Below are 115343 nucleotides of genomic sequence, written 5' to 3' on the forward strand. Positions count from 1 at the left end.
TTTACTGTCAATGCACAATCTTTAAAGTTAGCTAATGTTTTTGGAGATCATATGGTATTGCAAAGAGAAAAAAAGGTACCTGTTTGGGGAACTAGTAATCCAAAGGAAAACATTACGGTAAAGTTCAGTGGACAAACAAAAACAACCAAATCAGACCGTCATGGAAAATGGATGATCTATTTAGATCCTTTAAAAACTTCATTTGAAGGAAAAGATATGATAGTTGAAGGAGATAAAAACCTTGTGATTAAAGATATTCTGGTAGGAGAAGTTTGGATTTGTGCAGGGCAGTCTAACATGGTAATGAGTTATAATTCTTCAGCAGAAGTTAGAGGATTGGTTCCTTTGGCTAAAAACATTCGTAGTTTTTTTGTTGAAAATAATGTAGCGCTTAAAGAACAACATGAAGCTTCAGGTAAATGGAAAGTAACACATCCTAAAAGCGCTGTTGCTTTTTCTTTTGCTTACTTTTTAAACAATTTAGGAAATGTTCCTGTAGGAATTATTCAAGCCTCTTGGGGAAGTTCTTCTATAGAAGCTTGGATGCCGAGATCTATGACAAAAGAGGTGCCTCATTTTAAGACTATTATGCAAGAGTTTGATGCTGATAAAGAAAGAGTGGCTAGAATTCAAAAACTCATCCATAAAGAAAACTGGACAAGAGATGAGAATATATTTTTAAGACGTAATTCTAATATTATTTACAATGCCATGATGCATCCATTAATTCCTTTTGCTAACAGAGGATTGGTATGGTACCAAGGAGAAAGAAATACGCGTTATATTGAAGGTTTGCCAGAGGCTGAAGGAGCCAATTGGTTCCATAGAGTTTGTGGTATGAAAGATTATGATGAAGTTTTAAAAAAATGGATTCAAACATATCGTAAAAATTGGAACGATGATGAAATGCATTTTATGGTAGTGATGCTTCCAGGTTATGGAAAAGGAACACAAGCAAAACAACAAATTGATGTTGAAAGTCCTACAGAAGAATCTTGGGCTTGGATGCGAGAATCTCAATTATCTGCTACAGAAATTTCAAATGTATCTGTTGTAAATACCATTGATTTAGGTGATGTTAAAAATATTCATCCTACAGACAAATTGCCAATTGGACAAAGAACAGCATTGCTAGCTGCTAAAAAAACGTTAAACGTAAAGGGAGAATCTCAAGGACCTATATTTAAAAAAGTTGAGGTTTTACAAGGAAAATTAATGGTCCATTTTAACCATGCAGTGGGCTTAAAAACTACGAATGGAAAAGCACCATCTGGATTTTGGATTACGGATGATTCTCAAAAATGGGTAAAAGCTACTGCCAAATTAGAAGGAGAAACAGTTCTTTTAAGTTCTCCAGAAGTTAAAAATCCAAAATATATTCGTTATGCTTTTTCCGGGAAACCAACGGTTAATTTAGTTAACAAAAGTGAGCTTCCAGCATATCCTTTTAGAACGGATATTTGGGAGGAGTAATAAAAAATAAAACATGAAAAAAATTGAATTGTCAAATCGAAATGTGTCGAAAATGTTAAGAATAAGTTTATTTACAATACTGCTTTGTTTGGTGAATAATACAAAAATGCTTGCTCAAGATAAACCCAACATCATTATTTTATTTGCAGATGATTTAGGTTATGGTGATTTAAGTTGTTATGGAGCACAAGATGTGCAAACACCTAATATTGATGCTTTGGCTAATGAAGGATTAAGATTTACAGACTTTCAGGTAGCTTCTTCTGTTTGTAGCCCATCAAGAGCAGCTTTGTTAACAGGACGTTATCCTATACGAAATGGATTTCCTGTAGCTCAACAGACAGGTGAAAAACACAAAAACTATGGTTTAGATAAAGAAGAAATTACCATTGCAGATTTACTTGTAAAAAAAGATTATGCAACACTTGCCATAGGAAAATGGCATTTAGGATTTCATAAAGGAGCTCAACCAATTGATCATGGTTTTCAACATTTTTATGGATTACAATCTAATTGGCATAAAAGTCACCCATACTTAGATGATATCTATTTCGATAATAAAGTAGTAAAAGAAAATATAGCTTTTGAAACATTAATTGGAGACTATACCAACAAGGCCATTGAATATGTAGAAGAAAATAAAGAGAATCCATTTTTTCTGTATTTAGCTTACCACTCAGTACATTCCCCAATAAAACCCAGTAAAGAATTTATAGGAACTTCAAAAGGGAGTTTGTATGGCGATTATGTTCAGGAGTTAGATCATCATGTAGGGAGATTAACCAAAGCACTTTCTGAAAAAGGTTTAGATGAAAATACTATTGTGGTTTTCTTATCGGATAATGGACCCGCTATCTGTCATTTTGGAGGATCAGCAGGAGCGTTAAATGGAGGGAAATATACAACTATGGAGGGTGGTTTTAGAATTCCTGCCGTCATTAAATGGAAAGATCATTTTGCTACAGGAGTGAATGATACATTTTTATCTTCTATGGATTTATTACCAACTTTAGCTTCTTTAGCAGGTGCAGAAATGCCACAAGACAGAGTGATTGATGGAAAAAACATCACCAAGATTTTAAAAACAGGTAAGGGAAATACGCCTCATGACTATGTGTATTATTACAATGGTATCAATTTACAAGCCATCAGAAAAGGAAAGTGGAAATTACATTTACCAAGAACTTCCGAAGATCAGCCTTTTTGGTCTAAAAACAAGAATGAAAAAGCATTTGGAGGAAAGAATTTAAAAAATATTGGATGTAGAGGTTTAATTGCTTTAAAACGTCCGCTATTATTTAATTTAGATAATGATATGGGAGAGTTGACAGATATTGCTCACAAACATCCAGAAGTTGTACAAGAATTGTTAAAAGAAGCTGAAAGAGCAAGAAAAGAACTAGGAGATATTGATGTAGTTGGAACAGACCAAAGACTGCCTCCTTTTAAGAATATTCAAGAAAAATTTTAAATATATATTTATGAAACTATTATTAAATAGAATTTTATGTTGTTTTTTACTTTTAGTAGGATGTAAAACATTAACAGCTCAAACAAAATTACCTTCAATTTTGTCTGATAATATGTTATTGCAACAATCATCAGAAGTAAAAATATGGGGATGGGATAATCCTGGACAAAATATAATTGTTAATCCATCTTGGTCTAAATCAATAAAAACAATAACAGATGAATCAGGTAAATGGGAATTATTTGTTAGTACACCTAAAGCAGGAAAAATAGGGAAGATGAAAATAAGTGGCTCTACAAAGCTCTCTATTTCTAATATTTTATTTGGAGAGGTTTGGTTGTGTTCTGGGCAGTCCAATATGGAAAGAGAGTTAGGTTTTAGAAATGGTCAAAAACCAATTGTAAATTTCTGGGAAGAATCGCAAAAAGCTACTTCTTCGTCAATTCGAATGTTTGTAGTACAAAGAAAAAAATCAGAAACCCCTTTAGAAGATTGTGTTGGAAAATGGGTAGAATGCACACCAGAAACAGTATTAAAATTTTCAGCAGTAGGTTATTTCTTCGGAAAACAATTATCAGATAAATTAAATACACCCATAGGTTTAATTCAATCAGCTTGGGGAGGAACTAAGGTAGAACCTTGGACACCTATAGAAGGTATTGAAAAAACAATGTTAAAAAAAGGGAAGCAGAATAAGTTTTCTAATTTATATAATGGTATGATTGCTCCTTTAACAAATTATAAGATAAAAGGCGCAATTTGGTATCAAGGAGAATCAAATGTTTTAAACTGGAAACAATACAAAACACTTTTTCCTAATATGATAACTAGTTGGAGAAATCAATGGAATATTGGCAGCTTTCCTTTTTATTTTGTACAAATAGCACCTTATAATTATCCAGATAAATTTGGTGTTCCAAGGATTGTAGAAGCACAGTTAGAAGCGTTAAAATTGCCAAATACAGGAGTTGCAGCTACACAAGATATTGGGGCTTTTTATGATATTCATCCTCCGCAAAAAAAAGAAGTAGGACGTAGGTTAAGTTTAATCGCATTAAATAACATTTACGGAAAAAAAGAGGTTGTGTACACTGGTCCTTTCTTAAAATCTTATAAAATAGAATCTGGAAAATTAATTATTCAATTCGAAACACCTGGTTCTCAATTACACTCTGTTGGTGCTGCAATGGGTAAAATTCCTGCATTTTATATTGCAGGAGAAAATAAAACTTTCCATAAGGCACAGGTAAAACAAGATGGAAATAAAATTATAGTAAGTTCTTCTAAAGTTAAAAACCCGGTAGCAATAAGATACAATTGGAAAAACAATGCAAACGGAACTATATACAATAAACATGGTTTGCCTGCACTTCCTTTTAGAACAGATAATTGGGATCAAGTACTTTATGCAGAGTAAAGTATTTTGATTTTATAATTATATAAAATAGTAGTTAAGGGTGTTGTCTTATAAGTTTAAAATAGAATAATATGAAAAAAAGAGTTTTAGTATTAATAATAAATAGTGTGTTTTTGTTTTTTTTGGGTTTGGTAAAAATACAAGCTCAAGAAACTCCAAATGTGGTTTTTATTTTTGTGGATGACTTAGGTTATGGTGATGTAGGATGTTATGGAGCTACCAAAGTACATACACCCAATATAGATAAATTAGCTACGGAAGGGAGAATGTTTACAGATGCACATACAGCATCAGCAGTTTGTACACCTTCTAGATATGCGTTAATGACTGGAGAATATCCTATCAAAGTAGATAGTTGGGGGCCTTTACCTACACTTTCTAAGTTGATTATTGACCCTTCTACATTAACATTGGGTAAAGTATTTCAACATAAGGGATATAAAACAGCCTGTCTTGGAAAATGGCATTTAGGGTTTGGAGATGATAATAACGATTGGCAAGTTCCTTTAGGAACAGGACCTAACGAAGTAGGTTTTGATTATTACTGGGGAGTTCCTTTTGTGAATAGTGGAAGTCCTTACGTGTATGTAGAAAATAAAACCATTGTGGGGTATAATGAAGACGATCCTTTGGTGTATTTGGGTAGAAATTATAAAGGCGATTTAAAACCTTCACCAACTCCAACATTTCCTAAAAAAGCTTCTAAAAAAAGTGATAACCTTTTTGCAGGAGCATTAAAAGCACATCAAATTTATGATGATGAAAAAACAGGAACGTATTTAACAGAAAAAGCTACGGAATGGATTTCTAAAAATAAAGAGAATCCGTTCTTCCTTTATTTTGCTACAACCAATATCCATCACCCATTTACACCAGCACCAAGATTTAAAGGAACAAGTCAAGCTGGTCTTTATGGAGATTATATTCACGAGTTAGATTGGATGGTAGGAGAAATTGTAAAAAGCCTGGAAGAAAATGGATTAACAGAAAATACCATGATTGTATTTACCAGTGATAATGGAGCAATGTTAAATTTGGGAGGTCGTATTGCAGTAGAAAAAGGACATAAAATCAATGGAGATTTACTAGGTTTTAAATTTGGTGTTTGGGAAGGTGGACATCGTGTACCTTTTATTGTAAAATGGCCAGGAAAGGTTCCAGAAAACTCCACATCAGATCAATTAATTTCTACCATAGATATGTTGGCTACGTTTACAGCACTTACAAAGCAAGAAAAAACAATCGACTTAGCAGATAAAAATAGTATAAATGTACTACCTGCTTTTATGGGACAAGAAGGAGAGTTTCGTAAAGAATTGTTATTGGCTCCAAGAAAAGAAAAGAACTTGTCTTTAAGAAAAGGAAAATGGATGTACATTCCTGCTAAAGGTAGTGGAGGCTTTGGAGGCTCTAAACCACATCATCATGCTTGGGGTGGACCAGCAGGTGTAAATTTGTTAGGTGGAAAAAATAGTGACATGGAAAATGGAAAGTTAAAGCCAGAAGCACAACCAGCACAGTTATACAATTTAGAAATAGATAAAAATCAAACCACTAATGTATACAATCAGTATCCAGAGATTGTAAAGGAAATGGAAGCTATTTTAGATACTTATAGACCAAAAGCTGAATAGGAATCAAAACTAAATAACTAAAGAATGAAAAACACACTTTTTAAATACGTTCAAAACATTGCAATTTTATTATTGTTAAGCCTAACAATCACATCTTGTAATATTGAGAAGAAGAAGACTGAATCAGAAAAGCAGACAACAGAAGAAGAACAAGAAATTAATGTAGATGGAAATAGTTATGGTGATGATGTCTCTTTTATGAAAAATTATATCGAATTAATTGAACTTTCAGACGAATCTAACAATTCTAAAGTAGCAGTTTCAGTAGCATTACAAGGTAGAGTGATGACCAGTAGTGCATATGGAGAAAAGGGAAGAAGTTATGGATGGATTAACAAAGAGTTATTCAAATCTAAAGATACTTTAGAGCATATCAACGTATTTGGAGGAGAAGAACGTTTTTGGTTAGGACCAGAAGGAGGACAATATTCTATCTTTTTTAAAAAAGGAGACGAGTTTACTCTAGATGATTGGTATACACCTAAATTAATAGATTTAGAACATTTTGATGTGAAAAGTGTTTCATCAAACAAAGCAGTTTTCACCAAAAAGGCAACTTTAAAAAATTATTCAGGATTTGAATTTGATTTAGGTATTGAACGTGAAGTTGCTGTTTTATCAAAAGACGAAATTCAACAAGAATTAGGTTTAAAGACTCTTTCAGAAGAGTTAAAAACGGTTGCATATAAAACGACCAATACACTTACAAATTTAGGAAAAGCTAATTGGGAAAAAGAAACCGGTTTGCTTTCTATTTGGTTATTAGGGATGTTTAATCATTCGCCAAATACTACCATAATAATTCCTTATGTTCAGGGAGATGATAGCGATCTTGGAACTATTGTAAATGATACTTATTTTGGAAAAGTACCTGCTGACAGATTAGTGCTTAAGGAAAATGCTATTTTCTTTAAAGGAGACGGAGAATACAGAAGTAAAATAGGTTTAACGCCTATGAGAGCAAAAAATATAGCAGGTTCTTACGATTCTAAAAATGGTATTTTAACCATTGTAAAATACAATAAACCTAAAAATGTTACAGATTATGTAAATTCTATGTGGGAAATTCAAGAAGAGCCATTTAAAGGAGATGTAATTAATGCTTATAATGATGGTGCACCAGAGCCTGGAGCAAAGCCACTTGGACCATTTTATGAGTTAGAAACTTCATCAAAAGCATTGGCATTAAAAGCTGGTGAAAGCGGAACACATGTATCGTTAACTTGCCATATTGAAGCAGATGAAGATACCTTAAACCCTATCGTGAAAGAACTTTTTGGAGTTAGTATTAACGATATTAAAACAGTATTTAACTAAAAAATGTTTAAAATGATACGTTTTTTTAATGTATTTGTTTTTTGTCTTTTGGGAATAACAGCTTGTAAAGCTCAACAGATTAAAGAAAAAAAAACAAATATCATTTTTATTATGGCAGATGATTTGGGTTGGCAAGATGTTGGTTTTATGGGTAGTAAATGGTTTGAAACGCCAAATTTAGATGCTCTAGCTAAAGAAAGTTTAGTGTTTACAGATGCTTACATGTATCCAACATGTTCGCCATCTAGAGCAGCTTTGTTAACTGGAAAACAATCTTTTAGAACAGGGGTGTACAATGTTCCTGTATTAGAAAGGGGGGATAGTGAACACAATATTTTTTCACGTTGGACAGTAGATTTAAAACACACCATGTATGCACAACCGCTTAAAGGAGCAGGTTATAAATCAATTCATATAGGAAAATGGCATGTGGTAGGTCCCAATCCAAAAGAAGAAAAAAACTATCCTTTTGATAAGCATTTAACTCAGCCTAAAAATGGAACTTTAGATTGGTTACAAGAACATCAATCAGCAGAAATTCAACTATATTATCCAATAGGAAAAGGATTTGATGAAAATATTGGAGGTACTTGGTGGGGAGACCCTGCAAGAGGTTATGAAAAAGGATACAAATCTGAAAGTGGAGGTTATCAAGCTCCGTTTAAAAATCCATTTATAGAAGATAAAAAAGAGGACGAATGGTTAACAGATCGATTGACAAATGAAGCGATTTCTTTTATCAAAAAAAATAAAGAAGCACCTTTTTTTATCAATCTTCATTATTATGCACCACATAGGCCTATTGTGCCAAGGAATGAAGCGTGGCTTGAGAAGTTTGTGGAAAAACAAGCAGATACAATTACTGGGCAAGGAATTAGAAATAAAGTGCAAGCAGCAGGTTACGCAAGTATGATTGCCTCTGTTGATGAGAATGTAAAACGTATTTTTGATTATTTAGATAAAGAAGGTTTGCGAGAAAATACCATTGTAATTTTCACGTCAGATAATGGGTTTAATGGAATAACAAGTAACACAAACACATTGCGTGGTGCAAAAGGTCAGGTTTACGAAGGTGGAATAAGAGTACCTGCTTTTGTCAATTGGAAAGGAAAAGTGGATGTAGGAATTTCTAAAACACCTATAAGTGGAATGGATTATTTTCCAACATTTTTAGAGTTGGGGCAAGTAAAAAATTATAAAGGTATTTTGGATGGAACTTCTATAGTGCCTTTGTTGAAAAATGAAAAATTGAAAGAACGTCCTCTCTTTTGGCATCTTGCTAGTACCTATAAAAATCCCCCATGTTCTGTTATCAGAAAGGGAGATTGGAAACTCATTCAGTTTTTAAATAGTGGAAAAGTAGAGTTGTACAACTTGAAAGAAGATTTAAAAGAAGCAGAAAATATTGCAGATAAAAATAGTAATAAAGCTACTGAATTATTAAAAGAACTTACAGAATGGAGAAAGGTAAATAATGTGCCATTACCATCAGCTTCTGTATTGAGTTATTAAGAAAGTAAAGAATAAAGAATCAAAACCAATTATATATAAAACTGTTTTTGCTTTTAAATAACAAAAAAATAACTAGACAATCTATTTATTATAATGTTACAGGTATACAAAAATAGTTTTTATAAAAGAGAAATTTAATATTGATTAAACATAAAATATAATGAAAAAAAAGATTAAATCTATACAAAAAATGTCTTTTACATTTTTACTGGTTTTTAGTTTATTAGGATGTAAAACTAATTCAGAAAAGGTAAAAGAGTTAGCTATTAAAACACCAACAAAACCAAATGTTCTATTTATTTTGGTTGATGATTTAGGCTACTCAGATTTAAGCGTAATGGGTAGTAAATATTACGAAACCCCAAACATAGATAAAATTGCAAATTCAGGAGCCGTTTTTACTAATGGATATGCAGCTTGCACAGTTTGTAGTCCTTCAAGAGCAAGTTTATTAACAGGTCAATCGCCTGCGAGACATGGAATTACTCAGTTTGAAGGGAAGAATTTAAGTGGGCAAGCCTGGAAAACCAAAAAAAGATATACTAAATTATTACCACCAAATTTTAATGAACATTTAGATCCTAATGCTTTAACGTTAGCAGAAGCTTTTAAAGAAGAAGGATATGCTACTTTTTTTGCAGGTAAATGGCATTTAGGGAGCAAACAGCAAAAATCGTTGCCTACAGATCATGGGTTTGATATAAATATTGGCGGGTTTCAATCAGGAAGCCCAAGTGGAGGTTATTTTTCGCCATATAAAAACCCAAATTTGCCAAATTTACCAGAAGAAAAAGGACAAAACTTATCAATTAAATTGGCTAAAGAAACCAGTAATTTTATTACTAAAAACAAAGATCAACATTTTTTAGCTTACCTTTCTTTTTATGCGGTTCACGGACCTATACAGACTACAAAAGAAAAATGGAAAAAGTATAGAAACAAAGCAGAAAAAATGGGAATTCATGAAAATGGATTTGAAATGGAGCGCGTTTTACCCGCCAGAAAATACCAAGACAACCCTGTTTATGCTGGTTTAATAGAACAAGTAGATGATGCTATTGGTATAGTAATGAAAACCTTAAAAGACTTAGGTTTAGATAAAAATACAATTGTAGTTTTTACTTCAGATAATGGAGGTGTTACTTCTGGAGATAATTTTTCTACAAACCAATTGAGTTTAAGAGGAGGAAAAGGATATCAATGGGAAGGTGGTATAAGAATACCATATTTTATTGATGTGCCTTGGTTACAACAAAATGGTAGTAATATTAATGTTCCTGTTTCTGGTACAGATTTATTTCCAACATTGTTAGATTTATCTGGCTTGCCTCTTAAACCAGAAAATCATAAAGACGGAGTAAGTTTAAAACCTCTTTTAGTTGGAGAAAAAATTGATGAGAGACCACTTTATTGGCATTATCCTCATTATGGAAACCAAGGAGGAGAACCAAGCTCTATCATTAGAAAAGGAAAATGGAAATTGATTTATTATTGGGAAGATTTACATATTGAATTGTACAACTTAGAAACCGATTTAAAGGAGGCTCATAATATTGCAGAAAGTCAGCCAGAAATTGCAAATCAAATGAAAACACAGCTGTTAACTTGGTTAAAATCTATGGGTACACATTATGCTACAGAAGATCCTTTATGGAATAAAGAAGCACGTAAAAAATGGTTAGAAAATCAGAAAACAAAAAGATTACCAAGTTTAGAAAAACAACGTAAAGAAATGCTTTCTCCAGATTGGCAACCAAATAAAGATTGGTGGGGAAGTGAAGTAGAAACTAAATAAATTATAAAATGAAATCAAAAAAGGAGGTAATTGTTTTCTTGCTATTTATATGCTCAATTTTTACAATGAGAGCACAAAATATACAACCAGATAAAGAATTATTGTACAAAGTAATTGATGGGGATAGTTTGTATTTACATATCTTTCAACCTAAAGTGTCTAAAAAACCAACTGCTGCAATTGTGTTCTTTTTTGGTGGAGGTTGGGTTAGTGGAAATCCGAAACAATTTTATCAACAAAGTAAATATTTTGCATCAAGAGGAATGTTAGCAATTTCTGCAGAATATAGAATAAAAAATACACATGGAACAACTCCTTTTGAATGTGTAAAGGATGGTAAATCTGCCATACGTTGGGTTAGAGAACACGCAAAAGAATTAAATATTGATCCTAATAAAATAGTTGCAGGAGGTGGTTCTGCAGGTGGGCATGTGGCTTTGTCTACATCAGTAATTGAAGGTTTTGAAAATAAGAACGAAAATTTATCAATAAGTGCTATACCTAATGCAATTGTTGCTTACAACCCTGTTTTCAGATACTACAAAAAAAGGGTATGGAGCTAATAAACTTGTAGGTAGAGAAAAAGAAATATCACCAGTTCATCAACTTAAAAAAGGCTTACCACCTATGTTATTATTTCATGGAACAAAAGACAAAACAGTTCCTTTTGAAAACGCATCTCGATTTACTAAAATAGCAAATGAGTTAGGAAATGATTGTAAATTAGTTTCAGTAGAAAATGTTGGTCATGGATTCTTTAATGGCGATTTTTTTAGAAAAGGAGGAGGAAATAAATATTATAATTTAACTATTTATGATACAGACTTTTTCTTAAGAAATTTAGGATATGTAAAAGGTAAGCCAACACTTTTTAGAGAGCTAATACAAGTAGCATGTGTAGGTAATAGTAATACAAAAGCGCAATATTCACAGTTTTTTAGGCAAAGAATACCAAATGAAAAACTTTGGTAAAGGAGGTGAAACTTTAATTGATGGCTCAAATTTTCCTTATTCTAAAACAGAAGAATATAAAAAATCATTAAAATTTACATCAGATATTGTTTTAATTATGTTTGGTACAAATGATGCAAATCCAAAATGTTTTTTAGACCCTAAACGTCCAACAAAATTTAATGGTTCTGCAAAAGAAGAGTTTAAAAGTGAATATATAAAATTGATAAAAGACTATAAAGAAAAGAATAAAAATACTCAAATTTATGTATTAACACCTATGCTTATTTGGGTAGAGAAAAATCCAAAAAAGGAATTTATAAAAGAACGTAAAGAAGCACTTAATAGTTGGGTAATTCCTATTGTTAAAGAAATTGCCTTAGAACAAGATGTAACGTTAATAGATGTTTATCAGTTAATTAAAAAGAGCCTTAAATTTTCTAAAGATGGTGTACACCTTACCAAAGATGGATATAAAGTTTTGGCTAAAAAAATAGGTAAAGAAATAAAGTAAAATCTATCTTTTATGTTTAACAATGTAAATTTAAAGAATATTTCATTAGATTAATTTCAATTACATAATATAATTCCTTTTTTTATAAAGGCTAATGGCAATTAACAATATTTGAATTGTTATCTGTTTTTTTATATTTGCTAACCTAATTGAGACAAAATCAATTTAGCACTTCTAAATAATAGTTTTATAGAAGTTGTTGTTCACACCTAAAAAATGTTAAATGCAACATTCCCCAACCTATATTGAAACAATATAGCCCATTGATTACTAATGTAATTAACTAGTTTTGGTTAATAATTTAACTAAAACTATTTTAAAATGAAAAAAAAATACTTATTCTTAGGGTTGATGCTTGTAGGAACTCTTGGGTTCTCACAAACTGCTTATTTAGATTTTGAAGGTACAGATCCATTAAATAATTTACCTACTGGTATTACTAATGTTGAACCTACAGGTACCATAACCATATATAGGGCTCCAAATCTATACTATTATGATGGAACAACCACATTAGCATTAGAAACCAATACTGAAGAACAAACTGGACTTAGCCAATCTCCTAATATAATTATTACAGATTCTGAATTAGGAAGTAAGGTAATACAGTTAGATTACACAGGTCATTTAATGATTGATGAAAATGTTATAGGCGAAGGAGATTTTTCTATTTCTATGAAATATTCAGCTTTTGGTCATCGTATGGGGTCAGCAGCATCAATATTAACCATAGTTGGACAAGATTCATCTGACGGAAATACATGGAAAGAAGATAGACTTTTACAAAAATCAGGGGGTTGGGTATATGGTCTTGACATTCACATTGGTGATGGATCTGGAGGTGATGGTACTCCTGGAGGGTCTATAAAATTTGCAAATACGAACGCTCTTCCTCTTTATGACTATGTTACATTAACATACACATCTTCTGATCAAAAATATAAATTGTATAAAGATGGTGTGTTATTATCAACTTCACAAACTGCACAAGAAAGTGGGGAGTGGGATAATAGAAAAATATTTTTAGGATATATGGGATCTAGCTTAAACCAAACAACTGGTTTATTTGATGAAAATTCAGTTAGTAATAATGGAAGAACTCAAGATATTCAGAAAAGATATGACAATATTGCAATTTTTAACACAGCATTGTCTGATGCTGAAGTTTTAACTCTAAGTAACAATGGAGGGGTATTATCTACAAAATCAATAACTACAGAAAAATATTTTGAAGCATATCCAAATCCAGTTAAAAATCAATTAAATTTTACTTCAGAAAAAGTAAGTTCTGTTGAGATTTATAATGTATTAGGATCTAAAATACAAGTTTCTAAAGTTGTTAACGGTCAAGTGAATACTAGTCAATTATCTATTGGTGGTATTTATTTTGTAAAATGTATTAATGATATAGAAAATGTTGTCAAGACAATTAGAATTATAAAAAAATAGCAAGTTATTTTAATTTAGTATGTAAAATGAGAGATAATATCTCTCATTTTTTTATAAAACAAATCAGTTAAAATATTCTAATTATACCAAATAACAATAAGTCATTCTATGGTTAAATTGGTATTATAACTGATTTTATTAAATATAGCGAAAAATACCCTTAATGTGAAACATTAATAGGCCATGTATATTTATCAAGTTCTATAGATTGTCATCTCTTAACTAAATACACTAATTATGAAAAAAAAATACTCTAAAAAAATCATACATAACAACGTTGTTTTTGTAAATATCATTATGGTATTTACTTTATTCTTGTTTACCTTAAAAGGGTACGCTCAATCAATATTTATAAATGCAAATGATAAAGAACAATTCATTTCATTAATGGGGGGAGATATGGAAAGAAGTGGACCAAATTTTTTAAAATCTAGAAATCAAAAAGAAATTATTGATTGGGTAACAAAAGACATTCCTTTTAATGCTTTTCGTGTAAGGTATGATAAATTACAAGAGATGACTGAAGGGCAAAAGGATTTTTCAACTTATGATGGAGATGTCACTGCAATGAAAATGATGAAGGAAGTGAATCCTAATATTCAATTTTTTGCAACGATGAAATCAGATTATCATGGTTACAGTCAGGGTGATAGAAATAATTTACCAACATTTATTTACGATTATGCATATGTTAATGGTAGTGCTACAGGTACCAAAACTTTTAATGCAGAAAAATATGCTCTTTTTTTAGCAGATTATCTAGAGTTTATGAAAAATTCAGGAGTACCAATTACTTATTTATCTACTTCTAAAGAATGGGTACAAGTTTTAACAGTAAGTAGAGCTAAGGCAACTATAGAAGCCTTAATAATTATTTTACAACAAAGAAATATAGACATGCCTCTTATTGTAGATTCTGGTACTTGGTCTATTTCTCAAGGTATAAATGTGGTAAATAATTATGTAAACAATGATGTTGCCCAATATGTGTATGGTTTTAGTTCTCATAATTTATGGTCTGGAGAAAACAAAACTTGGCAACAATTTATTACTGCTGCTCAAAATGCAGGTAAGTATGCTTTTGCTGATGAAACAGGGCATGCTGGTGGTGGTTTTATAACTTCTGATGTAAGTATAGATTATCCATTAAGCATCTACACAGAAAAAAGTGAAATGTATAAAGGTGGGTTACAAGGAGAATTAATTTTTGAAATCTGGCCAAGAGGTTATCAAGAAGTTCAAAAGAATGGATTTTATGGGAAACCTATATTTTTTAACAATGGATCTAAGGCTGTTAGAATGAGATCCTATTATATAATGCAAAAGTTTGCAGCAGAGGCTGTCAATAAAAACTACATCAATTCGTCAATTACTAACATGGCAGATGTTAGTACTATGTCTTTTGGAGATGATAATCAAATAGCTTTATGGGTTATTAATAAAAGTGACTCTGAATATAATAATTTGTTAATGGATATCAACAACTTAGGGCTTAAAGAAGGTATGATTGTTGAAACAACTTATTGGGATGAATCTTCAGAAATTGAAGGTGTAAAAAATACTTTTGAAGCAACAAATAATAATCAATTTTTAGCAAATGTAAAAGCTAAAAGTCTTACTTGTTTTGTTATTAAAATAGATTATAAATTAAATCCTTTTCATCGTATCAATGCAAACTCTTGGGTTGGAGATAATATTACTTCAATTACTGTAAACGAAGGAGACAATATAGATTTTGGGCCTCAATCTAGAATTAATGGTAGTTGGACTTGGGATGGTCCAAATGGATTTACTGCTACCTCAAGAGATATATCTATTTCAAGTGTAAATTCAAGTATGGCAGGAGATTATGTGGCAACGTACACAGGTTCAAGTGGAGAAACAAGCACTTTAACAATGTCTGTTAATGTAATTTGTAATTCAACTCCTGCAACAACGCCTTATTATCAAATAGGAAGTAATTCATTAACAACAGGTAATAATATTTCAATTGATGTAGCAGAGTATTTAAAATTATCACCAGAACCTGCTACAGAAGGCACATGGACATGGAAAGGACCAAATAATTATAGTGCTTCTACAAGAGAAATTGAATTTGAAAACTTTTATGCAGATATGGAGGGTAGTTATGTAGCTACATATACTAGTTCAGGAGGATGTAGTACAGATATAGTGTATAATGTTACTGCGGTTTGTAGTTCTTTACCTAGTATTAACCCTTATTCAAGAATAAATACTGAAGCTTGGACCAATAAAAAAAGTGAATTATATGTTGCATCTGGAGACAAAGTTACATTTGGACCTAACTCAAGTGGAGATGGTATTTGGTATTGGTCTGGTCCTAATGGTTATGAAGCACTATTTACAAGAGAAATTATTATTGATAACATAACATCAGCACAAGCAGGAATTTATACTGTTACTAGAATAAATAACAACGGTTGTGAATCTAGTTATAGTTTTACTGTGTATGTTGATGGTGCTCTTAGTATCCAAAAGAATGAGTTCTCCAAAATAATTGCGTACCCTAATCCTGTTATTAATAAACTTACCATAAGTTCAGAGGATTATAGTTTATATCAAATAGTTACTGTTTTTAGTTATACAGGAAAAAAGATCTTAGAAAACAAAATCAGCCAAAGTAACTCTAAATTAGAAATAGATTTTAGTAATTTAAACAGTGGCTTATATTTTGTTGAACTTAAAGGTAAAACTAATAATAAAATATTTAAAATAATTAAAAATTAAGTTCATTAAAAAGTTGAGGCTATCTAAAAATAGCCTCTTTTTTTTAATGAAAAGTTTATTTTTTACTAAAGATTTCTCATTATAATAGAATTATAAATTTTTAATATGAAAAATTTTTTTATCACTATATTTTGTGCTTTTTTTCTATCAGGAAATAGACAGTACATTACCAAAAAAGAAAATAAACCCAATGTAATTGTCATCTTAATTGATGATGCTGGTTATGCAGATTTTGGTTTTATGGGGTCTAAAGATTTAGAAACCCCTAACATAGATAAATTAGCAAAAAGTGGAGTTATTTTTACAGATGCACATGTAAGTGCAACCGTTTGCGCACCAAGTAGAGCAGGCTTAATTACAGGTAAATATCAGCAGCGTTTTGGTTTTGAAGCTAATGGAACAGGTTATGGCGATTCTGGAGAAATAGGACTTTCTGACGATGTAACTACAATGGCAGATGTGTTTAAAAACAATGGTTATAAAACAATGGCATTGGGTAAATGGCATTTAGGAAAAGACGAATCTGATCACCCAAATCAAAGGGGTTTTGATGAGTTTTATGGTTTTGAAACTGGAAGTAGATCATATTTTCCAATACAAAATCCTAGAAAAGGAAAAATGCTACAAAATAACGGAAAAAGAGTGGTGTTTGATGGTTATCTAACAGATGTTTTAGGAGATCAATCTGTAAAATATATTGAAGATAACAAAGAAAATCCATTTTTTATGTACTTAGCATATAATGCAGTACACACACCTATGGAGGCTAAAAAAGAGGATTTAGAAAAATTTAAAGACCATCCAAGACAATATTTAGCAGCCATGACTTGGTCTTTAGACCAAAATATTGGTAAACTACAACAGAAGTTAGAAGAATTAGGAATTGCCGATAATACTTTAATTTATTTTTTAAGTGATAATGGTGGAGCCGCAAATAATGATTCTAGTGGAGGTCCTTTAAAAGGATGGAAAGGTAATAAGTTTGAAGGGGGCCATAGAGTACCATTTGTAGTAAGTTGGCCAGCACAAATTAAAGGAGGGCAAACTTTTAAAGGATTGTCTTCTTCTCTAGATATTTTTACTACTTCTATAGCCGCTGCAAATATTAAAAATGATGATAGTCTAATTTTAGATGGTGTAAATCTATTACCTTTTTTAAAGGGCGATAAAACAGGAAACCCTCATGATAAATTATTTTGGAGAAAATTAGAGGAAGCAGGTGCAAGAATAGGAGATTATAAAATGATTCGTTTAAAAAATTATGGATCTGTTTTATACAATTTAAAAGAAGATTTAGGAGAAACTATAAATTTAGAAAAACAAGACCCTGATCAATATCAATTATTACAAAAAGAGCTTACAAATTGGGAAGCTAAAATGAAAGCTCCACTTTGGCAAGAAGAACAAGATTGGATGCAGGTTACGCATCATATTCATCAAAGATTAATGGAGAATAAAGAAATATTGTATACTAACCCCAATAAAATGAAAAGAGTTTTAAGAGGCGATACAAATAAAAAACAAAGATTAAAACGATTTAACAGAAATAATTAGAAATTAAAATGATGTGTAAAATAAAGTGTTTTTATATCTTTTTTTTAATTGGATACTTGTCTGTTAACGCTCAGAGTTTTGTAGATTCAAAAAAAAAACCCAATATTATTTATATAAATGTAGATGATTTAGGTTGGATGGATACTGAAACTTATGGAAGTACATTTTTCGAAACTCCTAACATTAATAAACTGGCAGAAAGTGGTTTAAAGTTTACAAATGGATATGCATCTGCTGCAAATTGTGCACCAAGTAGAGCATGTTTAATTAGTGGGCAAAATACGCCTAGACATGGTATTTATACAGTTAGTAATTCTGATAGAGGAAACACAAAAACTAGAAAAATAATTCCGATTAAAAATACAGTAGTTTTAGCTGATAAAAATGTAACACTTGCAGAAATGTTAAAAAGAGCAGGTTATACAACAGGTACTTTTGGTAAATGGCATTTAGGGGAAGATGCTAAAACACAGGGTTTTGATGTAAATGTTGGCGGAAGTCATAATGGAAATCCAGGAAAGAATGGATATTTTAGCCCATATAATATCAAGAATATTATTGATCATAAAAAAGGTGAAAATTTAACAGATAGATTAACGCAAGAAGCCATTTCGTTTATAAAAGATAATAAAGAGAAGCCGTTTTTTGTGTATTTGCCTTTTTATGCGGTTCATACACCTTTGTCAACTACTTCTGCATTAGAAAAAAAATATTCAGAAAAGGAAGGTAATTCATCTAAAAAGAAGGCAATTTATGCAGGTATGATAGAAACTGTTGATAGAAATATCGGTTTAATTTTAGATGAAATTAAAGCTTTAAATTTAAAGAACACATTAATTGTTTTTACTTCTGATAATGGTGGAATAAGAGCTATTTCTAATCAAGATCCTTTAAGAGCAGGTAAAGGTTCTTACTACGAAGGTGGTATTAGAGTGCCATATATTATTTCTTGGGATGGAGTTGTAAAACCAAATACAGTTTCTAAGACTTCTATTACCAATTTAGATTTTTATCCAACTTTTATGGATGTTTTAAATGTAAAAATGCCCAAAAAAGTATTAGATGGAATATCTATTTTGCCAATTTTAAAAGGCGGAAAAATTAAAAAGAGAAGTTTATTTTATCATTTTCCTATTTATTTACAAGCTTATAATGCTAAAACAGATCAAGCAAGAGATCCTTTTTTTAGAACAAGACCAGGTTCTGTTATTATTGATGGAGATTGGAAATTACATCAATATTTTGAAAATAACGAAATTGAATTGTATAATTTAAAAGAAGATTTAGGTGAGAAAAACAATATAGTTGAGGTTTATCCTAAAAAAGCATCAGAATTATTAGAGAAATTAAATGCTTGGAGAACAGAATTGAATGCGCCAATCCCAACTGAATTAAATCCTAAATATGATGCTGATTTTGTGCCAAATAAGTTTAATAAAAATCACTAAAAATGAAGAATATATTAATTCTTATATTTCTGTTCTTAAGCTCAATTTCACTTTCACAAAACAAGGTTGAAGAGATAAATATCAATGTTTTTCCAGATGTGGAGTTTCAAACGATTCATAATTTTGGAGCATCTGATGCTTGGTCTGCGCAGTTTGTAGGGAAATGGCCTTTACAGAAAAAAGAAGCAATAGCCGATTTATTATTTAGTACAGAAAAAAATAATGACGGAACTTTTAAAGGAATTGGTCTTACTACTTGGAGATTTAACATTGGTGCAGGAAGTGCAGAACAAAAAGAGAATAGTAAAATTAAAGATGAATGGAGAAGGGCAGAAGGCTTTCTAAATAATGATGGTTCTTATAATTGGAATCGACAATCGGGTCAACAATGGTTTTTAAAAGCAGCAAAAGAAAGAGGTGTTTCCTCTTTTATTGGATTTGTAAATAGTCCACCAGTACAATTTACAAAGAACCATAAAGCATTTTCTGATGATGGATTATCAACAAATTTAAAAAGAGATAATTATGCAAATTATGCGCTATTTTTAAAAGATGTAGTAACACATTTTAAGGATAGCCTAGATTTAAAGTTTAGTTATATCAGTCCATTTAATGAACCACAATGGGATTGGAAAAACGGAAAACAAGAAGGTTCTCCCTGGAATAATGATGAGTTATCAAAAGCAACAAAAATAATTGATTCTGTTTTTACAATGCATCAATTAGATGCTAAATTAGAAGTTTCTGAAGCTGGACAAATTGATTATTTAACGTCAATAAAAAAGGACAAAGAAAATAGAAGTAATCAAATAGAAGTATTTTTTAATCCAAAAAACGAACTTTATATAGGAAATTTACAATCTGTGGCACCAAAGTTTGCAGGTCATAGTTATTTTACTACTTGGAATATCTCAAAATTAAAAAGAAATAGAGAAGAAATAAGTAACAAGTTAACCAAATATCCGAATTTAGAATATTGGATGACAGAGTATTGTATTCTAGAAAATAATGCAGAAATAAGAGGGAAGGGCAAGGGCTTAACAATGAAAACGGCTTTATATGTAGCACGATTAATTCATGCAGATTTAACGATTGCAAATGCAAGTGCATGGCATTGGTGGTTGGCAATGTCTCCATACAATTATAAAGATGGGTTGATTTATCATGATAAAAATAAACAAGATGGTGTTTTTAAAACTTCCAAATTATTATGGGGATTAGGTAATTATTCAAGATTTATAAGACCAGAAGCAAAACGAATTAAACTAGATTATAAAGATCAAAATTCTCTTGAAAATTTAGAAAAAGGAGTTTTAATTTCAGGATATAAAAATTTAGATAACTCTATAGTTATTGTATTGGTTAATCAAAAATCAGCAGCAATTAATCTAAGTTTTAATAGTAACATAAAAGAAATATATGTAACTAATAAAGATTCCGATTTAAAACCTTTAAAAGAAAATATTACTCAAAAAAGTGTCAAAATATCGGGTAAATCAATTAATACTTTAATTTTAGAGTAGACCGATTAAAAATTTTTAAAGAAGTTAATATTTGAAAACTATGTGTTTAAAAATTTGTAAAATAGAAATAAGAGACATTTGTTTACCTTTTTTGTATGATTATTACCCCAATGTATTAAAGCCGTATTCTTACTTTTGATTTTAAAATCAATCAATACTTAATTTATTCTGATGTATTTAAATAAAATCATTTTTAAAATTTCTCTTTTGTCTTTTTTTGCAATGTTAAGTTGCAAATCAGAAAAAAAAGAAACAAAAACAATTACGGAAAATAGAAAACCAAATATAGTTGTTATTTATTTAGATGATTTAGGTTATGGTGATTTAAGTGCCTATGGTGCAACAGAATTACAAACGCCAAATATTGATGCTTTAGCCAATGGAGGAATTAAATTTACAAACGGTTATGCATCTTCTGCAACTTGTACACCAAGTAGATATGCGTTGTTAACAGGTGTGTATCCTTGGCGAAATAAAAAGGCAAAAATTTTATCGGGTTCTGCTCCTTTAATTATTAATAAAGAGCAAAAAACTTTACCAAAAATGCTTAAAACGCAAGGCTATCAAACAGCAATTGTTGGTAAATGGCATTTAGGTTTAGGAAGTGGTAATGTAAATTGGAATGAGAAAATTACTCCAGGTCCAAACGAAGTAGGTTTTGATGAATCGTATATTTTAGCTGCTACACAAGATAGGGTTCCAACAGTTTATATAGATAATGGTTATGTAGTTGGTTTAGATAAAAACGATCCTATTGAAGTAAATTATAAAAAGAATTTTGAAGGAGAACCAACAGCTAAATCTAATCCAGAAATGACAACAATGAAGTGGCATCATGGTCATAATAATAGTATTGTAAACGGAATTCCGAGAATTGGTTATATGAAAGGTGGAGATGCTGCAAAATGGTCTGATATTGATATGGCAGATCATTTTTTAGATAAAGCACAAAACTATGTAAAAACTCATAAAGAAAAACCTTTCTTTTTATATTATGCTATGCAACAACCACATGTGCCAAGAACTCCTCATCCAAGATTTGTGGGTAAATCTGGAATGGGACCAAGAGGCGATGTTATTTTAGAAGCAGATTGGATGATTGGAGAGTTTATAAAAACTTTAGACAAAGAAGGTGTTTTAGAAAATACTTTAATTGTTTTTTCTAGTGATAATGGACCCGTTTTAAATGATGGATATTATGATGATGCTGTAGAAAAATTGGGAAAACACGACCCTAAAAGAGGTTTAAGAGGTGGTAAATACAGTTTATTAGAAGGGGGTACAAGAGTACCTTTTATAACATATTGGAAAGGAACAATTAAACCATCAATTTCAAATGCTATTGTTTGCCAGATGGATTTACTAGCTTCTTTAGCAAACTTAACAGGAACTACAGAAAATTCTACAGATAGTAAAGAATTAATAAATACATTTTTAGGAAAAACAGATAAGGGAAGAAATCATTTAATAATTGAAGCAAATTCTAGAACAGCTTTAAGAAGTGGAGATTGGCTAATGATTCCACCATACAAAGGTTGGAGGTTTAATAAAAAAGTAAATATTGATGTAGGTGTTCGTCCAGAATTTCAATTGTATAATTTAAAGGATGATGTTGGTCAAAAACAAAATTTAGCAGAAAAAAAATCTGAGAAGTTATTAGAAATGATTGAAGTTTTTGAAACGATGAGAGGTCAAAAAATAAATGAAGTAGAACACGATTAAAGTTAAAATAATTTTTAAACTATCAGATTTTTTTAAAATATAGATGCATGCAATATTAAAGAAAAAGTAAAATTAATTACCAAAAAAGAAGAAGTTGTATTAAACGTTTTTTTATAATTAAATGTAAAATAGTTTCATCATCTGATTTTATAAAAATTTCTATGACAGTTTCTATATCAGAATAGACAAATAATTTTAATGTTTGTCAGAGCATTTTTAATTGTCAAAGAAACTTTAATAGATAGCTAAGACTAGTTTTATTTTACTAAGTATTTAAATAAAGTAAAAACTTAAAGCAAACAATTGTTGATAAAACTATTTTACATTTTGTTTGAACATCCTTATTCCTTTATATTATTTGTTTTACGTAAACCTATTTTAGAAAAATCAATAGGTTTAATTCCCATTTTTAATGCTGGTGAATCTGGTTTAAATCTAAAATCGCCATTTTCGGCATCTACAAATAGTGGATCTACTGCTTTACTGTTTTTGTCAATTCCGTTTTTTTGATTCTTTGCAATCAATTCTTTCCCTTTTTCAGGATTTGTTTTACAGAAATAAATGTTGTTATCTGTATCTGCATCCATGGCTCTAGCCAATGCTCTACCTCTTCTGTCTTCCGAACTTCCTGCTTTTCCTGGAGGTAATTCATCAATAAATCTAGATTCGTTTGTAAATGCATAAAAGATATTATTTTTAATAGTTGCCCCAGTTAAAGGACCTTCTCTTACAGACAAATAGTATCCTCTTGGTGGAGCAATAATATTTACAACAATATTGTTTTCTACTTTATTATCTAACTTGGTAAGGATACCTTGAGATGTAGCATTGAAAATAATATTCTCGGTAATTAACGTTCCTGTTTGCCCACCATCTGTTCTAATTGCAGCTTGCATAATCATATCTGCTACCATATCATGAATATAATTTCTACGAATGATATTTCCTTTACCAGAACCACGAATGTAAATTGCATTACCATCTCCAAGTCTTTGCATTCCATGGTGAATTTCATTGTTTTCTACAATATTATCATGTGTATGTAAATAAGGCAATACTTCATCTAAAGTTACATCTTTTGTAAACGCTGGCATTTCGTCCTTTCTAAATGTTCTTAAAAGCTCTCTTCCATTTCCTTTTTTAGCAAGAAATTGAGTCATACAACCAGATAAAATAATTGCTGTATAATCTAAATGATTAATTAAGTTGTTTGCCACGTAATTTTCTCCACTTTGCCACACAAAAATTCCTGGTGAGTGCCAATAAATTTCTCCTACATGATGAATATTGTTATTGTAAACTGTATTCTTCTTATTTACATCTTTAGTTCCTGGTCCATATCCTGCAAGGAGAATTCCACCTCCACCCATATGTTCTATATGGTTGTTAGAAATTTTATTACCAATACCATGTAAGTCTACTCTAATTGCACCACTTCCACTATGTAAAAAATGAGAATTTTCGATACTACAATTTTCTGTTCCTCTAAAACGAACCAAAGCATTGTCTTTATCCATCATATCCCAATCGTGTTGTAAACCTTTATCATCTGAAGTTAAAGTATATCTTTCTCCATGTTTAAATGTTAAACCATTAAAATGTAAATTACGAACAGGTATGTCTTCTTGTTTAGATTCTCTAATATTTCCTTCTACACGAATTAGTTCTAATAATGTTGGTGCAAATACTGGAGAATCGTTTCTTGGCCAAAGATATACTTTGCCTTCTTTTGTATTTAAAGCCCATTCTCCTTCTTTATCTAAAACATCTATTACATTTTCTATCCAACAGTTCTCTGTTTTTTTTAGAAAATGAAGTACATTCATAGCATAAGTTGCATCAATAGAAGTATTAGCTGTATTTGTTTTTTCATTTACAGAAACTACTGGTAGCATATTTGTTATCCAAGCATGATGAGGTCTTACTTTTATTTCAACATCCTTTATATTGTCCCAATTTTTTAAAAATCCGTCAGGAAATTTAAGACGATTTCTTCCATTTTGTTTTTCGCCAGTGATAATTCCTTTAGATTGTGCTCTAGGTAACATTCCTTCATCATCATACAACGTTAAAAATTTATCAGACACATTTGCCACCCAAACTTTTCCTTCTGCTTCTTTTGGAAGTCCTGGAAGTTTTGTTGTTACTTTTTTCCAACCTTTTATCTCTTGTCCTGAACTGAATACAGGTTTTTCTCCTGGATATGCAGCATAAGTAATTGTGTAATTATCTTCAGCAGAATCTTTTAAATCGAAAACGATGGTTTTATTTAATTGATATACACCACCTTTTATGTACACTAAAATATCTTTTGATTTACCTTTTTTAAAATCTCTAACGGCATTTTTAGCTTTTTCTAAAGTAGCAAAAGGACCATCTGTTTTAGTTGCATTTGGTTCTGCCAATGTTCCTGACCAATTATCTGAACCTTGTGTAGATACAAAAAAGTCTGCTTTAGGAGATGTATTTACTTGTGCAGAACTACATCCAAAACCAATAATTAAGGTTAGTATTAGAATCCATTTATTTTTAATCTTATGTATAATTTTCATCTTTATCAATTTATATTTTAATAGAATCTAATGGTATTATTTATTAATTTGTAAACCAATTTTTGTAACATCAATAGGTAAAATACCCATTTTTAAAGCAGGTGAATCTGGTTTAAATCTAAAGTCCCCATTTTCAGGATCCATAAACATTGGATCTATTGCTTTGCTATTTTTATCAACTCCATCTTTTTGTGATTTAGCTAACCTCTTTTCTGCAATAGTATTATCTGCTTTACTATAAAAAATATTATAATCAGAGTCAACATCTCTTATTCTTGCTGGCACTCTACCTCTGCTATCTTCACCTACCAAACCTTTTCCTGCTTTTGGTTCAGAAAGAAAAATACACATATCTGTAGTTGAGTAAAAAATATTTCGTTTCAAAGTTGCTCCTGTTGATGGACCTTCTACCAATTTTAAATAAAGACCACCTCTAGGTGGACCAACATCTGCAATAATGTTATTTTCAAAACGATTATTGAGTTTTAAGGTCATGCCTTGTGAATTACATTTGTAAATCAGGTTTTCAGAAATTAGCACGTCCATTTGTCCACCATCTGTTCTAATAGCACTTTGCTTTCCTGTTTTTGCCACTAAATCATGTATGTAATTCCTACGAATTATATTTCCAGCTCCAGCTGCACGTATGTAAATACCATTTCCATCACCTAACTTTTTCATTACATGGTGAATTTCATTATTTTCTATGATATTATTTTTACTATGCCAATATGGACGAACATCATTTGGTGTTAATTTTTTAGGTAATTTCCCTATTTCATGCCAACGAATGGCTCTATGTTGTTCTCTTCTGTTAGAGGGTTTAAAAAATCGAATCACACAACCTGAAACTATTAAACCACAATAATTTGTATTATGAATTAAATTGTTAGCGACTCTATTATCTCCACTATTCCAAAGAAAAATACCTGGAGATTGCCAATAAATTTCACCTATATGATGAATATTATTATTGTAAACTGTATTGTTTTTATTTACATCTTTAGTACCTGGACCATAACCACAAAGTAGAATTCCACCTCCACCCATTTGTTCTATATGGTTGTTAGAAATGTTATTATTCTTACCATATAAATCAACTCTGATTGCGCCACTTCCACTATGTAAAAAATGAGAATTTTCTATAGAACAATTTTCAGCACCTCTAAAACGTACCATTGCATTATCCTTGTCTAACATATCCCAATCGTGTTGTAAACCAGCATCATCTTTGGTTAACGTATAACGCTCTCCATGTTTAAAAGTAAGTCCACGAAAATGAAGGTTTTTCACAGGAACATCTGTTGCACCTTTAAAATCTATTTTACCTTCTACTTTAATCAATTCTAATAAAGTAGGAGCAACAATAGAAAAATTATTATTTCTAGGCCAGAGATATACTTTTTTCTCCTTTGTATTCAATACCCATTCTCCTTGTTTGTCTAATTCTTCTAACACATTTTCTACCCAAAAACCTTTTTTTGTAATTGCATAAGTAGCATCAACAGAGGTAAGTGCAACTCCCTTTTTTTCATCAACAGATTTTAGTGGTAACATATTTACAATCCAATCTCTTGTTGGGCGCACCAAAATTTCTACATCTTCTACATTCGACCAATTTTTTAAAGTTCCTTTCGGAAAAAGGAGTTTGTTCTTTTTACTTCCTTTCAATGGCATAAAACGTTCTGATTGTGCACGTGGCAACATACCCTCATCATCATATAGTGTTAAAAATTTATCAGAAACATTGGCTACCCAAATATTACCAACTGCTTCTTTTGGTAAGTTTGGCAGTGTATTAGTTACTTTTTTCCAACCCGTAATTTCTTTTCCAGAACTAAACACTGGTTTTTCATTTGGATATGCTTGATAAATGATATTCTGATTATCATTTCCAGAATCTTTTAAATCGAAAACTACTGTTTTTTTAAGTTGATAATTTCCTTCTCTGATTAGAACAGTAATGTCTGTTGATTTCTTGTTTTTGAGTTTTCGAACCGTATTTTTAGCCTGTTCTAAAGTTGCAAAAGGACCATCTGTTTTAGTTGCATTAGGTGTAGCTAAGGTACCAGACCATTTGTCTGAGCCTTGAGTGGATACAAAAAAATCTGCTGTTGTTTTTTCTGTATTTGTTTGTGATATGGCACTAAAACATCCTATGATTAGTGTTAACGCTAAAAATATTATTTTTCTCATAATTTTCTACTGCTTCTTAAACTCAAACAAATTAATATTACTTGAGTTGATACAATTGGTTATTACAAATATCTATCCAAATTAAAAAAAGGGGTTGCTCTTTTCGTGCTTTTTATTACCCAATTCACCCATACTGGTTTTAATAACGCGTAAAAAACAGCAAGATCATTACAAAGGTTTAGTTTATAATGGCTTCAATTTGAGGCCAATTATCCATTCCTTCATTCGTTTGTGTAGTTCCTAGTGTACTTCTGCCGTCTAAAATTATCTTTTTTAGTGCTGCTTTTAACTCCTCTGCTTTTTTAGGATATACTGCAATTAAGTTTTTTGTTTCTCCAATATCATCTTTCAAATTGTACAATTGCATCTTAGGTAAATCCAATTTTTGCTTTCTTATATCTTTAGGACTAGGGTAGCTCCAACCACCAGAACCTGGACAAGTAATTAATTTCCAGTCTCCTTTTCTGATTGCAAAATCTCCACTAATTGAATGACTAACAATATACTCTCTAATATCAATATCTTTTGCTTTTGTAATTAGTGGTAACATACTATTGCTATCTACACCTTCATCATCTTTTATTCTATGACCCGTCAATTCAGCACAAGTTGCAAAAAAATCAGTTGTGCAAATTGTTTTATCTGTACTCTTGTTTTTTTGTGCTTTAGCTGGCCATTCTATAATAAAAGGCACTCTATGTCCACCCTCAAAAATGTCAGCTTTATGACCTCTGTATACCCCACTTGGGTTATGGTTAAATTTCGCCAATGTTTCAAAATCTGCTTTGGGAGAACACCCATTATCACTTGTAAAGACCAAAAGTGTATTCTCTGAAATTCCTTGACGTTTCAACTCTTTTCTTATTTGACCAACAACATCATCTACTTGCATTACAAAATCTCCATACATATTTGTATTGCTTTTTCCTAAAAACGCTTCCGAAGGTAAAATGGGAGTATGAGGGGCAGGTAAAGGGAAATACAAAAAGAAAGGCTTGTTATCTTTAGCTTTTGAGTCTATATATTGAACTGCTTTATCTGTTAAATCTTGTAATACTGTTTGATGTACAAAGTCTTCAGAAGTAAGTCCTTTTCTCCAAAATTTTTGCCCTTTTGAAGCTGTATATGTTGTGGGTACCATAGTAGGCATATCATTTTCTATGTATACATAAGGTGCCATATCTAAGGAACCGCAAAAACCAAAAGTATATTCAAAACCGTGAGTAGTAGGTCCATTTGTAACTGGTTTCTTAAAATCTATCTTAGGTTCTACCTTTATTTTTTTTAGATTAATAGATGTTTGACCATCTTGAAGTGCCCAATCCCATCCTAAATGCCATTTTCCAATGTATGCTGTATTATAACCTTGTGTTTTTAGCATTTCTGCAACCGTAACACGTTCTTGTTTTATTAATGATTTAGAATAGCCCCCTATTACACTACTTTTTAACTTTGATCTCCAATTATATCTGCCTGTTAAAATTCCATAACGAGTTGGTGTACAAACTGCTGATGAAGTATGCGCATCTGTAAATTTCACTCCATTTATAGCCATTTGATCTAAATTGGGCGTTGCAATTTTTCCATTTGGATTGTAATTTTGGACATCACCATAACCTAAATCATCTGCCAAAATATAAATAATATTTGGTTGTTGTTTTATGGACGATGTTTGATTTGAGGTAGTTTTGCAAGCAACTGCAATGACTACTAATACTAGTAAGCTAATTTTTAATTTCATTTTATTTTTTAAAATTTAAATTATTTTTTAAAATGGTAATACAGATGCCAGTGGAAGTGGTACTTTATTATTTTTCCTCCAACTAACAAGTTCTGCCAATAATTCTGAACCTTTTTCAGGATTTTTATCAATTAAATTTTGACTTTCCTTTAAATCCTCTTCTAAATTGTATAATTCAACTTTTCCATCATTTAAAAACTGAATCAATTTCCATTTCCCTTTTCTGATGACAGAACAAGGCGGATTTTTATATCTACTAGCCAAATGCCAAAAAAGTGGTCGTTCTTTAAAAAGTTTGTTTTTTAATAGAGGAACTATACTTTTGCCATCTAAAACACCATTGTAGTTTTTAACTTTAGCCAAGTCTAAAAAAGTTGGAAAATAATCCATACCAGAAATAGGTGTTTTGGAAATTCCAGCATTAATTTGCCCTTTCCAATTTACAAAAGCAGGTACTCTAATTCCGCCTTCATATACCATTCCTTTTGCACCCCTTAAAGCATTTGACTTACTTGTTAATCCATTAAAACCATTGTCTGATGTAAATATTACAATGGTATTTTCGCGCAAACCTTCTTTATCTAGATAATCAAAAATTCGTTTTACATTCTCATCAATAGAAGCTATCATACTTGCGTAACCTGCAGCTTCGCTTTTATTTTTAATACCTTGACCTGTAATGGTATCAGCTTGTTTGTTCATAAATTTTTGATACGCTTCATCTGTCCTTGCTACAATTGGACGATGAGGCGCATAATAATGAAGATTTACAAAAAATGGTTGTTTTTTATTTTGTTTGATAAAATCAATTGCATCAGAAGTTAATCTATCCGTTAGCCATTCATCATCTTTTTTATCTTCAATAAACGGATTTTTAAAAGGTGCTTTATAACCTCCACTTTCAGATTTATAACCTTTTTCATAACCTCTGGCAGGATCTCCCCACCAAGTGCCACCAACATTTTTATCAAATCCTTTTCCTATTGGATAATATTGTTGAATTTCTGCTGATTGATGATTTGCTAACCAATCTAAAGTTCCGTTTGCAGGTTGTTTTAAATGCTTTTGAAAAGGATATTTTTTTTCTTCCTGAGGATTTGGTCCAACAACATGCCATTTTCCTAAATGAATGGATGTGTAACCTGCCTTTTTTAACGGTTCTGCATACATTTTATGTTCTAAACCGACTGTCCAACGTGAAAATATATTGTCTTGATTATTTCCTCTTTCTAACACAGGTACATTATAAATGCCTGTTCTAAAAGACTGTTTACCTGTTAACAAAGCTGCTCTTGATGGTAAACACGTTGGATACATATAGGCATCGCTAAAAACCAAACTTTCCTTAGCTAGTGCATCTAAATTTGGTGTTTCAAACCATTGACTTCCCATAAAACCAACATCTTGCCAACCTAAATCGTCTGCCAGAATAAAAATAATATTGGGTTTGGTTTGTTCTTTTTCTTGACTACTACAAGCCAAAACTATCAAAAGAACCATTGCAATACATACTGTTTTAGAAAGTTTTATCATATTATTTTAAAGCAGATTTAATTTCAATAATTCTTTGTTAATCCAACCGTAACTTCTTCCATTATCACCATAAGCACTACTTATCATAATTCTTCCTTGTAACGCTGCTGAAATTGCTACTTTAGAGTTGTTTGATGCGTCTGTAAGTTGAATTATTTTGATATAATCCTTCATAAAACTTACATCATCTGCATAGGTATTTATGCTATCATTTTTATGAGTGTCAGTTGTTACGTTCTTTACTTTATTTTGATTCTCCATTTTTGAGTTTTTTTTTGAATTACACGAAAGCAATAACAAAAAAAGTGTATGCAATGATAATAAAGGTAGATGATTTGTTTTGTCTCATATATTCAAATTATTTGCTGTAATAGACCATTCTTTTAATTATTCTGAATCTGTTCTAAATGGATATGCAGGTAAATTAGCCTCATTTACCAAATTTACATCTGGTTTTCCTGAAAAAGCATATCTGACATATTGTGGATTTTTAATTGCTTTAGAGGTTAAAATGACTGTATTTCCTTCAATTTTTGCATTTGCCATTTGCCAATTCATAGTTTTGTCGGCGATCCAAAATGCAGTTGGTGGTTTTCCATTTAATGTTTTTAAACCTTCAGCATTATCGAAAGACACCATCAATTGTCTTTTTTTAATCGCTACAGATTTCATTTTTGGTCCTTCCGAAATTATATTTTTCTTAAAATTTTCTTTAGTTGCTGCTAACGCTAAACGTTTCCCAATTGGGAGTTTATCTTTTGGATGAATATTTTTTAAAGCTCCCAAATCAATAGTATTGATAACATTTGTATGTGGAATTTTTAAAACTTTAAGTTGTGATTCTCGAATCCAAGCCCAAGATTCTTCAGTTGGATCTTGAGGATCTATGATTTGTTTTTTTTCTGTTCCTTTGCCATAACCTGGCAACATAACCACCATAAAATGCATATTTTCTTTATCCCATTCTTTTCTATAACGTTTTATCCAAGCACTCAAGATATCTCCATATTCTTTCATACCAGAAACCTTATGGAACCAATTGGCTTCAGTAACTTCTGGAACACCAGAAAGATATCTTGCATTTCGCTCACCTTGATACCAAACTAGACCTCTTACAGCAAAAGGTGCTAAAGGTTTCATCATTGCATTGTATAAAACATTTGGTTGCCTGCGTAGAAAAACATCTTCTTTTTTAGTTCGATTTTCTTTTTTTACAATGATGCTTTTAATGTTATTTTGAGTTTCTGTATCCGCATCAAAATCTTGCATTATTGTTTTAAAATAATCAAAATCTTGTGCCATATCTCTAGGCATCCAAGCTTCTAATGAAGAACTTCCCCAAGAAGTATGAATTATGCCAATAGGTACATCTGCAGCTTTCTCTAAATAATAAGCAAAAGCAAGTGAAACCGCACTTGTTGGCGTTTGTGTTGACCATATACCTACAACCTCATCTTCTTCCTGTAATGAAACTGTTCTATTAACTTCAAAGCTTCGAATATTTTTTGCTTTGGATACCAATGCTTGAACTTCGGGGACTGCCCTTACTTTCATTTGCATATTCGATTGACCAGAACAAATCCAAACTTCACCTACCAAAACATCGGAAATAACAATTTCGTTTTTTCCTTTTACTATTAAATTTTTTCCTTTTTTAGAAGTTTTTAAGGTATCTAATTCAATTTTCCATTTTCCAGATTCATCTGCAGTTGTACTTTTTTGTTGCCCTGCAAACTCAACTAAAACTTTTTGACCTGGTGTTGCAGTTCCCCAAACAGGAACTTTCATACCACGTTGTAATATCATATGGTTGCTAAAAATATTAGATAGTTTTAATTCAGAATTATTAAATCGAGCTTTTACAAAGGCATAGCTTTTTTCCATTAATTCATCATAAATTACTTTATCAGCCTTTTTTTTGCGAAAAAAAGGACTGTTAAAAAAACCATGGTCTTTTCCTACATAAGATTCTAATTGACAAACATTTCCAGCTTCATTCATTAACACATTGAAACGTTCTGCATTTTCAAAAGGTACTGTTTTGTCTGCTTTTCCATGAAACACTAAAGTGGGTACAATTCCTTTTTTTATTTGATGATTTGGTGAAATATCTGTTTTTCGTTCTTCACCTACTTTCGCCATTCCATACCCTTTTTCGGTAGTATCTAATACAGGATTGTACAGTATCATAAGATTAGGTTTAGAACTGACAGACAAATCCTCGTTGTCATCTTCATAACCTTCAATAACACCTGTACATGCTGCTACATGACCACCAGCAGAACCTCCTGAAGCCACTATTTTATCAGGATTAATTCCCAGCTTTTTTGCGTTTTTACGAACCCATCTAATTGCCGATTTTGCATCACTTACAGCATCGAATGGTGTTGTATTATGCTTATTCTTAACTCTATACTCTGCTGAAATGGCAACAAACCCTTTTTTTGCAAAATAGCTTGATTGTTCATAAAACTGTTTAGGGTTACCACTAGTCCAACCACCACCAAAGAAAAACACAATGACAGGAACTTTATCCGTTATTTTATGTCCTTTAGGATTAAAAATATGGAGAGACAACTTGGTGTTATTTATGGTTTTGTAAACAACTGTTGAATCTGGTTCAATTGAACCTATAGTAGCAACTGATTCTGCATTAGCAACTAAACTTGTTACTAATAATAATGTCAATAGAAATCTCTTCATGTTATATGTTATGTATTATTGTTAATAAGTCTTAAGTTAAAATTTTAAGACTTGTCTATTCTTTTCAATTTTATGCAAACACCACCACCTGGTGCTATATTTAGTTTTAATATGTCATTAGCCTTAACAACTCTTTTTTCTTTTTTATATACTTCTCGATTTTTTTCCCAAGTAGTATCATTTCCATCTAAAAAAAGAGTTGCATTATAATTTCCTTCTCCTAAAAATTTAAGCGGAATTTCAATCGCTCCTCCATCTTCATTGGCAACACCACCAAGCCACCAAGTAGTTCCTTTTCTTCTGGCAATTAAAAAGGTTTTTTCTATTTCGCCGATAATCACTTTAGATTCATCATAACTTAAAGGCAAACCTTTTATAAAATTAAATAAATCAGATTTTCTTTGGTAAGCTTCTGCAATATCTGGCAAACATAAAATTGGTGAAAAGTAAGTAACACACATTGCTGCTTGAGCAACAATAGTTGATTTTAATTCGCTTTTGACATAAGTTCGTTCCATCATTTTATCGATATCAAAAAAACCTGGAGTAACATCAATAGGGCCAGCAACATTATTTAGAAATGGTGTAATCGTATGGTCTATAGAAGATGCAACGTAACCTCCGTCCATCAAAGAATGATTATATTCTCTCGTTAAAAAATGTGGCCAAGTGCGTTCTATACCAGATGGAATTACAGCTTCGTGACAATTAAATATTAACTCATAAGTTGCACATTTTTCTAAAATTCGTTGTAAAAATTCGACGCTAGTTTTGTGTTGTTTTCTTAAAAAACCTAGTTTTATACCTACTACTCCTATTTCTTTATATTTCGATAATAATTCATCAATATCATATTCCTCAAAAGCAACACGATTTACATAAAGCCAAATACCAACATTTTTTTCTTTTGCGTTTTGCATTATTTTTGATAAATCGATTTCAGGAATAGTTGTAAATGGATTTGTAGTTTTTTTATGTTCTGGCCCATACCAACCTGCATCTATCATAAAATATGGTAAACCTAAATCCTCAGTTTTATCAATAAAACGAATCATACTTTCGGTATTCAATTTGTATTCAAAACCGTTTTCTATGGCACCTCTTGCTCTCCAATCCCAAGTAGTGATCCCTGGTTTAATCCACTTAGTATTTTTAATTTTTGATGGCGGATTTAAATTTTGAACTATATAATTATGTTCTACAAAATAAGCTGGTGAATCTGCTACCATTATTACTCGCCAAGGAGTTTCAAATCTTGGTTTTAGGTTTACATCTCCAACAATAGCAGCAGTTAGTATATCATTTTTTTTTGTAGAAAGATGCAAACTTCCATAATTATATAAACCAGCTTCTGTTATAAAAATATAGTTTTCTGTCTCTGATTTTGAAAGTAAAGGTAAACTAGCATTTTTTATTTTAGATATTGGCATATCCTTTTTATACTTTTTTCCCCAAGGATGAGCTAAAACCCAAGATTTTGAGTGATTCGAAATATTAAATTCGGTTTGTTCTTTTTTTAAAGTAAGTCTTGTAATTCCTTCAGCCTCAATTTTATATTTAAAAGCCAAACCTTCATCATACATTCTTAATACAATTGTATAATTATTAGAGTTTTCATCTTTCAGTATGATTGTTAATCCATTATAATTCTCTGGATACATTTCTTGTGTTCCCCATAAAGGTTTCCAATTAGAACGTAATGAATCTTTTTTTACCTCGTTTATCGATAAACCTTTCCAGCTGATTTCATTTAACTCAACACCCAATAATGATTTTTGAATTACTGGAATTCCATCTTTGAAAAAAGAATACCTAACAGCATCATTTTCTAATTCTACACGAACATATTTCGTTTTATCTGGTGAAAATAATTGGTGTTTTTGGGCAAAAGAATTTCCTAAACCAAGGTAAAAAAACAAAAACATTATAGTTATTAAATTTACTCTTTTAAGTGATTTCTTATACATATTAGAATCTATTTCTTATCAATTTGTTGGTCTAATCCACATACAATGTCCTCCACCAGCCACCATTTTTGCTTTTACAATAGTACCTTTTTTAACAGTTTCGGTTCTTACTTGGTACGCTTCAGGATTTGTTTGACTATTTGTTTTTAAAGTATCTTCGTAATAGGTAATTGTATAATTAATATCTTCTTCTAAAAAGTCTAAAGGAATTTCTAAAACGCCACCATTTACATGTACTGAACCTATAAACCATTCTTTTCCAGATCTTCTTGCAGTTGATAAATAGCCATCTATTTTTGCGTGTAATACTTTGCTCTCATCCCATTTATCAACTGGCATTTTTTTGATAAATTCAAACAAGTCTTGTTTTGTTTCATAGGCTTCAGGAGCATCTGGAAGCACAACTAATCCACTAAAAATTATTAAAGTTCTTGCAGCTTCAGCAGTAACTGTGGTATGTAATGAGTTTGGTTTTCTTGGTCCTTTTTCTCGTTCGCCTGCATTGACACCAGAAATATCAAAAATTCCATTATTCATATCTAAAGGACCTTGTATAGCATTAATTAATGCCATTCTTACAAATGCTTTAGGCGTAAAAGCTTTTTTAGAATCTTGTTGTGCATGGCAATATTCTCTTGTAATAGCATTTGGAAACGTTCTTGTTATTCCTGCTAAAGGAACTGGACCATCATGGAAATCTATTAATAAGTTACTTTCTGCACTTAATTGAATTGCATCTCTAGTAAAATCAGTTTTATTGCCCATAAAACCATATTTAATTCCTTTAACGCCTAATGATTTATAATATTCAAATAATTTTTCATCACCATAATCTCCTTTTCTTCTATCGTAATACAAAAATATAGCAACCTCTTTCTTTTTTGCATATGCTATCACTTTTGACAAATCTAATTTTTCTGACATTTCAATATTTCCTGGTTCTACATCTGTATACCAAGCATCATCAATCAAAAAATATTCAATATTATTTTCTGCTGCAAAATCTATAAATCGATAGTAACTTTCGTTATTTATACCATAAGTAAATCCGTCTTTTGCTGTGTACCCGTGCACTCTCCAATCCCAAAGTGATTTTCCCGGTTTTACCCAATCTGAATTTTCTAACTTATTGGGTGTTGCAAGATTTATGGCAACATTATTTACAATTAAATCTCCCATTGTTTTGCCTAATATAATAACACGCCAAGGAGATGTAAGTCCAGCTAATGTTCCTACAGCACTATTTTTTGATATAATAGCATTTGTTTTTATATCAGCTTCTATCTTCATTGTTTGAAAACCTTTTGCTTCATACAAATCAGATTCAAAAATTGCCATAAACATATTATCGGGAGTCTCTACAACTAAAGGAATACGTAAGTGTGTTTTTTTGCCTCTTTTTCCCGGTTTTAACTGTACTGCATATAACTCTTCTATCGTTAAAGGCCCTAAAGGCTCTTTTTCACCATTTGGCAAATAGAATTTACTTTTCTTTTGAGGAGAATAAGTACACTGCCATAAAATATCTTTAGGATTTGTTGCCTTGTTCAAAATAAAACGAAATGCAACTCCATCATTATAAACTCTTGCTAAAAACTTAGATTTTGTATTATTTGAAGAAATAGAAAGTTCTAATTCTTGGTAATGATCTCTCATTTTTTTTTGCTGACCCCAAACTGCTTCCCAATGTTTATCTTCATTAGAAATTTTGTGGTTCTCTATAGTTACTTCTTCTCCATTAAAGTATTCTAAAGTAGATGTTTCGATCATTTTTTTACCAGACCAAACTATTTCATAATTGAGCTTATTATTTTTCAAAAAAACTTTTAAAGCTACATTTCCATCTGGTGATTTAACTTGGTAATCGGTTAAAGCTCCTTGCATTACAAATGACGAAATAAAAAGGGCTAAAAAGGATATAAGTGATTTGATTTTCATTGATTTATGCTATAATGTTATTATTAATCTTTGGTTATCATACTTCCCCACCAATTCTTATTTGGTTGAAAATTATTAGACAACATTTTTATTCTTTGCTTCTCTAAAGAAGGCATTTTTTTGTGTTCCACATTGTATAGATAATCCTTTGCTTTAGTTTCTGAATAATTTGGATCATTCATAGGGTATTTTGCTTTTACCTCTTTTAAATAATCAAACAACTCTTTGTTTAATTGTGTAACTTTATCTGGGTAAGTGGTTGCTACATCATTGGTTTCACTAATGTCTTTTGCAATATTGTATAGTTCTTTTCTACCATCTTCGTAATAGTGAATCAATTTCCAATCTCCTTTACGTATGATTGAAGAAGGCTCTCCTCCTTGATTTCCATAATGAGGAAAATGCCAAATAAGTGCACGTTCTTTTAAACTTTTTCCATTCATTAATGGAAGCAAACTAACACCATCATTATGTTCATTAGGCAATTGTTTTGCTCCTGCCAAATCCAAAAAAGTTGGATAAAAATCTGCTCCAGATACTGGGTAATCAATTTTATCACCTTTTTTAGAAATCCCAGGAATTTTAATAATATAAGGTTCTCTAATTCCGCCTTCAAACTGGTATCCTTTTCCTGCTTTTAAAGGTTTGTTACTTGTAGAAAAATTATCACCTGCTGCTACACCTCCATTATCAGATGTAAAAACTACAATAGTATTTTCGTCTAATCCTAAAGCTTCTAAACCAGCAAGCACTTCTCCAACAGCATCGTCCATTTGCTCTACTAAACCAGCATAAATAGGGTTATCTTGCACTTGACGAATAGGTAAATATTTCCCCATTTTATAACCTTTTTTTGCAATTCCTTGGGATACAGCTTTATCTTGATACTTTTTCCATCTATCCTTAGAGGTTTGAATAGGAGAATGAACAGCATAAAAAGAGAGATACGCAAAAAATGGTTTTCCTGTTTTTTTAGGATCATTATCTTTCATAAATTTCACAGTTTCTTTTGCTAAACGATGAGATAAATTTTCCCCATCTTCTAAGTTTTTTAATTTTGGATTTTTATATGGTGAAAAGTAACCACCACTAGGTCCACCTTTTGTCCAACCACCAACATTAATATCGAAACCATGATCTTCTGGCCACGAACCTTTTGGTCCTAAATGCCATTTTCCTGTAAAAAATGTTTTATAGCCTGCTGCTTTTAAAGCCTCTGGCATCGTAACAAAATTGGCAGGTAATTTATGCGTGTATTCTGCGGGAAGCATTTTGGTGAATTTATTTCTTGTTCTCCAAGCTTCTCCTGAAGGAGATCCTATATGCACTGTAATATCGTGTCTTGCAGTAAATTTTCCAGTCATAATACTTGCTCTTGATGGACTACAAACACGACTATTTGCATACCCATTTGTAAATACGATTCCTTCGTTTGCAATTTTATCAATATTAGGAGTTTCATAAAATGTACTACCACTAGAACTCAAATCTGCATACCCTAAATCATCCGCTAAAATGAAAAGAATATTAGGCTTTGTTTCTTTTTTTTGAGCGATGATTGTGATTGTAAAAATCAAAAATATCCCTGTTAATAATGTATGTGATTTTTTCATATCTAATTTTGATTGCTTTCAGTTATTTTAAAAATGGCACTTTGTAATGGTTTTCTTAAATTAATCCAAATTCCTCTGTTCATTAATACTTCTCCAGATATCAATTGATTCCTAAAACTAATATGAGGTTTCTTACTATCTATATTTATTTCCTCTACCTTATACACTAAAGTGGGATCTAAACCTTGTATTTTAACAAAGTTTCGTTCGTATCTTCTATGGTGTGTATGACTATATACCATTAATAATGCCGATTTTTTATTTTTAGCTACATAGTTAATGGCAGCAAAACCATCATCATCATAAGGAGATAATATTCGATATAAATCTCCAAATTGAATAATTGGACGAATATCTTTGTACAAGGCAATTGCTTTTTTTGCAAATTCCAACTCTTTTTTATCCAAAGCATCTGGACTCAATTCTATTCCTAAACGACCTGCCATTGCAACATCGAATCGAAACTTTAACGATGTTTCTCTTTTTGTTTGATGGTTAGGAGATTTGGTAACGTGAGCAGCTGTTGCTATTGGTGGATAAATATGATTGGTTCCCCATTGAATAAATAAACGCTCATAAGGATCTGTATCATCACTTGCCCAAAATTCGTGCGTGTGTTTCATAGAACCAAAATCTACACGTCCACCACCAGAAGCACAAGCTTGGAAAATAGTAGAAGGATATTTTATCGTTAAACGTTCTAAAACTTTTTCCAATCCACGAGTATAATCAATAAAAAGATGAGATTGTTTTTTTGCTGATAAATATGTAGAACCAAAATTCTGTAAATGTCTGTTTGCATCCCATTTTACATAGGCTATTTTTGGGTGTTTTTTTAGAAGATTATCGACCACATTAAATACAAAATCTTGAACTTTTGGGTTTGATAAATCTAACAACAATTGATTGCGCTCTAACAATTTCTGTCTATCATTTTGTCTTTGGATAATCCAATCTGGATGTTTTTCTGCCAACTCACTTCTCGGGTTTACCATTTCTGGTTCAACCCAAATTCCGAAACGCATTCCTTTGGACTCTGTGTATTCAATTAAATCATCTAAACCTTTTGGTAATTTTTTTTGATTCACTTGCCAATCACCCAAACCTGCATTTGCTCTGTTTCTTGGATATTTGTTGCCAAACCACCCATCATCCAACACAAAAACCTCCACACCCATTTCTGCAGCTCCATCCATCATACTTTTTAACTTGTCTGCATCAAACTTAAAATACGCGCCTTCCCAACTATTTAAAACAATAGGCCTTAATTCATTTCCTGCTCTTAAATTGTACTTTTTAGCCCAATTGTGCAAGTTTATAGAAGCCCTATTTTTACCTTCATCACTATAGGTTAAAACCATTCTTGGTGTTTCAAATTGTTCTCCTGAAGCAAGATAGTAAGTAGATGCAAAAGGATTGATTCCAGCAGTCATTTGGCATCTTGCTTTGTCATCAACCTGAAATGCTAACCTAAAATTACCAGACCAAGCCAAAGCTCCTGCAATTACTTCACCTGAATTTTCTTGAGCAGAACCATCAAGTGATAACATAAATGACGGGTTTTCATATTCTGTAGTTCTTACACCACGTTTTGTTTCTATGCTCTTAATTCCGTTTGTTAAACGCTCTTCTGAAAGCATCATTTCTTTAGAATGACTTCCGTAAAAATGTGATAAATAATAATTGGTTGCTTTAAATCCGATAGTAGAAGAAGCATATTGAGATAAACTTATTTCCTTCTTTTCTTTGTTGTGAATAGTCGTAAACTGTTCTATTACATTTTCATTTGCATAGGCTTTAAAATGCAAATCGACATACAATTCTTTTTTTTCATCCTTTAAATAAATAACTGTTGTCTGTATATTTTCTTCTTCTTTTTGTTTATGAGAATGATAAAATAAATCGGTAGCCATCGTTCCATCATCATACGTAACCATTAAGGCAACTTCATCATTTGTTCCGTTTCCAAAACTAGGATATATCTCGTTAAAAATAACAGACATATTTTCTAATCCCTGAGTATTTTTTATAGATTTCCCATAATGAGATTGCACTACTTTATTTTTTTTAGTTACTTGAAATATGAGCGAGTTTTTTTGTGTTTTTATATGTATAAGTTGCGCAAACAGATTACTCTGAATAAAAATAAAACCAAGAAAAAGAATGGCTATTTTTTTCATAAATCTAGTTTTTATTATCAATTAAGGTTACTTCAAGCACATATCCATTGTTTCCAATATTAATTCCTGCTAAATCAACTTTCAAATAGTCTTCTGTTTGTTTCCAAACTACCTTTTCTTTATACCCTAAAACTTTTACACTCTCAACCTGTGCATTACCCTTTTTTAATGATTTTATTGTGGCAGAATTTTCTGGAGTTGCCAGAGAAATTGCATACACTTTGTTTTCTTTAGCTGTAAACCAAAAATCGTTGGCAGAAAAAGAACTTGTAAAGCCTTTTTTTGCACGATGTTCTGTGCCTCTTAATAAAGTTTCATCTTCTCCTTCTTTTATTATCTTCCAGCTAGAAGTACCATAAATAGCATCACCATTTATTTTTAACCATTTCCCTATTTCTCGAAGACCGTTTGCACTTTGTTCTGGCACATGACCTTTACCATCTGGCCCAATATTTAACAAATAATTTCCTCCTTTTGATGCAATATCAACTAAGTAATACAACATTTCTTGAACGCTTTTAAAATCTTTATCATACGATTTATAAGCCCAAGAATTATTGGTTGTTCCACAAGTTTCCCAATGCTTTGTTAACTTGGTATCAGCAGATGGAATTACATTATCTCCAGCATCTAAATAATCACCAAAATCGTAACCTACTCTTCTATTCACAATCACATTTGGATTGATATCAAAAACTGTTTTATAAAACTGAAAAGATTGATCTTCGGTAATATATCCATCACCATCAAACCAAATTAAACGTAATTCTGGCATTGCATGTAAAAGTTCTTTTACTTGAGATATCGCTTTGTTTTCTAAATATTCTGCATGTGTGTTTGGGCTTGGATCCCATTGATTTTTCCCTATTGAATGAGAAAGAACCCCAAGAGAATCATTCACTTTTTTTACGTTAGAGAAATTACCATCTGTACCATTAAACCAATCATTTCCATGAGAATAATATACACCAAAACCTATGCCTTCTTCTAAACAGGCATTATATAATTCTTTAATAGCATCTGCTTTATATGGTGTTGCATCTACCATATCAAATTCTGAAGATTTGGAGTCGAATAACGCAAAACCATCATGATGTTTTGACGTGATGACCATATATTTCATACCAGCATCTTTGGCAAGTTTTGCAATATTTTTTGCAAAAGATTTATCAGGATTGAATGTTTTAGCAAGTGCTGCATATTCATTTCTTGGAATTTTAAATTTAAACATTAACCATTCTGAAACCTTTGGCCCGATATTTTTAGACTCTTCCATACGTTCGTCTTCCCAAATACCTCCAGCTTGTGAATATAATCCCCAATGAATAAACATCCCATATTTTGCATCTTTAAACCAAGAAAGTGCTGCTTGCTTTTCTGAAGAATTGTGCATTTCTTCCCATTCTGTTTTATATGTATCCGTGCCAAAACCTAATTTGCCTCGATAATTAGGTAGTATGCGAATTTGATCTATAGACTTTGGATTATTAATTTTTAAGGATTTTAATCCTGGTTTTTTAAAGAGTAAGGTCTTATTAAATTGATAAACCGTTTGCTTTAGACCTTTAGCATCATTTATGACAAAAATTTTATTTGGTATTTCGTTGATTTTTATGCCATCTGATTCAAGTTCTATTTTAGGCAAAGCATCAGTTTGTTCTCCTTTTTTAATGATTTGCACATCGTATTTACCAGCTCTATGTAACTCAAAATCCCAAGTTAAATTATTTTCATTTGCTTGGGCTTTACTATTTTCAAATAACACCCAAAAATTAGCATCTTGAATATTTTTTTGTAGAACTTGTTCTGAACAACCTATACAAAAAAGTAAAACAACAGCTGCTAGTACAATTTTTATATTATTAAGCTTGATTACTTTCATTTATCCATAGTGCTTTTTAAATCGTTAATAACATATCTATTCCAGAATGAATCTAAATCATCAGCTTTATTACCTAGTAGAAATATTTCCCAATTCTCTACACAGTCAGAAAAATCTATACCGCCTGCAGCTATCCATCTATTGGTCCAAGTAGATTCCCATCCATCACAAACTTCGTCCGCTAGCATCCATATTTTTTGGGCTTCTTTATTTGGATTTTTGTCTGATTTTGCAAGTTCTAACCATTTTGCATCCTTAGTTCGATATCCTGGTGTTGTGTTATCACTAGTATTTCCATCTTCAATTTTTTTATAAATTGTATTTTCCTTTAACCAAGTTAATTTTGATGGTGTTGTCTGTTTTTCATTGTACTTGCTGTGTTGTACAATAATTACATTTGATTGTATTGTAGCTAATGCTATTCCTTCTTTAAGAACAGCTTGTAATACATCAAAAGTAAAATTTGACTGACCAGCTTCTTGTACAAAAACTTTTCCACCTGATTTTAAAATGAGTAATACTTTATTTTTGGTTCTAACAACAGATTCATTCCAATAGTTATGCGCATTTGTCCAAAACTTATTCTCAGTACCAAACAATTCAGTATAATAATCTGGGATTCCATCTGTAATAAAAATGTGTTTTTGGTCTCCATAAGCACCAATTACTACATAATAATTTACGCCTGCTAAATCTGGATGTTTTAACATGCAAGCCAAAGCTGCAGAGGCCATTACATCATCTTCATCAGGTTTCAAATCAAAATTAGCCAACAACAAATCTGCACTTTTATTAAACGTTTGTGAAAAAGTTTCTGAGTAACTTATTAATGCAATAAGAATAGCTACAACAACAAATTTTGATTTCATAATTATTTAATATTAGTTTGTGAAAATGATTTATTCTATAGTTTTTAGAGATACATTATCCCAATACCCAACACCATTAAAACCGTCAGAAGTGATACATCTCAATTGTAAATTAGTTATATCACCACTATTAAAAGTACCTTTATAGGTAATCCATTCATCTGTTTTGTTTGTTGCTTCTAATTCAAACTTACACGTTTTATCAAAATTTACATTGGTATCAAAAATGACTTTTCCTTTTGTACCTGATTTTATTTTCAATTGAACACTTAATTCATAATTCGTATTTGGCTTTAACGTTACTTTTTGAATTAAAGGTTTCATTTTTCCACTTCCTTGGTATTGCAGCGCAAAATATCCTTTTGCTGTGTGGTCTTTAAAAGGAGAAAAACCTTTAACATTTCTGTTGTACCAGTTTTTTACTTGACCTTGTGTAATCAATTCGAAAGAAGGATTTTCTACCAAATTTTCAATAACGGATTTTGATACTTTTATCGATGCAATTTTGTTGTTGGCTTCAATAACATTTAAATCGATTCTATTTTCTTCTAAAATCCAAGAATTTCCATTGAAATTGTCTTTTTCAAAACCTTCAACAATATATCCTTTTGGAATTTCAATTGATGAAATTTCATTGGATTGAATGCCTTGTTTTGCTAATTCTTTCTGATTGTAATTCCCTTCTGATAATGTCCCCATCATTTCATTAAAATTGATGTCTTTATGAAAAGTTGGCAATTTTACTCCCAAGGTTTGTTTTACCATATTTATGGTGCCATCTTCATTAAAATAAATAGGATCAAAACACATAGAACGATTGGTTGCTATTCCTCCAGACAAATTTCCATTATGATAAAACACATACCATTGGTCTTTAAATTCTACCACAGAACCATGCATTGTAATAATATCTGTACTATCTACAAATACACCTTTGCATTCATAAGGACCATAAATATTATCACTGATGGCATATCGCATTTTATTTCGTTTTGGAAAATCATCAGGATAAATAATGTAATATTTGCCCTTACGTTTAAACATCCACAAACCTTCTCTAAAACCATCTAAACCTTTAATGGAATGAGGTTTGCCTTCAATCTCCATCATGTTTTCTTTTAGCTTATATCCTGTAGGATCTCCTTCACCACCAATAAACAAATAAGACTGACCATCATCATCTGTAAAAACACATGGGTCTATTAGTGATTTTAGCCCCTTTATATAACCTTGTTCTTTAAAACCTGAAGTAGGAATTTTACTGGTGGCGACACCAATTTTCCAAGTATCTCTACCTTGCCCTGATCTATGAGGAAAATAATAGTAATACGTTCCGTCTTTGTACGCAGCATCTGGAGCCCACATAAAACCACCTTCTTTTCTTCCCCATGGAACTTGACTAGAATGCAGTATTTGTCCATGGTCTTTCCATGTAATCATATCATCCGTAGAAAAAACGTGGTAACCATCCATTGTTTTATATCCTTTTGGAGGAGCTACATCTGTTGAAGGATATACATACAAGCGTCCATCTTGCCAAACGTGTGCAGATGGGTCTGCAGTAAACATATGACTCACGATAGGATTTGAACGCCGATCTTGAGCTTCAATCTTTACGAAAGAAACCAACAATAAAGCGACTAAAAATATCTTTGTTTTCATATTAGAAATTATTCTTTAATTTTTATGAGTGATACATTATCCCAATAACCAACACCATCAAAATCTTTAGAAATGATAGAACGTAATTGTAATTTGGTTGTTTTTCCGCTATTGAATTCTGCTTTGAAAGTTACCCATTCTTCGGATTTGTTTTTAGCATCTAACTCAAACTTGCAAGTTTTATCAAAAGCTCCATTAGTATCAAAAATGACCTTCCCTTTTGTACCCGATTTTACTTTTAACTGAACACTTAATTCATATTTAGTATTAGGTTCAATCTCTAATTTTTGAACTAAAGGTTTTGGAGTTCCTTTACCTTCGTATTTTAATGAATAATATCCTTTTGCTGTTTCATCTCTATATCTTTCATAAGGTTTTGGTCTTTTATTGAACCAATGCTTTACCAAACCTTGTGTAGCTATCTCAAAAGAAGGATTTTTTACGAAGTTCTCTATTTTTGGTTTTGTTATTTTTATGGAAGAAATCTGATTATTAGCATCAATTGCGTTTAAATCTATTCTATCTTCTTGAAACGTCCATGATTTTCCTTCAAAATGGTCTTTTTCAAAACAGGTAACTTCAAATCCTTTAGGAATTTGAATAGATGAAATTGCGTTGATTTGAATTCCTTTTTTCTCCAAATCTAATTTTGTGTATTCACCAAAATCTAATGTTCCAAACATTTCATTAAAGTTGATGTCTTGATGAAAAGTTGGTAATGTAACACCTAAACTTTGCTTTACCATTTGAATAGTACCATCCTCATTAAAATAAACAGGATCAAAACATATAGACCTATTAGTACCTATACTTCCTGATAAATTTCCATTATGATAAAACACATACCATTGACCTTTAAACTCAACCAAAGAACCGTGCATTGTAATTACATCTGTGTTGTCTAAAAACACTCCTTTAAATTCCCAAGGGCCTAATGGACTTTTGCTCATTGCATAGCCCATTTTATTCGTTTTTGGGAAATGATCTGGATAAATTAAGTAGTATATCCCTTTTCTTTTAATGACGAAAGGACCTTCTCTATGACCTGTAGCACCAATTTGCTCTGTCATTTCTCCTTCAATCTCCATCATATTTTCTTTTAGTTTCGCTGCAAAAGGTTTTGCATCTACTACTGCATAAATATAGGCTTGCCCATCATCATCTATAAAAACACCTGGATCACAGAACCTATTCATCCCTTTTACATATCCTTGCAATTTAAAATCTGAGGCTGGTTTTTTACTAGTTGCTACACCAATTTCCCAAACTCCTTTTTTGTTTTTATGTGGAAAATAATAATAGTAAATACCGTTTTTAAAAACACAATCTGGTGCCCACATAAATCCTCCGCTTTCAATACCCCAATCTACATCTCTAGAATGAAGAATTTCTCCATGATCTTTCCAAGTAATCATATCATCTGTAGAAAATACGTGATAACCATCCATAGTTTTATATCCTTTGGAAGGCGCAACATCTGTTGATGGATACACATACAAACGACCATCATTCCAAACATGAGCAGATGCATCTGCAGTAAACATATGGCTTACAATTGGGTTTGAACGACGTTTTTGAGCATTCATTTGTAACCCAAGTAATAAAAAGAAGATTACTATTTTTATTTTCATCATTATATGTTTTTTAAGTTGAAGCGTTTTTTATAAAGAAATATTGATTTCAATTTCTTTCTGTTCTCTAACAACTTTTAAAGCAATTTCTGAAGTTCTAACTTTTTTTATCAATCGAAAAAATTGTTTCAAATTAGCCACTTTTTTTCCTTTTATAGTTAAAATTAAATCACCTTCTAATAATCCAGATTTTGCTGCTTTAGATTTTTTGGGCACTTTAATTAAGGCAATACCTCCATCTTCTTTAGCAACTCCATAAGCAGAAAACTCCATACCTGATAACCCACTAACAGCAGCTCCTAACCAAGTAGGTTTTCTTCCTTTTTTTGCTGCTCTTTTATTCTTAAGTTCTTCTGAGACTCCTAAGACAGGTATTATTGGAGTTCTTGCAATTGCTTTTAAACTTGGCTTTTTAACACCAAATTGATCCATAGGGAAATTTTTAAACCCAATTTTAAAGGCTGGAGAACCTTCTTTTACTCTAAAATCTCCATTTGCTGGGTCTATAAATTGAGGATCAGCTACGATTGAGTTTTGATCCCATCCAAACTTTTGTGTAAGTTCTGAGTTAAAAATAAGGTTACTATCAACTCGCTTGCCTGGATTCTTTGCTGTTGGTACTTTTACACCTTGATATACAAACATAAAAATATTAGAAAACACCTCATCTCCGCTATTTTCAAACCACACATGTGGATGAAAAGTATTATTTACAGTAATATTATTCCAAGCACGTCTTCTGTATCCTTCTCTAAGTTTTAAACCACCAGACAACATCAAATTATTATAAATATCGTAATTGGTAGAACCATCATCTAAATCAATATCCCAACCATGATCACATCTCCAGCGACTATTACGAATTACAGTAGTTTTTATGGCATCTGCAAATGGTAATTCTGGATATTTACTCATATCTGCATTTTTAAGACGCCAAAAACGGTCTCTTCCCCAAGAATTAAACGAACCATGATCGTGGGTTTCTAATACAGTGTTGAAGACATCACAACGTTCAATTAAATGACCACCAAAAGCGCCATCTCCAACATTAATTCCTGAACGAGCACAATCGTAAATGGAACAATCTCTGACGGTTATTTCCATCGCCATTTCAATCTGCACTCCTGCAGGTTGACGTTCTACAGTGCCAATATTATGAATTAGACAATCTTCAACAGTACCTAATGATGGATAATTTTCTGTTTTAGGACCAGGAGTTTTATCAACAGTATTCATATCATTTTTCTGTCCATATTCAAACAACGGATCACGTAAAGCTTTTGGATCACCAACAAAACAAACTCCACTTGCTCCTGTATGATGAATGTAATTTCCTTTTATTAAAGTCTTTCTATTGTAGTTATTTACAAAAATGGCATTTCCGCCAACTTGATCAAATTCACAATCTAAAATCTGAATATTTTCTGTACCTGTTAACATAAATGCACCTCCTCTAAAAATGGTCCAATCTGAACGCACCATAGGTTCTTTGGTTTGCATAAAAGTTCTGGCAGCGTGTTTTATGACAAAACCTTGTAAGCTAATATGTTTTATAGGATTTTTTATAGACCCTTGAAAATTGATCAATTGCTCTAATTGCACCACCTCAACTTTAGCCTTTTTTAAATCTGCAGTGGCTTCTGGTTTGTAATACAAAGTTTGTGTTGTTTCATTATGAAACCATTCTCCAGCAGCATCTAGTTCTTCGAAAATATTTTCAACCATTCTATATTCTGGATGCATCCCCATTTGTCGGTTATTTTGCCAACCTCCTTCATAGGTAACTTCTCCTTCTTTATTTTTACCAGTGATGATATAATGATAGCCTCCCCATTCTTTAACATGCATTGCGTGAATATAACCTCCTTTAGGATTTTTCCATCCTGCAGCTCTTTCCTTTGAAAAAGCATCAGCAGCAAAACCTTGATAAGGAGCTGTTTTCTTACTAGCATCATAATTAGGATAACGTGCCATACGTTGATTTAATCCATCAATAAAAACCTGATCAATTTTTATTCCTTTTGGTGTTTTTGCTTGATAAATTCCGTTTTGAAAGGGTTTCCAATTCAGTTCTAATTTTATCCCTCCACTTAATACTGTTTTTCCTTCATTTTTAGCACGATATAGAATTGGGAATTGTTTTGAACCTGAATCTTTTGGATTAAAAACGATAGTTTCTGGCAAATAATAAACACCATCAGCAAAATAAATAGTAACACTTTCTTTACCTGCAAACGCTCTTGCTTTTTGTTGTGCTGCTCCGAATGTTGCTAAAGGATTATTTGCGTCACCATTGTTTTTATCTGAACCATTTGGACTCACATAAATATCTAAAGCATAGGTTGATGTTATAAAAAAAACTATTAAAATGTAAACAAAGTTCAATATATATTTTCTCATAATTAATTTTGTTGAATTCTTTGATGTGTGTTTTTTGTTTCTTTTCTGAGCTTGATTATTACTTTAGCGAACTTTTTATCATTTGCTAAATTATTCATCTCATAAGGATCATTTTCTAAATCATATAGTTCTTCAATTACAGGAGTATGCTCGTAATAAATGATGTATTTATATTTATCATTCCTAACACCTCTTGATCTATATGATTTATTGGCTTTAATGATCTCTTGATTTGCTATTTCAAAATCTGGGTATTTTCTTTTAGAATGTAAGCTCGAAATAAAAAGACTTTCTGAATAGACCGATTTCTGCCAATTCTCCATATTTTGAGTTTTATCTAAGATGCCCGTAAAACTTTTTCCTTGCATTTTATCTGGTGTTTCTATACCTGCAAAAGACAATATAGTAGGTGCTATGTCTACAGAAGACACAAATGCAGCTTCTCTATAACCTCTTTTTTCTTTGGTTTTACGACCATCAAAAACTATTAATGGTGCTTTTATAGATTCTTCATAAAGAATTGCCTTATCATATAAACCTTGAGAACCATGAAAACGTCCATTATCACTGGTATAAATAATTATGGTATTATTAAGAATACCCATTTCTTTTAATTTTTTAACTAACCTTCCTACTTGCTGATCTACGGTATATCCTTGTGTTGCAAATCTTCTTACTAATTTTTGATATAATTCAGGAGTTGATGTTCTTTTTTTATGAAGAGGAACACCTCTCCAATTGTCAAGTAACTTCGGTAGTTTTGTGTTTTTGCCTTCAACCCAATTTTCTGGTACACTAAAATTCTGGTTCTCAAACAACTTTACATGAGGAGGGTACATGTCTCTATCTTTGTCGTTTTTTACTGCATAAAAACTAACTGACAAACAAAAAGGTTCATCTTTTGGTTGCGTATCTAAAAAATGAATCATTGCATCTCCAGTTTTTAAAGTCCTTTCATTGACAGGTCTATCTTCAGCATAAATTTTCTTTAAAGTTGCATCTTCTGGCCACATTTTAAAAGTTCCTCTAAAATGTACTCCTCTTCCTGTAAAAAAATCAAAATACTCTCCTAAATGTTCTTGTAAATCATAACCAGAAACACCACCTTTTGCATGATAAGCTTTATCTGTGACAGGAAAACCAAACTTACCTACAAATCCTGTTCTGTATCCAGATTTTTTCAATCTAGCTGGGTATGTATCCTTAAAATCTGTCTTTGAAAAAGTAAGGTTATTTGGATAGGAAAAGCCTACTCTATGATTAGACAAATAACGCCCAGACATCATAGTAGCTCTACTAGGCATACAAATTGCGACAGGGTAATAGGCTTTGTCAAAAACAACTCCTTCTTCTGCTAATTTATCTATGTTTAACGTTTTAAACTCTGGTCTTCCATAACATCCAAAATTATCCCAACGTTGGTCATCTGTCATCAAAAAAACAATATTTGGCTGTTGAGCAAAACCGATCTTAGCTAGCATTAAACAAAATACGAATACAAACTGTTTCATTTTATAAGTTTTATTCAACTTTTTCTGGCGCCCAATCTGGTATACCAGATTCCTTTAGTTGTTTCATGTAACGTTTTGCAAAAGGTTGATCTTCGGGCGCTACTTTTGGCAAACCTTCATTAACCATTAATGGTTTTACATTCTCCCACCATTGATCGAAAGATTTTTGCAACCCAGCAATTACCTCAGGATTTTCTGCTGCTACATTATTCTTTTCGAAAGGATCTACAGAAATATCAAAAAGCTCTTTGTTGTTGCTAAAACGCCATTGTTGTGTTCTAACCGCAGATTTTTTAAATTTAAATTCTTCTCTTTGACCGTCTTTCCAACGACCACAATGTATAAATAGTTCTCTATCTGACCATTCTGCATTTGGATTTTTAATAAGGGGTAATAAAGAACGACCGCTTAATTTCTGCATTTTTTTAGGTAGCTGAACTCCTGCTATTTCTGTAAACGTTTTATATAAATCGATATGAGAAACCAGTTTATCGATATCTACTCCTTTGCCTAATCTACCTTTCCAATACCAAAACGCAGGTACGTGTGTACCACCTTCAAAAGGTGAATTTTTTCCTCCTCTTAAATTAGCATTAAAATGCCTTAATTTTGTTCCGTTTAATTTACCACTTAAATGTGTAGCTCCATTATCTGTCATAAAAATAACGAGTGTATTTTCTAAGGCATTCCAAGATTCTAATTTTTGCATCATAGCACCAAAATTATCATCAATGTTTTCAATCATTCCATAACGCCCAGCAGTTCCTTTATCATACCCTAAATCTAAAAAGCGTTTTTTATATTTTTCTGGTGCCACCAATGGTGCATGTGGTGCATTTAAAGAAACGTAGGCAAAGTAAGGCTCGTTTGTTTCATTTTGTTTTTTAACCCAAGCCATAGCTGCATCAAAAAACACATCTGTACAAAAACCTTTTGTTTTTACTATTGTACTATTATGCAACAACACATTATCAAAATACAAATTTTCTTCATTTGCAGGAAAATCACCATATCTGGTTTGTCCAATTCCTCCACCTCCGTGCATCAACACTTCGTCAAAGCCTCTGTTTGTTGGTAAATATGCTTCTTCATCACCTAAATGCCATTTACCAAAAAGACCTGTTTTATAGCCTGCTGATTGTAAAGCTTGTGGCATTGTAAACACCTCTTGAGACATTCTTTCTCGTTGTAAAATAGTATGTGTTACTCCAACTTCAAAAGGACGATTTCCACTCATAATTGCAGCTCTTGTTGGGGCACAAGTTGGACTTACTTGAAAATCTGTAAAGCGCGTTGATTTGGCATAAAAAGCATCAATATTTGGGGTTTTTAAAACTTGATTTCCCATACACGCCAAATCTCCCATTCCTTGGTCGTCTGTCATCACCAAAATAATATTAGGTCTGGTATTTTTAAGCGATTTATTTTGACTGATTACTGTGCAATTCGCCAACAAGATCAATAATCCTATTTGAATAAATTTAAGTGATTTCATTTTATATTTTTTTAGTTTTATTATTTTTTATAGTAATTTTAATTGGCAGACAATACTGCTTTTGGATCTGGAACTCTATTTGACGTTGTTGCAGCATCTCCATACCAATACACACCTACACCATAAGCCATATCACAATCTGTCCAACTCCAAACTTCCATATCTAGTTGAAGTGAACTTCCAAAAGGCATCACATCTAATGAACGTGTACGCGTTTCTGTACTATACCCTTTTGTGTTTCGTTCTCCTATATTCGTTTTTCTATTTAATTTATTATACTTGTAACTAAAAGGTTGTGCGTGAAATGGATGTTCGTAAAAATCGGTGCTCATACCTCCCCAAGAATATCCATAATAATCTTCTGTACCAGTGCCGAAAATAGATGGGAAATCCTCTCCATCTACCCAAATTTTTTCATCTCCTTCTCCCCACCATTTTTCAACTGGATTTTTTATAGTTAAAGCATCACCTACATAAACTCCTCGTCCTTTAAGAGTTACATAATTCCAATCTGAAAAAGGACGTGTAGGAACAGGGTTTTGCCCTCTCCAAGCAGCATTAAAATACATACTGTTTTTATCCCATTTCCAATCTCCAATTATTGTATTCAATTCGATATCAATTGGTTGACTGCTTAAATTAAGTACAGAGATTTTAGCTGATTTCTGATAAGGCATTACCCAACGACTGGACATTGTTCCATCTTCTGAAACAGTTCTATACCAACCTTGAAAAGGGTTTAAACCAATTCCTGAACCAAAAAAATCGCCTATTGGACACCAAACTGTTTGTTGTCCATCAAACTCCATTTTTAGAATAACAGAACGTGTTATTAAAGAATCTTTATAACTTCCAAGCTTCAATGAAAGAACACGAAGTGCTGCATTACCTTTTTGCAACGCAATAGATTTTTCTTCATTAGGCTTCAATGTTTCTTTTAATCTTACCGTTTTTCCTTCTGCTGTATTCTCTGGAGCCATTAAAGTTTTACAAACCTGTTTTATTTGATCTTCTGCTTTATTGAAATCCTCCAATGTAAATGTTTTTATCTTTGTTTTTTTTGAGTACTCTCTATAGGTAAATTGATAGAAAAAAGGACGTTCTGTAACCGTGATTTTGCAACTTTTTGCATAAGGAATTGGAAAAAAAGACACTGCAGATCGTAAAGATTTATGTGCCAAAGGAAAAGGAATTAAACCTGTTCCGTTTAAAAGATTGAGCATATTTCCTTGTAGTGTTGGTTCTGTAGCTCCATCCAAATAAATCTTAATAATACTATTTGTGTTTACTCTTTTTGTAGATCTAAAAGGCATCCAAGTACGTACAATTGCCCCAGGATTTTTATGATCCATTAAAACCCATTCTTTTTGTCCATTATTTTCTTCAATTCTAATAAAGTTTCGGTCTTTATCATTATTGTTTAAATCTTTGTTCGTAAACCAACCTACTGAATCTTTTGGACTCACAGATGCCCGGTTATAACTGCTCTCTTGCTTTAAACGAAAATCTTTTTGTGGAAAACTTGCCACCATATCGCGATCAATCATTTCGTGAAGAAGTGTCTCTATACTGATATTCTTTTTTGATTGGGAGTAAGAAAATGAGACCGTTGTTATTGATAAGAGCAGGCTTAAGATTAATATTTTAGTTATTTTCAGGTTTTTCATTGTATACTTTTTAAAATAATTTTTAATTGGCTAGACTAATTTAATTAGTTCCTTTACTTTTTACCTTGATAAGAATTCAGTAATGCTTTCATCTCTTTTACTTTTTCAGGATATAGGCTATACAAATTTTTTGTTTGATACAAATCCGTTTTCAAATTGTACAGCTGTGCAGGTGGTGCATCTGCTTTTATTTTACCATCCTTAATATCACTATTAATTTCTCCTGCAAAAGATATGGCAGCAGGTCCTCCAAAGGCATGATGTCCCTGTTTTCTAGATCCAAAACCTCCTCCGCCTTGAGCTCCTATATATAACCAATTTCCTTTACGAATAACCAAATGAGAATTTCTTTTAGGTGCTAGAAGCACTTCGTTTCTTATCTGTTTATTAGTTTTTCCAGTAATTGCTCCTAATATGTTTTTACTATCCTGTCCTTGTCCTTGCTCCAATTTCTGTTCTGTAAGTGCTGCGAATGTTGCTAGCATATCCACATTACAAATCAATTGATCAGACACCTCTCCAGGTTTTATTTTATTAGGCCAATGAGCGATAAATGGAATACGATGACCGCCTTCCCAAGCATCAAACTTAAAACCTAATAAATCACCATTTAATTTGTGGCCATCTTTCCATGCTTTTTGTCCAGTGGCATTAAACATCCCTCCGTTATCACTTGTAAATATGACCAATGTATTATCTGCCTCTCCCATTTCTTCAAGCGTTTGCATAACTTCACCAACAATCCAGTCTAATTCATGAACAAAATCGCCATACAAGCCAGATTCACTGGTTCCTTTAAATTGTGGTGCAGGTGTAAAAGGGTGGTGAATATTTGTGGTGGCAAAATACAGAAAGAAAGGCTTTTCTTTTTGTGCTTTCATCCAACCAATTGCTTTCTCTTTTAAATGAGTTCCTACTTGTTCATCAACATATAATGCATGTGCTTTATCAGCTCCTCCAATATCATCCAAATTCATTTTTTCAAAAACTTCTTTTGTTTTGGCTTTTTCTCCATACACAAATGGATCATCTTCCGTTAGTCCAACCACATTATGGTTCTCTACATATACAAAAGGAGGGTGACTATTTACCACTGGTACGCCATAGTAATAATCAAAACCCAATTCATTAGGACCTGGAGTTAATGGTTTGTTCCAATCAACAGGTTTTGTTGTTCCAAAACCTAAATGCCATTTTCCAACACAAGCTGTTGCATATCCTGCTTTTTTTAACACTGATGCTATGGTTTCTTTTTGGGTATCAATTACTAATTTGTCTTTAAGAAAAATAGGTCTGTTTAAATTTCCGTATCTAATAGGATACTCTCCAGTAAGCAGCGCATATCGTGATGGGGTACAAACTGCAGAAGCTGAATGCGCATCCGTAAACATTCGTCCTTCTTTAGCTAATTTATCGATATTCGGTGTTTGAAGCTTTGTTGCTCCATAACAACTCAAATCGCCATAACCTAAATCATCTGCATTAATTAAAACAATGTTTGGAAGTTTCTGCTTATTTTGTAAGGCAAAAGATGACTGAGTCAAAATTAAGACGGCGAAAAGTCTAACAATATTTTTCATTTAGTATATGTTTTTTTATATTTTCAGGATATGTTATTCTAACTTTAAAAGTTTCCCAAACTACTTTTTATGCTACTAGATTTAACAATATTTTTTTATAAAACATCTCTTCTATTAATGCTATTTCATTAATGTAATAATCTCAACAACAGGATTTTTTCCTGTAGTACATACAACTTTATATTTGTTATCTTTTATCAATTTGAAATCTGGAACTATTTGGATATTACCATGATCATTAATACGATATTGTATTTGTTCATTTAAACTGAATGAATGCTGTTTTTTATTATCATTTAGCATAAAATTTACTCCATCAGATTCAACTAATATTCCTGAAGTTTCTTTGCGTTTTGTATGATGTATACTTGGAGGAATCCATGTTGGTCCTTTAGCTAAATCTATTTCTAAGTCACCATTCAACTCTAAAACAACCACAGGTAATGTTTGATTAAATGTATCTTTTGGAATAGTTGCTGTTATTGTTGCCTTGTCTGTATTTTGAGTAAAAAGCACAGGTGTATTATTGCCTAAAATATAGGCCTTATTTACTTTGCTTTTAATCCCGTTTATATTGATGGTTTTATTTTCATCACCAAAAAGATGTAAATAAACTTTTTTCTCCTTTGTTGTTATAGAACCCCATTTATACTCTCCCTTAAAAGGAGAACCTTTTGTTTCATAAATAGATTTTCCATTTACTTTTGTCCATTTTGCGATATCTTTTAAACGCGCTGTTTCTTCAGGGGTAAAACAACCATCAGGTCCTGGGCCAATGTTTAATAGAAAATTTGAGTTTCTACAAGCACACTTTGACAACATTGAAATTACCTCTTCTGAAGGTTTCCAGTTTGAATCATTTTTGTCATAGCCCCAATTATGTCTTAAAGTCATTATAGATTCAAGGTATCCTTCAGCACCAGGAGATGCTAACTCACGATCGCCTAAGTTTTCATAATCTCCAAGATTATTTCCAATTCGACTACTTACAACACAATTAGGTTGATATTTACGAACCAAATCATAACACATTTGATTTAAATCTGCATGTCTTTTTACGCCCATATCAAACCAAATTAAATCGATTTGACCATAATTAGTTAATAATTCTTCTAAATGAGTTTTTACTATTTTTTTATAATCTTCTGGAACTACAGCAGCATTTCTTCTTACTTTTTTATAATGATACCAATCTTTTTCATGTGAATAATAAATTCCAACACGCATACCTTGTTTATGGCATTCATCTATATATTCTTTCAACAAATCTTTTTTATAAGCTGACGACTTTACAACATTCCAGTCAGATGCTTTTGTATCAAACATGGCAAATCCATCATGATGCTTTGTGGTTAACACCATATATTTCATGCCTGCATCCTTGGCCATTTTTACCCATTCTGCTGGTTTGTAATTTACAGGATTAAATTGTTGTGCTTTTTTTTCATAAGCTTCCTTAGGGATATCAGCTAAAAGATAGATCCATTCTGCACTTCCAGCTCCCATTTCTTTTCCATAATCAATGCCATTCCATTCTCCTCCAAAAGCAGAATAAACACCCCAATGTAAAAACATACCAAACTTGGCATTGGACCACCAAGCCATTCTTTCTTGTTTTTCCAACTCAGTTTCACTCCACACTTTTTCTTGTGAAAAACTACCTTGAATTACTGAAAGATGAACGAGCAATGCAATAAATACCTTTTTCATAAACATATATTGTTGTTTAAATTTTGTTTATTTTCTTGAAAACCTATTTCCGTAAAAAACTCCTAATTTATTTTATAGCAAAAGCTGCCTGTACCCAAGGAAAATCTATCTCATCATTCTTTTGTGGTTTTCCTGATGTACTTCTTCCATCATTAATTTGTTTGATTAATAATTGCTTCAGTTCCTTTACTTTTTCAGGATGTTTTTCTGCTAAATTCACATGCTCTCCAACATCAATTTTTAAGTTATACAATATAATTTCTGGCAAGTCTTTTAACTTTTTTAAAGGTCTTCCCATAGCATTTAACCCTTTGTTTGCAGATACAATTAATTTCCAATCTCCTTTTCTTATAGCAAAAACACCTTCTTTGCTATGGTGAATAGTTGCTTCTCTTTCATATCCTTTTTGTTGTAACAACAAAGGCAACATACTATAACTGTCTTCTGCTTCATTATCTTTTAAATTATAATTTACAATATCGGCAGTGGTTGCCATAAAATCTGTGGTACAAATGGTTGCATCAGAAATAGTATTAGGCTTGATTTTTTCTGGCCATTTTACGATAAAAGGAACTCGATGACCTCCTTCTAAATAGCTTCCTTTGTTTCCACTATAAATATAACTTGGGTTGTGTCCTTTAGATTTTAACACTCCATAATTGGCATTTGCCGCACATCCATTATCACTTGTAAAAATGATAATAGTATTGTCTTCTTCTCCACTTTCTTTAACTGCTTTAAATATTTGCCCCATTAAATCATCAATCATTAAAACAAAATCTGCGTAAGGATTTATTTTACTTTTTCCTTTCCAAGGTGCCGTTGGTAAAATTGGATTGTGTGGTGCTGGTAATGGTAAGTAGATAAAGTAAGGTTTATCGTCTTTTGCGTTTTCTTTGATATAAGAAACTGTTTTATCAACAAAAACAGGTAACACTTCTTCATGTTTAAAGTCATTAGAAATTGGTCCCTTTATCCAATACGCATATTTATTTGATTTTCTTTTTTGTTCAGAAATACCTGTTGGCTGCATCACCACTTTATCATTCTCTACATACACAAAAGGAGGCATGTTTAGTGATGCTGCTAATAAATAGGAATAATCGAAACCTAAATCTAAAGCTCCTTTTTTTAAGGGTTTTGTATAATCTAATTGTTCCATTGGATACTTATCTTTAACACTAGAGTAATGTTCTAATTCTTTGCTAGTGTCTTTTAGATCCCAATTTAACCCCAAATGCCATTTACCAATATTTGCAGTTTTATAACCATTTTGTTGTAACAAATCGGCTACAGTGAAACGATCATCTTTTATCAACATTGGTGAAGTACCCCAAGTAACAAATTGTTTTAATGGTGTTCTCCAATTGTATCTTCCTGTTATGATACCATATCTGGTTGGTGTACAAACTGAAGATGAAGTATGGGCATCTGTAAATCGCATTCCATCATCAGCTAACTGGTCTAAATGTGGGGTATGTATTTTACTGTTTTCATTATAAACACTTAAATCTCCTATTCCTAAATCATCTGCTAATATGTAAATGATATTGGGTTTTTTGTTCTGAGATTTATTTTGACCACTAACTGTGTAAATTAAAAATAACGTGAAGACAACTAATAGTTTTTGTTTCATTTTGTAAGTACATTTAAGGAGTAATGCAATACTATATTTTGAATACTTATAGCTTTTTTTACTCCTGATTAAGAATTTCTATTTATTACAAATTTGCTCTTAAATATCTTAACATACTTGCTCTTAACAACTATTAATTTGCTAAAAACTATCATATTGGAATTCTTATGCCCTCAATTGTACTATCTTACAGTTTAATCAAGAAAAACCAGAAAAAATTTAATTTAGTTTTTAATCATTCCCATCTTGCTTACATCTAATGGTTCTATACCTAGTTTTAAAGCTGGACTATCTGCTTTAAATCCAAAATTTGCATTTTCTACATCAATAAACATCGGGTCTCCAAATTGACTCATTTTCTCTTTTCCTAATAAACGCATTCTTTTAAAATGTGCATTCATCCAATTCGGATTTTTAGGATGATAATACAGATTTTCATCCATATCTGTTTGGTTTAAATTTGGAAGGTTTTTTACCTGATCTTTACGAGGTCTTTCTGCATAAGCATTTCCTCCATCAGGATGAGAAATAATAATATTTTTATGTGCTTTTGATCCGGTTACAGGAACCCATTCAAAACTGATATATCCAAATCGTGGTGCTACTCTTGGCGCTACAATAATATTGTTGATGATATCATTGACTCCTTTTGATGCAATTCCTGCACTAAAAGCGTAATTATTATAAAGAACATTACCAAAGATCAATGTTTCATGCTGATCATCATCACAACGAATTGGTGCTGGCATTGAATGTTCTAAATTATCATGTAAATAATTATAGCGAACGATATTTCCTGTACCTGCTCCAGAAACATAAATACAGTTACCATCAGACAATAATTGTACTGCATGTGTAATTTCATTATACTCTACAATATTATGTCTTGAGTGATTAAATTTTTCACGAACCTTCCAATTTTCATAGTTCTCTTTTGTGTTTTTAATAACCTCATCAGGAATTTCATGATGTCTGACTGTTCTTCCTCCCTCACCATTTAATCTTCTATCTGGCTCAATACGATTGGTAATTAAAATTCCAGCATATCCACTGTGATGAATATAATTGTGGGCAATTTGGTTGTAACCACTTTGCCAGGCCCAAATACCTGGAGAGTGCCATGTTATTTCACTAAAGTGATGAATATGATTATTGATAATTTTATTATGATGATTGACATCTTTAGTCCCTGGGCCATAACCTGCCAATAAAATTCCTGCTTCTCCTAGATAAGAAAACTCGCAATTTTCAACCTTATTCTTCTGAGCATGTAAATCAAAACGAACACCAGATCCACCAGAATTTACAAACTTACAATTGATAACTTCACAATTCTCTGCTCCTCTAAAACGTAATGCTGCTGTAGGTCTATCAAACATATCCCAATCATGTTGCATACCCCAACCCAATTGATCTTTATCATCTACCCAAGCTCTTCTATCTGCATGAGAAAATGTAATCCCTGAGAATGAAATACCTTTTACAGGTTGGTCTTTAGTGCCTTTATAATCGATATTTCCTTCTACGCGAATTAGTTCAGTTATTGTTGGTGCCAAAATTCCTTTTGGAGAACCATTATCTGTTGTATTGACTGGCCATAGGTAAATTTTTCGTGTTTCAGTATTTACTACCCATTCTCCTGGTGTATCTAGGAATTCAAGTGAATTTTCAATCCAAGCAGAATAACCATCTTTTTTATGTACCCAATGTGCTAATTCTCCCATCGCATACGTTGATGATACTTTTGTTTTTGCTACTAATTTTTCCTCATCTACAGATTCTAATGGTAACATATTAATCATCCAAGCACGACTGGGTCTTATATTTAGTTCAACATCTTTAAGATTTTCCCAATTCTTTATTTTTCCTTTTGGAAAGTGAACTGTTCTTTTATCACCCATTTTAGTGGGTATAAAACCTTCTGCTCTTGCACGATTTAGGCGTCCTTTCCCATCATAGAGTGTATAAAATTTATCAATTCCATCTGGAATATCTGCTACCCAAACTTTTCCTTTTGCTACTTGTGGTAATTCAGGATGCGATTGTAATAATTCCCAATCATTTACGGAAACTCCTGCACTCACAATAGGTTTTTCTTTAGGATACGCAGCAAAAGTTAACTGTGTTGATACTGAATTTGATTTCTGATTTCCGTCTTCTATACCTAAAAAAAGTGTTTTATTTAATTGATGACGTCCACCACTTAAATAGATAAAAGCTGGTTTTGAATTTCCTTTATCACGAAATTCTCTAACGATTTCAAGAGCCTTTGGAATACTTGCTAAAGGAGCAACAGTGGTTCCAGATGCTTTATCATCACCTGAAATGGAGACGTATAACTCTATCTTTTCACTCAAATTGTTACATCCTGTTAAAAGGATTATACAAAGTGAAAAAAGCATCCACTTAAATTGGATTAAAATCGTTTTCATCGTTTATTTCTTTAAGCGTTTTCCAACTTCTTTTAACGTTTTAATGTCATCTGGAAAAACAGTTCCATCTGGTAATGGCCCAATATTTAATAATAAATTAGCTTTCATTTTTTTTGTGTGTGCTAACATTTCCATCACTTCATCAGTAGTTTTGTGTCCTACATCATTATCTCTATCATATCCCCAAGCATAAGGTTGCATTGTGTTGCAAATTTCTAAAGGAACATCTGACTCTCCTTTAAAATGACGTTCTGGAGCTTTAAAATCTTCAGTACCTAAAACGCCTTGTTTATAAGAAACCAAAACTTGAGGTTGAAGCGAATGTATGTGATCGTATAACTCTTGAATTTTCAATTCGGCTATTTTTTCTGGTGTAGAATTAGGCACAGCTCTACCATCTAACCAAATTCCTGCAATAGGCCCATATTTGGTTAACAACTCTGTTATTTGATTTTTCATAAAATCTACATATAACTGCAAGTCTTGTTCTTCACCATATTTATATGACTCTTCTTTAGGATTGTAATCTGGCTTTGGATTTCCACCCCAATCTTCTCTATTAGGCGAATGTGGATGTTTCCAATCACGTCCATGAGAATAATAGAAAAATAATCCTAAGCCTTTTTTATGACATTGTTCTGCTAATTCTGCTACCAAATCGCGTTTTGCAGCACTATTTGTACTTTTAAAATCGCTAAATTCTGTATCGAACAAACTAAAACCATCATGATGTCTGGTAGTAATATTGATGTATTTCATGCCAGCATCTACAGCCAAATCTGTGATTAAATCTGCATCAAAATTTTCAGCGGTAAATTTATCTGCTAATTTTGCATATTCATCAGGTCTAACTTTTGCACGCAATTGTACCCATTCTGCTGGTTTTGAATGTATTTCTCCCCAATATCCTTCAGTTAAACTAAATAATCCATAGTGAATGAACATGCCAAACTTTGCTTCTTCAAACCATTGCAAAGCAGCAACTCTTGGATTTTTTGCATAGGCATCTTCATACCCTTTTAAATAGGAGGGTACCTCAACTTGTTTTTTGCAACTAGTAATACTCAAAAAAATAATGAATACTCCAATAAACAGCCAGCTAATATTTTTTAATATTTTCATTTGCTAAAATTTAAATTTTAAGGTAATAGCAAAATTGTTGTTGCACCTTTATTACTTTCACGTCCATCGTTTCTTACTGATGTAACTTTGAATATCATCTGACTGATTTTTTTAAGATCAGAAAGTTTATAAACAAAATCAGTATTAGTAATTTTAGAAGCGACCAACTCATAAGTTGGTGAGTTGCCTACAGCTCTATAAATGTTGTACGAAACAGCATCCTTACTTTTATTCCAAGAAAGTTTAACTTTATTATCTTTATTATCAATCTTCAATTTCGAAGGTGCATCCACAGAAGTAAATTCTGGAATCGCATTTATAACATAAGTTTTACCTACTTCTGTTTTAATAGTAATTAAATCATTATCCTTAACAACAAATTTTACAGTTTTACCTTTTGATGTTTTAATAGTTGCTTTGGCAACATTTGGATATCTAAACTCTAAGATTCCTCCTGATTTAGACAATACTTCAAACTTCTTAGCTTGACCTTTTGACCAAGCTGCAGAAACTTCAAAATTACCACGAGCTAATAAACCATTATAACTCCCTTCTGACCAGTTTTTTGGCAAAGCAGTTAAAGGTGCAATTACATAATCTTGACTTTGCAAAAGCATTTCTGCAACTCCAGCTGTAGCACCATAATTCGCATCTGCTTGAAACAATGGGTCTCCACGATGATCGTTAAATAAATTGTGTAAATAGTTTTCGCTTAGTAATTCTTTATAATAAGAATAAGCTTCTTCTTCATTATGTACTCTTGCCCACATTGCTATTCTTTCTGCACGTGCCCAACCAATGTTGGTTTTATGACCTCGTTTTAAGAGGCTAACTTCAGCAGCATCTAACCAAGCTGGAGTTTTGTCGTTAATCAATTGCCCTGGATATAAACCTAACAACATTGAAGTATGTCTATGATTAGGATCTCCTATATCATCGAAAAATTCTTCTTGACGAAATTCTTTAATCTGACCTGATTTTCCTATCTGGATTGGATCTAATAGAGGAAGTTGTGACTTGAATATTGGTAGTCTGACATCAGATTTTCCTAAAATTTCAGCACCTTTTAGGGTGTTGTGGTGGTTCTCGAAAAACATTTGTTGATCGAAAGTTGTACCTACTGTATTTCTTAACTTTTGTTCTGGACTAGATGATGGATTGGCTAATAAAAAACCATCAGTATTAGTAACGAATCTAGATACAAAGTTAGCCTGTTCATAAATTACTGGATATACTTTATTTGCTAACAAGGTTTTATTACGTGTATAATCGAAATAATCCCAAAACAGTAAACCAATCCATGAACCTGTTCCAAAACCTGCTACTTTAGATTTGGCAGGAATATCATAAGGATTACTCCAAAATGGCCCAGACCAACCATTATCTCCATTAGCATCAAGCTCTGCACTATTAAACTCTTTAATATATTGTGTTGCATATAAACGTTGACGTGCTTCAAAAACTTTAAAATAATCTGCATAAGATTCAAACAACTCAGTTAAATTAGTTGAAAAAACAGGTGCATACGCCATTTGTAAGTTTGTATCGTGTAAATATTGAGATGACCAAGGAGGTCTTTCATAAACATTCCAAATTCCTTGTAAATGGGGTGGAAGTGTCCCCTTTCTAGAAGAACATATTAACATATAACGTCCATATTGAAATGCTAATTCCTCTAGGTATTTGCTAGAATTTCCATTTGGATATGCATCAATCAACTCGTTTGTTGGAATTTTAGGTTCATCAGCGCCCAAATTAAAATTCACTCTATTATAAAGATTGGTATAATCTGCTAAATGATTTTTCAATAATTCGTTATAAGATTTTGCTGACGCATCTTCTAAATATGCAGTTACTTTTTTATGAGGATCTGGAAAACCTTCCAATTTTTTAGTTGGTTCATCCGTTAGAAATATTTGAGAATCTAGTTTATAATTGGTTCCGATTGCAATCAGAATTAAAGCACTATCAGCATCAGAAACCCTAATTGTACCTTTTTTGGTTGCGTTCATTTTACCTCCTACAGGAATCACTTTGAACTGCCCTTCAAACTTGATTTTGTAGTAATTCATTATCCCAGAAAGGGTAATTATATTGTCTTTAGCAGAAACAGTACCTGATTTTGCTTCTCCTAAAAAAGGGATTGTTGGACGCAATGTAAATGATAATTTACCTTTTTCGGAGGCATTTAAACGAATTGCCATTACCTTGTCTGGATAACTTGTAAAGTATTCTCTTGAATATTTTACTCCATTTTGTTCATATTCTACAAAAGAAATACCTTTATTTAAGTTTAATTCTTGCTTGTAGTTTTTAGTGTTCTGATGATCAAAATCAATATAAACTTCGGCAAAATTATTCAACCCTTTACGTCGAAGACCACGATTTTTTTCTGCCCAGTCATATAAACTATTTTCAGTAATTTGGATTCGTTCTGTGGCAATACCACCAAAAACATTAACGCCCATGTAACCATTTCCCATTGGAATTGAACGATTTATCCAACCTTTATTATCATTAGTCGCTGGCTGATTATACCAAAGACGTAATGTTTTGTTGGGTTTATCAACTTTATTGGTAACTGTGTTGTTTTTTTTAAGAGGATTAGTTGACGAAGATTTATTTACTGCGCAAGCAAAAATTGACGCATTAAAAACCATCAACATTAACAAATTACACGTATATAAAATAGATTTATTTTTAATTTTCATTTTTTAAATATTTTACTTAATTACTTTATTTCCAAGATATTTTTGCTTCTCTACTTTCTGTATTTACCCAAACACTGGCGTGTTCAAATTCACGAGTAAATTCCCAACCATTTGGTGTTATTCTCTTGTAAGCCTCTTTAGGAGCACCAAGAGGTTTTTGTAGTTCAGGATAATTTACCAAAGGTCCTGTTCTTAATTTCCATCCCCAACTGTACATAAAGTAGGAGTAGGGTTGAGCTCCTATTAAATAACAAGCAAGAGAAAACTCCAATTTTTCTTTAGATAATTCTGGCATATTAGGCTGAATATTTCCTCTTCCAAACCCATCAACTCCAAGTCGAAAAACGGATATTTTTCCTTCTTTGGCATTTTTTAGCATATCTCCCCATTCACTTAGTAAACTTTCTTTTTTAAATCTAGCTTTTGAATAGTTTTCGAACATTACTGCATCACAAACAGGATATACATCACTTGCATCTTTATTATTGGCATTGTTACCTAACAATATTTTATCAGGCCCCAACTTCTTTTTTAGTGCAGCCATCATTTCTCCCATTGCTTTTTGAAGCTCAGGTTTCTCTTCCTTACGAAATCTACTGTTTCCGTGCATTTGATCGATAAAAACACCATCACAATTAGATTCTCTAACTCCTTTTGCTACAGTTTCTACCCACCATTCACGGAATTCAGGATTTAATAAATCATAACAATATGCCCCAAAATGTTCTGCTAGCTCTCCCGTTTTTGGATTATTAATTAAAAACTCTTTTAATTTTGGATTTTTCTTGACACCTTTCTTGGTAAAATCTTTGGTATAAGAAGTATAAGTCCAAGCATAGGCAGAATTAAAATAAAACAACACTTTGATGTTAGGGTTTACTTTTCTAAATGCTTTTGCTTCTTTTTTAGCTCCAAGCTCAGCAGATCCTAATTGTTTTTTTCCGTGCGATTTTTCAATGCAAATAAAATCTGTACGCGCTGCTATAAATTTCACTTCCTCAGAAGTTAATAAGCGGTTCTTATCTTGAAACATAAAATACTGAGGAGTAGTTTCCCAACTAAATTTTGGATAAAAACCTTTGGGTACAAATGTACTTCCATCGCTATTTATATATGTTTTTTTTTGTGCACTTAATTCAAAACCAGTGGCAACTACATAGGTTAATAGTAGTACTAAAATTTTTGCTTTTATCATTTTTGATTCCTTTTAATGATGTTTTTTATTGATTAATATCCTTTTACTGCTTTACGTACCTTTTTCATAATTTCAATACTTTCTGGATTAAAAATAGGGTGATCTTTTGTTACATCTGGTGTCATTGCCAAATTGATTGTAATCGGCATATTTGCCTGATCTGCTTTTTTAAAAATCTCAATATATTTTTCTGCTGAAAATTTAGGTTTTTGCGTAAACTTTCCGTTTTTTACTCTGCTTGACCAACCATCCATATAAAACCAACTAGCCGGATATTGACCTTCTAACTGCCCACCTTCTTTGAACAAGAAATCTGATTGAATTTCTGGTACTCTACCTGATCCATCAGAAACTACTAGATCACTAAAAGGAGTTAAATTTGCAAACAGATTTTGGCTAAATCCTACAGGAGCATTTGGGTTTCCTGCTTTAATTGCTTTCGCAAATTTTTCCCAAGGTGGATCTAGTTGATATACTTTCCAACCTCCATCATCAATATAACCTCCTGTGGTTGCTAAATCTTCACCATATCGTAAGCTTACTTCACGAAAATGGTTTTCTAAGAATTGAAAATATCCTGATGAATCTGGAGTTTTACCATTTCCATAGGTATTACCATACAAATCTTCCATTCCACTATTAGGGTTGTAGTACAACATTAAACGAATATTGTGTTTTCCTAATCCATCAATCAATTCTCTGATTAAATCTCTTTCACAAGTAAAACCTGATTTTATGCTATCTATAGTTTTACTAGGTCCTGGCCAATGTTGAGTTCCGTGAGCACAGGTAAACGTAACCCAAGAAGCACCTATTTCTACTACTTTTTCTACAAAAGCATCCACATCAAATTCATTTACCAATTTTTGATACTGTTCGCCTAATTTTGGACCTCCATTATATGGTCTTGATCCTGATGAAAAATGTACAAACAATCCATATTTTCCATCTACCATCCATTGTACATCTGCTTTCATTGCCTTTGCTCTGGCTTTAATTGCTGTAAGTGCTTTTGGACGCACCAATTCTATAGACCAAAAAGCAAAAGGATTTGGTTTTTTGTTTGTATTGGCTTTTATTTCTTTATTTACTTCCACTTCAATTTCTTTGCCAAAAGTCACTAAACGAAAACTGATTTTATTGATTCCTTTTTTGAGTTTTAAATTTTGTTTTAAATAATGTCTTTGTACAATAGGCCTTGTTTCCCAATTTTTGATATTAGCTTTTTCAATAATTGTTGTATTTCTTGAAGTAACTTCAAATGTTGATTTTGAAAGAATATTATTACTACCCGTATACAAAAGCGCAATGCTATATTCAGCTTCATAAGGTGCTTCTACTTCCCAAGTCATTACATCATCTTTAGTAAAAAAACCTCGGATAAAAGCATTGTTCACAACTTCTGGTGTTGGTCTTTCTAGGTGATTCAAATTCCCAGTCAATTGAGCTCTAAAACCCATAATTGTAGTGATATCATCTGCTCTGAGCTGCCAGGTTTTTGGTGCCCAATATGGATGTGTAAGGTTTTTCTGAGAAAAACTTACGACTGAAATAAAAGATAAAACAATCGCTAATAGAATGTTTTTATTTTTCATTTTGATATACATTTTAAAGTTGTCCTTATTAATTAACTTTTTATTTCCAATTTTCAATTTTTAAGAAATATCCTGCTGTTGGATCTTCATCGTGACAAGCCAAAAACAAATAGGCTGGTTTGCCATTTTCCCATAAAATGTTAGGCCTTTCGCTTCTTGCCAATTCGTGATTGAAATAATGACTGTTTGTATTGTATCCTATTTCTGGTCTATCCCAATGTATTCCATCTTTAGATTGATATATTAAACCTGGTCGTTTTCCTCCTAATTGTTTTTTACCCAAGATTTTTGGATTTCCTTCCAACGCACTTTTTACATCCATACGATCTTCAACAATTAGATAATACCTCCCTTTGTAATAAAAAGCATAAGGATCTTCTATATCTAAGCCCATATCTGCATAAGAAATTAATGGATTTTCTTTATAATTTTCATAAGGCCCTTCTAAATTATCACCAATCGCTAAAGAAATTTCTCTAAAATCTTTGTGATTATCTGTAATTGACTTGTAATAAATTCGATATTTACCATTTTCATCCACCAAAAAAGTAGGGTTGGAAGCGTGAATAATATTTGCTCCATCCATTTTTCCTGATGCTTTTATAATTGGATTGTGTGGACTTTCTACCCAAGGTTCATCCAAAGATTTTGTAGTTGCAATACCTATTTGTTGTGCCAATCTTGGCGTTGTTCTTTCTTTTACCAAATACACCATAACATAAGTATCACCAACTTTAGATACTTGTGGATTGTGATAAGTTGCTGATTTACTCGAAAATGTGGTGTCAATAAATTGATAAGGCCCTTCTGGTGTATCTGCTGTAAAATGAACAATTTTACTGTCTTTTATCCAACGTCCTTTATTTGGAATTGTAGACATAAAAACGTGTAGTTTTCCTTTTTCGTCATAAATAGGAGACATTCCCCAATTCCACCAACCTTCTTCTGCTGGCAGAATAAATTTTCCAGAAACAAGTGATTTACTAAAAGAAGATTCTTTAATAGTTAAGTTTGGTTTACACGAAAATAGAATCAGTAATGCAACTGAACAAATTAATATTTCTAAAAAAGGTCTTATTTGTTTACTATCCATATTTATTCTAATAATTATTCATAAAATTGATTACTCTAAATCCTTTTAAAAAACCCTTCGCTTTTTTAAGGGAATAAATTTGCTTTCATTTCGGCTATTCTTTAAGAATATGTTATTAAACCTTCCTATCCTATAGTGCTTCTACTTCAGTAAAATAAGCTCCTCCCATTTTCCCTTCACTTGTATAGAGATAGGTAATAAGTTCCGTTTTCCCAGCAGGGATTTCCAACTCAAAAACAACCTCTTTGCTACCTTGTTTCACTTTCATTTCCTCATCTTTTCCAGCTATCTGAATTTTAGCTCTCACAGCCTTAATTACTTTATCTGCTTCTTCAGGGAATTGACGAAGTGTAAATCGATATAAACCTGCTTTTTTAACGTTTACCATCCAGGGTCCAGTAACTGATGGAAGTCTTTTGATTGAACCAAAATTCCAAGGAGGATTTCCACTAGGCAAGTACCAATCTTGTGAACATAAAAACGTAGGGTTTTCTTTGGTGTTACCAATATCAATAGAAACAGGAGTCATACGTGGTGAAACAGATTTCCAAAACGGTGTGTAAAGTGTTCGCAACGCTGCTACCTTTTCTGAATTGGCAGATGAAATATCTCTTTTTTGACTAGGATCATTTTGAATATCATAAAGTTCTGTTCCGTTAATTAGTCGCCAGTTATCTTTTATGACACATGTAAATTCCCACTCTTTTGGTGAACCTTTAAAAAATGGCCCTCCCTGAAATTGTACAACAAGATGGTCTCGTTTTTTTGCATTTTTAGAATTTTCCAAGATAGGTTTAAAAGATATTCCATCAGGATTGTGGGAATCTGAGATTGGTATTCCAGATAAATCAGCTAGTGTTGGCAATACATCAATATGAGCAGTAAGTGCATCAACATCTCTTCCTCCTTGCAGACCTCCATCAGGCCAATGAATGAAAAAAGGCACGCGATGACCTCCTTCATAAATCGAAGATTTTTTTCCTCGCATACCAGCATTATATCCCTTCAATGCTTCTGAATTCAGTCCTTTAAAACTCGCCCCTTTTGCTGTACCATTATCAGACATAAATACTAATATGGTGTTATCAGTTATTCCTAGATCTTCAAGTTTATTTCTAAGAATCCCCAAGTTGTAGTCAAAATTGGCAATCATACCATAAAATTCAGGGCCGAATTTCCATTTAGCCTTGTCTCTGTATGGTTCGCTCCATTCTTTACCAACAATATAAGGTCCATGTGGTGCATTGGTTGCTAAATAAAGTAGAAATGGCTCTTCCTTGTTTTTCTCTATAAAGTTGATAGCCTCATTAAACCATACATCAGTGCAATAGCCTTCAAATTTTTCATTTTTACCATTTCGCTCATAAGTATCATCAAAATAGTCATTGCCCCAGTAGTCTGATGCTTGACCAACTCCTCCAGATTTATGCCAAATTACATCTTGAAATCCTCTGTCTTGTGGTCTATGTGGGGCATTATCTCCTAGATGCCATTTCCCAACCATTCCTGTAGTATATCCGTTTTCTGAAAACACATTAGCCATTGTTCTTTCATCTATATGAAGCAAGGTGCGCCCACTACTGGTGCGATATGCTCCAGTTCTACCTGGGTAACGTCCTGTCATAAGGGCTGCTCTTGATGGAGTGCAAAATGGACTTACATGAAAGTTGGTAAGCCTTACAGACTCGCTATGCAACTTATCTAGATTAGGCGTTTTTAAAATCGGATTTCCAAGACAAGCCAAATCTCCATAACCCTGATCATCAGTCATAATTAGAATTATATTTGGTTTTTGAGACTTTAACTCACTAACTTTCTTTTTTTCTTTTACTGAACTGCATGCTACAATAGTCATTAAAACTATGAGTCTTATATTTTTATATATCTTGAATTGATGTATTTTATTTAATATCATGCTATATTAGTGCTTCTTATTTTCTCTTTTCGATGGTGTCCATTCAAACCAATTTAGATTGAATATACCTTCATCATCACCTTCTGAACATAAGTAAATTGTTTGTGCTCCTCTAACTCTATTTAGTGTTGTTGCAATGGTTTTGTAATTGTTTATTCCTGTTGATGGTATTGGAATGGTTTTTAAAATTGCTCCTGTAGGACTGTTAATTCGCACTACAATTTTAGCTCCTTCTTTTGGTGCAGAAACATTTACGCGAAAAGAAAATGGTGCAGCACTTTTGCCGAATTCAATTTCAGTATAACCCAACCAAGAATTCTTTGAAAGCTGAATTACGCTTTCACTATTTTTATCCGTTTTAATTTTTTCTACTTTTAAATTACCTGACATAGAACTAAAATATTCGGCTTCATAACGAATACTTTCAGCTGCTTCAAAAACCACTTGTTTTCCTTTAGGATTGTTCTTTTTCTGTTCTCTTCTTTTTCGTTTTGCATAAACTGGTTTCGTTATTTCCACATTTTTATCCAATGTATATACAATTGGTTCTATGGTTCCGTCTTTTCGAAATGTGATCTTATCAAAACAAACTGATCTCTTATAACGATTACCATTATTCACATCTCCTCTATGATAAAAAAGATACCATTGGTCGTTAAATTCGATTACAGAAGTATGATTTGGAGATTCAGGAGAATTGGGAGCAAGTTCTCCTTTAAATGTCGCATAGTTTTTTGGTAATGGCGAATCTGCCATCCAATATTTAGTAATTGGCCCAACTCTGGCGCTGAAATAAAAAATTCCATTTCTTTTAAAAACGTGTACTGCTTCATTAACCGTTTCTTTTGTTAAACGAACCCAAGGTCCATCTAATTCAACCATATTATCTTTTAATTTGGCACCCATTATGTGTGAACCTTTTTCGCCAATATCCACCCAATGATCGTTACCAAAAATGTATGCTTGACCATCATCATCAACAATAACTGTTGGATCAAAAATTGTGGTCATCTCATTGGTGACAGCAGATTGCCAAGGACCTGTTGGAGATTTGCTTTTGGCTACACCTACGTGCGTAATATCACTTGGAAAATACCAATAATACCAACCGTTTTTATAAGCAGCATCTGGAGCATTCATATTAGATTGCGCATATTCAAAACCTTTGTCTAATTGAGGGTCTAAAGAAACTCCGTGATTAATCCAATTTTTTAAATCTGATGATTCTAAAATCACATAATCTTTCATACCCTCATAATTAATAGCATCAGGTTGATCGTGTGAACAATAGAGATACACTTTCCCGTTAAAAACCTCTGCAGCTGGATCAGCTGTGTATAAGAAATTCGGATTGCCTTCTCTAAGAATCGGGTTTTGTTGTGCAAAACTAAATTGCCCAATTACGAAAAGAAGAAATGTTATTTTTTTAATCATTTTGATTATTAATTATTATGAAATTTAATATCTCTAAACTATGTTATTCTGTTAATGGAATTAGCTCTATTCCCTTAAACTTATACCTCTGTTTTGTTTTTTTGCTGGTTTTTACCTTTGGATAAACTCTAATTTCATGTATTCCTTTGCTTAAAGTTACACTTCCATCTTGTTCTTTTTTTGTCAAACCTCCAATGGTTCCTTTGGCATTTAGTTCAATCGTTTTTTTAGGTGTTATTAAATTGTAGGTAAAATTATCATCACCTGTATCTTCACTTACGATTTTAAAAATTCCAGGTTGCGTTACATTAATCGTCCAAATTAAACCTTGTTTGGTATTTTCGCCCCAGCGATGTGTTACTTTTTTATCGTAATCATAACTTATTCTTCTAATGGCAAATTCACATTTTGAAACTGGTAAATTTATGGTTCCATCATTTTGCTGTTGAATAGTTTCGTCGATTATTTTGGCTTCTTTATCTTCTATTTCCATAACAACCACAGTTACTCTCGGTTGTTTTAAGTGATTAGGAACTGTAACACTAATTTGTTCACCTTCTTGTTTAAAAGTTAAAGATTGTTTAGCTGTATCTGCCAAAACGTATGCTTTGTTTACTTTGGATAAAATGCCAGAAACTTCCACTTGATCTTCTTCTAAATCCTTAAAGTGTAAATACACTTTTCCAGGTTTACTAGTAATGGCATAAGGTGGGAATTTTAACGGACTTGGATCTGCTCCGTAAATTGCTTCGCCATTTATTTTTAGCCAATCTCCAATAGCATTAATGCTGTTGACTTGCGATTCTGGAATAGTTCCATCTGGTCTAGGCGCTACATTTAAAAGATAAACACCTCCATTTCCAACAATTCTACACAAACTGTAAATGAAATCTGAATAATCTTCAGAACGATCCAATTCTGCTCCACGTGATGTATAACCCCATCCATTTTTTGTAACAGATTCGTGTGTTTGCCATGGCACTTTTAAATCTGAAAGCCATGTTGCTTTACTTACACTTGGTGTAGTACCATTATCAATCGAAACATCAAAATGTCCATATCCATTTCCTAGTCGTGCGTTTACTAATGCTCCTGGTTGATTTTTTTTCACAGCATCCATCATCAATTGGCTTTGTTCATCTGTAATTTGAAAAGGTGTATCAAACCAAACCATAAAAATATCGCCATAATTGGTGGTTAACTCATTTATCTGTGCAACCGCTTTTTCTCTAAAATAGGTATCAAATTCATCAGCTGGTTTTATAACACTACCAAAATCCCAATCATTACCAGCACCACCTTTTTCATGCCAATCTTGATCTTGTGAATAATAAAAGCCCAACTTCATGTCTCTTTCTTTACATTCTTCTGCCAGTTCTTTTAAAATATCACGATTAAATCCTGAAAAGTCATATAAGTTATAAGGATGTTTTGATTTATACATAGCAAAGCCATCATGATGTTTTGCAGTAAGCACGATGAATTTCATTCCTGCATTTTCGGCAATGTCTACCCATTCTTTCGCATTGAATTTTTCAGGTTTAAACTTTCCAGCAGCTTCTTTTTCATACGCTGCTACAGGTATAAAACTTCTTCTCATAATCCATTCTGCAGCACCTTCTTTACCTTGCCATTCACCTTCAAGTTGCGCATATGGTCCGTAATGAACAAATAACCCGAATTTATCTTCATACAATTTCTTCATGTTCTCCCTAATTTCAGGAGTATAGTCAGACATTTTTGTTTTTCCAAAATCAACATCTCCTATTGTTTCTGTAACAAAATCAATTGAAGTTATATCATCTTTTTTATTGTTTTTACAGCCCATTATAATTAGGGTTAAAAAAATAATAGCTATTAACTTTTTCATAGTTTCTTTTTTTATATTTTTTCTATGTAAACATAGTAAGCTGGGTAAACTTTCCCTGATTTATCTATCAATTGTGCTTCCATATCGTATTTACCTGCAGGAATATTTCCGGTAAATTTTATTTCTGATTGTCCTGTATTAATTCTTATCTCTTTGTTGATATTGGCAACATATAAATACGCTTTTTCAAAATCTGATTTTGTACTACCAGCCATTGTTTTTTGTAACTCGATTCTTTTTTCTTGACCAGGAAAAGTTGCATTAATTGCCAATCCACTTTCTCTTGGAAATCGTCTTAAGTAAATAGCATATTCACCATCTTCAACAAATTCAATTTTCCATCTACCAGTAGCTTGTACTGCTTTTGAGGCTCCATCTTGATGCCAAGCTCCATTATGTTTCCCTGTAAACATATCGTGTGCAGAAATTCTACTTGGATTTTCTTTTGGAGAACCCACTTTGATATAACCATATCTTTCATTTGGTTTTTCTGACATGATGGATTGCCACCATTTTTCATAACCTTCTGTCAAACGATTAGCAACTTCTGGATGCTGTTTAATAATGTTATTCTTTTGCCCTTTATCAGTATTTATATTGTACAATTCTTTTCCATTTACCAAACGCCAATTATTATCCATAACTGAGTAAGTTCTATATTTTATTAGGTTTTGTAATCTTTGCGTATCAACATACAGAATACGATTTTCCCAAGTTGATTTTTTATCATCAAGTAATGGTTTTAGACTTTTTCCATCTAAAGTTTTCATCGGGTTAAAATCAAAATCAAATAAATCTACAAAGGTTGGTAGTAAATCGTAATGCGCAACCAATTCATCAATATCTTTACCTCCAGTTACTTTTCCATTTGGCCATCTTACAAATAAAGGCACTCTGTGACCACCTTCGTAAACACTTCCTTTTCCTCCTCGTAAACCTGCATCAAATATTCTTTGTCCACCAGCACTTCCATTATCCGTAGTAAAAATAACGACTGTATTTTCTTTTAAATTAAGTGCTTCTAATTTTTGCTCTAACAATTTAAAATTGTCATCTACATTGGTTATCATTCCATAAAAACGCTTATAAGTTTCTCCTACATTTTTTGAGTTTTTATAAATATCTAAATACTCTTTAGGAAGGTTCCATGGTTTATGTGGTGCATTTGTTGAAATGTAACAAAAAAAAGGATTGTCTTTATTTTCTTCGATGAAATCTAAAGCTTCAGAGAAAAACACATCTGTACAATACCCATTGTATTTTTGTAATTCTCCATTGTGCCAATAAGTATCATCAAAACCATCATTCCACCAAAAATCTGGTCCTTGAGTTATTCCACCTCCTCCAATTCTTACTACTTCATGAAAGCCTCTATCTTCTGGACGATAAGGATAATTATCACCTAAATGCCATTTGCCAAACATTCCATTCGTATATCCATTTTGTGCAAAAACTTTCGGAAGGAGCAACTCATCTTCAAATAAAATTGAACGACCAGTAATAGTATGAAATGTATTTACTCTGTTGGTATGCCTACCAGACATTAATGCGCCTCTTGAAGGTGCACAAGTAGAAGAAACATGATAGTTAGTAAATCTTACAGATTCTTGATAAAACTTATCGATGTTTGGGGTTTTTATATAGGGATTTCCCATACAAGATAAATCTCCTGTTCCTTGATCATCTGTGATGACAATAATGACATTGGGTTTATCTTTTCTATGTGATTCAGTTTGAGAAAAAACTGAATACATAAAAGCTAAATTTACTATAAAGAAGAACCAATATCTATTATTCATTTGTTGTTTACGCTTTTCGTTTAAGTGAAAAATTGATTCATATTTCTTTTTCTAAATATGATTCTAGATGTACACTATGAGCTAAACAAACATAAAGTTAACAACACAAAACACCACTCTCTTTTCGGTCTTTGTATTGCTGAATTCTCCCATTTATGAAAGATAAGTAATACAAACAGCAATAATTACAATAGATGCTATTTAATAATTACCTTTTTGGTGATTATTGTGCTTTTCGTTTTAATTTTAAGTAAGTAAATACCTGATGGAATATTGTTCACCAAAAGCTTTATGATTTGGTTTGAACTAGCATTTTTTTTTTGAGCAAGATGCTTTCCATCTAAAGTATATAAATCAATCTGAACATCTTTAGTTAACGATTTAGAAAATGAAATATTTAGCTCGTTATTGGTAATCGGGTTTGGATAAATGAAGATATCATCAGTAATCATATCTGGTGATGAAATACCCAAAACATCTAAGGTTGATGTTAAATTTAAACCAACTTTTCGAAACGCTCCATTACTGTCTGTAACTTTAAAAGCAACATTTTGATATTTAAAATCAGTAGTAGCTGTGCCAGAAATTATACCATTTTCAGAGAGTGACAAACCAGTTGGAAGTGCTGAACTTGAAATAAGTTTCCAAGTATAGTTACCTGAACCACCTTGTGCCATTAACTGATGATTAAAAGCTTGATTTACGCTAACTTTAGGAATAGATTTTGTTTGAATTGAAAGATTACTATCTGGAACATAATCAAAAGTTTCTGACATATATGCCAATTCTTTTATCAAATCGTGCCCCATTTTAATAGCTGTTTCTAGCTGTGTTTGTGTCCAACTTCCTCTTCTTGTTGGTAAATTTGCTGGTATTGGTAATTCTGTACCCATTGAAGATGCAATCATCATAGCTGCATTCATATACACAAGAGGATCTGAAACGTGTAAACCATCATCTGCTGCAATAAAATTAGAAAACGTTTCATTCAATCTACCCATACCTACTGTAAGCGGAATGGTTTTCCATCCTCTAAAATGATAATTGTACCATAAAGCAGCACAATCGTCGTTATTTAAAGCATTTGTTGTTGAAGTTACACCACTAGCGCTTTCAAAACCTTTAATCCAATCGAAAACTAGAGGAATCATATTGGTTTGATTTGAGTCGATTATGTCTTGAGCATTTGCACCAGGATCTGTTCCGCCAACGTATAAAAATACACCTTGGTCTGCACTTTCTTGAAAAACGGTTGCTCTTAAAGGAGTGTCTTCTGCAGTCCAATCTCTTGTGCCAAAAACTTGTTGGCTTAATTTTCTTTCAGTGGCCGTTAATGAGTTACTAATAATGGTATTTAATCTATCTTTTGTAAAATCGTGAGTACTTGTGCCTTTATAAAAATATTTTACTTCACTATTAAAAGGTGCGTTTGTAATGTCTAAATTACGATAAACCACAGCTCCATCTTTTTCGTAACTCGTATTGTAATGTTCTATAGTTTGATGCGTATCTACAGCAGTTGTGGCATAGTTGACAAGTTCAGTAATTTTAGCATTTGATAAAACATATTGAGCTGCTGGATTTATATCTGTATCTGCATAAGTAGGTATATAATTAGCATCAGCTGCATTAAAACCTGTTATTTTTCTATAGAGTGCACTAGCACTTATCATTGCTTGTTCAGCTCTTTCAACACCCACTTTTCTGCCTTGTAAACCTGCTGAATCTATGGCATAACCTGCAGGAATTACTTCTATCCCATTTCCGTTTGCTGCTCGATAAATAAACTCTCCTAATTGATTTACATCAGCAACATAAGATGAATAATTCATCATTAACATTGGTGTTGCTCCAGCTTCTAAAATGGGTTGTGAAAACTGTTTACAGGCTTCGTATATAATTTCTGGATAGGTGTAGGCTTGTTCAGAATCAAAAAAAATCACGTATTTATAATCTCCATTGATTATATTAGATTTTGTAGTGGCAAACTGTGGGTCGTAGAAAATATCTGCGATTGAATTGGCATCTCCAATACTATTAAAATCTACTTTTATATCTGCAAAATCATTAGTTAAAGCTAAGAGACCTTGTAAATATTCTGCTACATATTCTAAAGTATTATCAGATTGACTCATTTGAGTGCTTTCAGCATACCAACTTTCATCTCCAGTAGAAGGAAATTTACCATTTTGAGAATCACGTTGAGCAGCGTGAATTAGTAAAATATTTTTTTTCTCTTCTTGTGAAAAAATAGTGCAACTAAAAAACAGTAGAATAATTAATAAAAAGGATTTCATATTTGTTTTTTTTATCAATAAATTTAAGATAAGTACTAGCTCTTTAATATAAGTTTGTCAAGGAAAAGCAGAGAAGTAACCATACATATAATATTGTTTATCTAAGTTTTCTTGAATTTAATCCTTAGCAACTATTCTAATGCGCCATAATGTATTTCTTGATTTTTCATTACCTACTTGAAAACTAAAATTTAAATCTATTATTTTAATATTATATTTTGTTAATCTAACTTTAGCAGTAAAACATTCGTACCCTTTATGCTTTACATATTTTTGATGTGGTTGCGTCTTAATTTCTATTGTATAGCCTTGTTTTCTAAAAAGTTCAATCCATTCGTTATAAGATAATGAGAAATTGTATCCCATCTCTTTTAATGATTGAGGCATACTTTTATATTTAGTTATGCTGATGGATTCTAATATGCCATTACAATTATGATCCCAAAAAGTTTGACCATCCCATTTAGCTATCGTTTTACAACCATCTTCATAATTTTCAAGAGTATATCCTAATTTTTTAGCATCATTAATATTGGATTTTCCCAGATGAATACCATTAATTACAAATTGATTAATAGATGTTGGGTTTAATTTAGTATTTCTATTATCTAATGTTTTTGTTGAAGAACAACCAAATATCAGAATTAAAATAAATGTAAGTTGATAAAAGTGTTTCATTAGTTCAAATTATAATTAAGTTATGAAATGTAGCTAGCATTGTTTGAATAAAAGCTAACCTCATATTAAGTTTTCTGTAAATTATAATAAAGTCTATTTTACACTGCTAGCGTCTTTCAAATAATGATTCATATTTTGCATATCCATTATATTTAACACCTTCATTTTTCCAATGTTCTAATTGTTGATCATACAATGCTCTCATTTCTTCAAGTTGACTTTGATACTTTGATTGATTTGCAATATTTTGCATTTCGTAAGGATCATTTACTATATCAAATAATTCTTCTGTTGGATGAATTCCTTTTTCTTTATCTTCATAATACCAATACACATATTTATACTGATTGTCCATAACTGTTAAACAGTGTGTAGCTTTTGGTCCCCAAACTTGAATTATTGGTAAAGTATTTCTTACTTGTTTATTAGGATTTTCTAATACTTCTGCTAAACTTTTACCATCGTAAACTTCAGGAATTTTTACACCTGCATAATCAAGAATTGTTGCAGAAATATCTACATTTCCAGATAATGACGTTGTTTTAATTGCTTTATTTTTTTGATTTGGATCTACAATAATAAGTGGCGTTCTTGCACCTTCTTCATAAGGCAATACTTTTGAGCCTAAACCATGTGAACCATTGAAATATCCATTATCAGAAGAAAAAATAATAATTGTATTTTCTTCTAAACCTGATTTTTTCAATTCTTCTAACACCATTCCTATAGAATAGTCTACCCCATAAATTAGTTGATTGTATTTTCGTAAAGCTTCTTGATATGTTTCATCCTTATCATAACCCCATCCTTCAAATCTTGGATATTGTCTACCCATTTTAGATTGTTTTGAAAGATGTTCTCCTGCTTCTCTTCCATAATTAGGTAATTTTCTAAAAGTAGTATTTGCATAAATAGAATCAAATATTGGATCTGGTTCAACTGGTCTGTGAGGTGCTTTAAAAAATACGCTCATACAAAAAGGTTTATCCTCTTCTACAGATTTTCTAATAAAATCTATACTTGCTGCTCCATAAGCACGTGTACTATGTGGATATTCTTCTGCATACTTAGCTAAAGATTTATTTTCTATTGTTTTGTATGATGTTTGATGTGGACTACCTGCCCAAAAATCGAAATCTTTTTTGGCAACTTCTCCTTCTTTTTTCCATCCTCCATTGGTATCAGAAACTGAAAAACCAAACTTACCAGCAAAACCAACATTATAACCTGCTTCTCTTAATAAAACAGGGTAGGAGGTAGACCATTGTTTTGTTTTTAAAGAACCATGATCGAAATTACAACCTGTTTTATACTCGAATTGCCCTGTCATAACGTTTGCTCTACTTGCCATGCAAATTGCAGTAGTATTGTAATGTCTTTTAAAAGCAACTCCTTTACTTGCCAAAATATCTAGGTTGGGTGTTTTTACATCTGGATTACCAAAATCTTTCTGAGTATCATAAGATTGATCATCAGTAAAAAAGAAAATAATATTTGGTTTTTTTTCTTTTTGAACTTGAGAATTACAAGATTGTAGGCTTAAAAAGCCAAATAACATCATTATAAAAAAAACACTTTTATACTTCATTTTTAATTCTTCTTTTTAGATTCGTATGCTTTAAATTGAGCATTAATAATATCTGTTGATGGGCATTCAATAGGTTTTATACTTATTGCGTCTGCAATTTTTTTTGAAACTTGAATACCTTGTAATCGAGAACCTTCTGCTTTATAATGTACGTCTCCTTTTTTTACACCATGCTCTTTTAAAACAGGAACTGAAAACGTAAATAAATCGTTAACAAGAACCTCAGGATATTGTTTCATTACATTTAAGGCCACTTTGTTATATTTTATAGAATCACCTGCAAACCTTCCTTCTGCACCTTCTGGTACTGGAGTTGTGGTAGCAAATATTAATTTTGCTTTTGGGTAATTTGCTTTAAGATACTTTATAATTTTATGTAAGTTATCTTCATAGACTTTTAAAGTAGATACTTGCTTTCCATTTTCTTTATCTAATTTTTTACCTGCTAAATATTTTAAATCGTGTAAACCAACATTAAAATGAATTGCATCCCATTCAAAATTCCATCCTCCTTTTAGGTAAGGTTGAAACATTTTTTTTCTCATTGCTTCCATTCTAGCAATAAAATGGTTACTAGATTGTCCATTTGTATGTAATCGATAAACACATGCCTTATCTTTTAAAGACGCTCTAACATATTCAGTATATCCAATAGATACAGAATCTCCATAAATAAAGACTTTTGGTAAATTAGTATAAGGTTTTATATATCTAAATTGATAACGTCTTCTAGTAAATTTCCCTAAACTTTCCCAAGCATTTTTACATATATCACAAGTGTTATTTACCACCTGACTTGAAAGCTTAGTTGGCACACAAGATGCTAAACCAAATAATCCTATTAACTTGATAGCCTTTCGTCTCTCCATGTTTTTTAGTTTTTAAATCCTTACTTAATATAAGATATTACTTAAAGTAAGGATTTCTAAATGTATGTTTATAAGGGTGTTAATTTTAGTTTTGTATATAAATAGTATAGGTTAGAATCCAAAACAACCTAATTTAGGTAATTGATCTTCTGTTAATGCTGAGTTAAGATCAAAATTGGTACAAGTACTAACAAGACTCGTGTCCCAACCTGATAAATCTTGACTGAAAATTGTTGCACCACTAAACATAGTAGCCATATCTGAAGCAGAAGAAACTGTCCAATCTGAAATATCTTGATTAAATGATGTTGCTTGAAGAAAACATGAGGTAAAACCAACAACATTAGAAACATCCCAATTGCTTATGTCACCATTAAAAGCAGCTGCCTGTCTAAACATTTGCCCCATACTAGTTGCACCAGAAACATCCCAATTGCTTATGTCACCATTAAAAGCGTTTGATCTTCTAAACATTTGTCCGAATTCAGTAACATTGGAAACATCCCAATTATTTAGGTCTTGATTAAAAGCTGGACTATTAAAAAACATTCGATACATAGTAGTAACTGAAGAAACATCCCAAGTGCTAATATCACCATTAAAAGCAAAACAATTTCTAAAAGTTGAATGCATAGAGGTAACTTGAGAAACATTCCAACCACTTAAATCACCATTAAAAACACGTGCGTTAAAAAACATTAGTTGCATATTGGTTGTACTTCCTATTAAAGGATTATCTGTTGCTGTAAATTCCACTAAATTATCGCACCATTGAAACACGCTAGGTTGACTACCAAAATACATATAACCCCATTTTTTTACATCAACAAAATTAGATGAACTAGCTCCATTTTGACCAAAATTAAACCCCTTAATCAAACCTTTAATGGTAATGGTTTTTAAACCCGCATCAGCAAAAGTATGTTGTGCATCTGGATCATCAAAAGAGGTTACGGCTACATCATCTGCTGGATCACCAGTATTCTCCCAATTTACAGTAAAATTATAGTCTGTGTCGTCTCCAGCATATAAAGGCAGTACAATGGTACCTCCTGCTTCAACATTCCATTCCGTTATAAATTCAGAATTTGTAGTATCAATAATAATATCAATAAAAAAAGTACCTTCTTTAGATTTATCCTCAAGAAATGCTACATAATTTACAGTGATACGATCATATCTGGTAGGATCAAAAGCATTAATATCATTTATTGTAATAACACCTGTGCTACTTAACTCAATTGCATTCTCTACAGATTGGTCTATAAGTTGAAAGGTAAAACCGTCTAGACTTGCTTCTTCTATGGTTGGGTCTACTAGGGTTTCTTCTGCAAGTAAATCAAAAACTCCTTCTTCTAGTGTAAGGCTAGCCACTCTTCTTATTACACCTATATGACCTCCTGGCACAGCTGTATGACCAAGTTGTGTGTAAGTTGCATCACTATCAATAATAATTAAATTTGACTTAGGTATTTCTAGCTCGCAAGCCATTATAGCTAAGCAAAAAAGCGATAATATTATTTTTTTTAGCATTTCTATATATTTTTAAATTGTTAATAAATTTATATTTAATTTTTTATAATCTATATAATACACCAAGTGTATATACGGGTTGTAAGGCAGTAAAATTTAAAAAATTATTTACATCGTTATCTAAATATTTTTGATTATCCGCACCCGTTAAATTAGAAACACTCATATTTATATTTATCTGTTTACCAAGGTTATATTGAGCATTTAATCCAAATACCGCGTTTCCAATCGTATACTGAGTTATATCTTGACCTATATTACCAAAACTTCCAAGACGGCTTAAATAATTACTTCTGTAAGACCCCGTAGCTCTAAAGGTAAAATCATACTTTTGGTAATATAAAATTGCTTTTCCACTATATTTTGAAGTTCCTGGTAAGCCTAGTGGTGAATCAATTCCTTGGTTTGTTACAAATTCACTTTCGGTATAGGTAAAGTTAGCAGAAAAACCGAAACCACTAAGAAAACCTGGTAAAAAAGTAAAATGTTGATTAAACCCTGCTTCAAACCCGTACACCTGAGCATTGGATGCATTATTTACAGGTTGTCTGATATCAACCAAGGTATCCTCAAATCCTTCAGGAGCTACGATACCTATTTCATCTACACTAGGAAATGGTTGATCCAACAGTCGTAATATACTAGAGTTATTTCTAATATCTCTATAAAAGCCACCTACTGTAAAAATACCTCCATTATTAGTATAATAACTTAAAGCAGTATTAAAAGACCAAGCTGTTCTAGGTACTAAAGCAGCATTTCCTGCTGTAATTGTGTTACGAAAATTAGGATCATTAGGACTATAGTTTTCAGAATTAGGGTCTAATAGTTCTGATTCTGGATCTATCAATCTAATTGTATTGTTAGGTAGTAAACTTCTAACTCTAGGTCTTGATAATCTTTTACTAGCAGCTAATCGAAATTTTAACTTTTTAGTTAAATCAACCGTCCCATTAAAACTAGGTAAGAAATTTATGGTGGTATTATCTGTTACAAGGTATTGAGAAAAACCAGTATCCGCAGTCTCTGTATCATCTAAAGGATCATAAAATGTAATCGATGAAAATCCTGATGAAGCATTATCATATTTAACAACTGATGAAGAAAACCTAAAAACTGATTTACGACCAAAAATTTTAGTAATCCACCTTACATCCAAATATGCTTTAAGATTACTTTCTATAATCTGATACGATCTACTTGGAGTAAATCCAACGTTATCTTCTTCTCCTGGAATTTCTGAAAGATGTTTGTCAAAATTAAAAACTTCTCCTCCATTATAAGAGGCAAATTCAGGATCTGCATTAAAAAGTGCAAAACCAGAACTAGCTAACCAATTATCTAAACCAGTACCTCCTTCTAAGAAAACTCCATCTGTTCTATCACCTTGATCAACAAAATCTATATAAGTCTGTAACTGCTCAGCAGTAAGCCCAATAGTACCATTTTCTTTTACAAAAGTATTTGAGTTTACTATAAATCGTCTAGATTGAGTATCGCTATAATCATAAGTTACACCAGCATTTAATCTAAAGTTTTTATTTAGTCTGTAATCTGCAGTTAATTTAGCCTGATATTTAATTCCTATATTTTTTGTTTTGGCATTTCCTACATTTGGAACGCCACCATCAAAGATATTAGGATCATATATATTAGGATATCCAAAAGAAGGTTTATCTCCTCTTACATCTAACGATAAATCTTGAGGATTAAATTCATCAAAAGCCTGGTTATATATTATAGTTCCAGCATTTACTGTCTGACCCACAAAATTAATAGTAGAATAAGATAGATCTGCAGCTAAGTTTAATTTTTTATTAGCGTTGTATCTAACGTTTAACCCACCTAAACCACTTTTTGTTGTATTCTTAGTTTGAGTTGTTCTACTTCTTATAAAATACCCAGCATCTACAGCACCATCTATGTCAAAATATGTTAAATGAGATCCATTAAACTCAAGGGCATCTGGTGACCACAATGTATTATCTCCATAAAAACCATTAAAAAACGTTTGCAAAACATCTCTTTGAGAATCAATCTCTAAACTAGTGTATGTATAATCCAGCATAATATCTAATTTCTTATTTGGTTTGTATTGAATACCAAATGACGATGCTGCTCTTTTATTTATTCTTTTATTTATAGTAGCACCACCATTAGCAGGTCCAAAATGCGTACTATCAATAGCAGCATAAAAAGTATCAACTCCTTCATCATATACTCCGTTACCATTTATATCAATTCTATAATCTCTAGGTGTTTGAATTCCTAGACCATATGAATTTTGAACGGTTACCTCATTTGATTGTAGGTAAGTTACAAATGCACCAAGTTTATCGGTAATTTTACCTCCAAATGCCATTGAATTTCTGCTTCCCAATTCTGGTTTGTCACTATTGGCTGTAGTCCTGGAAGAAACCACACCAAAATATTTTTTACCTCCTTTATAACGCATATTTAAAGGTCTCATAGTATTAAAGTTTACATTTCCTCCAATACCACCAGAACTTCCTGCTCCCCCAGTTTTATTAATCGTAGCACCACTAATAATTTCTGTTGGTAGAACATCTAAGTTAAACTGTCTTAAACCACTATACCCATCATCTCCTGCTGAAAGTGGAGTCCTCCCATTAATGGTTACTTCTACAAATTCTGGTCCTAAACCTTGTATAGAAATTCTATCTCCCCCAGTTCCATCTATATTTCTTTCTACTTGAACACCCGCAACGCGCTCTAAAGCATCAGCAGTATTATTATCTGAAAAGCTACCTATATCTTCTGAGGTAATAGATTCTATAATATCATCCGAGTTTCTTTTATCTTTAATAGCTTGTAATTGAGCTGCTCTTAAACCCACTGTAACAGTAATTTCATCTAATGAGAGTGCACTTTCTTCTAATTGCACGTTTACAACTGCTTTATCTGCAATTACGGTTATTGTTTTATAGCCTAAAAAACTAAATTCTAATTTATTTCCCTTTCCTTTTAATGTTATAGAATATTCGCCATCAAAATTTGAATTAGTTCCGTTTTTAGTTCCTTTTTGAATAACATTTACACCTAAAAGTGGTACCCCTTTTTTATCAACAATTTTACCTTTTATGGTTTTTTGTTGGGCAAATGCAAAAAAAGAAACCATTAGAAGGCATGTGGTTATAATATTTCTCATAATTTAGTTTTAGTTAATTATTTAGTATGTAAGGTGTTAATTGTCAGTTTTTTATTTGTTACATTAATTAGTTTTTCAAAAATACCACGGATGTGTTTTTTATCATTGCTGAATTAGACCATTCAGTTGCTTAAATCTACTTTTTAATAAAAAATAACGGCTGATTTTATTAAACTGATAAAAACATAGAGGCTTTTAAAAATATTTGATAGATTATCTTTGCCACATAAAACCTTAAATACTTCTCAAAAATTTCTAAGATATTGATTCGGAACTTTAACTATTATTTTTTTAAATCTTCAATAAAAATGAAAGGTAATTATACCAATACACAACTACTAAATCTACTTTAATTTGTCCAAGAATTCTTGCATACATCACAGCTATCATTTATAACTTGACTCAAAAGAACTTTGTTGGGAAATATGAAAGAGTTTACAATGAAAGTATCATTTTTATAGAATATTTTCTAAGTATTTTAGTTTTTATTGTTCGAAAATAAAATATTAATATTCAATTTTTAAAGCATACCCATTCGGATTCAATTCTTTCTGATTTAATTCTATCTCCAAACCATCATTGGTTTGTTTCCAAGATACTTCTGAATCATCACCTAATAAGGTTACACTTTTTATTTCTGCTAAGTTTTCTTGAGTTAAGCTTTCAATAATCACCTTTTCGTTTTCTTGTGGATATGCAAGTGCTATCGCATACACCGTATTTTCTTTTTGAGTAAACCAAAAATCTTGTGGAGTAAACTCAAATTTTAAATCTGCTTTTTTTGCTCTGTCGTGTGTACCATTCATTTCAATATTAGTAGGTCCTTCTTTGGTAACTTTCCATTTTCTTGTATTGTAAATAGCCTCACCATTTACTGCTAAAAATTTCCCTACTTCTAATAAATTATTGACAGATTCTATTGGAACCTCACCTGATGCTTTTGGCCCAATATTCAACATATAATTACCTCCTTTACTCACTATTTCTGTTAACCAAAACAACAACTCTTTAACAGATTTCCAATCCTTATCATAAGATTTATATCCCCATGAATTATTGGTTGTGCCAACAGTTTGCCAAGGTTTTGTAATTGCTAAATGGTCTTTAGGAATTTTATTATCACCAGGAATATCAAAATCGCCTAAATCGTTACCCACTCTAGAATTTACTAACATATTAGGTTGTAAATCATAGGCTATTTTGTAAAACTCATGACTTTGTTCTGGAGTAACATAGTGTGGATAATCATACCACAAACTAGTCATATCAGGAAATTTTGTAAGAATTTCTTTAACTTGAGGATATGCTTTATCCTCTAAATATTCTGAAAATGTATTCGGACTTGGGTCCCAAGTATTAACACCTGCTTTACGTTTTACTCTGGCATGCATTTCGCCTCCAGATGCTATATATTCAGACAAACCACAATCATTGGCGTCCATCCAATCTATATTATGAGAATAGTACAATCCAAAATCTACCCCATATTTTTTACAAGCATCATACAATTCTTGTACAATATCTTTTGGATAAGGGCTTGAATCAGTAATGTCATATTCACTTACTTTAGAGTCATACATTGCAAAACCATCATGATGTTTAGACGTTATCACCAAATATTTCATTCCTGCATCTTTGGCTAATTTTGCAATGGCATCCGCATCAAATTTTTCTGGATTAAACTGAGGTGCTAATTCAGCATATTCTGCTCTTGGTATTTGTGCACCAAATTGAATCCATTCTGCTACCCTAGGCCCTTTTAATTCCTCCATTTTTTTTCCTTTCCAAATTCCCCCAGGTATTGAGTACAAACCCCAATGTATGAACATACCGTATTTGGCATCATTAAAAGCTTCTTTAGATTTTTCTTTTGATGAACTCATTTGTTCATAAGTAAGTTCAGGCTCTTTTTTACAACCTAAATTTATTGCGAAAAATAATAATAAAAATATTTTAGCAGTATGTTTCATATTAAGTAAATAGTAAATTTTGATTATTGATACAATTAATCTTTTTTTATTCTTTCTTTTTCTTTTTCTTGTTTCCTTTAGCTTTTGTTTTATTTCTTACAGAAGATAATGCATTAGCTCTTGGTTCTGTTGGTAAAGTTGTTTTCCAGTTGTTTACCATAGTTAGCAATTCTTTAGCTTTTTTAGGATTTTCTTCTGCAAGGTTATTCTCTTCTTTCCAGTCTTCTTTTTCGTTGAATAACTCATATTTTTCTCCAGTTTTATCAACAACTAACTTCCAATCTCCATCTCTGACACCTAATGAAGGCCAAGTATAATCTTGATTTGAGCCACCTCTCCATTCCCAAAAAATAGGTTTACTTCTTTCCAATCCATTCCCTTTAAAAGCTGACATCATACTTTCTCCATCAGGTTTGTAATCTTTTGGCATTGCAATACCAGCTGCCTCGAAAAATGTAGGTAATAAATCTACTGCAGTTACTACAGAATTTTTATCCTCTACACCTGCAGGAATAACTTTTGGCCATTTAGCCACAAATGGTACACGAATACCACCTGCAAATAAAGATCTTTTTTGTCCTTTTAAACCTCCTGTTTCACCAACAGAATAATATTTACCAAGACCTGCTACACCATTTTCTTCATTGCCTTTATGTAGTTTTTCTTTTTCTGAACCTTCCCATTCTGGACCATTATCCGTAGAAAAAACCACTAATGTATTTTCATCTAAGTTTAATTCTTTTAACAATTTCGTGATTCTACCAACAGCTTCATCACCTTCTGCAATAATGGAAGCATATACTTGTTTTTGTTCATCTAGGTTACCAAACTTATCCATAAAACGTTCTTGTGGATAATGTGCTGTGTGTGCTTCATGTAACCAAAGATTTATAAAAAATGGTTTGTCTTTATTTTTTTTGATGAAGTTTTCTGCATAATCTACACCTACAGATTTAGATTTAGGAATACTTATTGTTCCAGAACCGTTAAACGTTGCATATTCATCATAACCATAATCGCTTTCTTTAGGACCATCTTTTGCTTTCCAACCTAAATGCCATTTTCCAAAATGAGCAGTTGTATAACCTGCTTTTTGAAAATGTTTTGGAAACGACATATCTGTAGCGTCCATCCAATCTGGCATTCCTCTTTTTTTATGTGCTTTCCATCCTTGGAAATGTTGATGAATAGATTGCCTTGCAGGAAACTGACCTGTCATCACTGCAACTCTACTTGGTGAACATACAGGGCTGTTTACTGTAAAATTCGCAAAATCCATACCTTCTTTAATCATTTTATCAATATGAGGTGTTTCTATCCAAGTACTGCCATGTGCACTTATATCTCCATAACCCCAGTCATCTGCAAAAATGAAAATGATGTTTGGTTTTTTTTCTACCTTTTGTTGTGCTTTTGATGATACACAACTTAAAGAAATTACTACGCAAAAAAATGCTACTATTTTTATTTTCATATAGTTATAATTTGATAAATTTTTTAGAATATGTATTGCCTTTATTTGTTTTTGCTTTTATTATATAAATCCCCTTATTTAAGTTAGATATATTTAAAATTTTATTATTGATTTTATAGTTTTTTACTTTTTTTCCTAACACGTTATAAATTTCAATATCATCAAAATCATAGGAAATGGTAAGTGTATCTTTTGCAGGATTAGGAAAAATAACAAAAGATTCTTGTATCTTTTTTATAGTGTTATTGACTCCTAAAGTTATGTTTGATACATCAACATCAACCAAAACAGAAATGTTTTCTACGGCCCATTTGTTGTTAGTTTCTGTTGATCCGTTTTTGATGGTAAAAGACTCTATCTTAGTATCTGATGCTTCTGTTACTAAGTCTACAATTTTGACGGCTTCTCCATTAAATCTTCCTAGTTCAATATCTGCTGAATTATCTGCTGAAAAAGTAAATCGATCACCTGTATTATGACCATTTACAATCGTAATTGATTTAAATGTGTCTATTGTAATATCATTTGCTGTTAAACCGCTTGCACCTGAAATTGTACCCAATTTAGCATCACTAATTGTGGCTGTTAATTGTTGATCTCCTTGAAAAATTCTATCTCCATTTGCGGCATTTGCTCCATCATCACTAATTCCCCAACTTTTGGTCGTTGAAGTTCCGTTATTATCACTTGTTCCAGAAACAATTACTGCATTTGGATAGGTTGTAAAATCACCATTTGGTGTAACTGTTATCTCTATCTCAAAAGTTGCATCAGATTCTGGCACAGTTCCAATACCTATCATAGTTAGTGCACCAGAAGTGTATGTCGTATTTTCTGTTGCTTTTATAGAAACCTCAACAGTGGTTTTTGATGTGTCAATTACTTCTTTCATTACACTGCTATAGATAAAATCGTTATCTGTAGTTACATTGATGTAATAATATTTTGTGTTTTCTGGTATCTCAGCTGTAATTTTATTTGTAGTTTGATTAATTGTAGCAGGTACATTCAACCAATCGTAAGTGTCTTGTGCCCAGTTAGCAACGTCTGTTGTATAATGTAAAACAGCACTTTCTATATCTCCAATATACGAAGCAGTTACACTATTATTTTGTACATTATCAATTGATACTGTAATAGGTGCTTTACCATTTTTAGTGATAAAATCGGCAAAACTATAGATTTCTTCAGGAGCATATCCAGCTACTGTGCTATGTTTCATAAGATGTTCTATGCGAAGATATTTTTCACTAGGTATAAGATTATAACTGGGTGTAGCAATATTCATCGCAAATTGCTTGTCATTATTTCCATTTACATAAAAAATGGGTAAAGTTTGTAAAGGAATATATAATGATGGTTCCCAATTGTTATAATAAAACTCTTTTTCTGCTTCACTCATCACTAATAAATCTTGACTATAATGTGGGCTATCATACAAATAACCACAACCGTAAACAGGTACTGAAAATTTAAAACGTTGATCAATTCCAGTAATAACATTTGTTAATATGCCTCCCCAAGAAATACCGTTTATACCGATATTATTTTCATCAACTTCTGGAAAACTTTTCAAAAGACTATTGGCTAAAATTGCATCTGCTACTGCATGATAAAACCATTGTTGATCTAGCGTTTCATCTGCATCTCTAAAAAAACCAGCACGTCTTGGGCCTGAAAATTCCCAAGTTGGATACCAAGGATCTTTTGCTCCAGGTAATTGCCCTTCATGCGCAATGGCAATAGCGATATAACCATGATCAGTCCATTGTTTTACCCAATTAGGAAAAGCTGTACCACCTCCACCATGTACTAAAACAACTGCTGGTGCTTTTTCTCCAGATGCCAAATTTTCTGGAACACCATACCAAGAAAATACTTTTGTTGGTTGTCCATTACTATCAAGTGCATCAATAAATAAGCCTTTAATATTATCGTGTTCACGATATTCATCATAATCCGTTGTAAAAGTATAACTTGGGGTATTAAAAACACCAGCTTCTGTTAATGTGTTTTTGATATATTCAGGGCCAATAATCTGAGACCTAACAACAGTTACAGTAGTTAGATAACAAATTATAAAAACTACTTTAAGTTTTATCTTTATAGTATAATTATATGAAATACGGTTTATATTCATTTATTCTTTTAATAGTTTTTTTAAGTAGATAGTTCCTTCTTCACTTTGTACTTTAACAATATATAGTCCTCTTTTTAAAGTTGAAATATCAATTGTGTTTTTTCTATTATTATCAACTTTTACCAGTTTTCCTGTTACATCAAAAATTTGAGTTTTTACAGAATTGATATTAAATGAAATTTGAGTTTTTGCAGGATTTGGAAATAGCCTCAACTCTTCTCTTTGTTCTTGATTTATATCAGATATAGATAAGGTGTTATCTTTAAATTGAACAGCTACATTAATGCCTTCTACTGACCATTTATTGGTAGGCTCTGTGTTTCCAGCACCTATTCCGAATTCCTGTATAGTATCTGTATTTAAAACAGTTGCTAAATCTATTTCTTTAGTTTGATTATCTAATCTTCCTGCATCAGTATTAGTGTCATTAAATTTTAATGAAACAAAATCATTTACAGATTGTGCATTTACAATAGTAACAGATTTAAAATTAGCAATTATATTATCTGAAGTTAACGAACCTCCATTAGCATTGAAATCTACAATTTGAATATTATTGATACTATCTACCCACTCGTTATGACTCCCTCTAAAAATAACATTTTGTGTGTTATCTGTTCCATCACCTAAACCCCAAGAATTTTCTGTTGCTGACCCTCCTGAATTACCCGAAATTACTGCTTTATCACTTGGAGGCGTAATATCTATAGAAACTCTATAAGTTGCCAATTCATCTGGTGCAGTTTGAATATCAGAATACATTACAGCCTTTGTACCTATTCCATAATTAGTATTTGCAGTTGCTTTTATCAAAACATCTTTTAAAGTGTAATTTGAAATAACTTTTAAGTCTACTTTTCTATTAGTTCCTCCTGAAGCATCGTTAACTTGTAGGTTAAATTCATAATCTGTTTCTACAATTTCAGTTGGTGTTCCACTTAAAGTCCATACACCAGATGCTGTTTCTGTAATGGTTAACCAAGAAGGATAACTACCTGATGCTACAAGTGATGTAATGGTATCTCCTTCAGGGTCCCAAAAATCAACATCTTCTGTTAATGTATGAGCATAAGGTATTCCTGCGTAAGCTTCTGGTAAAATAGTATGGGCTCTAGCCCAGTTTGGTGCCCCTGGATTTTCATACTGTGCTAAATAATCATCCAACCCTTCTAAAAGCACATATACCCAATCATAAATTGTTGTTTCAGATCTATTAAAAGACCCTCCCCAAGTCATAGAACCACCTGCTTGCATAGTCTCTAGATTCCATTGATTAAAATCGTCTTGCTCCCATGCTTGGTTAGGTCCATATTTCCATGCTGTTGTTGATAATTTTGAATGAAAATTACCTACAATTTTATCATCCCAATCCCAATCTCCATCTGCATGCACGTAACCATTAGTTTCTGTCATACGTGTTATATGTTGATAATTCAAATTGAATTGATTTCCATCTATTTTTTCAGCATGATTATTATTTCCTCCAAAAGCATGTCCAAAAGTAAAATCTTCAAATCTTATAGTATGTGCAAAAGGGTAAGAGTTGTAATTTAGTGTGCTCCTACCGTTATTAAAAGCAATTGGAATATCAGGATTCCCTGCATGAATAGCATTTGCATAAGCTTGATATATCCTTTGTTCTTCTACAAGACCACTTGTAGCATTATCTCCATTTTGTTCCATAGTGCTACCATCATCAAAAATCCAAGAACCAAAATGTTTTCCATAACGTAACGCATAGTCTTTTAGAAAATATTCTGCATAACAAAACATATATTTTCGCATAGGATAAGTATCTCTTGCATCTTCATAGGTTTCAGTAGTCCTATTCCAAATACCTGTATGATAAGGTTTACTATTAATAAAAGCCTGAACATCTGGGTCTGTGTCACAATATGCTATCCAACTATCTACAAATGGTTGAAGATAATCTGCATTTGGGCCAACAAAATTTTCTGAATTTGTGTAGGCTTTTACATTAAACCCTGCAGCTTTTATTTTTAAAATATCTGCTAGCATCTTATCATCTTCTGGTGAATCTGAATTTAAATCTCCCCAAGAAGGAGCAGCAGCATCTCCACCTGATAATATATCAAACAATTTATGAGGCACCTTATGTTCTGCCGATAATACAGCACCGTTGGTAAAACTCACTGCTAAACGATCCAGTGTTTTTAAGTTTTTTATTCTATCATCCAATAAATCTACAAGAATTTCAGAACTCCAAGTACCTCTTAAATGTTCAGCTCTTTCTCCTGCTGCGTATCTTTTTTCTAATGTAATAGATTGAATAGACTTTTCATTATCACTCTGCCCATAAACAGCAACATGGTAATTTTTACTTAAATCAAAACCATTTAATAAAACTCCAGATGCTTCATAAACATCATTAATACGATAAGACCAATATCCACCAATACCAATTTCTATAGTAACTTTTGTGGTTTCTCCTGCAACAAATTGTATTCTGGTTCCAGATTCATCCAAAGTAACTCTTTCTATAGTATTCGTAAAATTTAACCCTCTAGCTGTAGCATCTTCATTAGTTGTTAAATTAGCACCAATACTGTAAACTGATTCAGTTGCTCTAAAAGGATTAAATCCTGCATAAGTTGACAAATCAGTTTCATCACTAATCAAACCAAAAGAAAAATTATGACTTGCAATGTCTGCAATTGATCCTGTAGCATATTCAATTGTTAACTTAAACCCATCTTCAGATTGGAAACCAGATGTGGAATATAATAATGATCTATTTTGAACACTTGTGCCATTATTATCATATTCAAAACCTCCATTTGATGAATTATTCCAAACAGCCGCACCTTCTATAGACACTATTTCGTTTGACGATGTTTCATTATAAAAAACTTGAGACTGTGTATTAAATACTCCAAATAGCAAACAAAAAAGTATGAATAAGAAATTACTCTTACCCACATTCATCAATATTTTCTCTTTGCTATTCATTGTTTGAATTAGTTGAAATTGAATTATTTTGAAGTATGTTTTATAAATTTATTTATGATAGTTTTTCCCTCAGTACTAATCCCTTTTAGTACGTATATACCCGATATAAAATCTGAGATATCTATATTTTGTGTTTCTTTCGAAAAAGTTTTCAATTCCTTTCCGGTTACATCTATAATTTTAACAGCATGCAATGGCATGTTAAATGAAATTCGATTATTTGCTGGATTAGGATAAAGATTAAAAACTTTTTCTTTATCAACATTTATATCTGTATTTGATAAAGTTTCATTAAAATCTACTAATACTGAGATACTATCAACAGACCATTTATTTGATGATACAGAAGTACCACCAGTTCCAACAGCAAAATCGGTAATTTTACTTGATGATGTTACTGCCTCTATATCTATAGTTTCTGTTTTGTTTTCTGCTTTACCAAAATCTGATACTACATCATCTACTTTAAAGGCTACAAAATCGTTTGGAGATTGAGAATTTACTATGGTAATAGCTTTAAAGTACATTGTAATATTTTCGGTAGTTAAATCACCTCCATTTGAGTTAAAATCTACAATTTGAATATTATTGATACTTTCTGTCCATTCATTTTCTAAACCTCTAAAAACATCATCTTGATTATCATCTGTTCCATCACCAATTCCCCAAGAATTTGCTGTTGCATCTCCTCCAGAAATTCCTGAAATTATTGCTTGTCCTGTTGGTGGTGTTACATCTATAGAAATTCTAAATGTTGCTAAACCATCTGGAGCAGTTTGTACAGCTGAATACATTTTAGCGACAGTATTTATTCCGTAATTAGTACTAGCTTCAGCTATTATTTTAACATTCTCATCACTAATTACTACACGACTAACTGTAATAAGAATTTCTGCAGTTGATGAGTTAGTACCATCACTAAGCATAAAAGTGAACGAATTTTCACCTTCATCTGATTCTGCTGGAGTACCACTTAATTGCCAATATCCAGTTGCAATTTCTTCAATTTGAAGCCAATCTGCTCCTGCTGTTTTTGTAATTGTTAAGTCATCACCTTCAAAATCATAAAAATGGGTTCCTAATTTTAAATTATCATTATAAGACAATGCTATTTTTCCTTCTGATAAATTATATGAGGCAGCTGACCAAACAGGGGAGCCATTTCCAAGATCTGTAAAACCAGAATGATGTGTAAGCACTTTTAGCATTAACTCTCTATCAGATGCTCCATCTGCATCTTGAGCCCTAAAAACTAATTTATACTCTGTATTTATTGTTTCTGTAGGTGTACCACTTAAGGTCCAAGTTCCTGATGTTGTTTGTGCTATAGTTAACCAAGAAGGTAAATTACTAGACACTATAGAAAGCCCTGTAACTCCAACTTCTTCTGGATCCCAAAAATCTGTTCCATCCACTAAAATGTGATTATAAGATTCTCCTATTATAGCTGTTGACAAAACAGTTTCTTGCCTTGCCCAATTAGGAGCTCCTGGAGATTCTAGCTTCATTAAATGAGCATCCATTCCATTTAATTGCTCTAAAGCCCAAGTATTAGCTATGTATTTATTATTATCACCTGAAGATTTACCTTGCAATGGTAATCCCCAAGAGATTGCACCTCCATATTGTACAGCTTCTAAATTCCAAAGATTAAATTCATCATCTCTTAATGCAGGAGTATTACCTCCATTCCAAGAAGTAGTACTCATAGGAGGATCGTAATGACCAACTACTTTGTCATCCCAAGTCCAAGTTTGTGGATCTATACCAGAATGTACATTTCCATTGGTTTCCTTAATTTTTTCGATATGTGCGTAATTTCGGCTATAAAGTGAAGGATCACCAATTGTATGACTCCCACCATCTTTACCTCCATTATAAGGATGTCCAAACATAAAATCATCTGCATGTACAGCTTCTGAAAACGGATTTAACTCTTCAGTTTGTCTCTCAGGACTATTTTGAAAAGAAAGTGCTGCATTAGGATTTCCTGCATGACAAGCGGCTTTAAATGCATTAAAAATCATTTGATCTTCATAAACACCATTTGTTTGAGTGTCTCCATTTAATGCCATATAACTTCCTGAATCAAAACACCATGAATCAATTAAGTTTCCATAACGTTCAGCATAAACTTCAAGTACAAATTCTGCGTAACAGAACATATATTTACGATTAGGATAGGTTGATGTAGCATCTACATACGTTCCTGTGGCTGCATTCCAAATACCTGTATGATAAGACTGACTAGCTATAAAGGCTTGAGCTTCTACATTTGTATCACACCAAGCTTTCCAGCGTTCTGTAATGTTTGGGATATAATCTGGATTTGTTGATCCTGAACGATTAAGCATATTAGAACTATTTACATAGACCATGACTTTCATTCCAGCTGCTCTTACGTCTTTTATAACCTCCAAAAATGGATCTTCTCCAAAAGAAGCACGAGGTACAACTAAGTTAATTGGATCTCCATTTCCATCTGTATCTCCTTCCCAAAAACTTTCTAATAATGGGTGTGGCCCCATATGTACAGAAGATTTTATGGATGACTCTCCTAAGTGAACTTGAATATAATCAATGGTCTTTAAGTGACTTATTTGATTTAAAAAAGGTTTGATTGATAAACCTTCATGTCCTCCATTATATAAATCTACAGGTTTCCAATTTAAACCCCAAGTACCTCTAAGCCAATTAGCACGTAATCCTTGTTGTGGGTCTTCTGCTTGAGCTTTTGTATTGTATGCTCCAAATAATAAGCAAATAATCAGAACTAAAATACTGCTTTTAGCAGTATTCATTGATGTATTTTCTTTACTTTTCATTATAAATTAGCATTTATTAAATTTAGTTTGGAGTTTGTTTTATAATTTTTTTTGTAATTATTTGGCCTTTAGCATCAATCCCTTTTAATGTGTAAACACCTGATCTTAAATAAGAAGTATCAATATTATTAGTTTCATTAATAAAGTTTATTAGTGTCTTTCCAGTAACATCAATTATTTTAACTTTATGTAATTGTCTATTGAATGAAATATTATCTTTTGCTGGATTAGGGTATAATTTAAAGGCTTTAGATTCATTTTTAAAATCTTGAACACTTAATGAAGAAGTATTTATAGTAACCTGTACTGTAATTTTATCAACCGACCACTTGTCATTGGTTGCTGTAGAACCGTTTTTAATAGTAAAGCTTTCAATTTGATTATCTGATGACTCACTCACTAAATCTACAACTTTTACGATTTCATTTTCAAACTGATCAAGATTAAAATCAGCTGAACCGTCTGCTGAAAAAGTAAATCTATCTCCAATACTTTGACCATTCACAATGGTAATAGATTTAAAGGTATCAATAATTATATTGTCTGAAGTTAACCCTAATGAACCAGTAATATTAGTTATTCTTGCATTACTTATAGTAGCAGAAAATTGCTCATTTCCTGCAAAAATTCTATCATTAGAAGCATCATTTGTACCATCATTACTAATTCCCCAACTTTTTGATGTTGAATTTCCTTTGGTATCACTTGTTCCAGAGACTATAACTGCATTTGGGTTTGTTGTAAAATCACCAATTGGTGTTACAGTAATTTCTATGTTAAAAACATCCTCATAACTAGGTATTTTACCTACACCAATCATTGTTACAGCACCAGAATTATATGTTGTATTTTCAGTAGCTTGTATATCTACTTCAAAAACTTTTGGTTCAATAATTAATTCTTTAATAACTTTTAAATTAACAGTTCTATTTCTTCCACCAGAAGTATCACTCGCTCTTAAATCAAACTCATAGTTAGTATCTTCTGTTTCTGCTGGCATTCCACTTAATGTCCAAACACCTGTTGAAGTTTCTGCAATTGTTAACCAAGATGGAAAATTATTTTGAGCTATAAGTGATGTTATTACATCCCCTTCTGGATCCCAAAAATCAACTCCTTCTGTTAATGTATGGTTATATTTTATACCATTATAAGCAGTAGGTAAAATTGTGTATTGTCTTGCCCAATTAGGTTCCCCTGGAAATTGATTTACACTAAGATCTGCATCTACCAATTCAAATTGTGTAAGTGCATATGGTTGAAGTGTTAAATCTGGAGAATTATTTAAATTTGTTCTCACTAGAGGTGTACCCCAAGTAATACCCCCTCCATTAATTAATCCTACATTGTTCCATTCTACAAATTCTTCATCTGTTAAACAAGGAGCTCCACCATCATTCCAAGAAGTTTTGCTTTGTTTTGGAAAAAAATGTGCAACTACATTGTCATTCCAATCTATATTATCACCTGTATATGGAAGTCCGTTATTATCTCTCATATATTCGCAAACTCCAAAGTTTACTGTATATAAAGGATCTCTTGGCTCAACCATGTTTCCTGCACCTCCAAAAGGATGTCCAAATTTATAATCCTCAAAAATTGAAGGACTTTTGTATGGTAAAAAAGGATCACTATCTCTATCTCCAATTCCATTATTAAATGTTACAGCTGCATTTGGATTTCCTGCATGAACTGCATCTGCAAAGGCTTGATAAATTCTTTGATCTTTTATATCTCCAGTACTAAAATCATCTCCTGCTGCTCCCATATTAACATGAGCAGCATCAAAACACCAAGCATCAATTAAATCTCCATAACGTGTAGCATACTCTTTTAAAATAAACTCAGCATAGCAGAACATATATGGTCTACGATCATCATTTACACCATCTGTATGATAATCTTTACTATCGATAAAATCTTGAAGATTTTCATCACAATATGCTTTCCAACGATTAGAAAAATCAGGGAATGCATCTGGTGCATCTCCAAAAGCTTCCCATTGTAATAGGTTACAAGAGTTTACATAAACTTCAGTTTTTAGACCTGCAGCCCTAATTGCTTTTAGCCAACTTAAAAAAGGATCATCTACTTCTGCACGTGGAACAACTAAATTTATAAGATCTCCATTATCAGTATCACCTTGCCATAAACTTTCTAAAATAGTATGTGGAGCTGTATGGACAGGAGAATAAATATAAGGACTTGCCAAACCAACTTGAATAAAATCAATAGTTTTTAGATGACTAATTTGATTTAGAAAGTCGTCAATTCTTTTTCCTTCAATATTACCACCATAATTATTTTCTGGAAGCCACAACATACCTAATGAACCTCTCATCCAATCAGCTCTCAGACCCAAATCTGGGTCTGGAACCTGTGATTGAAATCTTATGTTTGTTGAAAACAAACAAATAAGAAGCATAAATATGATAATTTTATTTTTTATCATTTAAAATGATATTTATAAAAATTTATATTAAAATATTAAGCAATATTTATGCATCTAATATGCATACAAAGCAGTTTTTTAAACTACTTAACAATCATTTTACTCGTAGATATTCCACCTGTAGCAGATTGTATTTTTACGATATACAAACCTTTATTAAGACCTGACACTTCTAAAATATCTGAAGAATTAAATGTTTTTACTGTTTTACCAGTAAGATCAAATAGTTGTAATGTTTCAAATGCTTTATTTACAGAAAAGGTATCATCTACAAGTGTAGGGTAAATTGATAAAGCATCATTTTTAACTTCTTCTAAAGAAGCAGTAGCACTTGTTGTAAAAGTATAAGTAGCAATAATATTTACCACAGACCAAGCGTTTCTAAAAGATGTAGACTCTGTTCCTGAGTTTACTGTTATACTAGTTACATCACCAGCACTACCTACAGTAATTCCTGTACCTGGAGTAGAACCCGCTTCAGTAGACGCTGCATTAAAATATTCAGTACCAAATGTAATTGTTGTATCAGAAACTGCAGTTTTCCCCGTTTCAAAACTACCTGCATTTGCTCCATCAACAACAATTCCAACGTTATCTCTAGCATGACCCTGAGCCCCACTAAAACTAATTCCACTAAAGTGTAAGTTTGAAATTGCGCTATCAGAATAATCAGTTCCATTAGCATTAAAATCTACAATACTTATAGAATTTATTACTGCAGACTCTGCTAATTGACCATTAAATTGAGCATTATTAACACCCCAAACACTAGTGGCATTACTCTCAATAAAAGGATCAACTGCTGTTGAAGCAGGAGTTATAGTCGCTTGAATTTTAAAGGTTGTTCCTTCTAATGCGATTTCATCAGATACCACAGTTATTGCTCCAGTAGCATAAACGGTACTTACTATAGGTTTTAAATCTGTCGGATATGCAGTTGCTGTTTGGGCATTCACTTGTGAAAATCCTAGTAAAATAGCAAAAATTGCTATACTCGTTTTAATTGTTTTTAACATGTAATTTTTTTTCATGATGTATTAATTTTTATTGTTAATATTAAATTTTTATTGTTTGTATTTTAAAAAGAAGTCAACTGTTTTTTGAGTGATTACTTCTAGTGTTGGATCTATTTTGCCACCTGCTTTTCGCCAATTATGACCTGCATTTTTTACGATAAATAAACCTACAGTAGCATTTATTTCATCTGCTTTCTTTTTTATGTGATAGGCATGCCCAACAGGTATTGTTGTGTCGTTATCTGCTGCCATTATAAATAAAGGAGGGCTATATTTTGTTAGATAAAAAATAGGACTCATTTCCTTATACATTTTATCTATTTTAGATTTATTCTTTTCTGTTTTTGTAATTCTTGAACTAAATCTATCTGGGTTTTTTGTTTTGTCTGTAGTTTCAAATAATTTTTTGATGGTAAAATCTGATGGACCATACCAGGAAATACCAGCAACAATTTTATAAGAATTTCCTTGAAGTTTTTTATCTCCTTTAAAGTTTTCTGGATTTGCCAATGTTATCATCTGAGCAATATGACCTCCTGCAGAATCACCAATAGGATATACTTTATTCATATCTAGAGCATATTCATCACTATTTTTTGATAGAAAACGTAAAGCATCCATTGCATCAATTACACAATCACGCATCAATACCGTTTTTCTTCTAGTTAATCTATAATTTACAGATACCACAGCAAAACCATGCTCCAAAAGTTTGTAAAAAGGTAATGCTACAGGATTTCTTACAATGTTTTCTTTACTACCATTAAACCAGCCTCCTCCATGTGTATAAAAAACAACTGGAAATTTTTTGCCATTTAAAGCATTTTGTGATGGATAATAAATATCTAAATACAAATCTTCTGCCTCAGTAGTTTTGTATTTAATATTTAAATTTTTCTTTCCATTGGTTTTTAAATGTGGAATTTCAAATTTTGAAAATTCTTCGAAATCTATCTTTTTATTTTTATTGGCATCAAACTTTCTTAACTGTTTCCAAATCTGGAATATTTCTGTAACATCTAGTTCTCCATTAGAATTTCCATCTAGTTTTTGAAATTCTGTTTTGGGATCTACTTTTGTATAACTTACTATTTCTTGCGCAACAGAAGTTGCAAGAAATAGTAAGTTTAAAACTAGTATTGTAAAAACTTGATAGATTTTTATATTAAAAAATATAATTTTCATTTTTTAACAATGGTATTTAGAGTTGTTTTTGAATGTTATTCTTGTTTCTTTTTTTTCTTTTTCTTTTTACATTTACTTCCAACTTCTTTAACAAAAGTCATCACCTCTTTTTTAGACTTCCCTGTTAATTTAGCTAAATCACTAAAATATTTACGATTAACTCCTCTAGTTTTTCCTTTAACCTGATCTTTTGTAATTTCTCCTGCCTTAACGCCTTTTTTAATTGCAGCACGATCTTTTGAAGCTTGTACTAAAAGTTCATTTAATTCACTTTTTTTGTCCTCTGACAAATCAAATGTAGTTGTGGCTTCTGTTAAATAACAGTCGTTATTTGCAGGTTTCTTTTTTTTCTTTTGAGCTGTTGCTGATAATGTTAAACACATTACAAATACTATTGCTAAAATTTTTTTCATTTTTTACGTTTTTTAATTGCTATTATTTTTGTTATTACTATTTGTTACTATTTTCTACATTCACATAAAATGCATTACTTAATGTTCCATCTTCCATTTCAAACCAAGCTAATAACTCAGTTTTTCCTTTTTCTTTAACTTTAAATTCAAGATCTGCAGATTTAGCGGTATTATCTACATTTACAGAAACAGCTTTATCGCCTATTTTTAGGAAAGCTTTTTTAAATTTCATTGCCTTTCCTTTAATACGAGGATCTGAAGTTGATGTTTCTTGTATTGCATCATTTATTTCAGCGCCTAAAGCCACGCCACTTTCCATTGGCCAACGTCTTAGTTTAAATATATAATTACCTGGTTTTACAAAATTCACAAAGAATGGTGCTGGCTTCATTGGTTTGCCTTCTCTTATTTTTCTTTGATTCCAAGGAGGGAAATAATCAATTGTTCTTGCATCATGACAAGTGATTACTTCTATTTCTTCTTCGCCTAAATCTATCGTAGAATATTTTGTTTCTGCAATAACACTATCCCACCAAGTATTGTAAAAAGTATTCATACTTGTTACTTTTTCTGGATACTGAGCTGCCAAGTTTTTTGTTTGTCCTGGATCTTTTGATAAATCATATAATTCATCACCATTTACCAGTCTCCAGTTTCCATCCATAACACAACTTTGTTTACCTTTTACAGGCCAAGAAATACGTTGTGTGTCTGTTACTAAGTAACGATCTGCAATTTCTGATTTTCCTAATAGGTAAGAATCAATATTTGTTCCGTCCATAACTTTATCAGAAGTAAAATCAATACCTGCTAAAGAAGTTAAGGTGGGTAAAACGTCTACATGAGCAGTTAAATCTGATAATGATTTTCCTGCTTCTAATTTTCCATTTGGCCATCTAATAATAAAAGGAACTCTATGGCCACCTTCGTATTCGCTAGCTTTTGTACCACGCATTTTTGCATTGTAACCATAGATTTTTCCTTCTTTATCTGTTTTATAACCATTAGATGTTCCATTATCTGTAGTAAAAATTACGATGGTATTATCTGCTATTTCTAGATCATCTAATTTCTTTAATAGTTTCGAAAAATTATCATCAATATTGGTAATCATTCCATAAAAACGTTTTTGAGTTTCTAATAAACCTTCTTCGTCTTTATATAAATCATAATATTCTTGAGGAACATTAAAAGGAGAATGAGGCGCATTCAAGCTTAAATAACATAAAAACTGATCGTCTTTTTTGCTTTCTATAAATTGAATGGCCTCATTAAACCAAACGTCTGTGCAATAGCCTTCTACTTTTTCTGGCACCCCATTTCTAAAATACGTATCATCAAAATAATCGTTGTTCCAGTAATCTGGAGTTTGCCCAACACCACCACCTCCGTGATAAAATGCGTTGTCAAATCCGCGATCTTCTGGTAAAAATGGATGATTATCACCTAAATGCCATTTACCAAACATACCTGTTTCGTAACCATTTTCTTTAAAAACATCTGCCATTGTTACTTCTTCTCTATTTAATAAAGAAGCGCCCATAATCGTATGCCAAACTCCATTTCTATTAGAATTTCTACCCGTTAAAATTCCGGCACGCGTTGGCGCGCAAGTTGTACCTACGTGATAATTGGTTAAACTAACAGATTGGGCAGCAAACTTATCTATAGTAGGGGTTTTAATAATCTTGTTACCTGTATGCCCTAAATCTCCATAACCTTGATCGTCTGTAATTACAATAATTACGTTTGGTTTTTTAGTTACTGCTTCAGGTTTTTCTGTTTTACAAGAAACACCTAAAATTAGGGTGGCTACTAAAACTATACAGTTGTTAAATTTTATCATTTATTTTATTTTTTATCAGTATTTCAACTTTCTAATAGTGGTTTAATTCTTGTTTTTGGGTTTATTTACAACAACATTCCGATGCATAAAATGATCAATTTTAATCAGGGACGTTACTTTGTAAAATATTCAACCACCATACAACTAAATTTACTCCCATAAAGGATTTTGAACTAGTGCACCACCCACAGCTTGACTTTGTAAAATGTCATCTATTGGCACAGGATATTGTGTATATCTATTAGCTGGAGCATTTGCAATAATATCTGCTTCAGCCTGCGCACGTGCAATTAATTCTGCTGTAGCACCTGCAGCTGTTTCTGCTGCTGGTAACCCTTTTACAGTATCATCTAAAATTCCCCAGCGAATTAAATCTCTTTTTCTGCCCCAATAACCTTCTCCTACTAATTCCCATGCACGTTCATTTCTAATATCTTGAATTGTTATTGAATTATAGTCTGGTAAAGCAGTTCTACCTCTTACTTGATTAATTGCATCAAGTGCAACTTGACTTGTACCTCCATTTATCATAAAATCTGCCTCTGCAAGCAATAAATAAGCGTCTGCCAATAAAAATATACGAGCTGGTGCACTTGAGTTGTTTCTAGCTTCTTCTTCTAAAAACAATGGGTCGCTGGTTGGCACAGGTCCTCTCATTAACTTTGGCACATGGATATAAGCAAAATCGATTGTAGTTCCATTAGAAGCTAGTGTATGACTACTCCACACATTATATTGCTTTCTTTCATCATTATCATCATAAGAATCTGCAAAACTCTTTCTTAAACTAAAAGCAGCTGAACCATTTGTAATACCAACTTCGTTAAACGCTGCTCTTGCTGTTCTATCTGCAGCTAAGTTTGGTCTTGCTGTTGTATTATTAGTAGACAATACATTTGTTAGGTATTGTTTACCAAAAATAATTTCTGAATGAACTTCATTTCCTTCCCTGTACTTGTCTGCATAATCATTATTCATTTGATGTGGAGAATTAGCAGTTACTTCAAGCAATTCTGTACGTGCTTCAGCCCATTGTTTTAACCAAATATGTGCATGAGCTTTTAACATACGTGCAGCCCAAACTGTTGGTCTACCATCATTATTACCCCAAGTGTCTGTAGATAAAGTACCAGATTTAATAGCATTATCTAAATCTGTAATCATGTCTTGAAGAATTAGAGTACCATCCGTTTGCCCAATTAATGAAAGTTCTTCAAGATTAGTTAATTCATCTCTCCAGTAAGGAACATCTCCATAAGTGGTAACAAGATTTACATATTGAAATGCTCTAAAAAAAAGTGCTTGTGCAGTTACATTTCCTTTAACAGCATCTGACAAAGGAGATTTTTCTATACTTGACAAGACTAAATTAGCATCTTTAATATTTGTATACTGGGTAAGCCATTTTAATCTATTATCAGTAACATCAAAATCGTAAGCACCAAAACGATGTGCAGCTGCTAGCGTTATTCTACCAGAAACAACTAGATCTGTTCCTAAAGAAAAAAGAAATCCTGCACTAGCTACACCTTCATTTAGCTTGTTTAAGGCTAAGGTTGCTTCAGCTTCATTCTGAAAGAATGTTTCAGGAGTTAATAAACCTTTTGGGTCTTCATCCAAAAAATCATTACAACTAGTAAATATGCCCAAAAAGGCAATTATTAAAACTTTGATTATTTTTATATTTTTCATTTTAAGTGTTTTAGTGATTATAATTTGTATTAGAAACTAACATTAAGTCCTAAAAGTACAGACCTGTTTTGTGGATAGGCTATCGCATCAAAGCCTCTTTCTAGTTGACCAGCGTTTCCTGAGCTTACATCAGGATCAAAACCTATATAATCATTAGATTTTAATATGAAAAGGTTATTTCCTGTAGCATAAATTCTAAGTTTATCTAAACCTTTAATTAAATCAGAAGGTAAATTATAACCTAATTGCAAAGTACTTAATCTTAAATAACTGGCATCTTGAACATACAAACTACTTGAAAGATCATAATTTTGACTTCCAAAGGCTGGATATAGTGCATTTTCTGTATTATTAACAGAATACATATTATTACGGATTGATGCAAAACTGTTCACCGTAATTTCATTTACTCTAAAAAACTCTTCACTATAACCGTCATTACCAACACTAAAAGCAAAGAATGCTGCTAAATCGAAATTTTTATATCTAAAGTTAGTTTGAAGTCCTCCAAAAAAATCAGGGTTTGCATTTCCTATTATTTGATCATCATATTCTGGTTCATAAATACCATCAGGAACTCCATCAGGACCATTAATATCTTCGAAAATAGCATCACCTGTATCAGGATCAATGCCTAAATAATTAGCTCCCCAAAATATCCCAACAGGTTGACCAACTATTAACCTACTACTTTCATCATTTGCAGGAGCTCCTAATCTATTTCCAGCTAGAAATTCACTTTGTCCAAGATCTAATACTTTATTTTTAAAAGTAGAAATATTTAGAGTAGCATCCCATTGAAAGTTTTCTGTTTCAATTATTTTTCCACTTAAAGTTACATCAACACCCTTGTTTTCAACAGCACCAACATTGGTTAATAAGGTTGCCTCTCCAGTAAATTCTGGTACTTTTTCTGCTAATAATAAATCTTTTGTTTTTTTGTAATAAACATCTACTTCTGCAGTAAGTCTTCTATTAAATAAAGAAATTTCTAAACCTGCATCAAATTGATCTGTAATTTCCCATCCTAAATCTGGCTTTGCAATTTGGCCTTGAGTTACACCAGGAACTGTTGCTCCGTTTACAAGAATCGTTGAACCATCTATTCCATAATTTGCAATGGTAACAAAAGCAGCTACTCCAGAATTTCCTGTTCTACCATAATTTACTCTTAACTTAAGATCATCTATAGCCTCTACATCTTGCATAAAAGATTCTTCTTTTACTTTCCAAGCAAAAGATGCTGATGGAAAGTTTGTATACTTTTCATTGATTCCTAAACTTGATTTACCATCTCTTCTAAGAGATGCATTAAAGATATATTTATCTTTATATATGTAATTAATTCTACCAAATACACCTAAGTTATGTACCTCTCCATAACCAGAAGAAATTGAAACACCCTCAGATGATGCTAACTGAATGGCATTTACACCTACACCATCACTTGGTATATCGTTTGCTGTTATATTAACATTTTCACTATTTGCTGTTTGAAACGAAGCACCTGCTAAAATATTAATAGAATGGTCTCCAAATGTTTCAGTAAAGTTTAATGTATTTTCATTTAAAAATTCTTCGTTATTAGATCTTGTAATCCTTGCTTGAGCCAATCTATTAGCATTCATGATGAAACTAGGATTGGTTGAAGGTGTAAAACGATGACGTTTGTTATTCACAAAGTCTCCTCCAAATGTAGATTTCCATATTAATTTGTTATCAAAGAAGTTACCTTGAACATAAGTATTGATAAAAATTTTATCTAAAGTAGTAGTATCTTCATCTAATAAAGCATCTGCTAACAAGTGTCCTGTTTGGCTTCCTAACAAAGGATTATCACCAATAAAATAGTTGCCTTCATCATCATAAATAGGTTTAGAAGGATCTTCTCTAATTAATTGTGTAAAACCAACAGTATTATTTTCTCTAACAGTTCTAGAAAGAGACAAATTAATACCTGCTTTAAACTTTTGCGATAATTTAAAATCTACATTAGATCGTAAACTAAACCTATCAAAACCAGATCCTTTTACAATACCTTCTTGAGTTAAAATGCCTCCTGAAACATAGTATTTTACAAAATCACTACCACCACTTACGGATAGTTGGTAATCAGATAAAACAGCTGGTCTTGTTAGCTCTTTTTGCCAATTTGTTGATGTTTCAGGTATATCTGTACTTAAATCAAAAGGTAAATTATTTTGATCTGGAGCAATATTATTCATCCATGTAGCAAATTCTATTGGTGATTGCACATTTAATTCATTAGGCAATGTTTGTATACCTGAAGAAATACTTAAGTTTACTACAGGTTTACCCAATTTACCTTTCTTAGTTGTAATAAGGATTACACCATTTGTACCTCTAGCACCATAAATTGCAGTTTGAGATGCGTCTTTTAATATTTGCATAGATTCTATATCATTAGGGTTTATTGATGATATATTATCTGCGCCAACAAAGCCATCTACTACATATAAAGGATTATTACCTCCTGTAATTGAGTTTCCTCCACGAATTACAATTACTGGAGCACTACCAGGAGCTCCACTAGAAGAAGTAACTTGAACACCTGCTGCTCTTCCTTGAAGTCCATTATCTAAATTTGCAGTTGGTGCTAAATACGCTTTTTCTGCATCTACTGTAGATACAGAACCTACCAAGTTTTTCTTCTTAACAGAACCATAACCTATAATTACTATTTCATCTAAACTTGCAGCATCTTCTTCTAACTGAATGCTTAGTTTAGTTTGGTTGCTAACGCGAATTTCTTTTTTTGCATAGCCTATGTATGAAATTTCTAATACAGAATTTTCATTTGCAACTTTAATAGAAAAATTTCCATCAAAATCTGATTGTACACCATTTGATGTACCTTTTTCAAGTATGCTTGCTCCTGGGAGTGGGTTACCTGTATTATCTGTTACATTACCCGTAATTGTTTTTTGAGAAAAAACAGCTAAAGATAAAGTAGCCATAAATGCAAATAAAAGTTTTTTCATAATTTAATTATTGTTGATTGTTAATTATTGATTTAAATACTACTTACTGTGATTGTTTTACGTTAATTTATTGGTTTTATAATTATTGATTTTAAGCTTGATGTATCAGGATCTCCTTCCACCAAAGAAACTGACACAGTATGTTTTCCTGTAGTTTTAAATTCTAGTATACCCATTGAATAGGCATTATATTTTTCTGTTGCTGCTTGTTGGTTTTGCACTACAACACCTTCATCTGTAGTTGTTTTCCAAACTAATCTACCTTCGCCTTTATAATTTAAGTCTAAATAATAATACCCTGATTCTAGTACATTTACAGTAAAAGAGGCTGTACTACTTTTACCCCAATTACTTACTTGATTTACTTTTTTCCACTCCCCAAATTTTTCCATCCATCTAATGTGTTTTTTGGTTGCATTATTTACTTCTGCAAACTCTACTAAACACTCGGTTTCTATATTTGGATAAATGCCCAAAGCTTTTTCAACTTTTAAATCTTTTGCATTATCTTTTAAAACAACTTCAATGACAGAAACAGGATTATCTGGAATTTTATAAGGAACATCAAAAACGAACCAACCTTTTTTCTTGGTAAATTTTAAATTTTCAGTTTTATCTGTGCCTAAAATTTTTGCTGATATAATTTCGTTTTCTAAACCTGGTAGGTATAATTTACCATCTTGTGGCCAGTTAAATACAGATAAAAACATTGATTTATCTCTGGTAGTAACATCTCCCCAAGGAAATGCATGCCCCCAAGGTGAACTTCCTGCACCATAAACAACCTGAGGATATTTCTTGATCCATTTACCAGCTTCTTCTAAAAATTGTACTCCAATTTTTGGCACTGCTCCTGAAGCATTAGGTCCTATGTTAAACAAATACGTCCCTCCACGTCCAACAGTAGAAATTAATCTATGTAATATTTCTCTAGGACTTTTAAAATTATTATCATACCAAGCATAAGACCAAGAATCGTTATTGGTATCGCAACTTTCCCATAAAACATCTAAATTTTTTGCGGGCACTTCCATATCACCATGAGTTAAATAATCTCCTAAACCATAGCCTACTCTGCTAGACATCATAGCATTTGGTTGTAATTCTCTTACCATTTCTGCTAATTCTACTACATATTCTTTTTTCATTCCACCTGGTGTATCGAACCAAACGAAATCGATTTCCCCATAGTTTGTGCAAATTTCTTTTACTTGAGGTTTACACTTCTTATAAAAATATTCTTTAAAAGAAGCTTCAGAACCATCATCATAGGTTTGTGGACCATTGGTTCCTCCTGGTGCTGTCCAATCTTGGTTATGAGAGTAGTAAAAACCAAAACCAAGACCTAAATCATGACAAGCTTTAGATAACTCTTTCATTGGATCTCTAGCAAATGGCGTAGCATCAACAATATTAAAATCACTTACTTTAGAATCGAACATTGCAAAACCTTCATGATGTTTACTGGTGATGATGATATATTTCATACCAGCATCTTTTGCCAATTGCGCAATTGCTTTGGCATCGAAATTAGTTGGATTAAAATCTTTTGCAACCTCCATATATTCTTTTGGAGGAATATTTGCAACTCTTGGATTCATTAACCACTCACCAATTCCATAGTAGGTTTTACCTTTCCATTTTCCTCCTAAATTTGAGAATAACCCCCAATGAATAAACATTCCAAAATTACTTTCATCAAAAAATTTTCCTCTACCTTCTCTTATATTTCCATCAACAACAGAAGTTTCTCCCCACATTTTATCCATACTTTCTTGCTTTTCTTTACCATCTTGTAAGAATACACTTTGAGTAAAAAAGAGGAAAATGAATAGAAAATGTAAATGATGATTTTTATTGAGCATATTTTTAAATATTTATGGTGCTTTAATAATTTGTTAAATCAAAATTAAGTAAGAACCATTTTTTACCATTGCTTATTTAACCCATATGTTTGCTTAATTCTACTTTTTGGATTAAAAATTAGCGTTTTTTGAGTTTTTAAGTGATTCTCCAACAGGTTACACCACAAGCGAGTTTTTAAATAATGATAGGAGCTATGAGATAGCTGCTACACTTATGGAGCTCATAGAAATTCTATAGTCGTCATATTTTACAGATTAACTAAAACGAATAAAATAAAACTCGCCATTAAATATAATAGGAGTTCTTTTCATCATACAACAGTATTAAAATTAAGGACATATTGCACCGAAATTTAATAGATATTCACTCTAATTTTATGTAGACCAAAAATGAAGCAATACAAGCAAAAGACAACTATCTAAAACCAAAAAAGGTAGTGATTTTTAATCACTACCTTTAATATAACTATTCTGCAACGCTATTAAGTACGTTACAATATTTATTTCATTTTATTAGAACCCAGTTCCAGGATCTGCAGGAACTGATGCAGCTTGCGCCTTTTGTGGATTTAAAATCATATATGTACCAAGTGCTGTTAATGCTGCATATTTACCGTAATTTCCTATTTTTTTTATAGCATCTTTACGTGAAATTTCTTGTTCTTTATTGTTTGTGTTGTCTATATTTTTATTCATAATGTTTTATTTTTTGAGTTCGCTAATATGTTTTTATCTTATTATTCCATAATAATTTTCTTGCTCAAACTTCCTGATGCTGTTTGAAGCTGAACGATATAAACACCAGTTGCTAATTGTGGTAAAGCAATATCTTTTACTCCATTTGCTTCAAAAGAGCTATTTAACACTTGTTTACCAAGAATATTATACAATTTAACTGAAGCATCACCTTGTTGTAAACCAGCAATTCTTAAAGTAGAAGCAGTTGTTTTATATATGCTAATACTATTTAACGTTGCATTATCATCTACACTTAAAGCATTAGATTTTGTATGTAAGTAAAAACGACCTACATCATTAAGCGCTTCATCTAATACAACTTTATAAACTGAAGAATCTGTTAATTCGTTAAATGTATTTGTAACTTTATCTTCTAAATACACTTTTACTCCTTCAGGTATGTTAAGTGCTTCTGATGTAAATGAAAGTTCTTTGCCTGCATCTGCTTTAATACCTAAAGAAATCACCATATTATCGTAATCTGAATTAGGTAACAATTGTTTCATAAAAGCAACCCCTTCATTGTTAGTTACTAAATGAGAATAAATACCAAAAGAAGAAGGAACTCCAGTAAAACTACCAACATCTATACCTTTATCTAAAGATGTTGTTGCGTTTGCACTATATTCTATTTCTGTAATTTTAGTTAACGTTCCGTCAGAAACTAATACATTTATTTTGGTTGGACTATTCTTATAGAATGTAACCCCTGTTTGATGTGTTTGTAAAGATTTTGGAATTGTAAAATTACTACCATTCGAGTTAGCCGCGTTTACAAAAAATCCTTGTCCTGGTGCTATATAATCTGTACCTGCTAAAGGAGAATATCCTGCACCACCTACTTTATCATTGTCAAAAACATAGATAAACTCATGTGTATCTGTTAAATTTACTGTGTTTGCAGCTATAACATCACTTGCTAATACATAAGATGAATAAGGGTTAGCTAATAAATTCCAATTACTTTCATCTTGGTTTATGCTTGTTGTAAATTCTGTAGCATTATATGTTCCTGTAAAAGCGTAATTTGTACCTGCTGTTCTAAGTAAACTATACCCAGTACCACTCATAAAAGTTGCATCTGAAGCACCAGCTTGCATGTATACCCATGGACCAGTAGCAGTATCTGTACCACCATCATCTGTATCTGTATCTAATGCGCCATTTTGGTACATTGCAATTCCTCTGTTATTAGCTTGTCCAGAAGCAATAGAATTAGCAGTAACCCAAGCATCATTATAAATCTCACCACTTACAGGAGCACCAACTAAGTGCCAATTAGTATCTGAAACACCAACATTATAAGTAATGTCTCCTGATGAGTTACCATCTACAATTAAAGAACCTCCACTTTCTACTGTTAAAGATCCATCTATTGTTAAATCTTTAGCTTCTGCACCTGTTGTAGAGGAAACTACTACAGTTTGAGATGCTGGAATACTGGTATTTATTGCTGCATTTGGCACAACAGAATTCCAGTTATCTATATCAGCCCAATCATTACTATTAGTACCATTAAATACCGTAGTTCCTTGTGGTCCTTGAAAAGAATCTATAAAGTATTCTAATGAAGGAGAAGGGTTCCCAATATCATTATTAAAAAGCATTAAAATATCATCATACAAATTATCTCCTATGGGTGTTCCTGTTAAATCTGTATTAGTAATTTCAATTTCATTCCACTTATTTCTATGTAAATAAATTTCGTCTGTTTCTAATTGGTTTGTATTATCTGCAGCATTAGATTTTCTGAATCTAAGTAACACAAAAGGAATAATTTCACTATCAGTACAAACAGGATATATTCTAAGCTTTATAGTTGCTGAGGTATAATCAAAATCACCCACAGAAAAACGTAAATTATGATTAGCTTGCGCAGACCTTGTTACTTTTGTAACAGTTGCATTTGTATTACCTATTATTGTTGGTGTTGTTTGCTCTTGAGCATAAGCTATTCTAAAGGTATTAAAAGTTGCATTTGATTTACCTTCTTCTGCATACCAAGTATTACCTGTTTCTAAATCTGCTGTTGGGTCTGCTAAATAAGGTGCAATATCAAAAGCACTTCCAGAACCATCATCCACACCTGTAAATTTTAAATCATCAAAATAAATACCATCTAAAGCCGCTACTGGATCTTTAGCTGGGGCACTTTGTGCAGGCAATATTTGAAAAGCGTCAAATGAATCTACTTGTGTACCTGCATTAGTCTGCCTATTAGTTGGAAAAGGAACCGTATTTGTAATTTCTTGCCATCCAGCTACCTTGTTAAAACGTTGTCTTAAATAACTGGAAGCTCCACTAATCCCAATTTCAGAATTAAAAAAACGAATTTCAAACCTTCCAGATCCACTACTATTTGAACCAGCACTAGGAGAATATATTTTAATAGAATAAGTAAAATCTTTACCTTCAGCTATTGAGAAAGGCAATTTGAATGAGACATTACCTGAATTATTAGTACCCAGTGAAATTTGAGAAACTTTAGCGTTTGTATGATCTACAGTATTACCAGAGCTTGTATCTGGATTGTCTACAACATAAGTAAAACCAGCACCATTGTTGGCTAATGTTTGTATGACATTTTCACAACCATCTATATTATGGACTGTATAAGTTTGAGAAAAAGCATTTACAACTGCAAAAAGTGTAAATAGAATTAGTAATTTTAATTTCATAATTATATTGTTTTAGTTAATAGTGCCTCAAAATTAAATTAGAAGCACTTTTAACTATTGCTCAATTGACCCATATAATTGCTGAAATCTACTTTTTAAGCGATAACCTAGGGGTTTCGATGTTTTTTAAGATATTCTGATGGTGAAACACCATGTAACTTTTTAAAAGATGAAGAGAAATAAGAGCTAGATTCTATACCTATTTGATACATTACTTGAGCAACATTATACCCTTTATTACTGCTTAAAAGTTTTGCAGCACGTTGTAATCTAAAGTTTCTTATATATACATTTGGTACTTGTCCTGTAAGTTGCTTTAGTCTTCTATAAAAATGAGAGGTACTTAAACCAATTTCTTTAGATAGTTCTTCTACACCAAAACTAGAATTGGAAAGGTTTTTTTCTATAATTTCTATAATTTTCTCTAAAAACTCTTCGTCTTTAGCAGAAATTTCTATTACATTTTTTTCTTTAGGTAAATCACTATTTTTCGCAAAATATTCTTTTAAGCGTATACTATTTTCTATAAGCTTACTAACTCTAAGCTCTAAATGTTTAATTGAGAAAGGCTTGCTAAGATACTCGTCTGCGCCAAATTCTAATCCTTTTACAATATCTTCATTTGCCCCTAATGCAGTTAAGAGTAATACAGGAATGTGACATGTTTTAGAATCTGACTTTATTTTGTTACACAATTCGAAACCATCCATTTCTGGCATCATTACGTCACTAATAACCAAATCTGGGTTTTTTAATTTAATTTTTTCAAGACCTTCTAATCCA

General features: G+C 31.9%; 69 protein-coding genes (2 of these 69 only partly in view). 16 read left to right on the top strand and 53 right to left on the bottom strand.

The features are described from left to right. The 16 genes from KO506_RS07875 to KO506_RS07950 all read left to right on the top strand — a co-directional run. Positions 1–1473, top strand: the 3' portion of a protein-coding gene (locus tag KO506_RS07875; RefSeq protein ID WP_215994347.1) for a sialate O-acetylesterase. The gene continues 60 nt to the left of window position 1, outside the view; 1473 of the gene's 1533 nt are visible here — the last part of the coding sequence; its start codon lies off the left edge, out of view; it ends in the stop codon at positions 1471–1473. 52 nt (positions 1474–1525) lie between these two features. Beyond that, complete coding sequence (locus KO506_RS07880; protein WP_215994348.1) at positions 1526–2944, top strand: sulfatase family protein; 1419 nt, start codon at positions 1526–1528, stop codon at positions 2942–2944. Between the two features lie 10 nt (positions 2945–2954). Next, the gene (locus KO506_RS07885) at positions 2955–4361 is read left to right on the top strand and encodes a sialate O-acetylesterase (protein WP_215994349.1); all 1407 of its coding nucleotides are present in this window, start codon (positions 2955–2957) and stop codon (positions 4359–4361) included. 71 nt (positions 4362–4432) lie between these two features. Further along, the gene (locus KO506_RS07890) at positions 4433–5995 is read left to right on the top strand and encodes a sulfatase family protein (RefSeq protein ID WP_215994350.1); all 1563 of its coding nucleotides are present in this window, start codon (positions 4433–4435) and stop codon (positions 5993–5995) included. A 24-nt stretch (positions 5996–6019) separates the two neighbouring features. After that, positions 6020–7312 (top strand): DUF6786 family protein, encoded by a 1293-nt coding sequence (locus KO506_RS07895; RefSeq protein ID WP_215994351.1) that lies wholly within the window; start codon positions 6020–6022, stop codon positions 7310–7312. 12 nt (positions 7313–7324) lie between these two features. After that, the gene (locus tag KO506_RS07900) at positions 7325–8824 is read left to right on the top strand and encodes a sulfatase (protein ID WP_215994352.1); all 1500 of its coding nucleotides are present in this window, start codon (positions 7325–7327) and stop codon (positions 8822–8824) included. A gap of 160 nt (positions 8825–8984) precedes the next feature. Further along, positions 8985–10619 carry a sulfatase gene (locus tag KO506_RS07905; protein ID WP_252726820.1) on the top strand — a complete coding sequence of 545 codons (1635 nt, stop codon included), beginning with the start codon at positions 8985–8987 and terminating at the stop codon, positions 10617–10619. 8 nt (positions 10620–10627) lie between these two features. Further along, complete coding sequence (locus KO506_RS07910; RefSeq protein WP_215994353.1) at positions 10628–11182, top strand: alpha/beta hydrolase; 555 nt, start codon at positions 10628–10630, stop codon at positions 11180–11182. Continuing rightward, positions 11133–11591 (top strand): alpha/beta hydrolase family protein, encoded by a 459-nt coding sequence (locus KO506_RS07915; RefSeq protein WP_215994354.1) that lies wholly within the window; start codon positions 11133–11135, stop codon positions 11589–11591. The genes KO506_RS07910 and KO506_RS07915 overlap by 50 nt, the downstream gene beginning before the upstream one ends. Then, complete coding sequence (locus KO506_RS07920; RefSeq protein WP_215994355.1) at positions 11575–12084, top strand: SGNH/GDSL hydrolase family protein; 510 nt, start codon at positions 11575–11577, stop codon at positions 12082–12084. Before KO506_RS07915 ends, KO506_RS07920 begins: the two co-directional genes overlap by 17 nt. A 321-nt stretch (positions 12085–12405) precedes the next feature. Further along, the gene (locus KO506_RS07925; RefSeq protein ID WP_215994356.1) at positions 12406–13533 is read left to right on the top strand and encodes a T9SS type A sorting domain-containing protein; all 1128 of its coding nucleotides are present in this window, start codon (positions 12406–12408) and stop codon (positions 13531–13533) included. 237 nt (positions 13534–13770) lie between these two features. After that, the gene (locus KO506_RS07930; protein ID WP_215994357.1) at positions 13771–16281 is read left to right on the top strand and encodes a T9SS type A sorting domain-containing protein; all 2511 of its coding nucleotides are present in this window, start codon (positions 13771–13773) and stop codon (positions 16279–16281) included. Between the two features lie 105 nt (positions 16282–16386). Then, positions 16387–17835: a sulfatase gene (locus tag KO506_RS07935; RefSeq protein WP_215994358.1), complete on the top strand. Its 1449-nt coding sequence runs from the start codon at positions 16387–16389 to the stop codon at positions 17833–17835. A 56-nt stretch (positions 17836–17891) separates the two neighbouring features. Next, the gene (locus KO506_RS07940; protein WP_215994359.1) at positions 17892–19283 is read left to right on the top strand and encodes a sulfatase; all 1392 of its coding nucleotides are present in this window, start codon (positions 17892–17894) and stop codon (positions 19281–19283) included. A 2-nt stretch (positions 19284–19285) separates the two neighbouring features. After that, positions 19286–20806 (top strand): glycoside hydrolase, encoded by a 1521-nt coding sequence (locus tag KO506_RS07945; protein ID WP_215994360.1) that lies wholly within the window; start codon positions 19286–19288, stop codon positions 20804–20806. A 171-nt stretch (positions 20807–20977) separates the two neighbouring features. After that, positions 20978–22528 carry a sulfatase family protein gene (locus tag KO506_RS07950; protein WP_215994361.1) on the top strand — a complete coding sequence of 517 codons (1551 nt, stop codon included), beginning with the start codon at positions 20978–20980 and terminating at the stop codon, positions 22526–22528. A gap of 341 nt (positions 22529–22869) precedes the next feature. Here the strand turns inward: KO506_RS07950 and KO506_RS07955 are convergent, their stop codons facing one another. The 53 genes from KO506_RS07955 to KO506_RS08215 form a co-directional block, all read right to left on the bottom strand. Further along, complete coding sequence (locus KO506_RS07955) at positions 22870–25080, bottom strand: right-handed parallel beta-helix repeat-containing protein (RefSeq protein ID WP_215994362.1); 2211 nt, start codon at positions 25078–25080, stop codon at positions 22870–22872. Positions 25081–25116: 36 nt separating this feature from the next. Beyond that, on the bottom strand, positions 25117–27276 hold the full coding sequence (locus tag KO506_RS07960; protein ID WP_215994363.1) for a right-handed parallel beta-helix repeat-containing protein: 2160 nt from the start codon (positions 27274–27276) through the stop codon (positions 25117–25119). Positions 27277–27454: 178 nt separating this feature from the next. After that, positions 27455–29017, bottom strand: coding sequence for a sulfatase family protein (locus tag KO506_RS07965; RefSeq protein WP_215994364.1), 1563 nt, complete (start codon positions 29015–29017; stop codon positions 27455–27457). A 27-nt stretch (positions 29018–29044) separates the two neighbouring features. Then, positions 29045–30550 carry a sulfatase gene (locus KO506_RS07970; protein WP_252726821.1) on the bottom strand — a complete coding sequence of 502 codons (1506 nt, stop codon included), beginning with the start codon at positions 30548–30550 and terminating at the stop codon, positions 29045–29047. Positions 30551–30556: 6 nt separating this feature from the next. After that, positions 30557–30811: a DUF6786 family protein gene (locus KO506_RS07975; RefSeq protein WP_215994365.1), complete on the bottom strand. Its 255-nt coding sequence runs from the start codon at positions 30809–30811 to the stop codon at positions 30557–30559. Positions 30812–30937: 126 nt separating this feature from the next. Next, positions 30938–33253 carry a sialate O-acetylesterase gene (locus tag KO506_RS07980; protein WP_215994366.1) on the bottom strand — a complete coding sequence of 772 codons (2316 nt, stop codon included), beginning with the start codon at positions 33251–33253 and terminating at the stop codon, positions 30938–30940. A gap of 44 nt (positions 33254–33297) precedes the next feature. Continuing rightward, entirely contained in the window at positions 33298–35220 is a 1923-nt protein-coding gene (locus KO506_RS07985) for a glycoside hydrolase family 97 protein (protein ID WP_215994367.1), read from the bottom strand. An 18-nt stretch (positions 35221–35238) separates the two neighbouring features. Beyond that, on the bottom strand, positions 35239–37158 hold the full coding sequence (locus KO506_RS07990; RefSeq protein WP_215994368.1) for a glycoside hydrolase family 97 protein: 1920 nt from the start codon (positions 37156–37158) through the stop codon (positions 35239–35241). A 23-nt stretch (positions 37159–37181) separates the two neighbouring features. Continuing rightward, on the bottom strand, positions 37182–38771 hold the full coding sequence (locus KO506_RS07995) for a sulfatase (protein WP_215994369.1): 1590 nt from the start codon (positions 38769–38771) through the stop codon (positions 37182–37184). Between the two features lie 2 nt (positions 38772–38773). Next, a complete protein-coding gene (locus tag KO506_RS08000) occupies positions 38774–40951 on the bottom strand; it encodes an alpha-galactosidase (RefSeq protein ID WP_215994370.1) in 2178 nt (725 codons plus the stop codon). Positions 40952–40955: 4 nt separating this feature from the next. Beyond that, complete coding sequence (locus KO506_RS08005; protein ID WP_215994371.1) at positions 40956–42833, bottom strand: alpha-L-fucosidase; 1878 nt, start codon at positions 42831–42833, stop codon at positions 40956–40958. Next, a complete protein-coding gene (locus tag KO506_RS08010; RefSeq protein WP_215994372.1) occupies positions 42830–43702 on the bottom strand; it encodes a hypothetical protein in 873 nt (290 codons plus the stop codon). The genes KO506_RS08005 and KO506_RS08010 overlap by 4 nt, the downstream gene beginning before the upstream one ends. 30 nt (positions 43703–43732) lie before the next feature. Next, a complete protein-coding gene (locus KO506_RS08015) occupies positions 43733–45364 on the bottom strand; it encodes a family 43 glycosylhydrolase (RefSeq protein WP_215994373.1) in 1632 nt (543 codons plus the stop codon). Between the two features lie 8 nt (positions 45365–45372). Beyond that, on the bottom strand, positions 45373–46998 hold the full coding sequence (locus KO506_RS08020; protein ID WP_215994374.1) for a family 43 glycosylhydrolase: 1626 nt from the start codon (positions 46996–46998) through the stop codon (positions 45373–45375). Between the two features lie 27 nt (positions 46999–47025). Then, positions 47026–49395, bottom strand: a complete 2370-nt coding sequence (locus KO506_RS08025) for a right-handed parallel beta-helix repeat-containing protein (RefSeq protein WP_215994375.1) — start codon at positions 49393–49395, stop codon at positions 47026–47028. Positions 49396–49397: 2 nt separating this feature from the next. Then, on the bottom strand, positions 49398–50906 hold the full coding sequence (locus tag KO506_RS08030; protein WP_215994376.1) for a sulfatase-like hydrolase/transferase: 1509 nt from the start codon (positions 50904–50906) through the stop codon (positions 49398–49400). 10 nt (positions 50907–50916) lie between these two features. Then, positions 50917–52401, bottom strand: a complete 1485-nt coding sequence (locus tag KO506_RS08035) for an arylsulfatase (protein ID WP_215994377.1) — start codon at positions 52399–52401, stop codon at positions 50917–50919. Between the two features lie 38 nt (positions 52402–52439). After that, a complete protein-coding gene (locus tag KO506_RS08040) occupies positions 52440–53948 on the bottom strand; it encodes a glycoside hydrolase family 172 protein (protein WP_215994378.1) in 1509 nt (502 codons plus the stop codon). A gap of 173 nt (positions 53949–54121) precedes the next feature. Then, positions 54122–55648: a sulfatase family protein gene (locus KO506_RS08045; protein ID WP_215994379.1), complete on the bottom strand. Its 1527-nt coding sequence runs from the start codon at positions 55646–55648 to the stop codon at positions 54122–54124. Between the two features lie 120 nt (positions 55649–55768). Continuing rightward, positions 55769–57358, bottom strand: a complete 1590-nt coding sequence (locus tag KO506_RS08050; RefSeq protein WP_215994380.1) for an alpha-L-fucosidase — start codon at positions 57356–57358, stop codon at positions 55769–55771. Between the two features lie 67 nt (positions 57359–57425). Beyond that, entirely contained in the window at positions 57426–58994 is a 1569-nt protein-coding gene (locus tag KO506_RS08055) for a sulfatase family protein (protein WP_215994381.1), read from the bottom strand. Positions 58995–59218: 224 nt separating this feature from the next. Continuing rightward, positions 59219–61426, bottom strand: coding sequence for a right-handed parallel beta-helix repeat-containing protein (locus KO506_RS08060; protein ID WP_215994382.1), 2208 nt, complete (start codon positions 61424–61426; stop codon positions 59219–59221). Positions 61427–61429: 3 nt separating this feature from the next. Beyond that, positions 61430–62548, bottom strand: coding sequence for an alpha-L-fucosidase (locus KO506_RS08065; protein ID WP_215994383.1), 1119 nt, complete (start codon positions 62546–62548; stop codon positions 61430–61432). 17 nt (positions 62549–62565) lie between these two features. Beyond that, a complete protein-coding gene (locus KO506_RS08070; RefSeq protein ID WP_215994384.1) occupies positions 62566–65259 on the bottom strand; it encodes a glycoside hydrolase family 95 protein in 2694 nt (897 codons plus the stop codon). Between the two features lie 25 nt (positions 65260–65284). Beyond that, on the bottom strand, positions 65285–66454 hold the full coding sequence (locus tag KO506_RS08075) for a putative glycoside hydrolase (protein WP_215994385.1): 1170 nt from the start codon (positions 66452–66454) through the stop codon (positions 65285–65287). A gap of 32 nt (positions 66455–66486) precedes the next feature. After that, complete coding sequence (locus KO506_RS08080) at positions 66487–68049, bottom strand: alpha-L-fucosidase (protein WP_215994386.1); 1563 nt, start codon at positions 68047–68049, stop codon at positions 66487–66489. Between the two features lie 40 nt (positions 68050–68089). Continuing rightward, positions 68090–69142 carry a glycoside hydrolase family protein gene (locus KO506_RS08085; protein WP_215994387.1) on the bottom strand — a complete coding sequence of 351 codons (1053 nt, stop codon included), beginning with the start codon at positions 69140–69142 and terminating at the stop codon, positions 68090–68092. Positions 69143–69272: 130 nt separating this feature from the next. Then, positions 69273–71057: an arylsulfatase gene (locus tag KO506_RS08090; RefSeq protein WP_215994388.1), complete on the bottom strand. Its 1785-nt coding sequence runs from the start codon at positions 71055–71057 to the stop codon at positions 69273–69275. A 6-nt stretch (positions 71058–71063) separates the two neighbouring features. Next, positions 71064–72491 carry a family 43 glycosylhydrolase gene (locus KO506_RS08095; RefSeq protein ID WP_215994389.1) on the bottom strand — a complete coding sequence of 476 codons (1428 nt, stop codon included), beginning with the start codon at positions 72489–72491 and terminating at the stop codon, positions 71064–71066. Between the two features lie 43 nt (positions 72492–72534). Further along, positions 72535–74361 (bottom strand): alpha-L-fucosidase, encoded by a 1827-nt coding sequence (locus KO506_RS08100; protein ID WP_215994390.1) that lies wholly within the window; start codon positions 74359–74361, stop codon positions 72535–72537. 11 nt (positions 74362–74372) lie between these two features. Continuing rightward, positions 74373–76160, bottom strand: a complete 1788-nt coding sequence (locus KO506_RS08105; RefSeq protein ID WP_215994391.1) for an arylsulfatase — start codon at positions 76158–76160, stop codon at positions 74373–74375. Positions 76161–76357: 197 nt separating this feature from the next. Next, complete coding sequence (locus tag KO506_RS08110) at positions 76358–78457, bottom strand: T9SS type A sorting domain-containing protein (RefSeq protein ID WP_215994392.1); 2100 nt, start codon at positions 78455–78457, stop codon at positions 76358–76360. Positions 78458–78574: 117 nt separating this feature from the next. After that, positions 78575–79135, bottom strand: a complete 561-nt coding sequence (locus KO506_RS08115) for a hypothetical protein (protein ID WP_215994393.1) — start codon at positions 79133–79135, stop codon at positions 78575–78577. A 106-nt stretch (positions 79136–79241) separates the two neighbouring features. Then, positions 79242–80723, bottom strand: coding sequence for a sulfatase family protein (locus KO506_RS08120; RefSeq protein WP_215994394.1), 1482 nt, complete (start codon positions 80721–80723; stop codon positions 79242–79244). 2 nt (positions 80724–80725) lie between these two features. Further along, complete coding sequence (locus tag KO506_RS08125; RefSeq protein WP_215994395.1) at positions 80726–81592, bottom strand: SGNH/GDSL hydrolase family protein; 867 nt, start codon at positions 81590–81592, stop codon at positions 80726–80728. Between the two features lie 111 nt (positions 81593–81703). Next, complete coding sequence (locus KO506_RS08130; protein WP_215994396.1) at positions 81704–83125, bottom strand: BspA family leucine-rich repeat surface protein; 1422 nt, start codon at positions 83123–83125, stop codon at positions 81704–81706. A gap of 43 nt (positions 83126–83168) precedes the next feature. Continuing rightward, positions 83169–86294 carry a TonB-dependent receptor gene (locus KO506_RS08135; RefSeq protein WP_215994397.1) on the bottom strand — a complete coding sequence of 1042 codons (3126 nt, stop codon included), beginning with the start codon at positions 86292–86294 and terminating at the stop codon, positions 83169–83171. A 506-nt stretch (positions 86295–86800) separates the two neighbouring features. After that, positions 86801–88264: an alpha-L-fucosidase gene (locus tag KO506_RS08140; RefSeq protein ID WP_215994398.1), complete on the bottom strand. Its 1464-nt coding sequence runs from the start codon at positions 88262–88264 to the stop codon at positions 86801–86803. Between the two features lie 46 nt (positions 88265–88310). After that, positions 88311–89738 (bottom strand): sulfatase family protein, encoded by a 1428-nt coding sequence (locus KO506_RS08145; protein ID WP_215994399.1) that lies wholly within the window; start codon positions 89736–89738, stop codon positions 88311–88313. A 4-nt stretch (positions 89739–89742) separates the two neighbouring features. Then, a complete protein-coding gene (locus KO506_RS08150) occupies positions 89743–91878 on the bottom strand; it encodes a T9SS type A sorting domain-containing protein (RefSeq protein WP_215994400.1) in 2136 nt (711 codons plus the stop codon). After that, the gene (locus tag KO506_RS08155; RefSeq protein WP_215994401.1) at positions 91879–94848 is read right to left on the bottom strand and encodes a T9SS type A sorting domain-containing protein; all 2970 of its coding nucleotides are present in this window, start codon (positions 94846–94848) and stop codon (positions 91879–91881) included. Between the two features lie 23 nt (positions 94849–94871). After that, a complete protein-coding gene (locus KO506_RS08160) occupies positions 94872–97673 on the bottom strand; it encodes a T9SS type A sorting domain-containing protein (RefSeq protein WP_215994402.1) in 2802 nt (933 codons plus the stop codon). Between the two features lie 22 nt (positions 97674–97695). After that, positions 97696–100014, bottom strand: coding sequence for a T9SS type A sorting domain-containing protein (locus tag KO506_RS08165; RefSeq protein ID WP_215994403.1), 2319 nt, complete (start codon positions 100012–100014; stop codon positions 97696–97698). Positions 100015–100208: 194 nt separating this feature from the next. Next, complete coding sequence (locus tag KO506_RS08170) at positions 100209–101156, bottom strand: T9SS type A sorting domain-containing protein (protein WP_215994404.1); 948 nt, start codon at positions 101154–101156, stop codon at positions 100209–100211. 33 nt (positions 101157–101189) lie between these two features. Next, positions 101190–102326 (bottom strand): alpha/beta hydrolase fold domain-containing protein, encoded by a 1137-nt coding sequence (locus KO506_RS08175; protein ID WP_215994405.1) that lies wholly within the window; start codon positions 102324–102326, stop codon positions 101190–101192. A 35-nt stretch (positions 102327–102361) separates the two neighbouring features. Further along, positions 102362–102739 carry a hypothetical protein gene (locus tag KO506_RS08180; protein ID WP_215994406.1) on the bottom strand — a complete coding sequence of 126 codons (378 nt, stop codon included), beginning with the start codon at positions 102737–102739 and terminating at the stop codon, positions 102362–102364. Between the two features lie 37 nt (positions 102740–102776). After that, positions 102777–104585, bottom strand: a complete 1809-nt coding sequence (locus KO506_RS08185) for an arylsulfatase (protein WP_215994407.1) — start codon at positions 104583–104585, stop codon at positions 102777–102779. A 150-nt stretch (positions 104586–104735) separates the two neighbouring features. Beyond that, positions 104736–106277, bottom strand: a complete 1542-nt coding sequence (locus KO506_RS08190) for a RagB/SusD family nutrient uptake outer membrane protein (protein ID WP_215994408.1) — start codon at positions 106275–106277, stop codon at positions 104736–104738. 29 nt (positions 106278–106306) lie between these two features. Further along, on the bottom strand, positions 106307–109279 hold the full coding sequence (locus KO506_RS08195) for a SusC/RagA family TonB-linked outer membrane protein (protein ID WP_215994409.1): 2973 nt from the start codon (positions 109277–109279) through the stop codon (positions 106307–106309). A 62-nt stretch (positions 109280–109341) separates the two neighbouring features. Beyond that, complete coding sequence (locus tag KO506_RS08200) at positions 109342–111144, bottom strand: alpha-L-fucosidase (RefSeq protein WP_215994410.1); 1803 nt, start codon at positions 111142–111144, stop codon at positions 109342–109344. 513 nt (positions 111145–111657) lie between these two features. Continuing rightward, on the bottom strand, positions 111658–111840 hold the full coding sequence (locus KO506_RS08205) for a hypothetical protein (protein WP_215994411.1): 183 nt from the start codon (positions 111838–111840) through the stop codon (positions 111658–111660). A gap of 41 nt (positions 111841–111881) precedes the next feature. Continuing rightward, positions 111882–114560, bottom strand: coding sequence for a T9SS type A sorting domain-containing protein (locus KO506_RS08210; RefSeq protein ID WP_215994412.1), 2679 nt, complete (start codon positions 114558–114560; stop codon positions 111882–111884). A gap of 107 nt (positions 114561–114667) precedes the next feature. Beyond that, positions 114668–115343: the end of a hybrid sensor histidine kinase/response regulator transcription factor gene (locus KO506_RS08215; RefSeq protein WP_215994413.1), read on the bottom strand. The gene runs 3458 nt beyond the window's last position; the window shows 676 of its 4134 coding nt (coding positions 3459–4134); its start codon lies off the right edge, out of view; the stop codon is at positions 114668–114670.

Source organism: Polaribacter vadi (assembly GCF_018861005.1).
Lineage (GTDB): Bacteria > Bacteroidota > Bacteroidia > Flavobacteriales > Flavobacteriaceae > Polaribacter > Polaribacter vadi_A.

Excerpts from the sequence above, each read along its gene's own strand:
- KO506_RS07880 (WP_215994348.1), top strand. The coding sequence starts at position 1,526 with ATGTTAAGAATAAGTTTATTTACAATACTGCTTTGTTTGGTGAATAAT.
- KO506_RS07885 (WP_215994349.1), top strand. The coding sequence starts at position 2,955 with ATGAAACTATTATTAAATAGAATTTTATGTTGTTTTTTACTTTTAGTA.
- KO506_RS07890 (WP_215994350.1), top strand. The coding sequence starts at position 4,433 with ATGAAAAAAAGAGTTTTAGTATTAATAATAAATAGTGTGTTTTTGTTT.
- KO506_RS07895 (WP_215994351.1), top strand. The coding sequence starts at position 6,020 with ATGAAAAACACACTTTTTAAATACGTTCAAAACATTGCAATTTTATTA.
- KO506_RS07900 (WP_215994352.1), top strand. The coding sequence starts at position 7,325 with ATGATACGTTTTTTTAATGTATTTGTTTTTTGTCTTTTGGGAATAACA.
- KO506_RS07905 (WP_252726820.1), top strand. The coding sequence starts at position 8,985 with ATGAAAAAAAAGATTAAATCTATACAAAAAATGTCTTTTACATTTTTA.
- KO506_RS07910 (WP_215994353.1), top strand. The coding sequence starts at position 10,628 with ATGAAATCAAAAAAGGAGGTAATTGTTTTCTTGCTATTTATATGCTCA.
- KO506_RS07920 (WP_215994355.1), top strand. The coding sequence starts at position 11,575 with ATGAAAAACTTTGGTAAAGGAGGTGAAACTTTAATTGATGGCTCAAAT.
- KO506_RS07925 (WP_215994356.1), top strand. The coding sequence starts at position 12,406 with ATGAAAAAAAAATACTTATTCTTAGGGTTGATGCTTGTAGGAACTCTT.
- KO506_RS07930 (WP_215994357.1), top strand. The coding sequence starts at position 13,771 with ATGAAAAAAAAATACTCTAAAAAAATCATACATAACAACGTTGTTTTT.
- KO506_RS07935 (WP_215994358.1), top strand. The coding sequence starts at position 16,387 with ATGAAAAATTTTTTTATCACTATATTTTGTGCTTTTTTTCTATCAGGA.
- KO506_RS07945 (WP_215994360.1), top strand. The coding sequence starts at position 19,286 with ATGAAGAATATATTAATTCTTATATTTCTGTTCTTAAGCTCAATTTCA.
- KO506_RS07950 (WP_215994361.1), top strand. The coding sequence starts at position 20,978 with ATGTATTTAAATAAAATCATTTTTAAAATTTCTCTTTTGTCTTTTTTT.
- KO506_RS07955 (WP_215994362.1), bottom strand. The coding sequence starts at position 25,080 with ATGAAAATTATACATAAGATTAAAAATAAATGGATTCTAATACTAACC.
- KO506_RS07960 (WP_215994363.1), bottom strand. The coding sequence starts at position 27,276 with ATGAGAAAAATAATATTTTTAGCGTTAACACTAATCATAGGATGTTTT.
- KO506_RS07965 (WP_215994364.1), bottom strand. The coding sequence starts at position 29,017 with ATGAAATTAAAAATTAGCTTACTAGTATTAGTAGTCATTGCAGTTGCT.
- KO506_RS07970 (WP_252726821.1), bottom strand. The coding sequence starts at position 30,550 with ATGATAAAACTTTCTAAAACAGTATGTATTGCAATGGTTCTTTTGATA.
- KO506_RS07975 (WP_215994365.1), bottom strand. The coding sequence starts at position 30,811 with ATGGAGAATCAAAATAAAGTAAAGAACGTAACAACTGACACTCATAAA.
- KO506_RS07980 (WP_215994366.1), bottom strand. The coding sequence starts at position 33,253 with ATGAAGAGATTTCTATTGACATTATTATTAGTAACAAGTTTAGTTGCT.
- KO506_RS07985 (WP_215994367.1), bottom strand. The coding sequence starts at position 35,220 with ATGTATAAGAAATCACTTAAAAGAGTAAATTTAATAACTATAATGTTT.
- KO506_RS07990 (WP_215994368.1), bottom strand. The coding sequence starts at position 37,158 with ATGAAAATCAAATCACTTATATCCTTTTTAGCCCTTTTTATTTCGTCA.
- KO506_RS07995 (WP_215994369.1), bottom strand. The coding sequence starts at position 38,771 with ATGAAAAAATCACATACATTATTAACAGGGATATTTTTGATTTTTACA.
- KO506_RS08000 (WP_215994370.1), bottom strand. The coding sequence starts at position 40,951 with ATGAAAAAAATAGCCATTCTTTTTCTTGGTTTTATTTTTATTCAGAGT.
- KO506_RS08005 (WP_215994371.1), bottom strand. The coding sequence starts at position 42,833 with ATGAAAGTAATCAAGCTTAATAATATAAAAATTGTACTAGCAGCTGTT.
- KO506_RS08010 (WP_215994372.1), bottom strand. The coding sequence starts at position 43,702 with ATGAAATCAAAATTTGTTGTTGTAGCTATTCTTATTGCATTAATAAGT.
- KO506_RS08015 (WP_215994373.1), bottom strand. The coding sequence starts at position 45,364 with ATGAAAACAAAGATATTTTTAGTCGCTTTATTGTTGGTTTCTTTCGTA.
- KO506_RS08020 (WP_215994374.1), bottom strand. The coding sequence starts at position 46,998 with ATGATGAAAATAAAAATAGTAATCTTCTTTTTATTACTTGGGTTACAA.
- KO506_RS08025 (WP_215994375.1), bottom strand. The coding sequence starts at position 49,395 with ATGAGAAAATATATATTGAACTTTGTTTACATTTTAATAGTTTTTTTT.
- KO506_RS08030 (WP_215994376.1), bottom strand. The coding sequence starts at position 50,906 with ATGAAACAGTTTGTATTCGTATTTTGTTTAATGCTAGCTAAGATCGGT.
- KO506_RS08035 (WP_215994377.1), bottom strand. The coding sequence starts at position 52,401 with ATGAAATCACTTAAATTTATTCAAATAGGATTATTGATCTTGTTGGCG.
- KO506_RS08040 (WP_215994378.1), bottom strand. The coding sequence starts at position 53,948 with ATGATTGATCGCGATATGGTGGCAAGTTTTCCACAAAAAGATTTTCGT.
- KO506_RS08045 (WP_215994379.1), bottom strand. The coding sequence starts at position 55,648 with ATGAAAAATATTGTTAGACTTTTCGCCGTCTTAATTTTGACTCAGTCA.
- KO506_RS08050 (WP_215994380.1), bottom strand. The coding sequence starts at position 57,358 with ATGAAAAAGGTATTTATTGCATTGCTCGTTCATCTTTCAGTAATTCAA.
- KO506_RS08055 (WP_215994381.1), bottom strand. The coding sequence starts at position 58,994 with ATGAAACAAAAACTATTAGTTGTCTTCACGTTATTTTTAATTTACACA.
- KO506_RS08060 (WP_215994382.1), bottom strand. The coding sequence starts at position 61,426 with ATGAAAACGATTTTAATCCAATTTAAGTGGATGCTTTTTTCACTTTGT.
- KO506_RS08065 (WP_215994383.1), bottom strand. The coding sequence starts at position 62,548 with ATGAAAATATTAAAAAATATTAGCTGGCTGTTTATTGGAGTATTCATT.
- KO506_RS08070 (WP_215994384.1), bottom strand. The coding sequence starts at position 65,259 with ATGAAAATTAAAAATAAATCTATTTTATATACGTGTAATTTGTTAATG.
- KO506_RS08075 (WP_215994385.1), bottom strand. The coding sequence starts at position 66,454 with ATGATAAAAGCAAAAATTTTAGTACTACTATTAACCTATGTAGTTGCC.
- KO506_RS08080 (WP_215994386.1), bottom strand. The coding sequence starts at position 68,049 with ATGAAAAATAAAAACATTCTATTAGCGATTGTTTTATCTTTTATTTCA.
- KO506_RS08085 (WP_215994387.1), bottom strand. The coding sequence starts at position 69,142 with ATGGATAGTAAACAAATAAGACCTTTTTTAGAAATATTAATTTGTTCA.
- KO506_RS08090 (WP_215994388.1), bottom strand. The coding sequence starts at position 71,057 with ATGATATTAAATAAAATACATCAATTCAAGATATATAAAAATATAAGA.
- KO506_RS08095 (WP_215994389.1), bottom strand. The coding sequence starts at position 72,491 with ATGATTAAAAAAATAACATTTCTTCTTTTCGTAATTGGGCAATTTAGT.
- KO506_RS08100 (WP_215994390.1), bottom strand. The coding sequence starts at position 74,361 with ATGAAAAAGTTAATAGCTATTATTTTTTTAACCCTAATTATAATGGGC.
- KO506_RS08105 (WP_215994391.1), bottom strand. The coding sequence starts at position 76,160 with ATGAATAATAGATATTGGTTCTTCTTTATAGTAAATTTAGCTTTTATG.
- KO506_RS08110 (WP_215994392.1), bottom strand. The coding sequence starts at position 78,457 with ATGAAATCCTTTTTATTAATTATTCTACTGTTTTTTAGTTGCACTATT.
- KO506_RS08115 (WP_215994393.1), bottom strand. The coding sequence starts at position 79,135 with ATGAAACACTTTTATCAACTTACATTTATTTTAATTCTGATATTTGGT.
- KO506_RS08120 (WP_215994394.1), bottom strand. The coding sequence starts at position 80,723 with ATGAAGTATAAAAGTGTTTTTTTTATAATGATGTTATTTGGCTTTTTA.
- KO506_RS08125 (WP_215994395.1), bottom strand. The coding sequence starts at position 81,592 with ATGGAGAGACGAAAGGCTATCAAGTTAATAGGATTATTTGGTTTAGCA.
- KO506_RS08130 (WP_215994396.1), bottom strand. The coding sequence starts at position 83,125 with ATGCTAAAAAAAATAATATTATCGCTTTTTTGCTTAGCTATAATGGCT.
- KO506_RS08135 (WP_215994397.1), bottom strand. The coding sequence starts at position 86,294 with ATGAGAAATATTATAACCACATGCCTTCTAATGGTTTCTTTTTTTGCA.
- KO506_RS08140 (WP_215994398.1), bottom strand. The coding sequence starts at position 88,264 with ATGAAACATACTGCTAAAATATTTTTATTATTATTTTTCGCAATAAAT.
- KO506_RS08145 (WP_215994399.1), bottom strand. The coding sequence starts at position 89,738 with ATGAAAATAAAAATAGTAGCATTTTTTTGCGTAGTAATTTCTTTAAGT.
- KO506_RS08150 (WP_215994400.1), bottom strand. The coding sequence starts at position 91,878 with ATGAATATAAACCGTATTTCATATAATTATACTATAAAGATAAAACTT.
- KO506_RS08155 (WP_215994401.1), bottom strand. The coding sequence starts at position 94,848 with ATGAATAGCAAAGAGAAAATATTGATGAATGTGGGTAAGAGTAATTTC.
- KO506_RS08160 (WP_215994402.1), bottom strand. The coding sequence starts at position 97,673 with ATGAAAAGTAAAGAAAATACATCAATGAATACTGCTAAAAGCAGTATT.
- KO506_RS08165 (WP_215994403.1), bottom strand. The coding sequence starts at position 100,014 with ATGAGAGGTTCATTAGGTATGTTGTGGCTTCCAGAAAATAATTATGGT.
- KO506_RS08170 (WP_215994404.1), bottom strand. The coding sequence starts at position 101,156 with ATGAAAAAAAATTACATGTTAAAAACAATTAAAACGAGTATAGCAATT.
- KO506_RS08175 (WP_215994405.1), bottom strand. The coding sequence starts at position 102,326 with ATGAAAATTATATTTTTTAATATAAAAATCTATCAAGTTTTTACAATA.
- KO506_RS08180 (WP_215994406.1), bottom strand. The coding sequence starts at position 102,739 with ATGAAAAAAATTTTAGCAATAGTATTTGTAATGTGTTTAACATTATCA.
- KO506_RS08185 (WP_215994407.1), bottom strand. The coding sequence starts at position 104,585 with ATGATAAAATTTAACAACTGTATAGTTTTAGTAGCCACCCTAATTTTA.
- KO506_RS08190 (WP_215994408.1), bottom strand. The coding sequence starts at position 106,277 with ATGAAAAATATAAAAATAATCAAAGTTTTAATAATTGCCTTTTTGGGC.
- KO506_RS08195 (WP_215994409.1), bottom strand. The coding sequence starts at position 109,279 with ATGAAAAAACTTTTATTTGCATTTATGGCTACTTTATCTTTAGCTGTT.
- KO506_RS08200 (WP_215994410.1), bottom strand. The coding sequence starts at position 111,144 with ATGCTCAATAAAAATCATCATTTACATTTTCTATTCATTTTCCTCTTT.
- KO506_RS08205 (WP_215994411.1), bottom strand. The coding sequence starts at position 111,840 with ATGAATAAAAATATAGACAACACAAACAATAAAGAACAAGAAATTTCA.
- KO506_RS08210 (WP_215994412.1), bottom strand. The coding sequence starts at position 114,560 with ATGAAATTAAAATTACTAATTCTATTTACACTTTTTGCAGTTGTAAAT.